Here is a 115,343-nt window from a genome sequence, read left to right as displayed (position 1 = left end):
CACGGTGGAAGACGTGGGCATCACGCTCGGCCAGGCCTTTGCCAAGGCCATCGGCGACAAAAAAGGCATCCGTCGCTACGGCCACGCCTATGTCCCGCTGGACGAAGCGCTGTCGCGCGTGGTCATCGACTTCTCCGGCCGCCCAGGCCTGCAGATGCATGTGCCGTACACCCGCGCCACCGTGGGTGGCTTCGACGTCGACCTGTTCCAGGAGTTTTTCCAGGGTTTCGTCAACCACGCACTCGTCAGCCTGCACATCGACAACCTGCGCGGCACCAACACCCACCACCAGATCGAAACCGTGTTCAAGGCTTTTGGCCGTGCATTGCGCATGGCCGTCGAGCTGGATGACCGCATGGCCGGGCAAATGCCCTCGACCAAGGGCGTTCTGTAATGCAGACGGTCGCGGTTATCGATTACGGCATGGGTAACCTGCACTCGGTGGCCAAGGCCCTCGAACACGTGGGGGCCGGCAAGGTGCTGATCACCAGCGATGCCAAGGTGATCCGCGAAGCCGACCGTGTGGTGTTCCCAGGGGTTGGCGCGATTCGCGATTGCATGGCCGAGATCCGCCGCCTGGGCTTTGACAGCCTGGTGCGCGAAGTCAGCCAGGACCGTCCGTTCCTCGGCATTTGCGTGGGCATGCAAGCCTTGCTCGAGCGCAGTGAAGAGAACGACGGCGTCGACTGCATCGGCCTGTTTCCCGGCCAGGTGAAGTTCTTCGGCAAGGACCTGCACGAAGACGGCGCCCATCTGAAGGTCCCGCACATGGGCTGGAACGAAGTCAGCCAGACCGTGGAACACCCGTTGTGGCACGACATTCCGGACATGGCGCGTTTCTACTTCGTGCACAGCTACTACATCGCCGCCGGTAACCCGCGCCAGGTGGTGGGGGGTGGGCACTACGGCGTCGATTTCGCCGCAGCGCTGGCTGAAGGCTCGCGTTTTGCCGTGCAGTTCCACCCGGAGAAGAGCCATACCCATGGCCTGCAATTGCTGCAGAACTTCGCCGCCTGGGATGGGCGCTGGTAAATGGCCAGGAAGCCGAAGCAGCCGATCTTGAGCCTCACGCCCGAACAGGAGAGTGAGGCTACCCTCAAGATCAAGCGTTTCATGGAAGATCGCTTCGAACTCAAGTTGGGGTCGTTCGAGGTCGCCGAGATTCTCGAATTGTTCACCCACGAAGTGGCGCCGCATTATTACAACAGGGCGATTTTCGACACGCAGACGCTCCTTAAAGAAAGGTTCGAAAGCATCGAAAGCGACTTGTGGTCGCTTGAGAAACCCTGATTTCCCAAGCATTGCTGAATTTCGAATAAGGTTTGCCAGATGCTGATTATCCCCGCTATCGATCTCAAGGACGGCGCCTGCGTACGTCTGCGCCAAGGCCGTATGGAAGACTCCACCGTGTTCTCCGATGACCCGGTGAGCATGGCTGCCAAATGGGTGGAAGGGGGCTGCCGTCGTCTGCATCTGGTGGACTTGAACGGCGCCTTCGAAGGCCAGCCGGTCAATGGCGAGGTGGTCACCGCGATCGCCAAGCGTTACCCGAACCTGCCGATCCAGATCGGCGGCGGTATCCGCTCCCTGGAAACCATCGAGCATTACGTCAAGGCCGGCGTGAGCTACGTGATCATCGGCACCAAGGCCGTGAAAGACCCCGCCTTCGTCGCCGAAGCCTGCCGCGCGTTCCCGGGCAAAGTGATCGTCGGCCTGGACGCTAAAGATGGTTTCGTCGCTACCGACGGTTGGGCTGAAATCAGCACCGTGCAGGTGATCGACCTGGCCAAGCAGTTCGAAGCCGACGGCGTCTCTGCCATCGTTTATACCGATATCGCCAAAGACGGCATGATGCAGGGCTGCAACGTGCCGTTCACCGCCGCATTGGCGGCCGCGACGAAGATCCCGGTGATCGCGTCCGGCGGTATTCACAACCTGGGCGACATCAAGTCGCTGCTGGACGCCAAGGCGCCAGGGATCATCGGCGCGATCACCGGCCGGGCGATCTACGAAGGGACCCTGGATGTCGCCGAGGCCCAGGCTTACTGCGATGCCTACAACGGCTGAGGACTGACCATGGCGCTGGCCAAACGCATCATCCCTTGCCTGGACGTCGACAACGGTCGCGTGGTCAAGGGCGTCAAGTTCGAGAACATCCGCGATGCCGGCGACCCGGTGGAAATCGCCCGTCGCTACGATGAGCAAGGTGCCGACGAGATTACCTTTCTCGACATCACCGCCAGCGTCGACGGCCGCGACACCACGTTGCATACCGTCGAGCGCATGGCCAGCCAGGTGTTTATCCCGCTGACCGTGGGCGGCGGCGTGCGCACCGTGCAAGACATCCGCAACCTGCTCAACGCCGGCGCGGACAAGGTATCGATCAACACGGCCGCGGTGTTCAACCCGGAATTCGTCGGCGAAGCCGCGCAGCACTTCGGCTCGCAATGCATCGTGGTGGCCATCGACGCCAAGAAGGTCTCGGGCCCGGGTGAAACCCCGCGCTGGGAGATCTTCACCCACGGCGGGCGCAAGCCCACCGGCCTGGACGCGGTGGAGTGGGCGATGAAGATGGAAGGCCTGGGCGCCGGGGAAATCCTGCTGACCAGCATGGACCAGGACGGCATGAAAAATGGCTTCGACCTGGGCGTGACCCGCGCCATCAGCGATGCGCTGGGCATTCCGGTGATCGCGTCCGGCGGCGTCGGCAACCTGCAGCATTTGGCCGATGGCGTGATCGAAGGCCATGCCAGCGCGGTGCTGGCGGCGAGTATTTTCCACTTTGGCGAATACACTGTTCCCGAGGCCAAGGCCTACATGGCGGCACGCGGTATCGTCGTTCGCTAAACGTCGCTGGACACCGTGGCAGGCGCGGGGCACTCTCTGCGCTTGCCATGGATTCCGGTAACTTTCATGTTCAAACAGCTGCTGCTCGCTCTCGCCAGCATTTCCGTGCTGATGGTCGGTACCGCCCGATCCGAAGAACCGTCTGACGCCTCCCTGGTGTTGCTCACGGAAAATTTCCCGCCTTACAACATGGCGAAAAACGGCAAGAACTTCGCCAAGGACGAGAACATCGAAGGCATCGCCGTGGACATCGTGCGCGAGACCTTCAAGCGCGCCGGTATTTCCTACAACCTCACCTTGCGTTTTCCTTGGGAGCGAATCTACAAACTCGCCCTGGAGAAGCCCGGCTATGGCGTGTTCGTCATGGCCCGCCTGCCCGACCGCGAAGCGCTGTTCAAGTGGGTCGGCCCCATCGGTCCGGATGACTGGGTACTGCTCGCCAAAGCCGACAGCAAGATCAAGCTGGATGACGTGAAACAGGCGCGGTGCTACAAGATCGGCGCCTACAAGGGCGATGCCATCGCCGAGAGCCTGGAAAAGCAGGGCCTCAACCCGATCGTCGCGTTGCGTGACCAGGACAACGCGCAAAAGCTGATGGATGGCCAGATAGACCTATGGGCCACAGGTGATCCGGCGGGCCGATACCTGGCCCGCCAGGTCGGGGTGACCCAACTCAGAACCGTGCTGCGCTTCAACAGTGCGCAGCTTTATCTGGCGCTGAACAAAGACGTGCCGGATGACGTGATGGTCAGGCTGCAAGCGGCCCTTGATCAGTTACGGAGTGAGGGCGTTGTCGATCAAATCATGGCCCGTTACCTGTAGATCCGGCTCCGCTTGTGCGGCTTCTTCCCTTGGGGTTGCCTCTTGCGGCAGCGGCTCGGTGTCGGGAGATTCGCTCATATAAACGTGATCGCCATTGGTGTAGCTGACGGTCGCTGAAACCTGGCTGCCATCCTGACGCAGCAGGCAGTACTCACTGTGTAACAGGTAAGCGGCCACGGCCTTTTTCGGCGGGACATAGATGATGATCTCCAAGGGCGAGGAATGACTCCAGCCTTTCGCGGAGCGTTGGGTATGCGTGAAGTCACGATCCAGCTGCGCCGAAAAACTCAACTCAAACGCCTGTGGATGCGCAGGCCACTCTTTGCATAAGTCGATGCTGGTATTGAACGCCAAGGCCCTGGCATTTGTGCCCAGTTCCCCTTTGGAGGCCGTCCACATAAACGGCTGAGGGGTCTGCCCGGTGTTGTGCCCGAAGCCGCCGAGGCGATAACGGTCCGTGCGTTCGAGCCGGTAGGTGGGCGACGACTGAAGCTGTTCGACCGCGCTCAGTTCCGGGTCTTTTACGCAAAACCACGGCAGCTCGCAGGCGTGCAGCGTGGCGGTGTTTTCATCCAGGGAGGGGATTTCGTGCCCGGTGAGAACCGGAGGTGACGGTAGGTCGCTCAGATGGGTGGTCAACGCCAGGCGCAGGGAGTAGGCCTCAATACCTGGCTTGGCATAACTGCCATGACCAAGGAAGGTACCGGGCGCCAGGTAAGCTTCGCCGACGGGCGCCTCGGGTGCGGTGATCGACCAGATGCTTAAATCGTTGGCGCAGCCGCTGCCTTTATCGTTCCAGATCAGCTCGCCCAATTGCGCCGTCACGACCAGGTCTTCGCGCACACAGCGCACGGCATGGCGCGAGGGTTTGTCGTAGCCGACGCCACACACCAGCCCCATCGTGACGTAGCCCTGCGGCGCAAGCGGGCGCCAGATGGAAAGGTTGCTATGCGCCCCGGTCCCTTCATCGTGCCACACCCGTTGGTAGTCAACGGGCGGACGCAGCGCCGTGCCGTCGGCCTTATTCGCGTCGCTCACCACTGCGACGATCTTGCCTTGGTTGATATTGCGGTAGTGACCGACCGCGATATCGCCCAAGGCGTAAAACGAACTCAGCGCATCGGATGTTGTGCTGGGTCGCCAGAGGCCGACGGCCTTTTGTGCGCTGGAACCCTTATCGTTCCACAGCGGCAAGAACTCGCTGGTAAAGCTGATGAGCAGGTCGTTGAATTGCAGAGGTTGCATGGAAAACGCTCCAGTTGATGGGAGCATCAACTGTCGAGCAGCGAGCGCGTGGGCGGGCTGTATCTATCTATGCGCAGGAAGGTAGGTGCCGTTTTTGCCGTGACCGGCCATGGCCTGATTACTGCGCACACTGATCATCAACTTGATGTCGATCCACTCCACGCCCTGTGCCTTGAGCGTGGGCAATTCGCGCTCCAGCACCGCCAGGGTTTGCGGGTAAGGGTGGCCGATCATCACGGCCGAGCCTTGTTTGTGGGCCAGCTTGATTGCGGTTTGCAGTTGGGTGGTGATCGCCGCTTCGGTGCGTTCGTCGTCCAGGAATACATCCCGCGAGACATGGGCCAGGCCGATCTTCTGTGCCTCGGCGGCGGCTACGGTTTGCGCGCTGGTGCGGCTGTCGACAAAGAACTTGTTGCGCCGTTGCAGCTCGGCCATCAACCAGGCCATGGCGGCGGGTTGCGCGGTCATGCGGCTGCCCATGTGGTTGTTGACGCCGGCGGTGTAGGGCACGGCGTTGAACGCGGCGTCCAGGCGTTTGCCCAGCTCTTCGATAGGCAGCTCGGGATGCCAGGCGAACGGGCCGGTGGCCGGGTCCATGGGCATGTGCAGCATCACGATTTTGCCGGCCTTGTGGGCTTCGCGGGCGAATTCGGCGGCGTGAGGCGTGTCGGGCATGATCGCCGTGGTCACCGGCCCGGGGAGGGCCAGCACGCGACGATCCCGGGGCAGGTTTTGCCCGAGATCATCGATGATCAGGGTGAGATAGGCTTTGCGCGGCTCACCGGCCGGGGTCGCGTGGGCGACCCCGGCCAGGCTGCACAATACTGCGATGATCAGGGCAAAGCGCATATCAACGGCTGCGCGTAATGCTCAGGCCCTTGAGCAGGCTCAGCGCCTGAGCCAACTGGTAATCATCGTCCTGTGGCATCGGCTTGGCTTTGGCTGCGCTGCCGGTCGGCTGGTCGGCGCCGCCGTTGCCATTGCCCAGGTGGCCTTGCAGGTCCGCCTCTTTGTAGTACTCGCTGTCGACCTCGTTGGTGATCTTGGCCTTGCGTACTTCAATGTCCGGGACAATGCCCTGGGCCTGGATCGAGCGACCGTTCGGCGTGTAGTACAAGGCCGTGGTGATCTTCAACGCGCGTTCGTTGTTCAGCGGCAATACGGTTTGCACCGAGCCTTTGCCGAAGCTGGTGGTGCCCATCAGCACGCCACGTTTCTGGTCTTGCAAGGCGCCGGCGACGATTTCCGAGGCCGAGGCGCTGCCGCCGTTGATCAGCACGGCCAGTGGCACGTTTTCGCTGAGGTCGTTGCCGGTGGCCGAGAAGCGCAGCTCGGAATTGGCGATACGGCCCTTGGTGTAGACGATCAGGCCCTTGGTGATGAAGTGGTCGACCACTTCCACCGCCGATTGCAGCACGCCGCCTGGGTTGTTACGCAGGTCGAGCACGATGCCGCTGAGTTTCTTGCCGTTGTCCTTGCGCAGCTTGGCCAGGGCCTTGGCCACTTCGTCGCCGGTCTTGACCTGGAATTGAGTGATGCGGATGTAACCGTAGCCCGACTCCAGCAACTGGCTCTTCACGCTCTTGACCATGATCGTCGCGCGGGTCAGCGTCACGTCGAACGGGTTGCCGCCGTCGCGTACCAGGGTCAGGGTGATTTTCTGGCCGATCTTGCCGCGCATCTTGTCGACGGCTTCGGTCATGGTCTGGCCACGGGTCGGCTGGCCGTTGATCTTGACGATAAAGTCGCCGGCCTGGATGCCGGCCTTGGAAGCCGGGGTGTCGTCGATCGGCGAAACCACTTTGATGTTGCCGTCTTCGGCGCCGACTTCGATGCCCAGGCCGCCGAATTCACCGCTGGTGCTTTCCTGCAGCTCGGCGAAATCTTCCGGGCCCAGGTAGGCGGAGTGCGGGTCGAGGTTGCTGAGCATGCCCTTGATGGCGTTCTCCAGCAGGGTCTTGTCGTCTACGGGTTCAACATAGGCTGCCTTGATCCGGTCCATGACCTCTGCAAAGGTGCGCAGCTCGTCCAGCGGCAACGGCGCCCTGGTGGTCGCGGCAGAGGACGCGGCCGTGGCGGCGGGTGCAGCCGGGGCGGCCTGGTCGGCGAAAGCCAGAGGCGCGCCGATCACCAGGGCGATCGTCAGGGCCAGCGAAGTGAGGCGGGACAAATGCAGCATGTCGAACGAACTCCTAGTGTAGATGCGGCCCTATCCTTGGGAACGGCACCATTGTGCGGGATCGCTCGGGCGACCCTGCTGACGAATAGCGAAGTACAGCGCCGGGGTGTCCTGGCCACCACTGTTACCGACAGTGGAGATGGATTCACCGGCTTTTACAACATCACCTGCCGACTTGAGCAATGTCTGATTGTGGCCATAAAGGCTCAAATAGCCATTACCGTGGTCGAGAATTACCAATAAACCGGCGCCCCGCAGCCAATCGGCAAATACCACGCGCCCACCGTGAACGGCATGCACCTGGCTGCCGGCGGAGGCGCTGATCATCACCCCATCCCACTTGGCGCGGGTGTCATCGCCACGGGTTTCCCCAAAGCGTGCCAGCAATCGACCATCAACTGGCCATGGAAGTTTGCCTCGGGCTGAAGCAAAAGGGCCGCCGAAGGACTCGCCGGCGCTGGAAACCAGCGGGCCTGGGGCGGAATGCGCCGGTTTACGGGGCGCCGGGGCGTCGGTGGTGGCTGCCAGTTCGGCCTCACGCTGACGCTTTTTTTCCGCTTCCTGCTGGGCGATCAGCGCTTTTTGCCGCGCTTCTTCAGCCTCACGTGCCTGGCGCGCCAGGGTTTCTTCGATGGTCTTGAGCACTTTGGCCAGGTCGGCCTGGTCCTGCTCGCGGGCCTGCAGCTTGGCGTCGCGGGCTTTCACGTCGTCATTGAGTTTGGCCAGTGCCAGCTGGCGCTCCTTGCGGACCTTGTCGAGCTCATCGCGCTGGGTGTCGAGGGCGCTTTTCTGGTCCTGCAACTGCGACTGCTGGTTGGCGATCTCCTGTTCCACGTTGACCAACTGGCGCAGCGTCTCGTTGAAGCTTTTGAGCTGCTCCAGGCGGGCCTTGCTCAGGTAGTCGTAGTAGGTGAGGGTGCGCGCGAATTTCTCGGGGTTCTGCTGGTTGAGCAGCAGCTTGAGGTATTCCTGGCGGCCGCTCTGGTAGGCGGCGCGGGCCTGGATCGCGATCAGGCGTTGCTGTTCAACGCGTGCGCTCTGGAGTTTTTTTCTCAGCGTCGAGTCGCTCCAGTTCCGACTCGCTCTTCTTTAGTTCTTTTTGCAGCTCCTGGACTTGCTTTTCCAGCTTGCCCATTTCGGTTTCCGTGCCGCGCAGGTCTTTCTGCACTCCGGATTTTTCTTCCTGGAGCTTGCCGAGCAGTTTTTTCAGCTCGGTAATGTCCTGACGCGTAGCGTCCAACTGTTGTTGGGTTTGTGCGCGCTCATCGGCAAACGCCGGTTGGAGCAGGCAGACAAGAGCGAGGGTAATCAAGGCGCGAAGCATAGAGGCGGGCGACACCAGGGAAAGGGACGGTCTAGTATGCCCGCCAAGCGCTGCAAAAAAAACGCCCAATTGGGGCCGGCGGGCAAGTTAGCTGCCGAGTGGCGGCGGTATGGCAAAAAGACATCTTCCAAACACCGCAAAGCTAATGTGGGAGGGGGCTTGCTCCGATGGCAGGGTGTCAGTCGGTATATGTATCAACTGGCACGCCGCTATCGGGAGCAAGCCCCCTCCCACACTGCTGTGCGGTGTGGTTGAAATCACACCAGGATTGAAGTGCCAGTCATCTCAACCGGCTTCTCCAGCCCCATCAACATCAGCATTGTCGGCGCGACATCCGCCAGCACCCCGCCGTTACGCACTTTGAAATCACGCTTGCCGACGTAGATGAACGGCACCGGCTCGGTGGTGTGGGCGGTGTGGGCCTGGCCCGTGGATTCGTCGGACATTTGCTCGCAGTTGCCGTGGTCGGCGGTGATGAGTGCTTCGCCGCCGACTTTTTCCAGCGCGTCGGCGATGCGGCCCACGCACAGGTCCAGGCATTCCACGGCCTTGACCGCCGCCTCCAGGTTACCGCTGTGGCCGACCATGTCGCCGTTGGCGTAGTTGACCACGATCACGTCATAACGCTGGTTCTCGATGGCGTCGACGATTTTGTCGGTCACCTCCGGAGCGCTCATTTCCGGCTGCAAATCGTAGGTGGCGACTTTTGGCGACGGGATCAGGATGCGCTCTTCCCCGGGGAACGGTTCTTCACGCCCGCCCGAGAAGAAGAACGTCACGTGGGCGTATTTTTCGGTTTCGGCGATGCGCAGCTGGGTCTTGCCGTTTTTTGCCAGGTAATCGCCCAGCACGTTGTCCAGGCTGCCCGGCGCAAAGGCGGCCGGGGCTGGAATACTGGCGGCGTACTGCGTCAGGCCCACGTACTGCACTTTGGGTTGGCGCGCGCGTTCGAATTCCTTGAAGCCGTCTTCGACGAACACGCGGCTCAGCTCGCGGGCACGGTCGGCGCGGAAGTTCATGAACACCACGGCGTCGCCGTCCTCAACCTTCACCGGCTCGCCGATGGTAGTGGCCTTGACGAACTCATCGCTTTCGCCGCGCGCGTAGGCGGCTTCCAGGCCTTGCTGGGCGGTGGCGGCGTTGAAGTCGGCCTGGCCGTCGACGATCAGGTTGTAGGCCTGGGATACGCGGTCCCAGCGGTTGTCGCGGTCCATGGCGAAGTAGCGGCCCACGATGCTGGCGATGCGGCCCTTGCCCAGGGCGGCGAAGGTGGCGTCCAGCAGTTCGATGGACGATTGCGCACTTTTGGGTGGCGTGTCCCGGCCGTCGAGGAAGGCGTGCAGGTAAATCTTGTCGGCGCCACGCTTGAACGCCAGTTCGGCCATGGCCACCAGATGGTCCTGGTGGCTGTGTACGCCGCCGTCCGACAGCAGGCCCATGAAGTGCACGGCCTTGCCGGCGGCCACTGCTTTATCCACCGCAGCGCAGATGGTCGGGTTCTCGAAGAACTCGCCATCGCGGATCGCCTTGGTCACGCGGGTGAAGTCCTGATACACCACTCGTCCGGCACCGAGGTTCATGTGGCCGACTTCCGAATTGCCCATCTGGCCGTCCGGCAGGCCCACGTCCATGCCGGAGCCGGAGATGAGGCCGTTGGGCACGGTGGCGGTCAAACGGTCCAGCACCGGCTTGCGCGCCGCGTAGACCGCGTTGTCGTGGTGGCTTTCACTGTGTCCAAAGCCATCGAGAATTATCAGGACCAAAGGTTTAGGCGTGGTAGTCATAGATCCTCTCGCGGCGGTAATAAAGGAAGGCAATTGAAAAGGGAGTGGCAGTTTAAAGCGAAGTTCCGACCACGTCACCGCTTTACGGGGGTTGGCCCCCCCTGACGGCTGTGTATACTTACCGCCATTTTAACGCCCTGGAACCTCCTTGATGGTTGATCACCTGATTGCATTTGCCACTGCCCACTATCTGCTCGTGGGTGCCTTCGTCATCTTGCTGGCGCTGCTGATCGCTCACGAATTGAGCCGCGGTGGCCGCAGCCTGAGCACCTCGGAGCTGACCGCGCTGGTCAACAAGGATGAAGCCATTGTGGTGGATATCCGCCCCGCCAAGGAGTTCGCCGCCGGCCACATCGTCGGTGCCCTGAACATTCCCCAGGACAAGCTGATCGCGCGCCTGGCCGAGCTGGAAAAGCACAAGGCCAAGACCATCATCCTGGTCGACGCCCAAGGCCAGCACGCCGGCACCCACGCTCGCGAAATGCTCAAGACCGGTTTCACCGCCGCCAAGCTGTCCGGTGGCATCGGCAGCTGGCGCGCCGATAACCTGCCTCTGGTGAAGTGATATGACCCAGGTTGTCGTGTATTCCAGCGATTGGTGCCCTTACTGCATGCGGGCCAAGGCCCTGCTTGAGAAAAAGGGTGTTGCCTTCGAAGAGATCAAGGTCGACGGCAAACCCCAGGTACGCGCCGAAATGGCCCAGAAGGCCGGCCGCACGTCGGTCCCGCAGATCTGGATCGGCGCCAAACATATCGGTGGCTGCGATGACCTGTTCGCTCTTGAGCGCGCCGGTAAACTGGATGCGCTGCTGTCCGCTTAACCCCTTAAAGACCCCAAGATAAAGAAGGATCTGCGATGACTGATCAACAGAACACCGAAGCAGCAGAAGCTCAAGGCCCACAGTTCTCGCTGCAGCGTATCTATGTGCGTGACCTGTCGTTCGAAGCGCCGAAAAGCCCGGCCATCTTCCGTCAGGAATGGACCCCAAGCGTTGCGCTGGATCTGAACACCCGCCAAAAAGCCCTGGAAGGTGACTTCCACGAAGTCGTGCTGACGCTGTCGGTCACCGTCAAGAATGGCGAAGAAGTGGCCTTCATCGCTGAAGTACAACAGGCCGGCATCTTCCTGATCCAGGGCCTGGACGAAGCATCCATGAGCCACACCCTGGGCGCGTTCTGCCCGAACATCCTGTTCCCGTATGCCCGCGAGACCCTGGACAGCCTGGTCACCCGTGGCTCGTTCCCTGCGCTGATGCTGGCCCCGGTGAACTTCGATGCCCTGTACGCCCAAGAGCTGCAGCGCATGCAACAGGAAGGTTCGTCGACGGTTCAGTAAGTCGATGCGGTAAAAAATGTGGGAGGGGGCTTGCTCCCGATAGCGGTGTACCAGTCACATCAGTGTCGACTGGCAACCCGTCATCGGGAGCAAGCCCCCTCCCACATTTGTTTTGCGTGTTATTTGAAACCGAGTTGGCGCCAGCCTTCGTACACGGCCACCGCCACGGTGTTGGACAGGTTCAGGCTGCGACAGCCTTCACGCATCGGCAAACGCAAGCGATGGCCGTCGGGCAGGGCGTCCAGTACCTCTGCCGGCAGGCCACGGCTTTCCGGGCCGAACAGGAAGGCATCGCCCTCGGCAAAACTGGCATCATGGAACGGCCGCGAACCCTTGGTAGTGAACGCGAACAAGCGCGGATGGCCCAGGCTTTCCAGGCAACTGGCCAGGTCGGCGTGGCGCTGCAAGGTGGCGTACTCGTGGTAGTCCAGCCCGGCGCGGCGCAGGCGCTTGTCGTCCATGTCGAAGCCCAAAGGTTCGATCAAATGCAGGTGGCAGCCACTGTTGGCGCACAGCCTGATAACGTTGCCGGTATTCGGCGGAATTTCTGGTTGAAAAAGGATGACGTGAAACATGCACGGCTCCGAAGGCAAAGATGCGCTGCATTCTACCCCCGAAGAGGACCCCAGGCCGAAGCTATTGCCACGGGTCATGGGCTCATTGGCGATTGTCGGTTTGATGGTGGGCTTGATGATCGGCCGCCTGACTATCCCCGATCCGGTGCAATTGCAGCAGGTAGAGACAATAAGCGACGGCGTGGTGGTGTGGTTCAACAGTGAACCCAAGCTGCACGGCGAGCATGTCGACGGCACCGTGGCGCTGCTGTTCGACGCCCAGGGCAAGGTCGCCAGCGGGCAGCTCAAGGTCAATGAAAGGGACGTGAACTGGCGCATTCGCAAGACCGATGGAGGTTTGCTGCTGAACCTGGTGGCGGCTCGGCCGTTGCGCGGGGAGTGGAAAGGCGAGGAGGTCGATGACCGCTGGCGGCTGGAGATCCATCTCCAAGAGCAATAAAAGAGGGAGTTCCCGGCCTGCCTGTACCAGGGCTCCCAAAACGGGGTGAAGCCAGAGGCTTCGGTGTTAAAGAGGGGATTCTCGGCCTGCCTGTACCAAGGTCCCCGAAACTGGGTTGTACTGGGGTTATTGCAGGGGGCGTGCCAAAACTTGCATTTGCCGCTTGAGAAAATGCCAAAAAGCGCAAAGCCCCGGAATACGGGGCTTTGGTTGTTTCTACTGCTAAGGAGTTTGTAGCGAAAGCGATAGGCGAGTTTTCTGGTCTGTGCTCAATGCCGGTTCATAGTGCATTGAAGCGGTGCACAAACCCGAGCGTTATGAAGATCCAAATGTGATCAGGCTTCATCACCCTCATCATCATCCCCACCATCAACCTTCATCCCCAATTCCTTGATCTTGCGCGTCAGGGTGTTACGCCCCCAACCCAGCAACACCGCAGCATCGCGACGACGGCCGGCGGTGTGCTTCAGCGCGGTCTCGATCATGATCCGCTCGAATGCCGGCACGGCGCTGTCCAGCAGGTTTGACTGGCCACGAGCCAGCGCCTGGTCAGCCCATTGACGCAGTGCCTGTTCCCAATTGGTCACCGGGGCCGAATCCTGCGGCAGGCTCAGCAGCTCCGGCGGCAGGTCGCTGATATGCACTTCGCGCCCGGACGCCATCACCGTGATCCAGCGGCAGGTGTTCTCCAGTTGGCGCACGTTGCCAGGCCATGGCAGGTTCTTGAGGTACTCCTCGGTCTCGCTCTTGAGCAACTTCGGCTCAACGGCCAGTTCCTGGGCGGCGCGGCTGAGGAAGTGGCGAGCGAGGGTCGGGATGTCTTCGCGGCGGTCCGACATCCGTGGGATGTGGATGCGGATCACGTTGAGGCGGTGAAACAAGTCCTCGCGGAACTTGCCCGCGTGCACCAGGGTTTCCAGGTTCTGGTGGGTGGCTGCGATGATGCGCACGTCGACCTTTACCGGGGTGTGCCCGCCGACGCGGTAAAACTCACCGTCCGCCAGTACCCGCAGCAAGCGGGTTTGGGTGTCGGCGGGCATGTCGCCGATTTCGTCGAGGAACAACGTGCCGCCGTCAGCCTGTTCAAAGCGCCCGCGACGCAGGTTGGCCGCACCGGTGAACGCGCCTTTCTCATGGCCGAACAGTTCGGACTCCATCAAGTCTTTCGGAATCGCCGCCATGTTCAGCGCGATAAACGGCGAGGCCGCCCGCGGGCTGTGGCGATGCAGGGCGTGGGCCACCAGCTCTTTACCGGTACCCGACTCGCCGTTGATCAGCACGGTGATGTTGGAGTGGCTCAAGCGCCCAATAGCGCGAAACACTTCCTGCATCGCCGGCGCTTCGCCGATGATTTCCGGGGTGCGGGTGAGGGTGGGTGGGGCTTCCTGGTTTTGTTGCTCCTGGGCGTGCTGGTTGGCGCGCTTGACCAGTGCGACGGCTTCGTCCACGTCGAATGGCTTGGGCAGGTATTCGAACGCGCCGCCCTGGTAGGACGCGACAGCGCTGTCCAGGTCCGAGTGCGCGGTCATGATGATCACCGGCAGGCGCGGGTGTTGTTCGCGAATCCGCGCCAACAGGTCCAGGCCACTGGCGCCGGGCATGCGGATGTCGGAGATGATCACGTCGGGCTGCTGGCGCGCCAGGCGGCTCATCACCCCGTCGGCGCTGTCGAAGCTCTGGGTGGTCATGCCTTCCTGTTGCAAGGCTTTCTCGAGGACCCAGCGGATAGAACGGTCGTCATCGACGATCCAGACAGTTTCACTACGGCTCATGTCGTGGGGGCTCCTTGTTCCAATGGCAGGAAGATCGAGAACGTGGTGTGGCCGGGGTGGCTCTCACATTCGATCAGGCCCTGGTGCTGGCTGATGATGTTCTGGGTGATGGCCAGGCCCAGCCCGGTACCGTCCGGGCGGCCGCTGACCATGGGAAAGAAAATGGTTTCCTGCAGTTCCGTGGGAATGCCCGGGCCGTTGTCGATGATCTCGACCTTGGTCACCAGGCGATGGCGCACATGGCCGATGGTGAACTGGCGCAAGGCGCGGGTGCGCAGGCTGATGCGGCCCAGGCGCAGCTCGTTCTGGCTGCTGATGGCTTGCATGGCGTTACGCACGATATTGAGCACCGCCTGGATCATCTGTTCGCGGTCGATCAGGACGTCGGGAATGCTTGGGTCGTAGTCGCGCACCAAGGTGATGCAGCCCTGGCTTTCGGCCTCGACCAATTGGCAGACGCGCTCCAGTACTTCATGCACGTTGGTCATCGCCAGCGACGGCAGTTTGTTCGAGCCGAGCATGCGGTCCACAAGGTTTCGCAGGCGGTCGGCCTCTTCGATGATGACGTTGGTGTAGTCCTTGAGATGCTCCTCCGGCAGCTCGCGGGCCAGCAGCTGCGCCGCGCCGCGAATGCCGCCCAGGGGGTTCTTGATCTCATGGGCCAGGCCGCGCACCAGCATCTTGCTGGTTTCCTGCTTGGACAGCTGCGCTTCTTCCTTGGTGATGCGCAGCAGTCGGTCGCGAGGGTGGACTTCAAGCAGCAGCAGGGTGGCGCCGTTGCTCAGGATCGGGGTCACGGCGTAGTCGACGGTCAGGGTCTGGCCGGTCAGGGCGGTGAGCATCGCCTCGCGCTTGGTGAACGGGTGTGCCTGCTCCACGGCCTGGCGCAACGAACTCAGGGCTTCGGCCGACTCGGTGAATAATTCGCTGATGAACTGCCCATGGCTGCGCTGGCCGCTGATGGCCAGGAGCATCTCTGCCGCCGGGTTCATGTACTCAAGGCGCAGGTCGTCATTGAGCAGGATGGTCGCGGTGGTCAGGTTGTCGAGTAGCAAACGGTGCAGTGCATCGCTGATGGTCATCGGGACCTCTTTTGGAGCAAGGCGCGGGCTTGAGGCACACGCTGATACAAGGAAAATGCAAAAACCAAACCAAGGCTCCGAAAAGAAGCGTTAATCCCCTGAAATAGGGGTTTAAGGCGCGAAACTGTGGCGTTCTGCCAGCTTGGCCGGGAAGTTTCGAACCAAAATGGGGTGAGTCAGTGGGAAGGGTGCAGGTCGTCGCACCAATATAGTGCGGTTTTGTGAGGTTTGTTCAGGAAGTGATGAGAGAGGGCTCTCGGCGGCTGTGCGAGAGCGATCTCAGTGGTGGGGCTTTATCAGTGTGGCTGGGAGAGTGGCATGCCCGCGCTGCCGGCGTAAAAGACCAGCAGTTCCACCGGTGTGCTTCCGGTTCTGCCGCGATGGACTGTGCCTACCATCTCGGCCAGGGTTTGCCCTTGTGTCAGGGTGAGGGCTTGCCCACCTTTACGGGCTTCAACGATCAACTCGCCCGAGAGGATATACGCTGCGTTCGGCATGGGGTGGCTGTGCCAGGGTAACTGCGTATTCGCGGGGATCTTGAGCCGCAACAGCGTGAGTTCCGGCGGTCCGGAGGGGTAGGCCTTGTAAGGTGTTCCGTCCCATGATGCGCTGCTCTGCAGCAGGGTTTCCTTTTCGATTTGCACGACGTTTTTCGGCTGGCTGCTGCAGCCTAGGGCAGACAAGCAGGCCGCTGTTGCGATCAAGCATTTGAGGGCTTCCATGGTTTGGTTTCATCCCGTTCGCTGAGTGGCCGGTCAGGCTACGATCGCTGTTCGGGGAGGGATGCCGGAAGGTGCCTAAAATAATGTGGGTGTCATCCGTTATTGGCCTGTGCGAATACACAGCTCGGCCGTGGCGCGGATCATCGCCAGTTGCCGCAGCGGGTCGTTCAGCGGCTCATGCACCGCTTCGGCCAGCCAGTGAGGGCACTGCGGGTCGCTACGTTGGGGGGTGAAGTCCGCCAGTTGTTGCAGCAGGCGTGTTTGCAATTGATCCAGCTGCGGGCGAATCTGCTTCACCAGGTCCGGGCGCGGATCGTCGGGTGCCTTGCCCTGGAACTGCCAATCGGACAGGTGGGTGTACTGCACCAGCTTGTTTGCCTCGATCTGGGCCGAGAAGAATTGCTCGGCGGCGGCGGGTGCCAGTTTGTAGCTCGGCGCCTGGGCGACAACGCTGGCGATCACTTCTTGTTCGCGCTTCTTATCTTCCACCGGTTTTTTGCTGTCCCATTTGCTCAGCGCCACCTGGTCGGCGATTTCCAGGCGTTCGGCGATGCTGTTGAGCAGCGGCTCAAGAGTGGGGGGCGCAGCCAATGCACTGGCGCTGAAAAACACTAAAGCGAACGCAAGTCGACGTTTCAATGCTGATCTCCTTGTGGGAGGGAGGGGGGATTCGGGTTAATTCCCGGGCAAAAAAAGACCTCCCGAAGGAGGCCTTTTTCATCACGCTGCGTCAAGCAGCGCTACCGGATCAGCAGCTGTAGTACAGCTCGTATTCCAGTGGGTGTACGAAGGTGCGAACCTTGATTTCTTCTTCGCTTTTGAGCTCGATGTAGGCATCGATGAAGTCGTCGCTGAATACGCCGCCTTTGGTCAGGAACGCACGGCCCTTGTCCAGCTCTTCCAGGGCTTCTTTCAGGCTGCCGCACACTTGTGGGATCTCTTTGGCCTCTTCAGGCGGCAGGTCGTACAAGTTTTTGTCGGCGGCATCGCCTGGGTGGATCTTGTTCTGGATGCCGTCCAGGCCAGCCATGACCAGCGCAGCGAAGGCCAGGTATGGGTTGGCTGCCGGATCAGGGAAGCGCGCTTCGATACGGCGAGCGCGTGGGCTGGACACGTAAGGAATACGGATCGAGGCGGAACGGTTGCGAGCCGAGTAGGCCAGCATCACCGGTGCTTCGAAACCTGGGACCAGACGCTTGTAGGAGTTGGTCGACGGGTTGGTGAAGCCGTTCAGGGCCTTACCGTGCTTGATGATACCGCCGATGAAGTACAGGGCGGTGTCGGACAGGCCGGCATAACCTTCGCCGGCGAAGGTGTTCTTGCCTTCTTTGGCGATGGACAGGTGAACGTGCATACCCGAACCGTTATCGCCGTACAGTGGCTTAGGCATGAAGGTAGCGGTACGGCCGTAGGCATCAGCTACGTTGTGTACGCAGTACTTCAGGGTCTGGACTTCGTCAGCCTTGGCTACCAGGGTGTTGAACTTCACGCCGATTTCGTTCTGGCCGGCAGTCGCCACTTCGTGGTGGTGGACTTCGATGACCAGGCCCATTTCTTCCATGGCGTTGCACATGGAGGTACGGATTTCGTGGTCGTGGTCGAACGGCGGAACCGGGAAGTAGCCACCTTTGACGCCTGGACGGTGGCCTTTGTTGCCGCCTTCCACGTCCTGGTCGGACATCCACGAGCCTTGCTCGGAGAAGATTTTGAACATGGAACCGGAGATGTCGGACTTGAACTTGACCGAATCAAAGATGAAGAACTCTGGTTCCGGGCCTACGAATACGGTGTCGCCGATACCGGTCGACTTCAGGTATTCCTCGGCGCGCTTGGCGATCGCACGTGGGTCGCGATCGTAGCCTTGCATGGTCGAAGGCTCGATCACGTCGCAGACGATGATCAGGGTTGGGTCTTCGGTGAACGGGTCAAGGACGGCAGTGCTGTCGTCCGGCATCAGGATCATGTCGGAGGCTTCGATGCCTTTCCAGCCGGCAATGGAGGAACCGTCGAACATTTTGCCTTCTTCGAAGAAAGCATCATCCAGCGCGTCGCGAGCCGGCATGGTCACGTGGTGCTGAGTGCCTTTGGTGTCCGTGAAGCGCAGATCAATCCATTTAACGTCATGATCTTTGATGAGTTGAACCGACTTCGACATAGTGTCCTCCGGGTGGCTTCGGGCTGGGGTAGTGGAGTTAGCCCTTAGAATGTGGGTGATGCCGGCGCGGATAGTCCGCCATGGCAACCTGCCTCACAAGAGAGCAAATTGCATGCCAGTGCGCCAACATGGGTTTTTTGCGCCAAAAGCGACCCTATAAAGGTGCGCAGCGACAAAAGCCCGAAAATAGCGCACTGCAATGTGGCGCATGCGCATGCAAATGCACCGCTTTAGTGCGTTGTGGTGTGAGTGCATATTAACTGGTTAAACCTTGAGCGATTTCCGCTATAATCCGCGCCCCCCTTTTTCAGCAGGCCCGGCGCGCGCTGTTTCCATGAAATTAATCGTTAAAGTCTTCCCCGAAATCACCATCAAGAGCCGACCGGTACGGATGCGTTTTATCCGTCAATTGGCCAAGAACATCCGTGCCGTGCTCCGCGATCTGGACCCGGCTGTGGTGGTGAATGGCGTGTGGGACAACCTCGAGCTGGAAACCCGCCTGACCGACGCCAAAGCCTTGAAGGATATGACCGAGCGCCTGAGCTGCATGCCGGGCATCGCACACTTCCTGCAGGTTGACGAGTACGCGCTGGGCGACTTCGACGACATCACCGAAAAATGCAAACTGCATTTTGGCGACAACCTTGAAGGCAAGATTTTTTCGGTGCGCTGCAAGCGTGCCGGCAAGCACCCGTTCAGCTCCATGGACGTGGAGAAATACGTCGGCAGCAAGCTGCGTCGCGAGTGCGGCGCCGCTGGAATTTCCCTGAAAGCGCCGCAAATTGAAGTGCGCATGGAAATTCGCGACCAACGGTTGTTTGTGATCCACAGCCAGCACAACAGCATCGGCGGCTACCCGCTCGGCGCCCTGGAACAGACCCTGGTGCTGATGTCCGGCGGTTTCGATTCCACGGTGGCGGCCTACCAGATCATGCGCCGCGGCCTGATGAGCCACTTCTGCTTCTTCAACCTGGGTGGGCGCGCACACGAATTGGGCGTGATGGAAGTTGCGCACTTTATCTGGAAGAAGTACGGCAGCTCCCAACGCGTGCTATTTGTGAGCGTACCGTTCGAGGAAGTGCTGGGCGAAATTCTCGGCAAAGTCGATAACAGTCATATGGGCGTGGTATTGAAGCGTATGATGTTGCGCGCGGCCTCCCGTATCGCCGATCAATTGCAGATCGACGCGCTGGTGACCGGCGAAGCGATTTCCCAGGTTTCCAGCCAGACGCTGCCGAACCTGTCGCTGATCGACTGCGTGACCGAGAAGCTGGTGCTGCGCCCGCTGATCGCCAGCCACAAGCAGGACATCATCGATTTGGCGGAAGAAATCGGCACCGCCGACTTCGCCAAGCATATGCCTGAGTACTGCGGGGTCATCTCGGTGAACCCCAAGACCCACGCCAAGCGCAACCGCGTGGAGTACGAAGAACAACAGTTTGATATGGCGATTCTGGAGCGTGCGCTCGAGAACGCCAAGCTGGTACCGATCGATCGTGTTATCGACGAGTTGGGCCAGGATGTGCAGATCGAAGAAGTCAGCGAAGCCCTGGCCGGCCAGATCGTCATCGACATCCGTCACCCGGATGCCGCGGAAGATGAGCCGCTGGAAATCGCCGGCATCGACGTACAAGCGCTGCCGTTCTATGCATTGAACGCGCGTTTCAAGGAACTGGATGACAGCCGTCAGTACCTGCTGTATTGCGACAAAGGCGTGATGAGTCGCCTGCATGCCCACCATTTGCTCAGTGAGGGGCATGCCAATGTGCGCGTTTATCGACCGAGCTAAGAGCCCGGGGCTGTTTGCCTGTGGCCTGCGTCACCGGCCCCCCGACTCTGCCGTCAAGCTGTAACGGCAAGGCCTGACTCTACTGTAAATCGCTGCCACGACCTGTCAGCACACCGAATCCTCTGATCGAGATACACAAGTGATCGAAAATCTACGTAACATCGCCATCATTGCTCACGTTGACCATGGTAAAACCACCCTGGTAGACAAACTCCTGCGTCAATCCGGCACCCTGGAGCGCAACGAGCTCAACGACGAGCGCGTGATGGACTCCAACGACCAGGAAAAAGAGCGCGGTATTACCATCCTGGCAAAAAACACCGCTATCAACTGGAACGGCTACCACATCAACATCGTGGATACCCCGGGCCACGCCGACTTCGGCGGCGAAGTAGAACGCGTAATGTCGATGGTCGACTCCGTTCTGCTGCTGGTTGACGCTCAAGACGGCCCTATGCCGCAAACCCGTTTTGTGACCAAGAAGGCTTTCGAAGCCGGCCTGCGTCCGATCGTGTGCATCAACAAGGTTGACCGTCCAGGCGCGCGTCCGGACTGGGTTCTGGACCAGATCTTCGACCTGTTCGACAACCTGGGCGCCACCGAAGAGCAGCTGGACTTCAAGGTCGTCTACGCCTCGGCCCTGAACGGCATTGCCGGTCTTGACCACACCGACATGGCTGAAGACATGACCCCGCTGTACCAGTCGATCGTCGACAACGTACCGGCGCCGAAAGTTGACCGTGAAGGTCCGTTCCAGATGCAGATCTCGGCACTGGACTACAACAGCTTCCTGGGTGTTATCGGCGTTGGCCGTATCGCTCGCGGCAGCGTCAAGCCGAACACCCCGGTTGTGGCTATCGGCGCCGACGGCAAGAAGCGTAACGGTCGTATCCTGAAGCTGATGGGTCACCACGGCCTGCACCGCATCGACGTCGAAGAAGCCTTCGCCGGCGACATCGTGTGCGTCAGCGGTATGGACTCGCTGTTCATCTCCGACACCCTGTGCCAGCCGGACAACGTCGAGGCGATGAAGCCTCTGACCGTTGACGAGCCAACCGTTTCCATGACCTTCCAGGTAAACGACTCGCCGTTCTGCGGTAAAGAAGGCAAGTTCGTGACCTCCCGTAACATCAAGGAGCGTCTGGACAAAGAGCTGCTGTACAACGTTGCACTGCGCGTTGAAGAAGGCGACTCGGCTGACAAGTTCAAGGTTTCCGGCCGTGGTGAGCTGCACCTCTCGGTACTGATCGAAACCATGCGTCGCGAAGGCTTCGAAATGGGCGTTGGTCGTCCTGAAGTGATCATCCGTCAGGTTGACGGCGTGAAGCAGGAACCGTTCGAAAACGTGACCATCGACACCCCTGAAGAATCCCAGGGCAAGGTCATGGAAGAGATGGGCCTGCGTAAGGGCGACCTGACCAACATGGTGCCGGATGGCAAGGGCCGTGTACGTCTGGAATACAACATCCCTGCTCGCGGTCTGATCGGTTTCCGTAACCAGTTCCTGACCCTGACCAACGGCGCCGGCATCCTGACCTCGATCTTCGATCGCTACGACACCATGAAGTCCGGCGACATGTCCGGCCGTCAGAACGGTGTTCTGGTATCGGTAGAAACCGGCAAGGCACTGACCTACTCCCTGGAAACCCTCCAGGCGCGTGGCAAGCTGTTCGTTGAACACGGTCAAGAGATCTACAACGGTCAGATCGTTGGTCTGAACAGCCGTGACAACGACATGGGCGTCAACCCAACCAAAGGCAAGAAGCTCGACAACATGCGTGCTTCGGGTAAAGACGAAACCATCGCCCTGGTCCCACCTGTTCGCTTCACCCTGGAACAGGCCCTGGAATTCATCCAGGACGACGAGCTGTGCGAAGTTACGCCTAAGTCGATCCGTCTGCGTAAGAAGATCCTGGACGAAGGCGAGCGTACCCGCGCTGCCAAGAAAGCCAAGAACTGAGTTAACTCAGGCTGAATGAAAAACGCCCCCGGTCGAAAGGCCGGGGGCGTTTTTTTGTGCCTGCAGAATTTGGGGTGCCTGTACTGGCGTTATCGGGAGCAAGCCCCCTCCCACTTTTTGGTTTGTGAACATAGTCAAAGGTGGGAGGGGGCTTGCCCACGATGAGGCCCTTGAAAGCCCCAAAAAACCTGGATCAGAACTTGTCGAGGGTCTTGAGCTTGGTCTCGCGCACCACTTCCTTGGGCTTGTACGCACAGTACCCCGGCCGCGGCCCGATCTTCGGGTGGTTGCGGCAAGTGTCCGGGCGCTTGTCATAAATGGTGCAAAAGCGCGTCTTACGATCCAGGTACAGGCAATCGTTGTTGCTCATGCGCTGCAGGGTAAAAATTTCCGACTTGGAATTGAAGCGCTCGACAATGCCTTCCTTCTGCAAGCGCTTGGCGATGTTCTTCGGCGGATCGCCGCGCTCGAATTCATCGACGATGCCAATGCGGATCAGGTCCTTGATCTTCACTTCGACCGGCAGCGTGCAGCAGCTGGACACACAACCGCCACACATGTGCGCGGAATATTTTTGCCAGGTCTCAAGACGGTCGAGTTCCGCGGCTGCGATCAGTTGGGGCTTCATCAGGGTTCCAGGGTGAGGCGATATCAGGGCGCGCGATCATACCGGGATTGGTGGTTTTTTGAACAATCTTTTCAAGATTTCATCTGTGGCCATGATTGGGCACGGCCCCTGCATCTAATTCACGCAACGATGAATGAGTTAAAAAACTGACGAACCAGAGCGTCTGCCATCTGTCAGACCGTCTAGGCTCTAGCAACTCCTTCTATCTCGCCCGAGGTCGCATTTGATGTCTCAGGAACCACTTGCACGAGAAGCAGAGGTAGCCGCATTTCGCGATGCCGTCTTGACCAAACTCACCTACGCGGTGGGCAAGGACCCGGATCACGCCTTCGACCATGACTGGTTCGAAGCCATTGCCCTGGCCGCCCGCGACCAGATGGTCGACCACTGGATGGACCATACCCGGCGGATTTACCGCAAAGGTCAGAAGCGGGTCTATTACCTGTCCCTGGAATTCCTGATCGGCCGCTTGCTCTACGACAGCCTGAGTAATCTGGGGGTGTTGGAGATCGCTCGCGATGCGCTGGCGGAGCTGGGCGTCGACCTGGAACGCATCCGCCTGCTGGAGCCCGACGCGGCGCTGGGCAACGGTGGTCTGGGCCGCCTGGCGGCGTGCTTTATGGAAAGCATGTCGACCCTGGGCATTGCCGGCCACGGCTATGGCATTCGGTATGAACATGGCTTGTTCCGCCAGGCGATTGTCGATGGCTGGCAACAGGAGCAAACCGAACGCTGGCTGGATTTCGGCAACCCGTGGGAATTCGAGCGCGCCGAGGTGATTTACCCGATCGGCTTTGGCGGCAGCGTCGAAACCGTGGCGGACGCCTCCGGCAAGATGATCCAGGTGTGGTCGCCCAACGAAACCGTACGTGCCGTGGCCTACGACACCCCGGTGGTCGGCTGGCGTGGCGCCAGCGTCAACACCCTGCGCCTGTGGCGGGCACGGGCGGTGGAAGACTTGCACCTGGAGCGCTTCAACGCCGGTGACCACCTGGGCGCCGTGGCGGAAGTGGCCCGCGCCGAAAGCATCTCCCGCGTGCTTTACCCGGCCGACAGCACCGAAGCGGGGCAGGAACTGCGCCTGCGCCAGGAATATTTCTTCGTTTCCGCCTCCCTGCAAGACCTGCTGCGCCGTCACAAGAACATGCATGGCTCGGTGCTCAGCCTGGGCGAACACGCAGCAATCCAACTCAACGACACCCACCCGTCCATCGCCGTGGCCGAGTTGATGCGGCAACTGGTCGACCTGCATGACATTCCCTGGGAAGCCGCGTGGGACGTCACCGTCGAAACGCTTTCCTACACCAACCACACGCTGCTACCCGAGGCATTGGAAACCTGGCCGGTAGGCTTGATGGAGCGCATGCTGCCCCGGCATATGCAGATCATTTACCTGATCAACGCCCAGCACATTGACTCGCTGCGGGCCAAGGGCATTCACGACTTCGACGTCCTGCGCGCCGTATCGCTGATCGAAGAGGACAACGGCCGCCGCGTGCGCATGGGTAACCTGGCGTTCCTCGGCTCCCACAGCGTTAACGGTGTATCCGGCCTGCACACCCAATTGATGCGCAGCACGGTGTTTTCAGAACTGCACAAACTCTACCCGGAGCGCATCAACAACAAAACCAACGGCATCACCTTCCGCCGCTGGCTGTACCAGGCCAACCCCAAACTCACCGCCATGCTGGTGGATGCCCTGGGGCCGGATATCCTCGACAACATCGAAACCCGGCTGGGCGAGCTGGAAACCTTTGCCGAGAAGCAGGCGTTCCGCAAGGCCTTCGCTGACCAGCGCCTGCACAGTAAGCGAGCATTGGCCGATATCATCCATGAGCGCCTGGGCATTTCGGTGAACCCGGCAGCGATGTTCGATGTGCAGGTCAAACGGATCCACGAATACAAGCGTCAACTGCTCAACCTGCTGCACACCGTGGCGCTGTACCAGGCGATCCGTGCCGAGCCGGGCACCGACTGGGTGCCACGGGTGAAGATCTTCGCGGGCAAGGCGGCGGCCAGTTATCACCAGGCCAAGCTGATCATCAAGCTGACCAACGACATCGCCCGCACCGTCAACAACGACCCGACCGTGCGCGGCTTGCTCAAAGTGGTGTTCCTGCCCAACTACAACGTGAGCCTCGCGGAAAGCATCATTCCGGCGGCGGACTTGTCGGAGCAGATATCCACGGCCGGTTTCGAGGCGTCGGGCACCAGCAACATGAAATTCGGCCTCAACGGCGCGCTGACCATCGGCACCATGGACGGTGCCAACGTGGAGATGCACGAGCGCGTGGGCGCCGAGCACATGTTTATCTTCGGCCTCAGTGCCCAGCAGGTCGAGGCGCGCAAGCATGCCGGCGAATTCAATGCCGGGCCGGACATCGCCGCCTCGCATCGCCTCAACGATGTGCTGCAAGCGATCCGTGGCGGGGTGTTTTCGCCGGATGATCCGGGCCGCTACGTGGGCTTGATCGACGGGCTGATCGACTATGACCGCTTCCTGGTCTGCGCCGACTTCGACTCCTACTGGGACGCCCAGGCCAAGGTCGAAGCGCATTGGCACGATTCCAAGGCATGGTGGCGTTCGGCGGTGCTCAATACGGCGCGGATGGGCTGGTTCTCTTCGGACCGCACGATCCGCGAATACGCTACCGAGATCTGGAAAGCGCTCGACTAAACCGCGCAGATCCAAATGTGGGAGGGGGCTTGCTCCCGATAGCGGAGTGTCAGTTTGCAGATATGTGGACTGGTACCCTGCTATCGGGAGCAAGCCCCCTCCCACATTGGGTTCACGTCGATATACTGAGCGCCGGTTTGCTTAGGGAATATCGACCATGCAATGGATTTTCATGCTGATTGGCCTGGTGCTCGGCTGGACGCTCGATGAGTCGTTCTATGATGCGGGCATCGGTGCGCTGCTGGGGTTGGGCATCGGCCAGGCGATTCGCCTGTCGAAGCTGGCGACCCAGGCGCAGCAGCAGGCACGTCAGTTGGAAACCACGCAAAAGGCGCTGATCGCCCTGGGTGAACGCCTGCGGCAACTCGAAGTGCCCACGCCGTCGAGCACCGTCATTTTTGAAGCGCCTGCTCCTGAACCGACACCTGTCGCCAAGGCACCCGAGCTGGTGTGGGAACTGCCTGCCGAATTGGCGCCTGCCGCCAGGGTCGCCGAACCGAGCCAACCGTTGCCGGATGATGTCTGGGCGCCTGCGCCGACGCCACGTCCACCTCAAGAACCGGTCGCGCCGCGCGGCCCCAACCTGATCGAGCGCGCCATTGGCGGCGCGCGCAATTGGCTGTTTGGGGGCAACACCGTGCTGCGGGTCGGGGTGGTGCTGTTGTTCCTCGGCCTGGCGTTCCTGTTGCGCTATGCCACTGAAGGCATGGTGGTGCCGATCGAACTGCGTTACGCCGGCGTGGCCGCTGCCGCACTCGCCCTGTTGGGCCTGGGCTGGTGGTTGCGGCTGCGTAACAGCAACTACGGCTTGATGCTGCAAGGCACCGGTATCGCGGTGTTGTACCTCACAGTATTTGCGGCGATGCGCCTGCACCCGCTGATTGATCCTGGTGCGGCCCTGGGCATGCTGGTGGCGGTCACGGTGTTCTCGGCGATCCTGGCGATCACCCAGGACGCGCTGGGGTTGGCCTGCGCGGCGGCGCTCGGGGGTTTTGCGGCACCGATTCTCACATCCACCGGCGCCGGTAACCATGTGGCGCTGTTCAGCTATTTCGCCCTGCTCAATACCGGCATCCTCGCTATTGCCTGGTTCAAGGCCTGGCGCTTGCTCAACCTGATCGGCTTTGTCGGCACCTTCGGCATCGGCTTCGCCTGGGGCATGCGTTCCTACACGCCGGAACTGCTGTGGAGCACCGAGCCGTTCCTGATGCTGTTTTTCCTGATGTACCTGGCCATCGGCCTGTTGTTCGCCCGGCGCAAGTTGCAGGAAATGGGCGAGGCGCCAGAGGAGCGTGAGGCGTTGCTGCGCTGGTCGGCGGCCAAAGGCGATTATGTCGACGGCAGCATGCTGTTCGGCCCGCCACTGGTGGGCTTTGGTTTGCAGTTCGCGTTGGTACAACACCTGGAGTTCGCCGCAGCGTTCAGCGCACTCGGCCTGGGCATTATCTATATGGGCCTGGCGCGTGTGTTGAGCGGTGGGCGGGCCTTGCTACTGGCCGAAACCTGCCTGGCGTTGGGTGTGATCTTTGCCAGCCTGGCGATTGCGCTGGGTCTCGATGCGCGCTGGACCGCTGCGGCCTGGGCGGTGGAAGGCGCGGGGATCTTCTGGCTGGGGCTGCGTCAGCAACGACCGTTGGCGCGGGCCTTTGGGTTACTGCTGCAACTGGGCTCGGCGCTGGCGTTCCTCAGCGAACTGCGTATCGGCGAGCACACCTTGCTCGACGGCGCGCCGCTGGGTGCGTTGCTGCTGGGCGCGGCGTTGTTGTTCAGCTTCCTTCAGTTGCGCCAGGCGCCGAGCGAGCAGGCGGCGGCCTGGGAGCGCCGTGGCCTGCCGGTACTGGCGAGCCTGGGCCTGGGCTTTTTGTACCTGCTGGCGCCGTTGCTGCTGCTGACCCAAGGCACCGCTGTCAGCTGGGCCATCGCCGGCTTGGTGACGCTGCTTGTTGGCCTGCGCATTGGCTCGCGCACCTTCCTGTTTACCGCGTTCGCCGTGCAGTTGCTGGGTGGCGCGTTGTTTCTGCTGCGATTGCAGGGCGGTGAGGGCGAGGCGGTGTTCAATGCCGGTTGGAGTGGTTTGCTCACCGCCTCGCTGATCGGCCTGGCTTTGATCGGCGGCATGCTGCTGGCGGCGCGCGACGACATGGTGCGCAGTGATGTGCGTCTGTTGCGTGGCCTTTCGGTGGTGTTGCTGGCCGGCCTGGTGTTGATCAACCTCGCCGTGCTGTTCGTGCTGCCGTGGGAAAGCGCCAGTGGCGTCTGGGCGGCCAGTGGTTTGTTGATCATCTGGCTGAGCCTGTACCTGCAACAGCGCGTGAGTTTTGTATTTGGTTTGCTGCTGCAACTGATCGGTGGTGGCTCCTTCCTGCTGGCGGTGCCGGACTTGCTGGGGCCGTTGACGAGCGAAGGTCTGCGCCCCTTGGCTCACAGCGGCTTCTGGACGCCGATGGTACTCGGCCTGGCCGCTCTGGTCGGTGCCTGGCGCTTGCAGCGCGAACCACATGCGCCGGTGTTTGCTCAGTTGCAACTGCAACGCCTATCCGATGTGTTGCTGGTGTGGGGCGCGGCCTGGTGGACGATGGCGCTGACCGGCGAAGTGCTGCGTTTTGTTCCCGACGAGTTGCAGGGCGCCTTCCTGCTCGGGATCGCGGCCGTCAGCGTGGCGATCTGGACGCTGCTGGCGACACGCCTGCGCTGGGTGTCGCTGGGTAGGCTCTGCACCCTGTTGATGCCGGCGGCGGGCATTGTGCTGCTGGCCTCGGCGCACACCTATTACCACCCGGCGGCGCAGTACGGTTGGTTGGCGTGGCTGGCGGTGTTTGTGGTGCATTTTGTCTCGCTGCGGCGCTTGGCGGCGGTGGCGCCGGGCAGGGCGCTGAGCATCGCCCATGTATTGGGCTGCTGGATGCTGATCGGCATGCTGGCGCTGGAATTGCGCTACGGCTTGCTGCGCTTTTCCGCCGAATACAACGCCTGGCGCTGGTTGGGCTGGGCGATCCTGCCAAGCCTCTACCTGGTGCTGGCCGCCGCGCCGCGCAACTGGCCGTGGCCGGTGTCGGCGTATCCACGGGAATATCGCGTGCTTGCGGCACTGCCGTTGGCCGTGTTGATGCTCGGTTGGTTCTGGCTGGCGAACAGCTTCAGCGACGGCACGGCCAACCCGTTGCCCTATGTGCCATTGCTTAACCCGCTGGACCTGGGCCTGTTGTTCGCCTTGCTGGGGGTGTACGTGTGGTCGCGCAGTGTGGCGCCGCAACGCGGACCACGGGCCGAGTTGCTCGCCCAGGGCGTTGCGGGGCTTTCACTGTTTGCGTTCTTCACCGCGCTGGTGATGCGCACCGCCCACCATTGGGGCGCCGTCCCCTTCCAGTTGGACGCGTTGCTCGAATCGATGTTGGTGCAGGCCGGCCTGTCGATTGTCTGGACCCTGATCGCCCTCGGCCTGATGATCGGTGGCCACCTGCGTCATCGGCGCGAGGTGTGGCTGATCGGCGCGGCGTTGATTGCCGTGGTGGTGGCCAAGTTGTTTTTTGTCGAGCTGAGCAACCGTGGTGGCTTGGCGCGAATCGTGTCGTTTATCGGCGTGGGCGGGCTGTTGCTGGTGGTGGGCTACTTCGCGCCGCTGCCGCCCAAGCGTGTCGAACCTGTGCTGCAAACTCAAGGAGCATCCTCTTGATCGGTAAGTTGAGCGTCGCCGTGGTCGGCATGAGTGCGGTGTTGTCGGCCTGGGCCCAGGAAGCCCCGACGGATTTCGCCAGCCAGGTGCCGTTGAGCGTCAGCGGTAACGGCCCATGGTATCGCCTCGAACTGCCGTTGGCCGTGCAATTGAATGCGCGTCAGGCGGACCTCAGTGATGTGCGCGTATTCAACGCCGCCGGTGAGCCCCAGGCGTATGCGCTGTCGCGACAGGCCTCCCAGCGCACGGAAAGCCGCCACGTCGTCGACGTGAAGTGGTTCCCGCTTTACGCTGCCGACACCCGCCAAACCCTGCCCGGCGTGGTGATGAAAACCACCCCTGAGGGCACGCTGGTGGAAATCAAACCATCCGCCGCCACTAAACCCGGCAAACAGGTGCTGCGCGGCTGGGTGCTTGACGCCAGCGCGATCAAGGCGCCGTTGCAGCAACTGAGCCTGGACTGGAGCCGCGAGCAAGACGGTTTCCAGCGTTTCAGCATTGAAGCCAGTGATGACCTGCAGCACTGGGAATCCTGGGGCGATGGGCAAGTGGCGCGCTTGTCGTTCGCCGACGAGCGGGTCGAGCAACATGACGTCAGCCTGCCGGGGCAATCGGCGCGTTACCTGCGCCTGGTGTGGCAAGGTCAGGCGGCGCCGCTGCTGACCTCGGCCAAACTGGCAAGTGCTACCAGCAGCAACTTGCCGCTGCCGCTGGTGTGGTCGCAGCCTTTGGCCGGTACGCGACTCAAGGCCGGCGAATACAGTTGGCAACTGCCCACGGGGCTGAGTGTGGAACGCTTGCGTATTGAGCTGAAGCAGCCCAACACGCTCGCGCCGGTGATGTTGGCGGGGCGAAGTGATGCCAGGCAAGCGTGGCAGCCCTTGAGCAATGGTTTGCTGTACCGCCTGGCCCAGAACGGCCAGGACGTGGTGCAGGATGAATTGCAGTTACCGGGCCAGGTGGTCAACCAGCTCAAGCTGCAGGTGGACGAGCGCGGCGGTGGCCTGGGCACTGAAGCACCGGCGCTGCGTTTTGCCGTGCGCACCACCCAACTGGTGTTCCTGGCGCGAGGGGAGCCACCGTTCAGCCTGGCGCTGGGCAATGCTTCGGTGAAGGCCGCGAACCTGCCGCTGTCGACCCTTATCCCGGACTACAGCTTCGAGCGTCTCAAGGCGCTGGGGCAAGCCAAAATAGCCGGGGAGGTTGCGGTTGCGCCGCCTGCGGTTACGGCGGCTGTGGAGAGTGGGCCGAACTGGAAAAAGCTCGGGCTCTGGGCCGTATTATTGCTCGGCGTGGCCGCGCTGGGCGCCATGGCCTACAGTTTGCTGCGCAAGCCGCCGGTGGCACGTTAAATAAAGTCCATGAACTCTATTGGGTTTTAATCCTCTGATAGGAGGAAATACGCCCCGACTCGCGTTAAACTGCGCGGGTTTTCAAGCCCCCATTCTTCGGAGCCTTACATGTCCCGCGTTACCTTGAGTCGCTATTTGATTGAGCAGACCCGCAGCAACAACACGCCTGCCGATCTGCGCTTCCTTATCGAAGTGGTGGCGCGTGCTTGCAAGGAAATCAGCCACGCCGTGTCCAAAGGCGCACTGGGTGGTGTCCTGGGCAGCATGGGCACCGAAAACGTGCAGGGCGAAGTGCAGAAGAAGCTCGACGTACTCTCCAACGAGATCCTGCTCGAAGCCAACGAATGGGGTGGCCACCTGGCCGGCATGGCGTCCGAAGAAATGGACAATGCCTACCAGATCCCCGGCAAGTACCCCAAAGGCGCCTACCTGCTGGTATTCGACCCGCTGGACGGCTCGTCCAACATCGACATCAACGCACCGGTCGGCACCATCTTCTCCGTGCTGCGTTGCCCGAACGAATACCTGAGCCAGAATGAAGCCCTGAACGAAAAGGCGTTCCTGCAGCCGGGTACCGAGCAGGTGGCTGCCGGCTACGCGATCTACGGCCCGCAGACCATGCTGGTGCTGACCCTGGGTGACGGCGTCAAAGGCTTCACCCTGGACCGTGAAATGGGCAGCTTCGTACTGACCCACGAAGACATCACCATTCCTGCCTCTACGCAGGAATTCGCGATCAACATGTCCAACCAGCGCCACTGGGAAGAACCGGTCAAGCGCTATGTCAACGAGTTGATGGAAGGCGAAGAAGGCCCGTTGAAGAAGAACTTCAACATGCGCTGGGTAGCTGCGATGGTGGCTGACGTGCACCGTATCCTCACCCGTGGTGGCCTGTTCATGTACCCGCGCGACAGCCGCGAGCCGTCCAAACCGGGCAAGCTGCGCCTGATGTACGAAGCCAACCCGATGTCATTCCTGGTTGAGCAGGCGGGCGGCGCGTCCACCGACGGCCACCAGCGCATCCTCGACATCCAGCCTGAAGGCCTGCACCAGCGGGTGGCGGTGTTCCTGGGTTCCAAGGAAGAAGTTGAGCGTGTGACGGCTTATCACAAGAAGTAAGCCGTTGTGACAAGTGATCGGCGTAAATGTGAGCCGGTTCACCCTTAAAGAAGCCCCGAAACGTTTCAGCGTTTTCGGGGCTTTTTTGTTTTTGCGCCTCGGGAACCAGACACCTGTTTTCCCTTCTAAGCTTCTGGCAGATACCCACGCTGCTTTGTCCCTCCAGGAGTTATTCCATGTCGTTACGCCGTCTTGCCCTGCTGACTTTCTGCGTGCTGTTGGCCGCCTGCAGCAAGGTCAATCAAGAGAATTATGCGAAGTTGTCGGCCGGAATGCCCAAGGCTGAGGTCGAGTCGTTGCTGGGTAAGCCAACCGACTGCTCCGGCGCACTGGGTATGTCCAGTTGCACGTGGGGCGATAAAACCAGCTTTATCAGCGTTCAATATGCCGGTGACAAAGTTCTGATGTTTTCCGGGCAAGGCCTGAAGTAAACCGGGGCGAGAGCCTGCGGGAGAAGAAGAATGATGCGTTTTGTTGTGTTCCTTTGCGCCAGCCTGTTTTTGGCGGGCTGCGCCAGCCATTCTGGCGATGATTTGCAACCCAAGACCGCCGGTAGCGTCAACCTCAAGCGTTACCAGGGCACCTGGTATGAGTTGGCCCGACTGCCGATGTACTTCCAGCGCAATTGTGCGCAGTCCGAAGCCCGTTACACCTTGCTGCCCGATGGCGACATGTCGGTATTCAACCGCTGCTTGACGACCGAATGGCAGTGGGAAGAAGCCAAGGGCACCGCGACGCCGCAAGTGCCTGGTAAAACGGACAAGCTCTGGGTGGAATTCAATAACTGGTTTACCGCGCTGTTGCCGGGCGTCGCCAAGGGCGATTACTGGGTGCTGTACGTCAGCGATGACTACAAGACCGCCATCGTCGGCAGCCCGAGCCGGCGCTACATGTGGATTCTATCGCGCACGCCAACGGTGAGCGCCGATACCCGCGAAGACCTGCTGAGCAGGGCGCGGCAGCAGGGGTACGACACCACGCGGTTGATCTGGCGTACGTCGGATAAGCAGATGGCCAAGACGTCGCAGTAACCCAGCATCACGCAAATCAAACGGTGGGAGGGGGCTTGCCCCCTCCCACCTGTTTAACCGAGTAAATCCTTCAGTACCTGCGTAAATGCGCGGTTGCTTTCTTCCTCGCCGGCATGGCGCCCATCGCGCACCACCCACTTGCCGTTCACCAGGACATCGCGCACTTGCCGATCGCCACCGGCGAACAGCCAGCGATTGAGAATCCCATCCTCGCTGGCCGTTGCCAGGTATGGATCGTTACCGTCCAGCACAATCCAATCCGCGCGTTTACCCACTTCCAACCGACCAATCGGCTGCCCTAGTGCCCGCGCGCCGCCATCCAGCGCCGCATCGAACAGCGTCCGCCCGACCATCGGTTGATCGTTACGATACAAACGGTTGCGCCGTTGATCGCGCAGGCGCTGGCCGTATTCGAGCCAGCGCAATTCCTCTACCACACTCAGCGATACATGGCTGTCGGAGCCAATGCCCAGGCGCCCGCCCTGGGCGAGAAAATCCACCGCCGGGAAAATCCCATCGCCCAGGTTGGCTTCGGTGGTCAGGCACAGGCCGGCAATCGCGCGGCTCCTGGCCATGCGTGTGACCTCGTCGGCATCGGCATGGGTGGCGTGCACCAGGCACCAACGCTCATCCACCTCGACGTTGTCATACAGCCATTGCAGGGGGCGCTTGCCGCTCCAGGCCAGGCAGTCGTCGACTTCTTTTTGCTGTTCGGCGATGTGGATGTGCACCGGGCACGCTTTGTCACTGGCAGCCAGCACTTCCTCGATCTGTTGTGGCGTGACTGCGCGCAGGGAGTGGAAACACAGGCCCAGTTGCTGCGCCGGTTGCGCCGCGAGGATCGGCTGCAAGCGCGCCTGCAAGTCCAGATAATGTTCGGTGCTGTTGATAAACCGCCGCTGGCCTTCATTCGGTGCCTGGCCACCAAATCCGGAGTGGGTATAGAGCACCGGCAGCAACGTCAGCCCCATCCCACTGCTGGCCGCCGCCTGGCTGATCTGGCGCGACAGCTCCGTGCGGTCGGCATACGGCTGGCCGCTGACATCGTGATGCACATAGTGAAACTCGGCCACCGAGGTGTAGCCAGCCTTGAGCATCTCGATATACAGCTGGCGCGCGATGATCTGCAATTGCTCCGGGCTGATCTTGCCAACCATGCGGTACATCAGCTCGCGCCAGGTCCAGAAGCTGTCATTCGGGTTGCCGGCCACTTCGGCCAAGCCTGCCATGGCGCGCTGGAAAGCATGGGAATGCAGGTTAGGCATGCCCGCCAAAACCGGGCCTCTCAACCGTTCGGCGGCAGCGGAACTGGCATTGGCCGTGACCTGTGTCAGTCGCCCGTCGGCGCTGACTTCAAGGCGTACATCGTTGGCCCATCCACTAGGCAGCAGCGCGCGTTCGGCAAAAAAAGCGGACATGATCAGAACACTCCGGTCGTGTGTTTATTTGTATATACATATACAGACGTTTGCCTGCTCGGTAAACTCCGGCAATCTATGCATCTTTTCCCTCTGCAAGGATTCCCTGTGCCGACTCCGCCCGCCAACTCTTCGCTGGCTGCCCACATGGACGAAAGTCCGGCGCCCTTGTATGCCCGCGTCAAACAAATGATCAGCCAGCAGATCCTCAACGGCAACTGGCCGCCGCATTATCGCGTGCCGTCGGAGAGTGAACTGGTCAGCCAACTGGGCTTCAGCCGCATGACCATCAACCGCGCCCTGCGCGAGCTCACCGCCGAAGGTTTGCTGGTGCGCATGCAAGGCGTCGGCACGTTTGTCGCCGAGCCCAAGAGCCAGTCGGCGCTGTTCGAGGTGCACAACATTGCCGATGAAATCGCCTCCCGTGGTCATCGGCATACCTGCCAAGTCATTCATCTGGGCGAAGAAGCGGCCGGTTCCGAGCGCGCTGTTGCCCTGGAAATGCGCGAAGGCGGGCGGGTGTTTCATTCGCTGATCGTGCATTTCGAAAATGACATTCCCGTGCAAATCGAAGACCGTTTCGTCAACGCCCTGGTCGCTCCGGAATATTTGCAGCAAGACTTCACCCAGCAAACGCCCTATGCCTACCTGAACCAGGTTGCACCGCTGACGGAAGGTGAGCACGTCGTCGAAGCGATTCTTGCCGACGCTGACGAGTGCAAGCTGCTGCAAATCGAACCCACCGAACCCTGCCTGTTGATTCGCCGCCGCACGTGGTCGGGTCGCCAGCCGGTGACCGCCGCACGGCTGATCCATCCCGGCTCTCGTCACAGCCTCGAAGGACGTTTCAGCAAATGAGTGCGGTAAAGGTCTGGCGCGCTGCCGATTACGTAAGCATGCCGTGGAAAAACGGCGGCGGCAGCACCGAAGAAATCGCCCGTGACGCCGGCACCGGCCTGGATGGCTTTGGCTGGCGCCTGTCGATTGCCGATATTGGCGAGTCGGGCGGTTTTTCCACGTTTGCCGGTTATCAGCGCGTGATTACCGTTATCCAGGGTGCCGGCATGGTGTTGACCGTGGACGCAGAAGAGCAGCGCGGCCTGTTACCGCTGCAGCCGTTCGCATTCAAGGGCGACAGCCAAGTGTCGTGCCGCCTGATCACCGGGCCGATCCGCGATTTCAACCTGATCTATTCGCCCCAGCGTTACCACGCGCGCTTGCAGTGGGTTGACGGCGTGCAGCGGTTTTTCAGTACGGCGCAGACGGTGTTGGTGTTCAGCGTGGCGGATGAGGTGAAGGTGCTGGGCGAGAAGCTGGGCCATCACGATTGCCTGCAGGTTGACGGTGACAACGAGCTGCTGGACGTCTGCGTCACTGGCCGCTGCTGCATTATCGAACTGACCCCGCGCGGGTAAAAAATGTGGGAGGGGGCTTGCCCTCGATTGCGGTACGTCAGTGCCGAGTGGACTGACTGATACACCGCTATCGGGAGCAAGCCCCCTCCCACATTTGTTTTGTGTCGTTCCTAAAAACTGTTTCCAACCCGCGCACCAATTTGTTACCGAATGCCCCAGCGTGACGCAATGTCATGCGGTCATCACACATTCCCTTCGCCGCAAAACCCTTCCCTAAGAAATTTCATCAAGCCCCGAAGCCTTAATTTCCAAGGCTTACAGACGCCCTCAAAAAAAATTTCCACAACCCGCTCCTCAAGTTGGCCGCTTGATTGCATATGCTTGTACATACAAGTAAAGATGTGTGCGTAAGACCCTGCTTCGCACCATTTCTGTTCGTGCATTGATCGCCGAGGAGTCCGAGTTGTGACCAAGCCTACAAAATACCGTGACGTTGAAATCCGCGCCGCCCGCGGTAACAAGCTCACCGCCAAAAGCTGGCTGACCGAAGCGCCGCTGCGCATGCTGATGAACAACCTCGACCCGCAGGTAGCCGAAAACCCGAAAGAACTGGTGGTGTATGGCGGTATCGGCCGTGCCGCGCGTAACTGGGAGTGCTACGACCAGATCGTCGAGAGCCTCACCCATCTGAACGACGACGAAACCCTGCTGGTGCAATCGGGCAAGCCGGTCGGCGTGTTCAAGACCCACAGCAATGCGCCGCGCGTGCTGATCGCCAACTCCAACCTGGTGCCGCACTGGGCGAGCTGGGAACACTTTAACGAACTGGATGTCAAGGGCCTGGCCATGTACGGCCAGATGACCGCTGGCAGCTGGATCTACATCGGCAGCCAAGGCATCGTGCAAGGCACCTACGAAACCTTCGTCGAGGCCGGTCGCCAGCATTACGACAGCAACCTCAAAGGTCGCTGGGTACTCACCGCCGGCCTCGGCGGCATGGGCGGGGCGCAACCTCTGGCTGCAACCCTGGCCGGTGCGTGCTCGCTGAACATCGAGTGCCAGCAGGTCAGCATCGATTTCCGCCTGGCCAGCCGCTATGTCGACGAGCAAGCCACTGACCTCGACGACGCCTTGGCCCGCATCGCCAAGTACACCCAGGAAGGCAAGGCCATCTCGATCGCCCTGTTGGGTAACGCGGCAGAAATTTTGCCGGAGCTGGTCAAGCGCGGCGTGCGCCCGGACATGGTCACCGACCAGACCAGCGCCCACGACCCGCTCAACGGTTACCTGCCGGCCGGCTGGACCTGGGACGAATACCGCGCCCGCGCCAAGACCGAGCCGGCTGCCGTGATCAAGGCGGCCAAACAGTCGATGGCCGTGCACGTCAAGGCCATGCTGGAATTCCAGAAACAAGGCATCCCGACCTTCGACTACGGCAACAACATTCGCCAGATGGCCCAGGAAGAAGGCGTGGAAAACGCCTTTGATTTCCCAGGTTTCGTACCGGCGTATATCCGCCCACTGTTCTGCCGTGGTATCGGCCCGTTCCGTTGGGCGGCGCTGTCCGGCGACCCGCAGGACATCTACAAGACCGACGCCAAAGTCAAAGAACTGATCCCCGACGACGCCCACCTGCACAATTGGCTGGACATGGCCCGCGAGCGCATCAGCTTCCAGGGCTTGCCGGCGCGCATTTGTTGGGTCGGCTTGGGCCAGCGCGCCAAGCTGGGCCTTGCGTTCAACGAAATGGTACGCAGCGGCGAGCTCTCGGCACCGGTGGTCATCGGCCGCGATCACCTCGACTCCGGCTCGGTCGCCAGCCCCAACCGCGAAACCGAATCCATGCAGGACGGCTCCGACGCCGTGTCCGACTGGCCGCTGCTTAACGCCTTGCTCAACACTGCGAGCGGCGCGACCTGGGTCTCGCTGCACCACGGTGGTGGCGTCGGCATGGGCTTCTCGCAACATTCGGGCATGGTCATCGTGTGTGACGGCACCGACGAAGCGGCCGAGCGGATTGCGCGCGTGTTGCACAACGACCCGGCGACCGGGGTGATGCGTCACGCAGACGCCGGTTACCAGATCGCCATCGACTGCGCCAAGGAGCAGGGCCTCAATCTCCCAATGATCAAATAACCCAATGTGGGAGGGAGCAAGCCCCCTCCCACACTGGATCTGTAGACAATCCATCAGAGGTTGAATACCCATGGCTGCAAACGACACCACCCCGTTGATCGAAAGGCGTTCGATCGACTACATCCCGGAAGCGGAAAGACATGGTCGTCTCTTGAGTCAGTTCACCCTGTGGATGGGGGCCAACCTGCAAATCACCGCGATTGTCACCGGCGCCCTGGCCGTGGTGCTGGGCGGTGATGTGTTCTGGTCGCTGATCGGTCTGTTGGTCGGCCAACTGATCGGCGGCGGCGTCATGGCCTTGCATGCGGCGCAAGGGCCCAAGCTTGGCCTGCCGCAGATGATCTCCAGTCGCGTGCAATTTGGCGTGTATGGCGCGGCCATTCCGATCGTGCTGGTGTGTCTGATGTACCTGGGGTTCACCGCAACCGGCACGGTGCTTTCCGGCCAGGCGCTGGGCCAGTTGTTTGGCGTCAGCGACAGCGTTGGCATCCTGATCTTCGCCAGTGTCATCGTGCTGGTCACGGTGCTTGGCTACCGGGTGATCCACTTCATCGGGCGCGTCGCCAGCGTGGTTGGGGTGATTGCCTTTGTGTACCTGTTCAGCCGCCTGATGAGCCAGACCGACGTGGGCGCACTCCTGCAGATCCGCCATTTCAGTTGGAGCAGTTTCCTGCTGGCGGTGTCGCTCGCGGCCTCCTGGCAAATCGCGTTCGGCCCTTATGTGGCGGACTATTCACGCTACCTGCCAAGCAATACGTCCTCGGTGAAAACCTTTCTGGCCGCCGGCGCGGGTTCGGTCATCGGCGCGCAGGTGGCGATGATTCTCGGTGTGTTTGCCGCCGCCATGTCCAATGGGCAATTCGCCGGTCACGAGGTGGCTTACATCGTGGGCCTGAGTGGTACAGGTGCTACCGCTGCCCTGCTGTATTTCAGCATTGCGTTCGGCAAGGTCACCATCTCGACGCTTAACTCCTATGGCAGCTTCATGTGCATCGCGACCATCATCAGCGGCTTTCGTGGTCGGCTGGAGGTCACGCGCCTGCAGCGCCTGGTGTTCGTGTTGGCCATCGTCGGTACGGCGACCCTGATTGCCTTGCTCGGCCAGCACTCGTTCCTGGGGGCGTTCAAATCTTTCATCCTGTTCCTGCTGGCGTTCTTCACGCCATGGAGCGCGATCAACCTGGTGGATTACTACTGCATCACCCGCGAGCGCTATGACGTGCCGGCGTTGGCCGATCCGAACGGTCGCTACGGCCGCTGGAACGCGCTGGGTATCAGCGTGTATGTGTTCGGCGTGCTGGTGCAGTTGCCGTTCATCTCTACCAAGTTCTACACAGGGCCTCTGGTGGCCGCGTTGGGTGACGTGGATATCTCCTGGATCATCGGCCTGGTGCTTCCCGCCGCCCTGTATTACCTGTGTGCGAAAAAATGGCACGCCAGCGTGCCCGATCAACTGATCCTGCCGGTCGAGCAGGACAGCGCTGTAGCCACGAAAACAAGCGGAGCCGGTCGCGCTGCGGCGCAGGCCTGACAGGACGTGGACAAGGCAGGACGCCTTTTGACTGCCGTAATCCATTTCATGATTGGGAGCGTCACACAATGAAAATGCATAAGACCCTGCTCACCACCTTGCTTTCTGCGGGCTTGCTGGCCAGCGCCGGCGCCCAGGCGGCGGGGTGGTGCGAGTCCGGCAAACCGGTGAAATTCGCCGGCCTGAACTGGGAAAGCGGCATGTTGCTCACGGACATCCTGCAAACCGTGCTGGAAAAAGGCTACGACTGTAAAACCGACAGCCTGCCGGGTAACTCCATCACCATGGAAAATGCCCTGAGCAGCAACGACATCCAAGTGTTTGCCGAAGAATGGGTGGGCCGCAGCGAAGTCTGGAACAAGGCCGAGAAGGCCGGCAAAGTCGTCGGCGTCGGCGCGCCGGTGGTGGGTGCGATTGAAGGTTGGTACGTGCCGCGCTACGTAATCGAAGGCGACGCCAAGCGCAAGCTTGCAGCCAAGGCGCCGGACCTGAAAAACATCGCTGACCTAGCCAAATACGCCTCGGTGTTCAAAGACCAGGAAGAACCCTCCAAAGGCCGTTTCTATAACTGCCCGGCCGGCTGGACCTGCGAGCTCGACAACAGCGAAATGCTCAAAAGCTATGGCCTGGAAAGCAGCTACACCAACTTCCGCCCAGGCACCGGCCCGGCGCTGGATGCGGCGGTGCTGTCGAGCTACAAGCGTGGCGAGCCGATCCTGTTCTACTACTGGTCGCCTACCCCGCTGATGGGCCAGGTCGACCTGGTCAAACTCGAAGAAAAACCCGGTGTGGACAAGACCGTGAGCATCAAGGTCGGCCTGTCCAAGACTTTCCACGAGCAAGCCCCGGAACTGGTGGCCGTGCTGGAGAAGGTCAACCTGCCGATCGACCTGCTGAACCAGAACCTGGGGCGCATGGCCAAAGAGCGAATCGACTCGCCGAAATTGGCGAAGGTTTTCCTCAAGGAACATCCTGAAGTCTGGCACGCCTGGGTCAGTGAAGACGCAGCCAAGAAAATCGACGCGGCCTTGTAGGTCAAGTGTGCGCGGCTACCCTGAGGGGTGGCCGGGCGCCTGGCTACAACCCACTGGATCGAGAGCACGTTATGTTTCCTGAGAGTTTTACGTTTTCCATCGCCGACTGGGTCAACGGTTGGGTGGATTCACTGGTCACCAATTACGGCGATGTGTTCCGGCACATCTCCGACACGCTGCTGTGGGCCATCGTCAACCTGGAAGGCCTGCTGCGCGCAGCGCCGTGGTGGCTGATGCTGGCGATTGTCGGCGGCATTGCCTGGCACGCCACGCGCAAAGTACTGACCACTGCGGTAATTGTCGGCCTGCTGTTCCTGGTGGGCGCGGTTGGCCTGTGGGACAAGCTGATGCAAACCCTGGCGCTGATGATGGTCGCCACGGTGATCTCGGTGCTGATCGGCATTCCGCTGGGCATCCTGTCGGCGCGCAGCAATCGTCTGCGTTCGGTGCTGATGCCGCTGCTCGACATCATGCAAACCATGCCCAGTTTCGTGTACCTGATCCCGGTGCTGATGCTGTTCGGCCTGGGCAAAGTCCCGGCGATTTTCGCCACGGTGATCTACGCAGCACCGCCCTTGATTCGCCTCACCGACCTGGGGATTCGCCAGGTCGACGGCGAAGTCATGGAAGCCATCAACGCCTTCGGCGCCAACCGCTGGCAGCAACTGTTCGGCGTACAACTGCCGCTGGCGCTGCCGAGCATCATGGCCGGCATCAACCAGACCACCATGATGGCGCTGTCGATGGTGGTGATTGCCTCGATGATCGGCGCCCGTGGCTTGGGTGAAGACGTCCTGGTCGGCATCCAGACGCTGAACGTCGGCCGTGGCCTTGAGGCCGGGCTGGCAATCGTGATTCTTGCAGTGGTCATCGACCGCATTACCCAGGCCTATGGTCGTCCACGGCATGAGGCGAACAAATGACTACCGTCAGCAAAATCGAAGTCAAAAACGTCTTCAAGATTTTCGGCAACCGTTCCCAAGAAGCGCTGGCGCTGGTTGGCCAGGGCAAGACCAAGGACCAGGTGTTGGCCGAGACCGGTTGTGTGGTTGGCGTGAACGATCTGTCCCTGAGCATCGATACCGGTGAGATCTTTGTGATCATGGGCCTGTCGGGCTCCGGCAAATCCACCCTGGTGCGCCACTTCAACCGCCTGATCGACCCCACCAGCGGCGCGATCCTGGTGGACGGCGAAGACATCCTGCAGCTGGACATGGACGCCCTGCGCCAATTTCGTCGGCACAAAATCAGCATGGTGTTCCAGAGTTTCGGCCTGTTGCCGCACAAAACCGTGCTCGACAACGTTGCCTACGGCCTCAAGGTGCGTGGCGAAACCAAACAGGTGTGCGCCGAACGCGCGTTGCACTGGATCGAAACCGTGGGCCTCAAGGGCTACGAAAACAAATACCCGCACCAGCTTTCCGGCGGCATGCGCCAGCGCGTCGGCCTGGCCCGTGCCTTGGCGGCCGATACCGACATCATCCTGATGGACGAAGCCTTCAGCGCCCTCGACCCGCTGATCCGCGCCGAGATGCAGGACCAGTTGCTGGAGCTGCAAAAGACCCTGCACAAGACCATCGTATTTATCACCCACGACCTCGATGAGGCCGTACGCATAGGCAACCGCATTGCCATCCTCAAGGACGGCAAGCTGATCCAGGTCGGCACGCCGCGGGAGATCCTGCATTCGCCGGCGGATGAATATGTGGACCGGTTTGTTCAGCGGCGGGCGGCGGTGGTCTGATCCAGGTTTTGTGGTGGGGCTACTGGCCTCATCGGGGGCTTGCTCCCGATGAGGCCGGCAAAGCTGTAGAGAATATGAAGAGGTCAACCATGTCCCAGGCAGCAAAAATCATCATCGCCGATACGCCCTTGCGCTGGCAGGACGTAGTCGCCGTCGCCCGCCACGGCGCGGCGCTCGAACTCTCGGGCCAGGCCTGGGCGCGCATCGACAATGCCCAGGCCATCGTGCAGCGCATCGTCAGCAGCGGCGAACGCGCCTACGGCGTGAATACCGGCCTGGGCGCGCTGTGCAATGTCTCGCTCGAAGGCGAGCAACTCAGCCAGCTGTCGCGCAATACCTTGCTCAGCCATGCCTGTGGCGTTGGCCCGGTACTCAGCGATGAGCAAACCCGCGCGATCATCTGCGCGGCGGTCATCAACTACAGCCACGGCAAGTCCGGCGTACACCCGCAGGTGGTGCAGGCCTTGCTGGCCCTGCTGAATCACAGCATCACGCCGCAAGTGCCATCCCAGGGCTCGGTGGGTTACCTGACCCACATGGCCCATGTCGGCGTGGCCTTGCTGGGTGTGGGCAACGTGAGCTATCGCGGCCAGGTCGTTTCGGCGCAGCACGCATTGCAAGCCGAAGGTTTACCGCCTGTGGTACTCGGCGCCAAGGACGGCCTGTGCCTGGTCAACGGCACGCCGTGCATGACTGGCCTGAGCTGCCTGGCCCTGGCCGACGCCCATCACTTGCTGCAATGGGCCGACGTGATCGGCGCCATGAGCTTCGAGGCCCAGCGCGGTCAGATCGACGCGTTCGATGCACAGATCATCGCCCTCAAACCGCACCCCGGCATGCAGCTCGTCGGCAGCAACCTGCGGGCGCTGCTCGATGGCAGCGAAGTGATCGCCGGCAGCCAAGGCATTCGCACCCAGGACGCCTTGAGCATCCGTTCGATCCCGCAGATCCACGGCGCCGCGCGTGACCAGGTGGAACACGCCACGCGTCAGATCGAGACCGAACTCAACAGTGCCACCGACAACCCGCTGGTGCTCGGCACCCCGGCCCATTACCGCGTGGTGTCCCAGGCCAACCCGCACGGCCAGTCCGTGGCGCTGGCCGCCGATATGCTCGCCATTGCCATGGCCGAAATCGGCTCGGTGGCCGAACGTCGCCTGGACCGTTTGATCAACCCGCACGTCAGCGGTTTGCCGGCGTTCCTGGTGAGTCACCCCGGGGTCAATTCCGGAATGATGATCGTGCAGTACGTCGCTGCTTCGCTGTGCGGGCAAAACCGCCAGTTGGCGCAGCCGGCGGTACTCGACAACTTCGTCACCTCGGGCCTGCAGGAAGACCACCTGAGCATGGGCACCAACGCCGCGCTCAAGCTGCACCAGGTATTGGCCAACGTTACCCAGATTCTTGCCATCGAATATCTGCTGGCGGCCCAGGCGTTCGAGTTCCTCAAGAGCCAGCGCTTTGGCGTCGGCACCGACCGCGCCTGGCGCCTGCTGCGTGAGGTCGTGCCGGCCTATGCAGAAGACCGCTGGCTGGCGCCGGATATCGCGGCGGCCGCCACATTGCTCAAAGACACCGCACTACCGAATTTGCACTAAGTACGTATTCAAAAAAAATAATTCACAAGGAGAACGAATGTGACTGCGCTAAACCTGATTCCAGGCCAATTGAGCCTCGCCCAACTGCGTGCCATCTACCAGCAGCCGGTAACCCTCAGCCTGGATGACAGCGCCACGGCCCAGATCGAAGCCAGCGTTGCGTGCGTGGAGCAGATTCTCGCCGAGAACCGCACGGCCTATGGCATCAACACCGGTTTCGGCTTGCTTGCGTCCACCCGCATCGCCAGCGAAGACCTGGAAAACCTGCAGCGCTCCCTGGTGCTGTCCCATGCCGCCGGCGTCGGCGAGCCGATCAGCGATGCGCTGGTGCGGCTGGTCATGGTGCTCAAGGTCAACAGCTTGAGCCGTGGGTTTTCGGGGATTCGTCGGCAGGTGATCGATGCGTTGATCGCGCTGATCAATGCCGAGGTGTACCCGCATATTCCGTTGAAAGGCTCGGTGGGCGCTTCCGGTGACCTGGCGCCGTTGGCCCACATGTCCTTGGTACTGCTCGGCGAAGGCAAGGCGCGCTACAAAGGTGAATGGCTGGAGGCGACGCAAGCGCTGAAAGTCGCCGGCCTCACGCCGCTGACCCTGGCCGCCAAAGAAGGCCTGGCGCTGCTCAACGGCACCCAGGTCTCCACGGCCTATGCCTTGCGCGGCCTGTTCGAAGGCGAAGACCTGTTCGCCGGCGCCCTGGCGTGTGGCGGCCTCACCGTGGAAGCGGTGCTCGGTTCGCGCTCGCCGTTCGACGCACGCATTCACGCCGCCCGTGGCCAGCGTGGGCAGATCGATTCGGCCGCCGCCTACCGCGATCTGCTCGGCGAAAGCAGCCAGGTCTCGCAGTCGCACCAGAACTGCGACAAGGTTCAAGACCCGTACTCCCTGCGCTGCCAGCCACAAGTGATGGGCGCCTGCCTCACCCAATTGCGCCAGGCTGCCGAGGTGCTGGTGGTCGAAGCCAACGCCGTGTCGGATAACCCGTTGGTCTTCGCGGCCGAAGGTGACGTGATCTCCGGCGGCAACTTCCACGCCGAACCGGTGGCCATGGCGGCTGACAACATGGCGCTGGCCATCGCCGAAATCGGCTCGCTCAGTGAGCGTCGCATCTCGTTGATGATGGACAAGCACATGTCGCAACTGCCGCCGTTCCTGGTCGGCAATGGCGGCGTGAACTCCGGTTTCATGATCGCCCAGGTCACCGCAGCCGCATTGGCCAGCGAGAACAAGGCACTGGCCCATCCCCATAGCGTCGACAGCCTGCCGACCTCCGCCAACCAGGAAGACCACGTGTCGATGGCCCCGGCTGCGGGCAAGCGCCTGTGGGAAATGGCCGAGAACACCCGTGGCATCCTGGCCGTCGAATGGCTGGCGGCATGCCAGGGCCTGGACCTGCGCGAAGGCCTGAAAACCTCGCCCAAGCTGGAAAAGGCCCGCGGCATCCTGCGTGACAAAGTGGCCTTCTATGAAAAGGACCGCTTCTTCGCCCCGGACATCATCGCCGCCAGCGAACTGCTCGCCAGCCGCTGCCTGAATGAGCTGGTGCCGGCCGAGCTGCTGCCGAGCCTGTAAGGCACCCTGGCACTTCTGTGGTGAGCAGGCCTGCTCACCACGGAAATAGCCGTTGTCACGCGCGTGGCTTTTAATTTTCTCAGGATAAAAATAATAGGGACGAGAAATGCACCAGCAAGAAAAGGCTTTGAAACGCGGGCTGAGCGCCCGACATATTCGCTTCATGGCACTGGGGTCGGCGATCGGCACCGGGCTGTTCTACGGCTCCGCCTCGGCCATCCAGATGGCCGGCCCCGCCGTGCTGCTGGCCTACCTGATCGGCGGTGCCGCGGTGTTCATGGTGATGCGCGCCCTTGGCGAGATGGCCGTGCACAACCCAGTGGCCGGCTCCTTCGGCCAGTACGCCAGCACCTATCTGGGGCCTATGGCCGGTTTTATCCTGGGGTGGACCTACGCGTTTGAAATGATCATCGTCTGCCTGGCCGACGTCACCGCGTTCGGTATCTACATGGGCTTTTGGTTTCCCGAGGTGGCGCGTTGGGTCTGGGTGCTCGGTATCGTGTTCCTGATCGGCGGCCTGAACCTGTGCAACGTCAAGGTCTTTGGCGAGATGGAATTCTGGCTGTCGCTGCTCAAGGTCGGCGCGATTGTCGCGATGATCCTCGGCGGCTTTGGCATCATGCTGTTCGGCATCCATTCGGCGGGCGAAACCCAGGCCGTCGGCCTGAGCAACCTGTGGGCCCACGGTGGGTTCATGCCCAATGGCGTCGGCGGCCTGATCGCTTCGTTCGCGGTGGTGATGTTCGCGTTCGGCGGCATCGAAATCATCGGCATCACCGCCGGTGAAGCCAAGGACCCGCAACGGGTGATCCCCAAGGCGATCAATGCCGTGCCGCTGCGCATTCTCTTGTTCTACGTGCTGACGCTGTTTGTGCTGATGGCCATCTACCCATGGCCGCAGATCGGCAGCCAGGGCAGCCCGTTCGTGCAGATCTTCAGCAACCTGGGCATCGGTTCGGCGGCGACCATCCTCAATATTGTGGTGATCTCGGCGGCGGTCTCGGCCATCAACAGCGACATCTTCGGCGCTGGCCGCATGATGTACGGCCTGGCCCAGCAAGGGCAGGCGCCCAAGGGCTTTGCGCGGTTGTCCAGGCAGGGCGTGCCGTGGATGACCGTGGTGGTGATGGGCGCGGCGCTGCTGGGCGGTGTGGTGCTCAACTATGTGATCCCTGAAAACGTGTTCCTGGTGATCGCCTCCATCGCGACGTTCGCCACGGTGTGGGTATGGCTGATGATTTTGGTCACCCAAGTCGCGATGCGCCGCTCGATGACCAAGGCACAGGTCGCCGAACTGGCATTCCCGGTGCCGTTCTGGCCCTATGCACCGGCAGCGGCCATTGTTTTCATGCTGTTCGTGTTTGGCGTGCTCGGTTACTTCCCCGACACCCAGGCTGCCTTGCTGGTCGGTGCCGTGTGGATCGTGCTGTTGGTCGTTGCCTACCTGCTGTGGGTAAAACCCGCCGCCGGGCAAGCGGCCAGGGTCCATTACGAACCGGCTGTGTCTCATCGATAACTTAGGGAGGCGTTGATGAAAACCCTTTGGCAACACTGCCACGTCGCAACCATGGCAGGCGGCAACTACTCGATCATCGAGGATGCCGCCATGGTCACTGCCGGCTCGCTGATTGAGTGGATCGGCCCGCGCAGCGAAGTACCGGTGGCGGATTACGCCCAACGGCACGACCTGCAAGGCGCGTGGGTCACCCCCGGGCTGATTGACTGCCACACCCACACGGTGTTCGGCGGCAATCGCAGCGGCGAATTCGAGCAACGCCTTCAGGGCGTGAGCTACGCCGAGATCGCGGCCCAGGGCGGCGGTATTGCCAGCACCGTGCGTGCCACCCGCGCTGCCACCGAAGACGAACTGTTTGCCGGCGCGCACAAGCGCCTGCGCAGTTTGCTGCGTGATGGCGTGACCACCGTGGAGATCAAGTCCGGCTACGGCCTGGACCTGGCCAACGAACGCAAGATGCTGCGCGTGGCCCGTCGCCTGGGTGAAGCGTTGCCGGTCAGCGTGCGCGCCACCTGCCTGGCGGCCCATGCGTTACCGCCCGAGTACAAGGACCATGCCGACGATTACATCGAGCACATCTGCAACGAGATGCTTCCGGCGCTGGCGGCTGAAGGGCTGGTGGATGCGGTGGATGCGTTCTGCGAATACCTGGCGTTTTCCACCGAGCAGGTGGAGCGAGTCTTCCAGGTTGCGCGGCAACTGGGCCTGCCGGTGAAGCTGCACGCCGAGCAACTGTCGTCGCTGCACGGCTCCAGCCTGGCGGCGCGTTACCAGGCGTTGTCGGCGGACCACCTGGAATTCATGACTGAAGAAGATGCCATCGCCATGGCCGCCGCCGGCACCGTCGCGGTCTTGCTGCCGGGTGCGTTTTACTTCCTGCGTGAAACCCAGTTGCCGCCGATGGACGCGTTGCGCAAGCACGGCGTGAAGATCGCCATCGCCAGCGACCTCAACCCTGGCACCTCGCCGGCGCTGTCGGTGCGCCTGATGTTGAACATGGCCTGCACCCTGTTCCGAATGACCCCGGAAGAAGTCCTGGCCGGCGCCACGCAACATGCGGCGACCGCGTTGGGCATGGGCGACACCCACGGTTCGCTGGAAGTGGGCAAGGTTGCCGACTTTGTCGCCTGGCAGATCGATCGCCCCGCCGACCTGGCCTACTGGCTGGGCGGCGAACTGGATAAACGCGTCGTGCGCCATGGCGTCGACGTCACCGTTTAAGGAGCATTGCTGTGGATAAGGTTCTGAATTTCAAACAAGGCCGTGTGCCGCTGCTAATCAGCATGCCCCACGCCGGGCTGCGCCTTACCCCTGCGGTCGAGGCCGGGCTGATTGCCGAGGCGCAAAGCCTGCCGGATACGGACTGGCATATCCCGCGGTTATATGACTTTGCCGAAGAGCTGGGCGCCAGCACGCTCTCGGCACAGTACTCACGGTTTGTCATCGACTTGAACCGGCCCTCCGATAACAAACCGCTCTATGCCGGTGCCACCACCGGCCTCTATCCGCAGACGCTGTTTGACGGCGTGCCGTTGTTCCGTGAAGGGCAGGCGCCCTCCGAGGAGGAACGTGCCAGCTACCTGCAAAAAATCTGGGGCCCGTATCACCGCCAACTGCAGGAAGAACTGGCACGCCTCAAGGCTGAGTTCGGTTACGCGCTGCTGTTTGACGCCCACTCGATCCGTTCGGTGATCCCGCACCTGTTCGAAGGCAAATTACCGGACTTCAACCTCGGCACCTTCAACGGCGTCGCCTGTGACCCGGAATTGGCCAGTCAGTTGGAAGCCATCTGCGCCCAGCATCCCCCGTACACCCATGTGCTGAACGGGCGCTTCAAGGGCGGCCACATCACCCGGCACTACGGCAACCCGGCGCAGGATATTCATGCGGTGCAGCTGGAGTTGTGTCAAAGCACCTATATGGAAGAAATGGAGCCGTTTCGCTATCGACCTGACCTGGCCGAGCCGACTCGGGTGGTGCTTAAGCAATTGCTGGAGGGTTTGTTGGCTTGGGGGCAAAACCGCTACCGGTAAGGGAGGCCGAACAGGCGCGAGCTGACACAGGTCTGAGTGCGCAAGGACATGCTCATTGCACAATTCGGGTTTATAGTGCCGGACGGCACAATAAAAGATGTCCCCCCAGGGATGAACCCGAACCCCTACGGAGCGCGCAATGCAGACTTGGTACCCGCAGATCAAACCCTACGCCCGGCACGATCTGGCAGTCGATGACACCCACACGCTGTACGTCGATGAAAGTGGCTCTCCCGAAGGCTTGCCCGTCGTATTCATCCATGGTGGCCCTGGTTCCGGTTGTGATGCCCAGAGCCGCTGCTATTTCGACCCGAACCTGTACCGCATCGTCACCTTCGACCAGCGTGGCTGCGGGCGTTCCACCCCCCGCGCCAGCCTGGAAAACAACACCACCTGGGACCTGGTCGCCGACCTTGAGCGCATCCGCGAGCACCTGGGCATCGAAAAGTGGGTGCTGTTCGGCGGTTCCTGGGGCTCGACCCTGTCCCTGGCCTACGCGCAAACCCATCCGGAGCGTGTACACGGCCTGATCGTGCGGGGCATTTTCCTCGCCCGCCCGCAGGACATCCATTGGTTCTACCAGGAGGGCGCGAGCCGTCTGTTCCCGGACTACTGGCAGGATTACCTCGCGCCGATCCCACCGGAAGAGCGCCACGACATGATCGCCGCCTACCACAAGCGCCTCACCGGCAACGACCAGATCGCGCAGATGCACGCCGCCAAAGCCTGGTCCGGGTGGGAAGGCCGCATGCTGGGCCTGTGCCCGAGCCCGCAGCATGTGGAGCGGTTTTCCGAGCCGCAGCGCGCCCTGTCCATCGCGCGTATCGAGTGCCACTACTTCACCAACAACTCATTCCTTGAGCCCAACCAACTGATCCGCGATATGCACAAGATCGCCCATCTGCCTGGCGTAATCATCCACGGCCGCTACGATATGATCTGCCCGCTGGATAACGCCTGGGAGCTGCATCAAGCTTGGCCGAACAGCGAGCTGCAGGTAATTCGCGAGGCGGGCCATGCGGCCTCCGAGCCTGGCATCACCGATGCATTGGTCCGTGCGACCAGCGAGATGGCACGGCGCCTGCTTGATCTTCCGCCTGAAGAAGCATGAAAGGTTTGTTACAGCGGGTGCGTGGCGCCCGGGTCGAGGTGGCGGGCGAAGTCATCGGGTCGGTTGACCAGGGGGTGCTGGTGCTGGTGGCGGTCGAACCTTCAGATACCCCGGAGAGCGCCGATAAGCTGCTGCACAAATTGCTGAACTACCGAGTGTTCAGCGATGACCAAGGCAAGATGAACCTGTCGCTCAAGGATATCGACGGCGGTTTGCTGCTGGTGTCGCAGTTCACCCTGGCGGCGGACACCAAGAGCGGGCTGCGGCCAAGTTTCTCGAAAGCCGCACCGCCGGCCTTGGGAGAGGCGCTTTTTGAGCACCTGTTGTTACAAGCGCAACAATTGCATGGCAAGGTGGCGTCGGGGCGTTTTGGCGCCGATATGCAGGTGCATTTGGTCAATGATGGCCCTGTGACCTTTCTCTTACAGACGTGAATGTATTAAAAACGACTTTTAATGCCTAAAAACGCAGGTTTTCGCTACAAATACTTCGTTGCCCCTGATGCGTTGTCTCGCGGGCTACTAGATAATCGCGCGCTACGGGGATCAGCGTTGTTTGGTCCATTTTTGACTTAGGTAGAGACTTGTCCGACAACCATTGGGGAATCATTTTGACCCATGGGAGTCGGAACAATGCTCGCCAACCTGGCATATAGATAGCTGGCCGTTGGTTTTTTGATCTGTTTTCGGCGAGGGTTGCTCGTGATTGTTAGTCCCTGTAATGCACCAAAATTGTCTGCCAAACGGTTACGAAACGCACTGGTGACGGGCTCTGCCCTGTTTTGCCTGTTCGGCGCGGGTCAACTGTGGGCATTCAGTCTGGATGATGTGTCGGCCAAGGCAAAAGAGCTGGCCGGGCAGAAGTACGAAGCTCCGCGCAGCAATCTGCCGAACGAATTCCGTGAAATGAAGTTCGCGGACTACCAGAAGATTCGTTTCCGCAACGAAAAAGCCGAATGGGCCGATCAGAACACCCCGTTCAAGCTGTCCTTCTATCACCAGGGTATGCACTTTGATACACCGGTGAAAATCAACGAAGTCACCGCTGACAGCGTCCAGGAAATCAAATACGACCCGTCGCGTTTCGATTTCGGTGACGTGAAGTTTGATCCTAAAGCCACCGAACAACTGGGTTATGCCGGCTTTCGTGTGCTGTACCCGATCAACAAGAACGACAAGCAAGACGAAATCATGACCATGCTCGGCGCGAGCTATTTCCGCGTTGTCGGCAAGGACCAGGTGTATGGCCTGTCCGCGCGTGGCATGGCAATCGACACTGCGCTGCCGTCCGGCGAAGAATTCCCGCGCTTCACCGAGTTCTGGATCGAGCGTCCAAAACCGGGTGACAAGCACCTGGTGATCTTTGCCCTGTTGGATTCGCCACGCGCGACCGGCGCTTATCGCCTGATCCTGCGCCCGGGTACCGACACGGTTGTCGATGTCAAATCCCAGATGTTCCTGCGCGACAAGGTCAGCAAGCTGGGCGTTGCCCCGCTGACCAGCATGTTCCTGTTCGGCGCGAACCAGCCGTCCAAGGTGCTCAACTACCGTCGCGAGTTGCATGACTCCAGTGGCCTGTCGATTCATGCCGGCAACGGCGAGTGGATCTGGCGCCCGCTGAACAACCCGAAACACCTGTCGGTGAGCAATTTCAGCGTGGAAAACCCGCGCGGTTTCGGCCTGCTGCAACGTGGCCGCAACTTCAGCCACTACGAAGACCTGGACGACAACTACGACAAGCGTCCAAGCGCCTGGATCGAGCCTGAAGGCGACTGGGGCAAGGGTTCCGTCGACCTGGTCGAGATCCCGACCGCCGATGAAACCAACGACAACATCGTTGCCTTCTGGAGCCCGGAGAAATTGCCGGAAGTCGGTCAGCCGCTCGAAGTGGCCTACCGCCTGCACTGGACCCTCGACGACGCCGCGTTCCACTCGCCGGACAGCGCCTGGGTCAAGCAGACCTTGCGTTCCACTGGCGATGTGAAGCAATCCAACCTGATCCGTCAGCCGGACGGCAGCGTGGCTTACCTGGTCGATTTCGAGGGCCCGGCCCTGAAGCGACTGCTGCCGGACGCCCCGGTGCGCAGCCAGGTGAGCGTGGGTGACAACGCTGAACTGGTGGAAAACAGCGTGCGTTACAACGAACACACCAAAGGCTGGCGCCTGACCCTGCGCATGAAGATCAAGGACGCAAGCAAACCGACCGAAATGCGTGCGGCCCTGGTGCAGGACGTTCCCCAGGCCGAGCCTGAGCATGTTTCTACCCAGGTGCTCAAGGCCGACAAGGTCTTGGCCAAGCAGCACGAGAAACAGGCCAAGAAAGACGCGAAAGACAAGGAAGCCAAGCAGCCAGAAGCTGCCCCAGCCACACCGGAGCCGATCAAGACCGAGCAAGTCCTGACCGAAACCTGGAGCTATCAGTTGCCTGCCGATGAGTAATTCTCAAGCCCGGCCAGAGACGCTCTCCGAGTATCTGGCGCATCTACCGATGACCGCTGAGCAGCGTGCCGAATTGGCGGGCTGCGCATCCTTCAGCGAGTTGCACGAGCGGTTGTCGTCATCGACCTTCGATGCGCTAGCCGACGCCGCCCAAGCGTCGGTTGGCAGCCGGTTGAACCTCAGCACGGCCGAAGAGTTGCAAGACGCCGAAATGCTCGCGCTCGACGCGAGCGGCCGTGTGTGCCTCAAGGCCACGCCGCCGATTCGTCGCACTCGCGTGGTACCGGAGCCGTGGCGCACCAACATCCTGGTGCGTGCCTGGCGTCGTATCACCGGCCGCAGCAACCCGCCCAAACCACCGAAGGATGAACGCGTATTGCCGGCCGCGCGCTGGCGTACGGTCGGTTCGATCCGTCGTTACATCCTGCTGGTGCTGATGCTCGGCCAGACCATCGTGGCCGGCTGGTACATGAAAGGCATCATGCCGTACCAGGGCTGGTCGCTGGTCGACTTCGACGAGATCCGCAACCAGACCCTGCTGCAAACGGCTACCCAGGTTCTGCCTTACGCCCTGCAAACCAGCATCCTGATCATGTTCGGGATTTTGTTCTGCTGGGTGTCGGCGGGTTTCTGGACGGCCTTGATGGGCTTTCTTGAACTGCTCACCGGTCACGATAAATACCGCATCTCCGGTAAAAGTGCCGGCGACGAGCCGATTCCGAAAGAGGCGCGTACCGCGCTGGTGATGCCGATCTGCAACGAAGACGTGCCGCGTGTATTCGCCGGCCTGCGGGCGACGTTCGAATCGGTGGCCGCCACCGGTGACCTCGATCGCTTCGACTTCTTCGTGCTCAGCGACAGCAATGACGCCGACATTTGTATCGCCGAACAGCAAGCCTGGCTCGACGTGTGCCGCGAAGCCGGTGGCTTCGGCAAGATCTTCTATCGCCGTCGTCGCCGTCGCGTAAAGCGCAAGAGCGGCAACCTGGACGACTTCTGCCGTCGTTGGGGCGGTGACTACAAGTACATGGTCGTGCTCGACGCGGACTCCGTGATGAGCGGCGAATGCCTGACCAGCCTGGTGCGCCTGATGGAAGCCACGCCGGATGCCGGGATTATCCAGACCGCGCCACGTGCGTCGGGCATGGACACCCTGTATGCGCGCATGCAGCAGTTTGCCACCCGTGTGTACGGCCCGCTGTTCACCGCCGGTCTGCACTTCTGGCAGCTGGGTGAATCCCACTACTGGGGTCACAACGCGATCATCCGCATGAAGCCGTTTATCGAGCACTGCGCCCTGGCGCCTTTGCCCGGTAAAGGCGCGTTCGCCGGCTCCATCCTGTCCCACGACTTCGTTGAAGCGGCGCTGATGCGCCGTGCCGGCTGGGGCGTGTGGATTGCCTACGACCTGCCGGGCAGCTACGAAGAACTGCCGCCCAACCTGCTGGACGAACTCAAGCGTGACCGTCGCTGGTGCCACGGTAACCTGATGAACTTCCGCCTGTTCCTGGTCAAAGGCATGCACCCGGTGCACCGTGCGGTGTTCCTGACCGGCGTGATGTCGTACCTGTCGGCACCGTTGTGGTTTCTGTTCCTGGTGTTGTCCACGGCCTTGCTGGCGGTGAACACCCTGATGGAACCCCAGTACTTCATGGCACCCCGCCAGTTGTACCCACTGTGGCCGCAATGGCATCCGGACAAGGCGGTGGCGCTGTTTTCCACCACCATCGTGCTGCTGTTCCTGCCTAAACTGCTGAGCATCATCCTGATCTGGGCAAAGGGCGCGAAAGAGTTCGGCGGCAAGTTCAAGGTCACCATGTCGATGCTGCTGGAGATGCTGTTCTCCATGCTGCTGGCGCCGGTGCGGATGATTTTCCACACCCGTTTCGTGCTTGCCGCGTTCCTCGGCTGGGCCGCCACCTGGAACTCGCCCAAGCGTGACGACGACTCGACCACCTGGGGCGAGGCGTTCAAGCGTCACGGGACCCAGACCTTGCTGGGCTTCCTGTGGGCCCTGCTGGTGGTGTGGTTGAACCCAAGCTTCCTGTGGTGGCTGGTGCCGATCGTCGGTTCGCTGATGCTGTCGATTCCGGTATCGGTGATCTCCAGCCGTGTGAACCTGGGCCTCAAGTCTCGCGACGAGAGCCTGTTCCTGATTCCTGAGGAATACAACCCGCCGCAAGCGCTGCAGTCGACCGAGAAGTACACCCACGAAAACCGCTGGCACGCCTTGCACGACGGGTTTGTGCGTTCGGTGGTCGACCCGCAGCAGAACGCCCTGGCGTGTGCCCTGGCGACTTCGCGTCACCGTGAGGCCGAGCCGATCGAATACCTGCGTACCGAGCGCGTTCGCCATGCGTTGAAAGTCGGCCCTGCCGGCCTCAACAACGCCGAGCGTGTTGCCTTGCTCAGTGACCCGGTGGCCCTGGGCCGCCTGCACGAGCAGGTCTGGAGCGAAGGACATGCCGAGTGGCTGGCCGCCTGGCGTGACTCGATCAAAGCCGACCCGCACGCGCCGTTGCTGCCGCTGCAACCGCTGTCGTCCCAGGCCCAACCGGCCTGATTCAGACACCCCCGAGGGCTCACCTCGGGGGTGTTTCAAACGCTGGTCCTACAGCGTTTTGCGTCTCTTCTTTGTCGTTCTGACCCTCTGTTATTTCGAAACAAAAGACCCTCGTTCGAGGCGTATTTGCCTGCGTGCGGCTGGGGTAGGATCGCCCCCCAAAATTGACTCGGTCACAGGGGGATCCATGATCAAAAGGTATTGTTCGGCCTTGCTGCTTGGCGCTGTTGCATTAATTCACACTGGCCAGGCGCTGGCCGGTGCCATCGATGACGCGGTGCGGCGCGGGGTGCTCAAAGTGGGCACCACACCCACCTATGTCCCCTTCGAAATGACCGATAAGCAGGGGCGCATCGTCGGCTTTGAAATCGACCTGCTCAAGGTGATGAGCCAGGCCCTTGGCGTGGAGCTGGAACTGGTCTCGGTGCCCTACACCGAGCTGATAAAGGGCCTGCAGGCCAAGCACTTCGACCTGATCGGCAGCGGCATGACGGTTACCCAGGAGCGCAACCTGGCGCTGAACTTCAGTGACTCCTTCATCGTGGTGGGCCAGACCGTGCTGTTGCGCCCCGGCCTGCTCGGCAAAGTTGCCAGTGTTGAAGACCTCGACGATGCCAGCTACCGGATCGCTGCCACCGAAGGCACCACCGGCGAGTCCGCGGCGCAGCGCTTTCTGGGCGCGGCGCGGGTGAGCAGCTTTGCGACGCCGGAAGAAGGCGTGCGCCAGGTTGTGATCGGTGCGGCTGATGCGTTTGTTCACGATGCGCCCTACAACCTGATCGCCCTGAGCCGCCCGGAAAACAGCGCGCTGCTTTTACTGGAGCAACCTTTCACCTTCGAACCCTTGGCGTTTGGCGTGAAAAAAGGTGATTTCGACAGCCTCAACTGGATCAACCATTTCCTCAACCAAGTGGCCCAGGACGGCACCTACGATCGGCTGCATGACAAGTGGTTCAAGGACACCGCCTGGCTCGGCGAAATCGACTCGAAGTCATAACTGCTTACATAACCGTCCGATACCGACGCGATACGGGCAGGTGTCTACCTCGTGCGCTTGGCTGCACCCTTGTGGGGCTTTTGCGACATATGCCGACAACAATTACCCGTGAAACCTTTGTGGCAGACAGCGAGTGGGTTAGCATCGCACCCCGACTGGGTGCGGCCCTTTTGCGCGCCGATCTTATAAGAAACGTTCAGGGGATTTGATGATGAAAAAGTATCTTTCGATGCTGCTGCTAGGCATCACCGCGCTGATGGCGGTCAACGCGGCGCAGGCCGGTGCCATCGACGATGCGGTCAAGCGCGGCACATTGAAAGTCGGCATGGACCCGACCTACATGCCGTTCGAAATGACAGACAAGCGCGGTGACATCATCGGTTTTGAAGTCGACATCCTCAAGGCCATGGCCAAGTCCATGGGCGTCAAGCTGGAGCTGGTGTCCACCGGTTATGACGGCATCATCCCGGCCTTCCTGACCGGCAAGTTCGACATGATCGGCAGCGGCATGACCCTGACCCAGGAACGCAACCTGCGCCTGAATTTCAGCGAACCCTTCATCGTGGTCGGCCAGACCCTGCTGATCCGCAAAGAGTTGGAAGGCACCATCAAGTCCTACAAAGACCTCAACGACGAGAAATACCGCCTGACCTCCAAGCTGGGCACCACCGGTGAGATGGTCGCCAAGAAGTTGATCGCCAAAGCCAAGTACCACGGCTATGACAATGAGCAGGAAGGCGTGCTGGACGTGGTCAACGGCAAGGCTGACGCGTTTGTCTACGACGCACCGTACAACGTGGTGGCCGAGAAGAAGGTGGGTAACGGCAAGCTGGTGTTCCTCGACGAACCCTTCACGTTTGAGCCATTGGCCTTTGGCCTGAAGAAGGGCGACTACGACAGCGTCAACTTCATCAATAACTTCCTGCACCAGATCAAGAATGACGGCACCTACGATCGCATCCATGACAAGTGGTTCAAGAGCTCCGAGTGGCTCAAGGACATGGAATAAGGCTTTAGACCGAGGCGCGCCCTTCGCGAGCAAGCCCGCTCTCACATTCGACCGCATTCTCATGTTGGAACTCGGTCAAGTGTGGGAGCGGGCTTGCTCGCGCAAGCGGCCTCACAGGCGACACCAATCCCGGAACCTGAAATGAAACAGAAAAAAGCCCAATGGCCCTGGCACCTGCTGACCGTGGTCGTGCTGGTTGGCCTGGCGGGCGCCTTGTATTACGCCACCTCGCTGATGTCCTACGAATGGCGCTGGAACCGTGTGCCGCAGTACTTCGCCTATCAGGCCGAAGAGGCTCAGCGGGCGGCGGATATCTCCACCGTCATCGAGTTGGTCCGCAAAGGCGACGTTGCCGAAGTGACCCTGCGCAACGACGCCGGTACCGAACAACGAGTGATGGTTGCCGACAACAGCCTGCAAGTGGCGCGCGGCGATGACGTGGCCGAGGGCGATGTCATCGGTGTGAACCGCCATTGGGCATTGGGCCCGCTGATGTGGGGCTTGTGGACCACGCTGTGGCTGTCGGTGGTGTCCGGCGTCCTGGGCCTGGCGATTGGCCTGGCCACCGGGCTGTGCCGGCTGTCCAGCAACCCGACCCTGCGCGATCTGTCGACAATCTACGTCGAACTTGTGCGCGGCACGCCGTTATTGGTGCAGATCTTCATTTTCTATTTCTTTATCGGCACGGTGCTCAACCTGTCCCGGGAATTCGCCGGGATCGCCGCGCTGTCGCTGTTCACCGGCGCCTACGTGGCGGAAATCGTCCGCGCCGGCGTGCAGTCCATCACCCGTGGCCAGAACGAAGCCGCGCGTTCCCTGGGCCTGAGTGCCGGCCAGTCGATGCGCCATGTGGTGCTGCCGCAGGCATTCAAGCGCGTGCTGCCGCCCCTGGCCGGGCAATTTATCAGCCTGGTGAAAGACACCTCGCTGGTGTCGGTGATCGCAATTACCGAATTGCTCAAGAGCGGCCGCGAGGTGATCACCACCTCGTTCTCGCCGTTTGAAATCCTGTTCTGCGTTGCAGGCCTGTACCTGCTGATCAACCTGCCGCTGTCGAAAATGGCCAGCCGGCTTGAGCGGAGGCTCGCCCAAAGTGATTGAAGTCCGCGATCTGGTAAAAGTCTTCGACACCCGTGGCCAGGTGGTGCGCGCGGTGGACCACGTCACCACTCAGGTGGCCAAGGGTGAGGTGCTGGTGGTGATCGGGCCGTCCGGCTCGGGTAAATCCACGTTCCTGCGCTGCCTCAATGGCCTGGAGGAGTTCGACTCCGGCTCGGTGAGCATCGACGGTCTGCAACTGGCTGATCCGAAAACCGACGTGAACGCCTATCGCCGCGAAGTCGGCATGGTGTTCCAGCACTTCAACCTGTTCCCCCATATGACCGTGCTGGAAAACCTGTGCCTGGCGCAAAAAGTGGTGCGCAAGCGCGGCAAGAAAGAGCGCGAAACCAAGGCCCTGGCGCTGCTGGAAAAAGTCGGCATTGCGCAGAAGGCCAACGAGTTCCCCTCGCGGCTGTCCGGCGGCCAGCAACAGCGTGTGGCGATTGCCCGCGCCCTGGCGATGGAGCCCAAGGTGATGCTGTTCGACGAGCCCACCTCGGCCCTCGACCCGGAAATGGTCGGCGAAGTACTCGACGTGATGAAGACCCTGGCCCTGGAAGGCATGACCATGGTGTGCGTCACCCACGAAATGGGCTTTGCCCGTGAAGTGGCCGACCGGGTGCTGTTCTTCGACCATGGCAAGTTGCTGGAAGACGCCGCCCCGGCCGAATTCTTCGACAGCCCGAAAGACCCGCGTGCCCAGGCGTTCCTGCGTCAGGTCCTGTAACACCAAGGTCCTGAGTAAGGGGTCATGGGGTAAACCTCATAGCCTGAATTTACCGACCAGCGTTTGTAGATCCAGGCTCAGCCTTGTCAGTTGAACACTGGCCGCCGCCGTCTCCTCACTGGCGGCGGCGGTTTGTTCAGACACATCCCGTACCTTCAACACGCTGCGATTGATCTCTTCGACCACGGCGCTCTGCTGTTCGGCGGCGGCGGCGATCTGCGGGTTCATTTCCTGGATGACCGACACCGTGCGAGTAATGGCCGCCAGCGCCTCGCCGGCGTCGCGGGTCAGGCTGACGCTGTAGTCGGTCAGGTTGCCGCTGCTGTCCATGATGTCTGCCACCTGTTGGGTGCCTTTATTCAGGCCCAGAATCAACGCCTCGATTTCTTCGGCTGACTCCTGAGTGCGCTGGGCCAGGCTGCGCACTTCGTCGGCCACCACGGCAAAGCCTTCGCCGGCGCTGCCTGCGCGTGCGGCTTCAATGGCGGCGTTCAGCGCCAGCAAGTTGGTCTGCTGGGACACGGATTTGATCACGTCCAGCACGCTGCCGATTTTTTTGCTCTCTTGCTGCAGCGTCAGCATGGCCCGGCCCGACAGGGTCATTTCGCTGGCCAGGTTACCAATCTGTTCAATGGCCAATGCGACCACCTTGTCTGCGGCGCTGGCCTGCTGGTCTGCCTCATTCGCCGCCAACGACGCTTGTTCGGCGTGCCGGGCGACTTCGTGGGCGGTGGCGAGCATTTCATTCATGGCCGTGGCGACCTGATCGGTTTCGTCTTTCTGGTTGTTGGCCCCGTCGCGGGTCTGTTCGGTCACGGCCGTGAGTTGCCCGGCGGCACTGGCGATTTGCCCAGCGCTGTCCCCGATGCCGCTGATCAGGTCGCGCAAATTGCGCGTCATCAGGCTGATGCTGTGTTGCAACTGGCCCACCTCATCCCGACGTTCCACCTTCACGTCATGGCTGAGATCGCCCTTGGCGATACGGCCGGCAACCGCCAGCACCTGGCGCAACGGCAGCGCAATCTGGCGGCCGATCCACCCGGCGGTCAGGGCGCCGAGCACTACGCAGGCGAGGGTGACACTGATCAGCAGAGTGCGCGTTTGGCTGGCCTCGCGGTCACGTTTGAAGATTTGCGCCTGACTCAGTAGGTCGCTTTGCTCCAGCAACTGGTCGACGTGCTGTTCGAGTCGGTTTTGCATCGTCTCGGTGTTGAACTGAGCGTCTTTGAGCGCCACCAATTGCTCGCGGTAGGTCGCCAGGTCGGCTTTGAGCTGGGCGGAATCGACGGGCAGGTCCATGACGGCCGACTGTGCGACCTCCAGGGCGTCGAGCGCCTTGCCGACGGCTTCGGCATAGGCTTGCAGTGACTCGGCCGCCCACGCGGGTTTTTGCGTGCCGTCGTCGGCAAGTGCCATCGCTTGGCGCAGGTCTTCGATCGCATCCAGGGCTTTCTGGTCTTCCTGGTCGGGCAGGTCACTGGCGAACTGGGCCAGGGTGTCGCTGGCCTGAAGCGCACTGTTTTGCAGGGGGCTGCGCGCGCGCTCACGACGTTCGATCAAAGTCGGCAACTCGGCAAGAGCCGCTTTGAAACCCGTCACCAAACGGGTGGCTTGCTCCAGGCGTTGCTGGTCGGCCGGGTCTCCCATGCGGCTTGAGAGGACGGCCAGATGCTGTTCGATCTTTTCAATCTCTACGCCGATTTTTCCCAGGCTGCTGGTGTCCGTCAGGGTGCGATACACAATGCAGTCGGCACGCATGGTTTCGGCCGCAACCGCCAGCTGCCCCAGCGTCGAGAGCTTGGCTGATCGAGCAAGCACAGCATTGAGGGCCTGCCAGCCGGTCATGGCGATGATCAGGCTCAGCATCAGCACTTGGCCAAAGCCCAGGGCGAGTTTGAGACGAATGCTGGCGTTGGCCAGTAAGCGGGTCAGTCGAGCAAACATGCTGCACCTCCTAATCTGAAAAAGCGCTTCGAGCAGAAACGCTAAATCGATTCGGGGTGATCGCGGGCTGATAACTGCGTAGGAACTTTCGCAATGTGCGGCGGCCTTGATCGGCCGCCGCGCAGCGTCGGTCAGATGCGGAAGCGACCGACCAGGGTTTGCAGGTAGACACCCAGGCGCGCCAGTTCGGCGCTGGATGCGGCGGTCTCTTCGCTGGCCGACGAGGTTTGTTCCGACACATCGCGCACGTTCAGCACGCTCCGGTTGATCTCTTCCGCCACGGCGCTTTGCTGTTCGGCGGCGGTGGCGATCTGCGAGTTCATCGCCTGGATGGTCGAGACGGTACGGGTGATGTTTTCCAGGGCGCTGCCGGCGCGGCGGGTCAACTCGACGCTACTGTCGGTGAGGCTGCGGCTGTTGTCCATGATGGTCGCCACCTGCTGGGTGCCGCTCTGCAGGCCGACAATCAGCTCTTCGATCTCTTCGGTGGACTTCTGGGTACGCTGGGCCAGGCTGCGTACTTCGTCGGCCACTACGGCGAAACCGCGCCCGGCTTCACCGGCTCGCGCGGCTTCGATGGCCGCGTTGAGGGCCAGCAGGTTGGTTTGCTGGGCCACGGATTTGATCACGTCGAGTACGCTGCCGATCTTGTCGCTTTCCTGCTTCAGGTCGGCCATGGCAACCGTGGAATTACCGACTTCAGTGGCCAGGCGCTCGATCTGGGCGATGGCTTCGCCGACCACTTTGTCGCCCTCGCGAGCCTGCTGGTCCGCCGCGACGGCGGCTTCCGAGGCCTCTTCGGCGTTGCGTGCCACTTCCTGTACGGTCGCAGCCATTTCGTTCATGGCGGTGGCGACCTGATCGGTCTCGATCTTCTGGCTGTTGACCCCGGCGCTGGTCTGTTCGGTCACGGACGACAGCTGCTCGGCGGCGCTGGCGATCTGGGTGACGCCATCGCTGATACCACCGATCAGTTCCCGCAGGCCCAGGGTCATGCTTTGCATGGCCCGTTGCAGTTGGCCCAGTTCGTCCTGGCGCAGCGAGTTCAGGTTGTGGCTCAGGTCGCCCGAGGCGACGCGTTCGGCCACTTGCAGGGTCTGGTTCAGCGGAATGATGATCTGGCGGGTGATGGCCCATGCGGCAACCAGGCCGAAGATCAACGCCAGGGTGGTGGCCAGCGCCAGCAGTTGTTTGGCTTGTGCGGCGTCGTTGTCGCGGACCACGGTCTGCGAAACGGTGAGTTTGTTGCTGCGATCCAGCAGGACATCGCCCTGGGCGCTCATGATTTTCAGTGCGGCGGCGCTCGCCACCTGAGAGTCGCGGTACTGGCTGACCGCTGCGCGGTAGGCTTGCAGCGAAACGCCGGCCTGTTGCAGGTTGGTCGAAAATTGTTCAGGCAGTTGGCCGGTCAGCTCAGTGGCTTTCTTCAAGGCGTTGTCGATGGCGTCCAGCGCGGGCTGTTCCGCCTCGACCTTGCCGCTGTAGGTGTAGCCGCGCACTTGGAAACGCGCCTGTTGGATCAGTTTGCTCAGGCCGACGATGCTGTTGAACTGGCTGACACTGTCGCCCTGCAACAGGGTTTTTTCCACTTCGCCGACCTTGATTACCGCGTTGTCGGCAGTGTCGCCCAGTTTGCTGCGGGCGTTTTCGCGGTTGGCCCCGGCCTGGACCATGGCGTCGAAGGCGCGTTTGTATTGGTCGACGGCAGCGAGTTGGTCGTCGATCAAGACGATGTCGGCGGGTTGCTCGATCAATGTGCGCGCGGTTTTCAAGCCGCTTTCCAGTTGGCCAAGGAAGCCATTGACCGCTGTCGGGCCCTGCTCGCCGCGACGCATTTCGAAGTCCAGGCGCGCGATGCGCAGGTCCTTGGTCAGGTCGTTGAGGCTGGCGATATAACCCAGCTTGTCGCCACGGCTGATCACCCCGGAGAGCCCGGTCCAGCCGGTGAACGTCGTGATCAGCGTCAACAGCAATACCAGGCCAAAGCCCACGCCCAGCTTGGTCTTGACGCTGACATTACCCAGCTTTTCGGCTAACGCACGGTACATGTTGCAAACTCCCCTGGAGCACGGCTTGGACTTATTGCAGGGGTTATCGGCATGAGCGCAGGAATCTATAGCCACATCGGATCTGTGCTGTGGTTAGAACAGTCGGGCGAGCAACGCGGTCACGGCGGTTTCAACCCGCAGGATGCGTGCGCCGAGCTGCACCGGTTGCAGGCCGGCCTTGGTCAGCAGGTCGACTTCGTAGGGGATCCAGCCGCCTTCGGGGCCGATGGCCAATGTGACCGGTTCATCCAGGCCACGCGGGCAGGGTGGGTAGTCGCCGGGGTGGCCGACCAGGCCCCGGGTGCCTTGCGTCATCGCCGGCAGGCGGTCTTCGACGAATGGCTTGAAGCGCTTCTCGATGATGATCTCGGGCAGCACCGTGTCCCGCGCCTGTTCCAGGCCGAGGATCAGTTGTTCGCGAACCGCCTCGGGTTCCAGAAACGGAGTTTGCCAGAAGCTTTTTTCCACCCGGTAGCTGTTGACCAGCACCACCTTCGGCACGCCCATCGCCGCCACGGTTTGCAGCACACGACGCAGCATTTTCGGGCGCGGCAGGGCCAGCAACAGGGTCAGCGGCAGTTTGGCCGGGGGCGGCTGGTCGAAGCTCACCTGCAGCTCGGCTTCGCTGGCTTCCAGGCGCAGCAAGTGTGCATTGCCCATCAAGCCACCCATGCGCCCAACCCGCAGGTTGTCGCCTACGGCGGCGCGGTGGACTTCCTGCATATGCACCAGGCGCCGATCACGCAGCACCACGCGGTCGGCCGCTATAAAGTCGGCCTCTTCCAGTAGCAGCAGGTTCACGGCTGGGTCGCTGGCGGCTGGTCGTCGTCGGCGGGTCTGTCATCCGGGTGTTCGCCGCGCTTGCTGATCAGGCCGCTGAACAGAATGCCGATCTCGAACAGCATCCACATCGGCACGGCCAGCAGGGTCTGGGAGAAAATGTCCGGCGGGGTCAGGATCATGCCGACTACGAAGCAGCCGATGATCACATACGGGCGGATCTTCTTCAGGTACTGCACGTTGACCACGCCGATCCACACCAGCAGCACCACGGCCACCGGGATCTCGAAGGCCACGCCAAAGGCGAAGAACAGCGTCATCACAAAGTCGAGGTAGCTGGTGATGTCGGTCATCATCTCCACGCCGGCCGGGGTGGCGGCGGCGAAGAACTTGAAGATCAACGGGAACACCAGGAAGTAGGCGAACGCCATGCCGGTGTAGAACAGCAGGATGCTCGACACCAGCAACGGGACCGCAATGCGTTTCTCGTGCTTGTACAGGCCCGGCGCGATAAAGCCCCAGATCTGATGCAGGATCACCGGGATCGCCAGGAACAGCGAGACCATCATCGTCAGCTTCAACGGTGTGAGGAACGGTGATGAGACGTCGGTGGCGATCATCGTCGCGCCGGCCGGCAGATACTGGCGCAGTGGCGTGGAGACGAAGGTGTAGATCTGCTGGGTAAAGGCGAACAGCCCGGCAAAGATGATGAAGATGGCCGCTACGCAACGCAGCAGGCGGGTACGCAGCTCGGTGAGGTGCGAGACCAGCGGCATGTGCTGGTCGTTTTCCGGTTTATCAGCGCTCATGGGGCTCGCGGCGGCAATGTTGGGTCATGGGGGGCGGGCGACGCAACGGGCGTCGGCGCAGGCTCGTTGGGGTGGGGCGCGGCTGGCGTGGCGTCGACGACGTGCGGGGCGGCCTGCTCAGGCACAGGCTCCACCGGCTTGGCCGGCTCCTGCACCGGCGAGAGAATCTTGCGTGCCTCCTGCTCCAACGACAGGATATGTTCGTTATGCAGTTGCCGGCGGATCTCGTCGGCGCCGATTTCCCGTTCAACTTCCTGTTTGATCGCGTTGAAACTGCGTTTCAGGCGCCCGATCCACAGGCCGGCGGTGCGCGCGGCACCGGGCAGGCGTTCCGGCCCCAGTACCAGCAGGGCCACGAGGCCGACGAGCAGCAGTTCAGAGAAGCTGATACCAAACATTAGTCAGTGCTCACGAGTCTTTGCGGGTCGGCTCTTCGACTTTCTCAGCCTGCACGTCGAAGGTACGACGCTCGGTGATCGGCTGGCTGGCCTGCGGGTGTGCAGGCTGGGCCGGCGGTACGGGATTGGCCGCAGGGTCGGCGGGTTTTTCGTCGTCGTTCATGGCTTTACGAAAGCCCTTGATCGACTCGCCGACATCGGTGCCCAGGTTTTTGAGTTTCTTGGTGCCGAACACCAGTACCACCACTACCAGAATGACGATCCAGTGTTTCCAGTCAAAAATGCCCATGCTGCAAATCCTCGATAAAAATTATTCAGGCGGACGGACGCGAGGCCTTCTCAGCGTGCCCGGACAAGCCGAAGCGACGGTCCAGTTCATCCAGTACGGCCTGCGGATGCTGCCCCAGTTGGGCGAGCATGACCAGGCTGTGAAACCACAGGTCGGCGGTTTCGTAGATCACATCACTGCAGTCGCCGCTGATTTGCGCGTCCTTGGCGGCAATGATGGTCTCGACGGATTCTTCGCCGAGCTTTTCCAGGATCTTGTTCAGGCCCTTGTGGTACAGGCTGGCGACGTAGGAGCTGTCGGCGTCCGCGCCTTTGCGGTCTTCCAGTACCTGGGCCACGCGGTTCAGGGTATCGCTCATGGTCAGTGTCCTGCGGAATAAATGGCGTGCGGGTCTTTGAGCACCGGTTCTACAACCTTCCACTCGCCGTTCTCGAACACGCGATAGAAGCAGCTGTGACGGCCGGTGTGGCAAGCGATGCCGCCGATCTGCTCGACCTTGAGGATTACCACGTCGGCGTCGCAGTCCAGGCGTATCTCATGCAGGGTCTGCACATGTCCGGACTCTTCGCCCTTGCGCCACAGTTTGCCACGCGAACGTGACCAGTAAATGGCGCGCTGCTCAGTGGCGGTGAGGCTCAGGGCCTCGCGGTTCATCCAGGCCATCATCAGCACGCGCCCGGTCTTGTAGTCCTGGGCGATGGCCGGCACCAGGCCGTCACTGTCCCATTTGATCTCGTCCAGCCAGTCTTTCATGTTCGGCTCCGGCAATTTGCAACAGTGTATAACCGGATCGGCTATCGACGCACGATCAGATAAACGCCCACGGCGACCATGATGCCGGCCGGCCAATGGCCCAACTGATTCAACGGGCCGCCAATCGCCAGCATGACCCCGCCCACCAGGTGCGCGGCGCCGAGCAGGCGCAGGAACCAGTCGTCCTTGCGCTTGCGCCACGGCGGCTCCGGGTCCTTGGCGTGGGGTTGGGACATGCGCTCCAACAGGTCGCGGGTCATGTTGGCCAGGTGCGGCAGTTGTTCCATCTGGCTGTGCAGGTTGCCCAGCACAGTCTTGGGGCTCATGCGCTCGCGCATCCAGCGTTCCAGGAACGGCTGGGCGGTGTTCCACAGGTCTAGATCCGGGTACAACTGGCGGCCCAGGCCCTCGATGTTGAGCAAGGTTTTTTGCAGCAAGACCAACTGCGGTTGCACTTCCATGTTGAAGCGCCGCGCGGTCTGGAACAGGCGCATCAACACCTGACCGAACGAAATATCTTTTAACGGTTTTTCGAAGATCGGTTCGCACACCGTACGGATCGCCGCTTCGAATTCGTTGAGTTTGGTCTCCGCCGGCACCCAGCCGGAATCGATGTGCAACTGCGCCACGCGGCGATAGTCGCGCTTGAAGAAGGCAAACAGGTTACGCGCCAGGTAGTCCTGGTCTTCCGGGGTGAGGCTGCCGACGATGCCGCAGTCGATCGCGATGTACTGCGGGCTCCACGGGTTGACGGTGCTGACGAAAATGTTGCCTGGGTGCATGTCGGCGTGGAAGAAACTGTCGCGAAATACCTGGGTGAAGAAGATCTCCACGCCGCGCTCGGCGAGCATCTTCATGTCGGTGCGCTGGTCGGCCAGGGTGGCGAGGTCGGTGACCTGCACGCCGTAGATGCGCTCCATCACCAGCACCTTGGGGCGGCACCAGTCCCAATACACCTGCGGCACGTAGAGCAGCGGTGAGCCTTCGAAGTTGCGCTTGAGCTGGCTGGCGTTGGCGGCTTCGCGTAGCAGGTCGAGTTCGTCGTAGATGGTTTTTTCGTAGTCGGCGACCACGTCCACCGGGTGCAGCAGGCGAGCATCGGCGCTGAAACGTTCGGCGGCGCGGGCGAGGATGAACAGCCATGCCAGGTCCTGGCCGATGATCGGCTTGAGGCCGGGGCGGATCACTTTCACCACCACTTCTTCACCGTTCTTGAGCTGCGCGGCGTGCACTTGCGCCACCGAGGCCGAGGCCAGCGGCTCGACATCGAAGCGGCTGAACACGTCGCTGATCGGCTTGCCCAGTTGTGCCTCGATCAACGCCATCGACTGCTTGGAATCGAACGGCGGTACGCGGTCCTGCAGCAGCATCAGCTCATCGGCGATGTCTTCGGGCAGCAGATCGCGACGCGTGGAGAGGATCTGCCCGAACTTGATAAAGATCGGCCCCAGGTCCTGCAACGCCAGGCGCAGGCGCGCGCCACGGCTCAGCTCCAGCTGTTTGCGCGGGAACCAGCGCCACGGCAGCACGTAGCGCACCGCCAGCAGGAACCACGGCAGGGGCAGGGCGAACAGCAGGTCATCGAGACGGTAGCGGATTACGACGCGCTGGATACGAAACAAACGGCGGACGGCGAGCAGCTTCATGCGTTATCGCTTGGATCAAGGGAACGGCTCAGGCGCTCGAAGCGCGCCTCAAGGCGTTCCAGGTCGATTTTGGCCTTGTCGAGTTCGCGAAAGCGCGCTTGCGCTTCCCGCTGCCCGACCAGGGTGCGCGATTCTTCGCTCAGGTATTCGGCGAGGTTCTGGTTGAGGCTGGCGAACCCTTGCTGGTACCAGCGCGAGCGGCTGCGCAGGTGCCCGCTGATCAAGTGGGTGGCGACGGGGCCGATCCAGCGTGACAGCTCGTATTCCCAATCCAGCTCCAGGTCTTGCAGCACGGCGGCGAGGTCCATCAGCACCGAGCTGTCGCCTTCCAGTGCCACTTCGGCGCTATGCAGGATGGCGGTCTTGTTGCGACTCAGCGCCAGGTGCAGCAGGCTCGACGCCGGCGCGCGCAGGGTGCAGTCGGCGTCGGCGGCCCAGTGGCTGGCTAGCAACAGGCCTTCATCGCTGGGCAGGATAAACAGCTGCAAGGCGGGGCTCGTGCAGTCGACGGCGATGATCTTGCCGTTCAGATGCGCGAGCCGAGCCAGGGCGGTACTGTCCAGGCGCAGCACACGGTTAAGGCCGTGTTCGACGCTGGCGAGCAGGCCTTGCAGCAGCATCAGGGCTTGATACCGCGGTGCAGGGCGACGATGCCGGAAGTCATGTTGTGGTAGGTCACACGGTCAAAACCGGCTTCTACCATCATCGACTTCAGGGTTTCCTGGTCGGGGTGCATGCGGATCGACTCGGCCAGGTAGCGATAGCTCTCGGCGTCATTGGTGATCAGCTTGCCCATCAACGGCATGAACGCGAAGGAGTAGGTGTCGTAGACCTTGGACATCAGCGCGTTGGTCGGCTTGGAGAACTCCAGCACCAACAGGCGCCCACCCGGCTTGAGCACGCGCAGCATCGAGCGGATCGCGTCCTCCTTGTGGGTGACGTTACGCAGGCCGAAGGCGATGGTCACGCAGTCGAAATGGTTGTCGGGGAACGGCAGCTTTTCGGCATCGGCCTGGACGAACTCGATATTGCCGGCGACGCCTTTGTCGAGCAGGCGGTCGCGGCCGACCTTGAGCATCGAACCGTTGATGTCCGCCAGCACCACCTGGCCGGTGGGGCCGACGAGCTTGGAGAACTTGGCCGCCAGGTCGCCCGTGCCGCCGGCGATGTCGAGCACGCGGTTGCCAGTGCGCACGCCCGACAACTCGATGGTGAACCGCTTCCACAGGCGGTGCATGCCGCCGGAAAGCACGTCATTCATCAGGTCGTACTTGGCGGCGACTGAGTGGAACACCTCAGCGACTTTTTCCGCTTTTTGGCTTTCCGGGACGTTCTTGAAGCCGAAGTGAGTGGTGGGTTCGGCATCGCTGCCTTTGCGCTGATCAGTCATATCGCTGTCACCAAAAGAGAATGCGGGACATGATAATCCCCAAGGCCTGCTTTGTCTTGGCAAGGCTGCAGGTAAGATAGCTACCCACCGAGACCTTTTGCCGCATCGAAGGTATTCAAATCCCTATAAAGAGGAATCATCGCGATGGCCCGTATAACCGTTGAGCGGGCACATGCCCTGGGTAAAGAAGGGGCGCGAGCGAAGGCCGAGAAGTTGGCGCTCAAACTCAAGGAGCAATATGGCCTGGAGCCGTCGTGGTCTGGCGATACCTTGAACCTCAAGCGCTCCGGGGTGAAAGGCACAGTATTAGTGGCCGATGATTCTCTGCGCATCGATGTGGAACTGGGCCTGTTGATGTCGGCCATGAGCGGCACTATCAAGTCCGAAATCGAGAAAGCCCTGGATAAGGCATTGGCCTGAGCGCGTGTTCTTAGGGTGCCGATTCTAATTTTTAACCCTACTTTGTGCCCACGCCCTCAACTCCTGCGGGCCGTTCCTCCACCCTATCCTGCGTGAGGTGCACCATGGCCAAAGTTATCCTGAAGAAAAAAATCGACGTACAAACCGGCGCCCTGACTGACGTTAAAACCTACGCACGCAAGATCTGGCTGGCGGGTCTTGGTGCCTATGCCAAGGTCGGCAGCGAGGGCGGCGAGTACTTCAAAGAGCTCGTTAAGAGTGGTCAACATGTTGAAAGTAAAGGTAAAAAAGTTGCCGTTGAACAACTTGATGCCGCCAACAGTCAGATTGACCAAGTCAAGAGTAATGTCTCCGTTGTCAAAGGTCTGGTAGAAGTTCAGCTGGATAAAGTTGAAAAAGCTTTTGATACTCGCGTTGCAAGTGCCTTGAATCGAATCGGCATTGCGTCTAAACATGACGTGGAGACACTCTCTGCTAAGCTCGAAGAGCTGACGGCATTGCTCGAACGTGTCGCGCGTAAACACTAAGGAGACATCGGGATGGCTGTTAAAAAGACTACTCAGAAAGAAGGCAGCTCGTGGGTCGGGAAAGTTGAAGAATATTCCCGCAAAATCTGGCTCGCTGGTTTAGGCGTGTACTCGAAGATCGACAGTGACGGCAGCAAACTCTTCGAGACTTTGGTTAAAGACGGCGAAAAGGCCGAGAAGTTGACCAAGAGCGCAGTGGGTAAACAAGTGGGTGCTGCTAAAGCGACCGCCGGTTCACGCATCAGCGATGCGAAGAAACAGGTATTGGGGACTTGGGGCGAACTCGAAGGGGCGTTGGACAAGCGCCTTAACAGTGCCATTTCACGCTTGGGCGTTCCCAGCAAAGCTGAACTGAAGGCGCTGCACAGTAAGGTCGATACCCTGACCAAGCAAATCGAAAAACTCACCGGCGCCAAAGTGGCTCCAGTGAAAACCGCCGCGGCTAAGCCTGCCGCTAAAACGGCTGCCGCCAAGCCGGCCGCTAAAGCCGCCGCCAAACCCCTGGTAAAAGCTGCGGCCAAACCAGCGGCCAAGGCACCCGCGAAGGCCGCCGCCAAACCCGCGGCCAAAACCGCGGCAGCCAAGCCTGCGGCAAAACCGGCCGCTAAGCCAGTCGCTGCAAAAGCGGCTGCCAAGCCCGCCGCTAAACCAGCTGCCAAGCCGGCCGCGAAACCCGCCGCTAAAGCCGCTGCAAAACCTGCGGCCAAGGCGGTTGCAAAACCTGCCGCCAAACCTGCGGCTAAAGCGGTTGCCGCCAAACCTGCCGCCGCCAAGCCAGCGGCAAAACCCGCTGCCGCGAAGAAGCCTGTGGCCGCGAAAAAACCAGCAGCGCCCAAGCCGGCTGTCGCGGCCAAGCCTGCCACCCCTGCCGTTTCCACGGCCAACTCGGTCTCCGCGCCGACGCACGCGGCTACGGCTCCTACTGCAACGCCGGTTACGCCGACGTCCTCCAGTCAGTCCTGATTTTTTCCAGGATATAAAAATGCCCGGCCTGTGAAGTCCGGGCATTTTTTTGCGTGCTCAATTGTAGGTAATCGACACGGTGACGGCGCTGGCCAGGGTGCCCTGGGTGACCGCTGCGCCGGTTTTATAGTAGGCCGCACTGAGTGGCAGCACAGCTTTGTTACCGCTCGTGGTCACGGTACGGCTGCGCTGAGCCTCCGTGCCGTTGGCAGGGATGGCATACAAGGGAGAGGCCCGGTGTATCAGCCACAACGCGGTACCGCTCGAGGTGCCCGTATTGGAAAACAGAATGGGGTTCTCGTGCGCGGGCGTGCCGGCGAATTGGAAAACCACCGTGCGTATGTCCGACTCGCAATCGGCGGAGACCTCGAAATCAAGCGAACCCGCACTTGGGCTTGCGTCAAAGTCCGAAATTTTGATGGCCGGCAAGGTGATGGTGCGGTTCACGTCGCCGGCGCTGAGGTCACAGGTGCCACCGTTGACCTGACCGGCAAAGGTCAGCGTACCCGTGGTGGCGGCGAGCACCGTTTGGCTCGCCAGGCTCACATTGATTGCCAGCAGCAGGGGCAGTTTAAGGAAGCTCATGGGTCGTTCTCGGGGTTCAGTTGTAGGTGATGGTGACGGTAGCGGTGCTGGCGAGGGTACCTTGGCTGACCGTGCCGTTTCGGTGATAAGCCGCGCCGAGCGGCAACACCGCTCGATTGCCGGAGACCGCTACCGTGCGTGTGTTTTCGGTGCCGTTCGCGAGGATATTCTGGGTTCTCCCACCCACGCGCGAGTACAGCCATAGCGCAACGCCGCCGGCCGTGCCTGTATTGGCAAAGAGCCGGTCATCGCCTGGCGCGGGGGTGCCGGAAAAACTGAAGGTCACAGTGGCGGCATTGCTGCAGTGGGCCGTTAACTCAAACTCGCGCGCACCGGTGTACAGCGCATGTTGAAAGGCGCTGACTTGCACCGGGTCAAGGGAAACCGTGCGGTTGACGTCACCGGCCGCCAAGTCGCAGGTGGCCACGGGGCTGACGAAACGTACCGAGTTGCCGAGCCGCAGGATCATGTTCGGCTCCGTATGCCAGTAGTACCTGAAGATCTCACCGCTGTTCATGACCCCGGCGGGCGTCGGTCCGATTTTGTAGAACGCCGCCTCCGCATTGGTGAGGGTTACCCAGGTTCCCTCGTTCGCGAAGGCCGCTTGATTGTGTATGGCAAAGGCCGTAGTCACTCCGCGTGCGTCTTTCATGAAGATGCGCAGGCCGATGCCTGGCACTTCGGTGAGATAGGTGAGCGTGCCCGGGTCTCGTAAGTTGGGGTATTTGCCAATGACCGTTACCTGGGTAGAGGTGGGGCAGCGGATAAACAGGCCGGGTGCGGTCCCGCTGAACGGCTGTCGGGTAATCAGGCTGCCCACGGGAAGATTGTCCGGCACGGTGATCGTCGCGGCGAGCGTGAGGGTATGGGTCGTGGCGCTGGGGTAGCTGTCGCATGCCGCGTGGGCCGCTATCGACCCGCCACAACCCAATAGCGTCAAAACGAGTGTGATCGAGTGTTTCATGCTGGGCCTCGCAAAATGAGTTTTTCAGACAGGGTTGGCGCCGGCTTCACAGGTGCCCGCGTTCAGGTGGCGTAACCGCTGGGTGTTATCGCTGGAAACTGGCGTGCCTGCGCCATAGGTCAACCGACACAGGGTTTGCGCACCCGCGCCCCACTTGACCGTCAGTTGCCCTTGCGGGCGGGACACGCGCACAAAGGCTTTGCCGCCCTGGCCAACAATCCCGACGCTGGCGCCATCCTCATCGAATACGTCCGAGCCGAACGGCAGCGCGCTGCCATCGTCGCGCCGTGCAGTAATCAACAGGGCCTGGCCGCTCACGGTCGCAAATTGCAGCTTCACCACCGCGCCGGCGCGGGGTGCCACGTTGTGCGACGCGGTCTTGAGTTCTATGTCGACGGCAAGGTCTTTGGGGTCCAACTCCACGACATTCTTGCGGTAGGGCGTGAGATGGGGCACTACGGCAAAGCCGCGCCGGCCAATCTGGGCGCCGTGGTTGCCATTGATGCGCGCGCCGACCGCACCCGGTGCCTGGACGATGCCAACCGTATCGCCCAGTTCGGGGGCGAACGTCACGCCGCCCGCATGGGCCACGATGCCGCCGGTCATGCCGAACGATGTCGAGCGATAGGCATTGCTCTGGCCGTAGCCGGCGGACAGCACGCCATGGCTGGTCTGGTATTTCATGTCGGCGCTGGTGGCGTTGCCGCTGCCGTCGGCCCGGCTGGCGTTCAAACCATAACTGAGTTCGCTGCGCTCACCCATGCTGCCGCCCAGGCTCACGCGCTCGCCACTGCTCTGGTCGCCCCGATAGACGGTGGTGGTCAGGGTCGGTGAACGCGCACCGCGGCCCAATGGCAGGCTGAATGACAGGTCAAACTGCTGGTCGACCCGTTCGCTGAGCAGGTCGCGGGTGCGCTGCACGCTGACGGTGTAATGCAGCTTTTGCCAATGGCTGCTGTAGCCGGCCGTGAAGGTCAGGTTGCCATTGGTGCGGTTCCAATAGTGCTGCGAGGAACCGGTCAAAAAAACCGAGCCGTTGCCCAGGCTCTGGTTGAGGCTGATGTCCATCCGGTCGCGCAGGCGCGAGACGCTGTCGCCTTTGAACCCGTCGATAGCCAGGTCGCGAACGCGGGCGGCGTCGCTCACGCTGAGGAAACCGGCGGTGGAGTAACGGTATGCACCGAGGGCAAAGTGGGTGCCTGTGTCGGCGAAGTTCTTGCTGTAGCGCACCTGTACGCTTCGCCCCTCGCGCGAGCCGTGGCCCGGCAGGCGAGCGTTGGAGCGGGTCAGGTCGAGCGACAGCGCACCCAGCGGGGTATTGAAGGCCGCGCCCAGCAACTGCGATTGGTAGTCGTCGCTGAGCACCGCGCCGGTGTAGCCGGTCAGCAGGTTGCTCAGGCCTTGTTGATACGTCGCCTGGGCCAGCGAAGGCGGGTGGCGCAGGCCGATCTCATCCAGCGTGCCGACACTGACTGAGTAGCGTTGATAGCCGGGGCGCAGCAGGTTGGCGTTGGCGGCAAACGGCACGATGAATTCACGGGTGCGGCCGTCGGCCTCGGTGATCGTCACGCTGAGGTCGCCGCCGTAACCGGTGGGGAACAGGTCATTGAGCACGAACGGGCCGGGCGCCACGGACACCTCGTCCAATAGCACCCCGCGCTGGCGCACGCTGACCCGTGCGTTGGTTTCGGCGATGCCGCGCACCACCGGGGCAAAGCCGGTCCGGGCGTCAGGCAACATCCGATCATCACTGGCCAGGCTGGTGCCGCGCAGGCGTACGCTGTCGAACAGTTCACCCGGCGTGTAGAGTTCGCCCACCGTCAGTTGGGCCTGCAATGCGCTGATTTCACGCTGCACATACGTGGCGCTGCGTTGGTAGCCGGAGGTCGTCTGGGTGCGGGTGTAGCTGCCGTTGTGGCGCCAATGCCAATCGCCGAGATTGAGCCCCGCATTCACGCCCAAGTAGCTGGAACTCAGCGAACGATCACCGGCCTGTGTGGCAAAGGTATTGGCGTTATAGCGCACAAAAGCGGCATTGATGCCGCTGTCCCAGTGCTGGGGGTCAACATAACCCCGTGGCTGACGTTTGAGGTAGATCTGCGGGACTTGCAGGTCCAGGCGGCTTTCGCCCGATTCAAACTGGCTGCTGGCGCCTGGCAAGTACGCGGCGATGTCAGCGCAGCTGGAAAGCGCGGAAGCTTGCACCGCCGCCAGATCAATCCCGAACCTGAGCAGCGCATCGCGCTCCAGGCACAATTGCGCCGACTTGTGGCCGGCGACGGCCGCAAAGGCCAATGTCTCGCGGCCGATCCACTGGCCGTTGAGGTAGACCTCGGTGCGATAGCTGCCGGGCAGCACCACATTGCCTTGGTTGAAGCGTGAAATATCAACCTGCAAGCCGGCGGCGCCATCCGGGAAGAACGCCGGGTTGAACTCGACATGCTCGGCGCAGTGGCCGCTCAGTGCGTGGGCGCTTCCCGCCAGCAACACGCCGCGCACCGAACGCTTGAACCGTTGGTGTCTCACCGATGCTGTCTTCAAACTCATGTTTAGCGTACTCAAACAGTGGTTGTGCAAATGTGGGCATGGGGAGCCCCTGCCCAAGCCAATGGGCATCAACCGAAGCGGTGCGAATCACCTGGCCGGCCTGCCGCGACAGGCCATGATTGGCGCCAGCCGGCTATGCCCTAAGGCCGTGCGCGGTCATGGCAATACCTTGGCGTTGTGGGAGACCGTTACGCCAAAGTCATCCAGAGTCTGGAACACCACGTTGGTCGTGCGGCCTGGAAAAGAGCTGAGCGTCGGCAGCTCGAAACGCCTGCGCCCGCCGGGCATCACCATGTTTTCGGGGCCCGACGCCGCCGATTTGCGGGGGTGACGCTGGCCCGAGACCTGCACGTCGATCTGTTCGAAGGTCAGGTGATAGGGCGTCGGGTTAAAGACCTCCAGCGCTTGGCCGTGCTCACCCGAGACGCGTCGCCACTGCAGTTTTGCCGGCGCCGCCTCGACCGCGTAAGGCAAGTTGTGTGGGCGCAAAAACAGCTTGATACGAGTGCGGAAGGCCAACTGCAATTGATTGCTGTGGCGAGCGCCGTGGGGCTGTGAGGGCACCTCCAGCACGTTGAACCAGAACAGGCTTTCTTGCGCAGGCGCTAAGGCTTCACCTGTGTAGGCCAGGCGCACCACGTGTTGCTTGCCGGGTTCCATGCGAAAAATCGGCGGTGTGGCGACGAAGGGGATGTCGGTCAGCCCCGGGGTTGAATGCTCATCGCCGCGATCCAGCCAGACCTGGACCAATACCGGCACCTGGTTTTTGCTTTCCAGCCTGACCGTTACCTCTTTGTCGTTCTGGGGGTAAATAATCCGCGTGCTGTTGATGACAACACCGGCGTGTGCCGTGAGCGCGCTCATCAGCACAATGCTCGCCAGCACAGGTAAAACCGACATCGCCTGCATGGGTTATCCGCCGCTGTAGGTCAGGTCAGCCGAGTGCTGCACTCGGGCGCCAAAGTCGCTGACCGTGGTGAACTCCACCCTGGCCGCGTGGCTGGGGGGGTTGCGCAATTGGGGCAATACAAACCGCTTCACGTCGCCTGCCGGCAGCATCAGGCTGTCGTCGGCGGCCTGGTTCGGTGCCTTGCTGAACCGCTTGGCGCCGCTGACCAATACCACCGTGGCCAACGAAATATGGTACGGCGTGGGGTTGCTGGCCTGCAGGGCGAACCCGCGATCATGGGCCACCAGGCGCCACTGCAATTTTGAGGCGGCCGCCGTGACCGGATAAGGCAGCGACGCCGGCCGCAGGAACACCCGCAAACGCGTGCGAAACGACATTTCGAGCTGGTTGTTCTGCGCGGCATCGGCCGACAGCGGCGGCACCTCCAGCACGTTGAGCCAGAACAGCCGTTCGCGGTCGACGGGCAGCGGTTCGCCGGTATAGCGCAGGCGCAGTGCCTGCTGCTGGTTGGGCTCGATGCGAAACAAGGGCGGTGAAAGGGCGAACGGCGTCTGGGCGGTTGCCGGGGTGGAGTGTCGGTCACCGCTGTCGAGCCACGTCTGTACCAGCGTCGGGCGGTCTCCCTTGTTCTCCAGGCGCACAATCACCTCCTGCCGCTCGGCGGGGTAGATCACCCGAGTGCCATGCACAATCACGCCGGCCATGGCGGGCGGCGCAAACGCGGGCAGGCCTGCAACGGCACAGCAGGCAAGCACGAGGGCGGTGATTGTTTTCATCATGGTGATCGCTTCGCGCTCCTGGCGGCGCTCTACTCGGCGTACTCGACCATAAAGCCGACACGCGTCTTGACCGTGCCTTCGGTCGCGGCGCCACTGGCGAACATTTGTGCTGCCAGGGGGATGATGGCCTGGTTGTCGGCAATCACCACGCCATCGGATTTATCGGTGTAGACATTGATCGGGACGCCGTCGCGGCGCGTTATTTCAACTTGCACGTTCTTGGCGGTGGTGGTGTCGGCCGGGTCGTCGTGACCATCGATATTCAGGCGCCCGGTGGCTACATCGATGGCCGGGCTGGTGGGGTCGAAGGCAACCATGGCGGTGCGCCCATTGGTGCAACTGGCCTCGCCGGGCGCACCGATACGAATCGTGAAACCGGTCAGGTTGGAGCGACTGCCCGCGGTTGCCAGTCGCGAAGCGCTCACGCCGCCCAGGTTGACGTTTTTGACCACTGCGCGGGTGCCCGCCGTTGCACTTTCGATTGTGCAGGTCACATCGGAGACAAGCCCGGTGAAGTTGATCACACCGTCAGCGGCATTTGCCGCAGCACTCAAGGCAAGAACGGCCGCGGCGGTGGAGAGAGCGTAAAGGTTCATCGTATGTCCAGTTATTAAGTGAGGTGTAACTCGCCTCCGGTTAATGCGGCCTGGGTCTTGGCGATCGCATCTTTCTGGATTGGCGTTGAGGACAATTTGTATCAAAAGTTGAACGCGCTCTATAGAAAACCTACGAATAACCGTTCGTGATTGTTCGAAATCGTGTTGTTTTGTTTATTGATTTTGAAGTTGCGTTTCTGTGTGTAAGAAAACGACTCAGCTGTTTCCTTCAGTTATTACTGTAAGGCGCGGCATTAAATAACCTGCCTTAATATTGAAGCCGCTCAAGTGCTGAGCTATACCGGGCTCAGCGTGTTGTATTTACCGACGCAGGTGTTCAGATGCGTACTTCCACTGCGTATACCGTGATGTTGTTGGATGACCATGAAATGGTTCGCCAAGGCATTGAGCTGAGCCTGAGTAAAGAGTCCGATATCGAAGTGATCGGTTCCTTCGCCACGGCGCGAGACCTGCTGGAGGCGCTATCCCGGCGGTTGGCGGATGTGGTGGTCATGGACTTCGCCCTGGCGCCGTCGGACCTCGATGGCCTCAGCCTGATCAAAGCGCTGCACAGGCGCTTTAGCAGTTGCCGGCCGTTGGTGGTGTTTTCGCACTGCACGCCGGCCACCGTTTCATTGTCATTGAAGGCCGGGTGCTGGGGGATCCTGGGTAAAACGCAAAACCTGGCGGACCTGTTCACGGCTATTCGAACGGTTGCCCAGGGGCGACTTTATCTACAGCCCAGTAGTGTATTGGCACTGCAAGACCTGCACGCGGGGCGTGATGTTGCAAATAAACAGGCGGACTTGGCGAGCGCTCTGCAACTCAGTAGCGGCCTCACGCCCAAGGAACAGGAAGTACTAAGGTGTTTTCTGGACGGGATGAGCGTCAATTCAATTGCCGCCAAGTTTTCGCGCAGCGCAAGTACGATCAGCACGCAAAAACAATCGGCTTATCGAAAGCTGGGTATTTCCAGCGACAGTGAACTGTTCAAGTTCACTCAGCAGTTCGGCAAGCCGGCATAACCGCCGGTCAAGTCGGATCGTCCAGATAACGCAGCGCCAGGCGTTGCGTTGCCTGGCGTGCGGGCGGCAACAGATGGGGCGCCACCAGCATCATGATCTGGTAGACCACCACCCGCACCTCGCCTTCGCGGTCGAGGATGCGCTGGTAGTCCAGGGAAAACAGCAAGGTCATGGTGATCTGTTCCACCAACTGCCCCAGCGCCTGGGTGTCGCTGACCAACTGCCCGGCCGCCTTCAGCCGCGCCAGCAATGACGCCAGGGTGCGCTTGAGCGCGGTGAGCAGGTGGCGAATGCCCTTGGCCAGTTTCGGCAGGCGCCCGGCCAGGTTGGACAGGTCCTGGAACAAAAACCGGTAATGGGCCAAACGTTCGACGATCAGGTGCAGGAACAGCCAGTAATCCTGGGCCTCCAGCTGTGCGTCCGCCGGTGGGTCGAGCAGCGGCGCCAGCTCGTTTTGAAAGCGCTCGAACAACCCAAGTACCAGCGGCTCCTTGCCATGGAAGTGGTAGTAGAGGTTGCCGGGGCTGATCCCCATTTCGTTGGCGACTTCCATGGTCGACACGTTCGGCTCGCCCTTTTGGTTGAACAACTGCAGGGCGCATTCAAGGATACGGTCGCGGGTCTTCATCCAGTCTTCTTAATGTGATCGTTGAGCTCAGCGCACACGCACGTAAGTGCCCGGCGCCGCTTCCATCGGTGGGTAATTCTGGTTGCCCAGGGCGGTGAGGGTTTCGCGTTGCATGCCCGAGCGCTGCTGGATCCAGTCCAGCCACTGCGGCCACCAGCTGCCTTCGACATGATTGGCGTCGTAGTACCAGGCGCGCGGGTCGCTGCTCAGCTTGGGGTTCTCGACGTAGTTGGCCTTGGGGTTGCCCGGCGGGTTGAGGATGCTCTGGATATGCCCGCTGTTGGACAGCACGAAGCGCCGGTCGCCCCCGAGCAATTGCGTGGAGCGGTACACCGCGTCCCACGGCGTTATGTGGTCGTTGATCCCGGCGACGCTGAAGCTGTCCACCGTGACTTTCTGCAAGTCGATGGGCGTGCCGCACACCTCCAGGCCGCCCGCGTGGGTCAGTGGGTTGTGCTTGAAGAAATCCAGCAGGTCGCCATGCAGCGCAGCGGGCAGGCGGGTGTTGTCGTTGTTCCAGTACAGGATGTCGAAGGCCGGCGGTTCCTTGCCCAGCAGGTAGTTGTTGATCCAGTAGTTCCAGATCAGGTCATTGGGGCGCATCCAGGCGAACACCTTGGCCATGTCGCGGCCGTCCAGCACGCCTTGCTGGTAGGAGCGGCGCTTGGCGGCTTCCAGGGTCTGCTCATCGGCGAACAGCATGGCCGGGCCGTCGATCTGGCTGTCGAGCAGGCTCACCAGGTAGCTGGCGCTGGAGACGCGTCGCAACTGACGCTTGGCTTGCAGGTGGCCTTGCAGGGCGGCGATGGTCAGGCCGCCGGCGCAGGCGCCCATCAGGTTGACCTCGCGGGCACCGGTGATCGCCCGGCACACGTTGAGTGCTTCCTCCAGCGCCGCCACATAAGTGGAAAGACCCCATTCGCGATGCCGCACGTCGGGGTTGCGCCAGCTGACCATGAACGTCTGCAAGCCATTCTTGAGCGCGTATTGCACAAAGCTGTTGGCCGGGCTCAGGTCGAAAATGTAGTACTTGTTGATCTGCGGCGGCACGATCAACAGCGGCCTGGCGTACTGTTTTTCGCTCATGGGCTTGTACTGGATCAGCTCCAGCAGCTCATTGCGAAACACCACCGAGCCTGGGGTGGTGGCGACGGTCTTGCCCACTTCGAATGCATGCTTGCTGACTTGGCGCGGCAGGCCATTGTTGTGCAGCAGGTCGTCGAACAGGTTGCTCACACCGCGCACCACGCTGTTGCCGCCGGAGTTGAGCAGTTCCTTGATCGCCAGCGGGTTGAGCAGGGTATTGGAGGGCGACACCGCGTCATTGATCAGGGCCAAGGCAAAGTGCGCGCGGGCCTGGTCGTCGGCGCTCAGGGCGCTGTCATCGATCCAGTGGCGAGTCTGCTTCTGCCAGCTCAGATAGGCTTGCAGGCTGCGCCGGTAGAAGGGGTTGAGCGTCCAGGTGGGGTCGACGAAGCGGCTGTCGCGCGGGTTGGGTTCATGCACCGTCTCCCCGAGCAGCACGCGACCCAATTGGCCACCCAGGGCCAGGGCGTGACGGGCGGTATGCACCGGGTTGCGCAGGCCGTGAGCGGCAACGCTGCGCAGCGTGGACAGCAAATCCCGGCCGCGCAGGCCGGTGATTGCGTTTTGCGCATTGATAAACGCGGCAGGGGTGGGCGCCGGGTTCGTCACGGGTCTTTCTCGCATGAGCCAACACTCCTTCGTCAAACCATCAACAGGCACGCCAATTCAGAACCATAGCCGGTTCCCGGCAAGTTGCGCGGCGGTGTGGTCCTTACACCGCGGGTCTTGGGTGAATCACGGCGCGCAGGCGCTCCTCCTCCAGAAACTTCATGATGATCGGTGCCACGGCCTCGGCCCGGGTGATCAGGAACAGATGCCCGTCATCGATGATGTGCAACTGTGCGTTGGGAATGCGCCAGGCGAGCATGCGCATGTTGACCAGCGGGATCAGCGGGTCGTCGTCCCCCGCCAGTACCAGGGTTGGCTGGCGGATCTTGTGCAGCCAGTGGATGCTGGTCCAGCCCAGCCCGGCGAACAGCTGCCAGTAATAGCCGAGCTTGCCGGCCGAGCGCACTTTGCTGGCATGCTCGGCGGCCAGCTTGGAATCGCGGCGGAATGAGCCGCCATAAATCATCGGCGCGATGCGCACCACGTGGGACGGCTGGATGTAGCGGCGTGGGCTGGCCATCAGCCACAGCACCTTGGGCTTGCCCGGCACCATAAAGGCGCCGGCCGCGGTGGCGGCCAGAATCAACTTCTTGCAGCGCTCCGGGTAGTCATAGGCAAACTGCTGCGCCAGCGCCCCGCCCCAGGACACCCCTACCGCATTCACCTGGCCATAATCCAGGTAATCGAGCATGCGCGCGGTGAGTTTGGCCAGGCCGGGAAAGCGGTAGGGCCGCTTGGGCGTGGACGAACCGCCCACGCCCGGTACATCGAAGGCGATCACTTCCAGGTCCGGGTCCAGCGCCTGTACAAACGGAAACACCAGCTCAAGGTTGGCGCCGATGCCGTTGAAAATCAGCAGCGGCGTCAAGTGAGGCTTGCCTGGGCGTACCGCCGTGCGGATGGTCTGGCCATCCAGGTCGATGGTACGGAAGATGAACGGTTGCGGCATGCTCAAGCCCTGTGAAGTGTTACAGCCGGAGTGCGGTCCAAATGGGGGAGGGGGCTTGCTCCCGATTGCAATTGCTCAGCCAATGGATCAACTGACTGACACACCGCTATCGGGAGCAAGCCCCCTCCCACATTTGATCCCATTTCAATCTAGCGCTCGTGTACATAGGTTCCAGGTGCCGCTTCGGCTGCGACGTAGGTTTTATTGCCTAATGACGTCGGCGCCTTCTTCAGCTTGCCCGCCCGTTCCGCCTGCCAGGCCTGCCAATGCAGCCACCACGAATCCGTGTGCTTGGTCGCGTTTTCTTGCCATTCCAGCGGCTTGCCCGCCAGGCTGTCGCTGGTCTGATAGCGTGCCTTGGGGTTGCCGGGCGGGTTGAGGATGCTCTGGATATGCCCGCTGCTGGACAGCACGAACTCCACCTTGCCGCCAAACAGCTGCGCCGACTTGTAGCAAGACTGCCACGGCGTGATGTGGTCGTTGGTACCGGCCAGTGAATAGATATCGGCGGTCACTTGCTTGAGGTCGATGGGGGTGCCGCACACTTCCAGCGCGTTGGGGCGCACCAGCGGGTTGTTCTTGAACAGCTCGATCAGGTCACCGTGGAACGCCGCGGGCAAGCGCGTGGTGTCGTTGTTCCAGAACAGGATGTCGAACACCGGCGGCTCGTTGCCCAGCAGGTAGTTGTTGACCCAGTAATTCCAGATCAGGTCGTTGGGGCGCATCCAGGCGAACACTTTGGCCATGTCGCGGCCTTCCAGCACGCCGGCCTGGTAGGAGTGGCGCTTGGCTGCTTCCAGGGTTTGCTCGTCGACGAACAAGGCCACCTGAGTGTCCAGGGTGGTGTCGAGCACGCTGACCAGCAGGGTCAGGGCGTTGACCTTTTTCTCCCCCAGCGCGGCGTAGTGACCGAGCAGGGCCGTGCAGGTGATGCCGCCGGAGCAGGCGCCGAGCATGTTGATGTCTTTGCTGCCGGTGATCGCCGTGACCACATCCACCGCTTCCTTGAGCGCCTCGATATAGGTCGACAGGCCCCATTCACGCTGGGCCTTGGTCGGGTTGCGCCAGCTGACGATAAACGTCTGCTGCCCATTGCGCAGGCAGAAGCGCGCCAGGCTTTTATCCGGGCTCAGGTCGAACACATAGAATTTGTTGATTTGCGGCGGCACCACCAGCAGCGGGCGCTCGTGCACCTGCTCGGTGATCGGCTTGTACTGGATCAGCTCCAGCACGTCATTGCGAAACACCACCGCGCCTTCGGTGGTGCCCAGCGATTTACCGACTTCAAAGGCGCCCATATTGACCTGGCTCGGCATGCCGCCGTTGTGCACCATGTCTTTGGCCAGGTGCGACAGACCGTCGAGCAGGCTCTTGCCGCCGGTTTCGAAGAAGCGTTTGACCGCCGCCGGGTTGGCCGCGCTGTTGGTCGGTGCCATGGCTTCGGTCATCAGGTTGATCACGAAGTGGCCGCGGCTGATGTCCTGTGCGGGAAGGTTACTGTCACCGATCCAGTCGTGCAGTTCCTTGCGCCACGCCAGGTAGGTTTGCAGGTAGCGTTTGTAGAGCGGGTTCTGGCTCCAGGCCGGGTCGTGAAAGCGACGGTCGTCGCTCTCGGGCACCAGCGCGGATTTGCCGAACATCACATTCTTGAGTTCCACGCCAAAGTGGGCGACGTGTTTGACGCTGTGCAACGGTTGCTTGATGGCTTGGGTCAGCACCATCTTCGCCGAGGCCAATAAATCCTTTTTGCGTAACGCGATGATCGGGTTCAGCCCCAGGGTGTTTTCCGAGGCCTGGCGTTTCAAGTCATCGTTGTTCTTGTTACTCATCTACGACGCTCCATTGTCCGAAAGACGAGTACCGGGTACCGCTGCGTACGAAGTTTCGATACACAACACAAGCCTGGTACTGCGACTCGGGTGACCGTTGATACCGCATCGTCAAATGCAGGGAACTTGCCAGTTCCATTGGTTACCCGAGTTTAATTTTTTTCGCAAGCGGGCCAATCGTTGGCCACGAGACAGGGCATTCAAGCAGATGAAATTAGAAAATGCCCTCTAAAGAGCAAGAAGCCTGGGCTAGAGCATCAGCCGCACGACCGACTGACTCGGGTCGCGGGTTTTTCCGGCAGCCTTGAGCTCGGCGAGATAATCGGCCCACAGCGCGTCCTGACGCACGGCCAATTGGTAGAGGTAGTCCCACGTGAACAGCCCGCTGTCATGCCCATCGTCGAAGGTCAATTTCAGTGCGTACTGACCGGCCGGTTCCAGCTTGATCAACCTGACGTTGAGCTTGCCGTATTGCAGGATGGGTTTGCCGTGGCCCTGGACCTCGGCGGAAGGGGAGTGCACTCGCAGGAATTCGGCGGGCAGTTGGTAGGTTTCATCCGGCCCGTAAGTGAGGCTGAGGGTGTTGGAGGTTTTGTGCAGGTTTACGGCAGTCGGAAATTTGGACATTGGAGATAACCCTGAAATGTGGGAGCAAGCCCCCTCCCACATTGAAGCAAAGCAGTTCGGTGTGAGGCTTACAGGATATACCGCGACAAATCTTCGTTCTGCGCCAATTCGCCCAAGTGGCTGTTGACGTAGTCAGCGTCGATCTTGATCGCCTCGCCATTCTGCGCACCAGCCATGTCGCCTGCGCTGAAGGACACTTCCTCAAGCAGGCGCTCAAGCAGTGTGTGCAGGCGACGGGCACCGATGTTCTCGGTCTTTTCATTGACCTGCCAGGCGATCTCCGCCAGGCGCTTGATGCCGTCGGCCTGGAACTCGATGCCCAGCCCTTCGGTTTTCAGCAGTTCGCGGTATTGCTCGGTCAGCGAGGCATGCGGTTCGCTGAGGATGCGTTCGAAGTCGCCCGGGGTCAGGGCCTTGAGCTCCACGCGGATCGGCAGGCGGCCTTGCAACTCCGGCACCAGGTCGCTTGGCTTGCTCAGGTGGAACGCGCCGGAGGCGATGAACAGGATGTGGTCGGTCTTGACCATGCCCAGCTTGGTGTTGACGGTGCAGCCTTCGATCAGCGGCAGCAGGTCACGCTGCACGCCTTCGCGGGACACGTCGACGCCGCCGGAATTGCCGCGCTTGGCCACCTTGTCGATCTCATCGATAAACACGATGCCATGTTGTTCGACCGCTTCGAGGGCCTTGGCCTTGAGCTCTTCCTCGTTCACCAGGCGCCCGGCTTCTTCATCGCGCACCAGCTTGAGCGCCTCTTTCACCTTGAGCTTGCGGCTTTTCTTCTTGCCCTTGCCCATGTTGGCGAACAGGTTCTGCAACTGGCTGGTCATTTCTTCCATGCCAGGCGGTGCGGAGATGTCCACGCCAGACACTTCGGCAACTTCGATCTCGATTTCCTTGTCATCCAACTGGCCTTCGCGCAGGCGCTTGCGGAACAGTTGGCGGGTGTTGGAATCCGACGACGGCGCGGCATCTTCGTTGAAGCCCATGCGCGCCGGTGGCAGCAGGGCATCGAGGATGCGCTCTTCGGCGGCGTCTTCGGCGCGGTGGCTGACCTTGGTCACTTCCTGTTCGCGCAGCATCTTCAGGGCGGCGTCGGCCAGATCACGGATGATCGACTCGACGTCCCGGCCCACATAGCCGACTTCGGTGAACTTGGTCGCTTCGACCTTGATGAACGGTGCATTGGCCAGTTTGGCCAGGCGCCGGGCAATCTCGGTTTTACCGACACCGGTCGGGCCGATCATCAGGATGTTCTTGGGCGTCACTTCAACGCGCAGTTCTTCGGGCAGTTGCATCCGGCGCCAGCGGTTACGCAGGGCGATGGCAACGGCGCGCTTGGCATCGTCCTGGCCGATGATATGGCGGTTAAGTTCGTGGACGATTTCGCGGGGAGTCATGGACATAGTGTTTGGCGGCCTCAAGCAGGAATAAGCCTACGGCTTACTCGGCGAGGTCCTGCTCCTCAATGGTCTGGTTGTGGTTGGTGAACACGCAGATATCGCCGGCGATGCCCAGGGCGGTCTCGACGATTTCCCGGGCCGACAGGTCGGTTTTCTTCAGCAGTGCGCTGGCCGCGGCCTGGGCGTAACCACCGCCGGAACCCATGGCGATCAGGCCATGTTCAGGCTCAACCACATCGCCATTGCCGGTGATGATCAAGGACGCGTCTTTGTTGGCCACGGCCAGCATGGCTTCCAGGCGGCTGAGGGAGCGGTCGGTGCGCCACTCTTTGGCGAGTTCGACGGCAGCGCGCACGAGGTGGCCCTGATGTTTCTCAAGCTGGCCTTCGAAACGCTCAAAAAGGGTAAAGGCATCGGCGGTGGCGCCCGCGAAGCCGGCGAGTACCTGACCGTGGTACAGGCGACGCACTTTTTTCGCGTTGCCTTTCATCACGGTATTACCCAGGGAAACCTGGCCGTCGCCGCCCATGACGACTTTGCCGTGGCGACGTACTGAAACGATGGTGGTCAAGGGGAGAGTCTCCACGCAGCGGGGCGAAAATGCCCTGATGGAAACTCATATGGGGGTGGTGGGGGTGATTTCAACCTTGAGTGCTTAGTGCGGACGAATGGTGTCTATTGGTCTGACACCCTTTCGAGAACACCGAGAAGCCAATGTGGGAGGGGGCTTGCTCCCGATAGCGGTGTGTCAGTCACCAGATTCATCGACTGACAGCCCGCCATCGGGGGCAAGCCCCCTCCCACATTTTGATCCATGTTGAGCCTGAATCAGCGGCTCTGGCGTTGTTGTAACAACAGGTTGCTAAACCCTGCTCCAGCCAATTGTTTCTGCGCCACGGTCAGTTGTTCACGGTTGCTGAACGGCCCCACCAGCACGCGATACCACGTCGCGTCCTTCACGGTGCCAGACTCCACCGTCACCGACTGGCCCAGCAGGATGATCTGCGCGCGTACACGGTCCGCATCCGCCTGCTTGGGGAACGAACCCGCCTGCAGGAAGAACTTGGTCACCGGCGCCGCCTTGGTTTCGGCAACCGGCGGAGCAGGTGGCGGGGTGATGCCGGCCAGTGCCGCCTGGGCGCGTGCGGTGTCGATTTTCGCCGCTTCCGCCGGCGTCACCGGGGTGGTCGGCACCTGCGGAGTCGGCAGGGTTTTCTCCGGCACGGCGTCAGGTGGCACGATCACTTCCGATTCCGGCAGCAGCGTGTAGAAGTCGTATTTGGGCTTCACTGGTGCGGTCGGGCTCGGCGCGGTCTTGTTGGCTTCGGCGATTTTGGTGGCCTTCTGCTGTTCCTGCTTGACCCGTTTGACGTCATCGCCCTGGCCCGGATCCAGCTTCATCAGGAACACCACAAACGCGCCGACCGAGAGGCCGATGGCCATCCACAACCAGCCTGGGATCGGCTTTTTCGCCGGGGCCTGGTAGCGGCTGGCGCCGCGCTTGGGTGCAGGTTTTTTCTTGGCAGCCAACTTACATACGCTCCAGAGTTTCCAGGCCCAACAGTTCCAGGCCTTGCTTGAGGGTCCGTCCAGCCAGTGCGGCGAGGCGCAGGCGACTTTGCTTCTGGGCTTCGTCGTCGGCGCTGAGGATCGGGCAATTCTCGTAGAAACTGGAGAACAGGCCGGCCACTTCATACAGGTAGCTGCACAGGATGTGCGGCGTGCCTTTCTCGCCGACGCTGTTCAACACTTCGCCAAATTGCGCCAGTTTCGCCGCCAGCTCCTGTTCGTGGGGCGCATCCAGCACGATCTGGCCTTCGACTTCGCTGAAGTCCTTGCCCAGCTTGCGGAACACACCGGCCACGCGGGTGTAGGCGTAGAGCAGGTACGGCGCGGTATTGCCTTCGAAGTTGAGCATCAGTTCGAAATTGAAGCTGTAGTCGCTGGTGCGGTGCTTGGACAGGTCGGCATATTTGACCGCGCCGATGCCCACCACGCGGGCGATGTTGCGCAGGTCGGCCTCGGCCAGTTCCGGGTTCTTTTCCTTGACCAGGCTGTAGGCGCGATCCTGGGCTTCGTTGAGCAGGTCGATCAGCTTGACGGTGCCCCCATCGCGGGTCTTGAACGGGCGGCCATCGGCGCCGTTCATGGTGCCGAAGCCCATGTGTTCCATGTGCATCGGGTGGGTGACGAAGCCCGCGCGACGCGCCACTTCGAACACCTGCTGGAAGTGCAGGGCCTGGCGTTGGTCGACGAAGTACAACGCACGGTCAGCCTTGAGCACGCCGCTGCGATAGCGCACGGCGGCCAGGTCGGTGGTGGCATAGAGGTAACCGCCATCGGCCTTGACGATGATCACCGGCAACGGCTCGCCGTCGGCGGTCTTGAATTCTTCAAGGAACACGCACTGCGCGCCGTTGCTCTCCACCAACAGGCCCTTGGCCTTGAGGTCGTTGACCACATTGATCAGGTCGTCGTTGTAGGCGCTTTCGCCCATCACGTCGGCCATGGTCAATTTGACGTTGAGCAGTTCGTAGATTTCCTGGCAGTGGGACAGGGAAATCTCACGGAAGCGGTTCCACAGCTCCAGGCATTCGGCGTCGCCGGCCTGCAGCTTGACCACCAGGCCACGGGCGCGGTCGGCGAATTCTTCGGATTCGTCAAAGCGCTTCTTGGCGGCGCGGTAGAAGTTCTCCAGGTCCGACAGCTCATTGCTGGTGATGGGGTTCTCTTGCAGGTACGCCATCAGCATGCCGAACTGGGTGCCCCAGTCGCCCACATGGTTCTGACGGATCACGTTGTCGCCGAGAAACTCCAGCACCCGCGCCACGCCGTCGCCAATGATGGTGGAGCGCAGGTGGCCCACGTGCATCTCTTTGGCCAGGTTCGGTGCCGACAGGTCGACGACCACGCGCTGGTTGGCGCCGGCCTTGCGGGCGCCTATTTTTGCGTCAGCCAGCGCGGCGTCCAGGCGCGAGGCCAGGGCCTGGGTGTTCTGGAAGAAGTTGATAAAGCCGGGGCCGGCGATTTCGGCCTTGGTGACACTCTCGTCGACCGGCAGCGCGGCGATGATTTTTTCCGCCAGGTCGCGCGGTTTCATGCCGGCGGGCTTGGACAGCATCATCGCAATGTTGCTGGCGAAGTCACCGTGGGTCTTGTCGCGGGTGTTTTCCACCTGGATCGCCGGCGTCAGGCCTTCAGGCAACACACCTTCGTTGACGAGTTGGGTGAGGGCTTGTTGGATCAGCTGGCGAATGGTGTCTTTCATGGTGTTCTCTTTCGACCGCAAGCGGCGGCGCGCGATGCGCAGGTGGAAAAACTGGGCATTATCCGTGGCGAGGGCGGGCTTGCCAACCGTTCAGACCAGATGGCGGACCTGCGGGCCTCATCGCGGGCACGCCCGCTCCCGCATTTAACGGTGTTCACCTTTCAAAATGTGGGAGTTGGCTTGCTACTAATACAAATCTACCGGGTCCACATCCAACGACCATCGCACCTGCCGCCCGCTGGGTATTTGCTCCAGAGCAAGTAACCAGCTACTTAATAAGCGATGCAGTGGCGCGCGCGAGGTGGCTTGTAACAGTAGCTGAGCGCGATAACGTCCCGCGCGGCGTTCCATGGGCGCGGGCACCGGGCCGAGCAGTTCGATGCCGCTCAGGCCCAGTTCGCCTAGCAACCGCTCGGCGGCACTGCACGCCTCGTCCAGGAAACCTTCGGCCTGCCCCGGCTTGTGCGCCTCGGCGCGCAGCAAGGCCAGGTGGGCAAACGGCGGCAGGCCGGCGGAGCGGCGTTCGCTCAGGGCCTGTTCGGCGAAGGCAAAATAACCTTGTTCGGTCAGTTGAATCAGCAGCGGGTGGTCGGCCAGGTGCGTCTGGATAATCACTTTGCCCGGCTCTTCGGCACGCCCGGCGCGCCCGGCCACTTGCACGATCAACTGCGCCATGCGCTCGCTGGCGCGGAAGTCGCCGGAGAACAGGCCGCCGTCGGCGTCCAGGATCGACACCAGGGTCACCCGGGGAAAGTGGTGCCCCTTGGCGAGCATCTGCGTGCCCACCAGGATGCATGGCTGGCCCTTCTGGATGGTCGCGAACAGTTGGTTCATCGCATCTTTGCGCGAGGTGCTGTCGCGGTCGACCCGCAGCACGGGGTAGTCCGGGAACAGAATGCCCAGGCGCTCTTCGGCGCGCTCGGTGCCCGCGCCAACCGGGCGCAGGTCGACCTTGCCGCACTGCGGGCAGTGGCGGGGCACGCGCTCCACATGGCCGCAGTGATGGCAGCGCAACTCGCCGTAGCGCTGGTGCACGGTCATGCGCGCATCGCAGCGCTCGCATTCGGACATCCAGCCGCAGTCATGGCACAGCAGCGTCGGCGCAAAGCCGCGGCGGTTAAGAAACACCAGGACTTGCTGGCCGGCGGCGAGGGTTTGGCCTATTGCTTGCTGCATCGGCCCGGAAATACCGCTGTCCAGCGGGCGGCTTTTTACGTCCAGGCGCAGGAAGCGCGGTTGTTTGGCGCCGCCGGCGCGTTCATTCAGGCGTAGGAGTCCGTAACGGCCGGTGTAGGCGTTGTGCAGGCTCTCCAGGGACGGCGTGGCCGAACCGAGCACGATCGGGATGTCTTCCTGGCGGGCGCGCACCAGCGCCAGGTCGCGGGCGTGGTAGCGCAGGCCTTCCTGCTGCTTATAGGAGCCGTCGTGTTCTTCGTCGATGATGATCAGCCCGGGGTTCTTCATTGGCGTGAACAGCGCCGAACGCGTGCCGATAATAATGTCGGCCTCGCCATCCCGTGCCGCCAGCCATGACTCCAGGCGCTCACGGTCGTTGACCGCCGAGTGCACCAGGGCGATGCGGGCATTGAAGCGTTGCTCGAAACGCGCCAGGGTCTGCGGGCCGAGGTTGATCTCAGGGATCAGTACCAGCGCCTGTTTGCCGGCTTGCAGGGTTTCGCGGATCAACTGCAAATAGACTTCGGTCTTGCCACTGCCGGTGACGCCGGCCAGCAGGAACGCATGGAAACTGTCGAAACCTGCGCGAATCGCCTCGTAAGCGGCGCGTTGCTCGGGGTTCAGCGGCAGTTCCGGCTGGGCCAGCCAATGTTCGTGGCGTGGGTCAGGGGCGTGTTTGCGGATTTCGACCTGTACCAAGCCTTTGGCCAGCAACAGGTCGAGGCTGTCTTTGCTCAGCATCAGCTTGCTTAAAAGCTGATGGGCCACGCCGTGAGGGTGCTGGGCCAGTGTCGCCAGGGCTTCGCGTTGACGCGGCGCGCGTGCGATGCGCGGGTCATCGAGGCGTGCGCCGGGGGCCATCGACCAGAAGCGCTCCTGACGCGCCTCGGCCAGTTCGCCCTGCCGCAACAGCACTGGCAACGCCCAGCTCAGGGTGTCGCCCAGGCTGTGCTGGTAATACTGGGCTGTCCACAGGCACAGCTTGAACAGCGCGTGCGGCAGTGGCGCCGTGGCATCAAGGATCGCCAGGGCGGGCTTGAGCTTTTCGGCGGGCACTTCGCTGTGATCGGCGATTTCGATCAGGATGCCGATCATCTCCCGGCGGCCAAACGGCACGCGTACGCGCATGCCCGGCTGCAACTGCGCCCGCAGCACGCCGGCCGGGGCTCGATAGTCGAACAGGCGGCGCAGGGGCGAGGGCAGGGCTAGGCGCAAAATGGCGTCGGGCACGCGGGGAGTCTCATATAAAGGCGGGTGACGGTGCAGGGGCGCGAGCCTAGCAGACGAGGGGGGTGTTGGGTATGCCATGGTTTTCTGATGAAAGGTGCTTTTATGTTGACAGGCGATAGGTGCCGCAGCTTGCGCGTTTAAAAAGGTCTGGTAGAATCCGCGGCCTAATTACGTGCGGTATTCGACAATAGTGTCGAGTGGCGGCACGCTAGCCCGAGGAAGTCACCATGAAAGCCGATATCCATCCAGCGTACGAAACCATCGAAGTTACCTGCAGCTGCGGCAACAAGTTCGAAACCCGTTCGAACCTGTGCAAGCCACTGGGTACTGACGTATGCAACGAGTGCCACCCGTTCTACACCGGTAAGCAGAAGACCCTGGACACCGGCGGCCGCGTACAGCGCTTCGCAGATCGCTTTGGTGCTTTCGGCAAGAAGCCTGCTGCTACTCCAGCAGAGTAAGGCTCAAAAGCCTTATGGGCTTTTGCCAGCTGTTGAAAAAGGCGTCCCTCGCGGGCGCCTTTTTTGTGCCTGGGATTTGGCAGCAGGCCGCCCAGGCCGAGGTGTTTTGCCCTGCGCCGGCGTCTGTGGTCCGGGTTGAAGTACAGCGCGTGGTCGATGGCGACACCGTGCGCCTCAAGGATGGCCGCAGCGTGCGCATGATCGGCGTCAACGCCCCGGAAACCGCTAAAAAGGGGCGTGGCGACGAGCCTTATGCGGTCGCTGCCCGCCAGCGTTTGCAGGCGTTGGTGGCGGCCAGTGACGGTCGCGTCGGCTTGGTGCCGGGGCGCGAGCGAAAAGACCGCTACGGACGTACCCTGGCCCACCTTTACGGTGCCGATGGCGAAAACCTCGAGGCGCGCTTGCTCGCCGAAGGCTTGGGGTTTCAAGTGGGGGTCGCGCCCAATGTTGACCTCGTCGCTTGCCAGCAGGCGGCGGAAAACAGCGCCCGCCAGGCCGGGTTGGGGCTCTGGCGGCAATCGCCGGTGCAATCGGTGAGCGACCTCAGGCAATCCGGTTTTGCGCTGGTCAGCGGCCGGGTGAGCAAGATCGAGCGCAATCGCGGCGGCATCTGGATTCAATTGCAGGGCTCACTGGTATTGCGCGTGGCGCCCGATCTTGCCCGCCAGTTCGACAGTGGCTTGCTCAATGGTCTGCAAGGCAAGACAATCGAGGCGCGCGGTTGGGTGCAGGATCGCTCCAGGCAGGGGCGCCTGAAAAACGGTCAAGCGCGTTGGCTGCTGCCGCTGACCGATCCCGGTATGCTCAAATCGACAGATTAATAAAAAATTGTAGACATTTTTTTATTCAATTGTGAACAGTTGAGCCCTTGTATCCCGTGGCCTTAGACCAAAGTACGGCGCTTTGGGGCCTTGACACCTGTGACTGCCCAGTCTTGTAGGGGCTTTACGACACGAGTATCCTCGGCGGTCCGTCGACCAACAGTAAAAGCGGAATGCCGATATGTCTGATTTGAAAACTGCCGCTCTCGAATATCATGCCCATCCTCGTCCAGGAAAGCTGAGTGTAGAGCTCACCAAGGCCACCGCTACCGCCCGCGACCTGTCGCTGGCCTACAGCCCCGGCGTGGCCGAGCCCGTACGTGAAATCGCCCGTGACCCTGAGCTGGCGTACAAGTACACCGGCAAGGGCAACCTGGTTGCAGTGATTTCCGATGGCACCGCGATTCTCGGCCTGGGAAACCTCGGCCCATTGGCATCCAAGCCAGTCATGGAAGGTAAGGGCGTGCTGTTCAAGCGCTTCGCCGGCATTGACGTATTCGACATCGAAGTCGACTCCGAAAGCCCGCAGGCCTTCATCGATACCGTCAAGCGCATCTCCATCACCTTCGGTGGCATCAACCTGGAAGACATCAAGGCACCTGAGTGCTTCGAAATCGAAAAGGCCCTGATCGAGCAATGTGACATTCCGGTATTCCACGATGACCAGCACGGCACCGCGATCGTTACCGCGGCCGGCATGATCAACGCCCTGGAAATCGCCGGCAAAACCCTGGCTGATGCCAAGATCGTCTGCCTGGGCGCCGGCGCTGCGGCTATCTCCTGCATGAAGCTGATCGTGAGCATGGGTGCCAAGCTGGAAAACATCTACATGGTCGACAGCAAGGGCGTGATCCAGTCCGAGCGTACCGACCTGAACCAGTACAAGGCGATGTTTGCCCACCCGTCCTCCAAGCGCACCCTGGCTGACGCCCTCGACGGCGCCGATGTGTTCGTCGGCCTGTCCGGCCCGAACCTGCTGAGCGCTGAAGGCCTGAAGTCCATGGCGGCCAACCCGATCGTGTTCGCCTGCTCCAACCCAGACCCAGAGATCTCGCCGGAGCTGGCCCACGCCACTCGTAACGATGTGATCATGGCCACCGGTCGTTCGGACTACCCGAACCAGGTCAACAACGTACTGGGCTTCCCGTTCATCTTCCGTGGTGCCCTGGACGTTCGCGCCAAGCGCATCAACGAAGAGATGAAAGTCGCGGCCGCCAACGCCCTGCGTGAACTGGCCAAGCTGCCGGTACCTCAGGATGTATGCGACGCCTACGGTGGCGCCAAACTGGAATTCGGCCGTGAGTACATCATTCCGAAGCCAATGGACAAGCGCCTGATCACCCTGATCTCCGATGCCGTGGCCAAAGCCGCAATCGAGACTGGTGTGGCCACCCTGCCGTATCCGAAGAACTACCCGCTGCAAAGCGTGGATGATGTGTTCAACGGCTAAGCCGTTGTAGCGCACCCACAAAAAAGCCCCGGCTCTTGCGAGTCGGGGCTTTTTTGTGGGCTTTTAATTGAGCCTTGTGAAGATCTAAATGTGGGAGGGGGCAAGCCCCCTCCCACGTTTGGATCTCTATTGGCTTGAAGTAGCGATTAGAACAGATCGATCGGCGCCGCTTCATCCGCCGGCAGCGGGCTGCCCGGTACCACGCCATTGCCCAGCTCGTTGATCGACGGCGGCGTGTCTTCGCTCTTGAACAGCTCGAAGTAAGCATTCGGCGTGCTTGGCGAGGCTGCACGACCACTCACTGGGTCGATCCGCAGGCTGAGGATGCCTTCCGGCTCCGGCTGGGTATGCAGCGGCTTGTCCTTCAGGGCCGCGCCCATGTAACTCATCCAGATCGGCAGTGCGACGGTGCCACCGAACTCACGGCGGCCGAGGCTTTCCGGTTGGTCGTAGCCGGTCCACACGGTGGTCACGTAGTCCGCGTTATAACCGGAGAACCAGGCATCCTTGGACTCGTTGGTGGTACCGGTCTTGCCCGCGATATCCGCGCGGCCCAGGGCCAGGGCGCGACGGCCGGTGCCTTTCTTGATCACGTCTTCGAGGATGCTGTTGAGGATATAAGTGGTACGGCCATCCACAATGCGCTCGGCAACGGCCGGTGTCTGCGGTTCCGTCGGGGCGGCCGTCGTGGACGGCGCGGCGCCTGGAGTCGGCTCAATGGTAATGCCACCGTTGCTTGGCGCTGCCAGGCCATCGGTGGCCGCCACGCCGTTGACCACATCGCCCGGCACCCGTGGCGGGTTGGCGGTGAACAGGGTGTCTCCGTTGCGGCTTTCGATCTTGTCGATCAGGTACGGCGTGATCTTGTAGCCGCCGTTGGCGAAGGTGCTCCAGCCGGTGGCGATTTCCATTGGCGTGAGCGTCGCGGTGCCGAGGGCCAGGGACAGGTTCGGTGGCAGGTCCGACTTGGCGAAGCCAAAGCGCGTGATGTAGTCGATGGTCTTGCCTACGCCCATCGCTTGCAGCAGGCGGATCGAGACCAGGTTGCGCGACTTATACAGGGCCTCGCGGATGCGGATCGGGCCAAGGAAGGTATTGGTGTCGTTCTTCGGGCGCCAGACCTTGTCCAGGTACTCGTCGACAAACACGATAGGTGCATCGTTGACCAGGCTGGCGGCGGTGTAGCCGTTATCCAATGCAGCACTGTAAATGAACGGTTTGAAACTCGAACCCGGTTGGCGCTTGGCCTGGGTGGCGCGGTTGTAGTTGCTCTGCTCGAACGCAAAGCCGCCCACCAGGGCACGGATCGCACCGTTCTGCGGGTCCAGCGATACCAGCGCGCTCTGGGCCAGCGGCACCTGGCTGAATTTGAGGCTGTCGTCTTTCTGGCGTTGTACGCGGATCAGGTCACCCACTTGAGCGACGTCCGATGGCTGCTTGGGCATCGGGCCCATGCTGTTGGTATTCAGGAAAGGGCGCGCCCACTTCATGCTGTCCCATGTCACATGGGCTTCGCCGGCGCGGGTCAGCACCTGCAGGCCGTCTTTCTTTATCTGGGTAACGATCGCCGGCTCCAGGCCGCTGATTGCGCGTTGCTTGCCCAGTTCGGTGGTCCAGGCGCTCAGAGTCTTGCCCGGCAGGCGCGACTCAGGGCCACGGTAGCCATGGCGCTGGTCGTAAGTGATCAGGCCGGAATGCACCGAATCATTGGCAATTTCCTGCAGGTTGCTCGGAACGGTCGTGGTCACGCGGAAGCCCTCGGTGTAGGCCTCGCTGCCATAACGGCCGACCATTTCGGCACGGGCCATTTCGGCGATGTACGGTGCACTCACTTCCGGCGTCGGGACGTGATAGCTGGCGTTCAGCGGTTCGGCGACCGCGCTTTCATAGGCGGCCTGGTCGATCTTGCCCAGCTTGTACATGCGCCCCAGGATCCAGTCGCGACGCTCTTTACTGCGCGCCGGGTTGGCCAGGGGGTTGAAACGCGAAGGGGCCTTGGGCAGGCCGGCAATCATCGCCATCTGCGCCAGGCTGGCGTCACGAATGGACTTGCCGTAGTACACCTGCGAAGCGGCTTCGATGCCGTAGGCGCGGTTGCCCAGGTAAATCTTGTTGACGTACAGCTCAAGGATCTCGTCCTTGGTCAACTGGCGTTCGATCTGCAGGGCCAGCAGGATCTCGGTGGCTTTGCGCGAAAAACTGCGTTCGCTGGTGAGGAAGAAGTTCTTCGCCACCTGCATGGTGATGGTGCTGCCACCGGATTGAATGTGTCCGCTTTTTACCAACTGCGTGGCGGCGCGCACCAGGCTGCTCGGATCGACGCCGTAGTGATTGGCGAAATTGTCATCTTCGGCGGACAGCAGGGCGCTGATGAAATTGGGCGGAATGTCGGCAAAACGGATCGGTGTGCGGCGCATTTCGCCGAACTCCGCGATCAATTTTTCATCGCTGCTGTAGACCCGCAAAGGAATCTGCAACTGGATACTTCTAAGGGCCTCTACCGATGGCAAACCCGGACTAAGGTAGAGGTAAGCCCCGCTGAGCACGAGCAGCAGCCCGCAGACGATGGCGACAATGGAGTACCCGAAAAACTTCAGCAGACGAATCAAGGCTTTTGGATTTCCAGAGAAAAGAATGAGTTACGCGTCGGGGCATGCATGGCAAACGATGGATCAACCCGAGCTGCAGATAAAAAGCGGGGAAAAACGCTGGGCATTAAAGCATTTTCGCCTTGGGACGTCATTCGCGGCTCTTTAACAAGTCGACCGAATGCAGGGTGCACAACAGCAATCAAGCGGTATGACAGGTAAAGTTTTGGGGAGTTTTATGGGAAAGGGATTTTTCCGGCGCAAAGTGGATACCTTGCTGGGCGTCGATATCAGTGACACGGCTATCAGGTTGGTCGAGCTGGCGCGTTCAGGCAGCGGCTACAGTATCCGAGCCTATGCCACGCAGGGGCTGCCTGCCCAAGCTGTGGTGGATGGCTCGGTGTTGGACCTCGAAGGCGCAGGCCTTGCTCTGCGCACGGCGTTGTCGCGCATGCAGACCTCGGCCCGCGCAGCGGCAGTGGCGGTGACTGGGCCATCGGTCATCACGCGGGTGGTCGAGTTGGACGCCGGGCTCGGCGATGATGAGATGAGCTGGATGATCCAGATGGAGGCCGAGCAGTACATTCCGTATCCGCTGGACGACATGGCCATCGACTTTCAGGTCCAGGGCCCGTCAGCTCACCATCCTGCGCGGGTCGAGGTGCTGCTGGCGGCGTGCCTGAAGGCGCACGTGGAAGCCCGAGAAGCGGTTTTGGCACTGGCGGGGCTGGTGCCGGCGGTGATTGATGTTGAAGCGTTTGCATTGGCGCGCGCGAGCAGTCAGGATTTCGCCAGCTTCACGCCGGGCCATCGAGTCGATGGTGCACAATGGGCCGTGGATGCCCAAGGGATGGGAGTTGCTTGCGGGCTGGCCCTGAGGAGTTTCGCTTGAAGACACGAATCAACCTTTTGCCTTGGCGCCAGGCGCTGGCGGAGCGGCGGCGCAAATACTTCCTGGCGTTTCTGCTGGCGTTTGCCTGCATGGCGCTGGCGGCCGTGTGGCTGGCCGATCAGGTGATCGACCAGGCGATCGATCGGCAAGTGACGCGTAATAGCCACGTGGCTCAGGACGTGGCCCTTCAGGATTCCAGCATCAAGACCCTCGACGACCTGCGGGAGCAAAGCCAGCTATTGGCAAAGCGCATGAAGGTTGTGCAGGACCTGCACGATGCCCGCTCATCCAGCGCCCAGCTGTTGGACCAATTGGCGCGCGCGGTACCCGACGGCGTGCATCTGCATGAAGTGGTGGCCAAGGGCGATACGGTGAGTATCAGTGGCAGTGCTGAGTCCAGCCAGGATATCGCTCAACTGATGCGCCGCCTGGAAGCATCCGAAGGCGGCCACGCGACGCGGTTGCAGCATGTGCGAACCGAAGGCACGCATGGCACCAACGAATTTCAATTGATGGTGCGTCATGGAGAGTCCGCTGAGGCCCAGCCATGAGCCTGCCCAGGCTCGATTTCTACGCACTGACCCACAACGCCGCAAAATGGCCCCTACCTGGCAAGGTCTTGCTTGGCTGCGCGCTGGCGGGCTTGGTACTGGCGGCGGCCGACCTTGTGCTCCTGAGCCCGTTGCGCGAGCGCTTGTCCCAGGTCCAGGCGCAGGAAGTGGTCCTACGGCGCCAGCTCGCAGAAAAAACTGCCTTGGCCGCTGGCCTTGAGGCGAAGGCCCGGCAGTTCCAGCATGTGCAGAAGAACGCTGAGCAGCTTTTGCAGCAATTGCCAGGCGAGTCCGAAATGCCCGGCCTGCTGGAGGATATTGCTCGGTTGGCGCTGGCCAATGGGCTGGTGGTCGAGAGCGTCACGCCGTTGGATGAGCGCCCTCAAGCGTTCTATGTTGAACAGCCCGTGCAAGTCGGCGTTACCGGGAATTACCACGACCTGGCGACGTTCGTCAGTACCTTGGGTGGCCTTTCGCGAATGACGACGGTGCACGATGTTGCCCTGCAGCGGGATGGCGCGTTGTTGCGACTTGATCTGCTGGCCAGGACCTATTGGCTTGCACGGCCAGGCGCCACGCGGGGCAGGCCGGTCGCACAGGCGCCGTCCTTTGTCTATGACGCTGGCGCGCTGCGCGATCCGTTCCAGCCGCTGGCCATGCAAGTCGATCGTGTGCCGTTGAGGGCGGGCCTTGCGCCAGACCTCGCTCGATCACGAGGCTTGCTGGAAGGTCTTGCGGTGGATCAGTTCGAAATGGTCGGCACGCTGTCCCGTGGAACGCAGACCTTCGCGTTGCTGCGTGCCGCCTCAACGGTGTATCGCCTGGCGGTCGGCGATTACCTGGGGCGGGATCATGGGCGGGTCACGGCCATCGATGAGCGCCATCTCGAATTGGTCGAATTGTTCCCCGATGAACAGGGCGCATGGCTGGAGCGCCCGCGAACCCTCGTGCTAAACGTCAATTCATAACGGAATAAAACAATGAAAAGGATGTTTTCGTCCTTCGGTGTGGCGCTATGGATAGCGTTCACGACACCGATGGTTATTGCTGTGCCCAATCGTGTGGATCTGATCCAACTACCACCTCCGGTGAGCGCCGCGGTATTGGATGCCTATACCGGTGACAAACTCAATCTCAACTTCCAGAACATCGAGTTGCGCGCCGTCTTGCAGCAAATTGCCGATGTGGCGGGCCTCAACCTGGTGGCCAGCGACGACGTGCAAGGCTCGATTACGCTGCGACTCAAGGGCGTGCCTTGGGATCAGGCCCTGGACCTGGTGCTGCAAACCAAGGGGTTGGATAAACGGGTAAAAGCCGGCGTATTGCTGGTGGCGCCCGCTGAAGAGTTGGCTGCGCGCGAGTTGCTCACCTTGGAGTCACGCAAGCAAATGGCTGACCTGGCGCCACTGCGTCGTGAGTTGCTGCAGGTCAATTACGCCAAGGCGGCGGACCTGGCCAAGTTGTTTCAGTCGGTGAACGGGCTGGAAGGCACGACCGATGAGCGCGGCTCGGTGGCAGTGGATGATCGCACGAACAATATCATCGCTTACCAGACCCACGAGCGGCTTGAAGAGCTGCGGCGGATCGTGGCGCAGTTGGACATCCCGGTGCGTCAGGTGATGATCGAGGCGCGGATTGTCGAGGCGAATGTCGACTACGACAAAAGCCTGGGTGTGCGCTGGGGTGGGCGGCTCAATCGTGGTCATTGGAGTGCCGGCGGTATCAATAAACCCTTGGCCGAGGGGGCGGAGCCGCCGGAAAACCCACCCAGCTCGCCGTTTGTCGACATGGGGTCGCTCACCGCTGCTTCAGGCCTGGGTATTGCCTACATCACCGACAATTTGCTGCTCGACCTGGAACTGACGGCCATGGAGAAAACCGGCAACGGCGAGATTGTCTCGCAGCCCAAGGTGGTCACCTCCGACAAGGAGACCGCACGTATCCTGAAGGGCACCGAAATTCCCTATCAGGAATCCACCTCCCAGGGTGCAACCTCCGTGTCATTCAAGGAGGCCTCGCTGTCCCTGGAGGTTACGCCGCAAATCACCCCCGACGACCATGTGATCATGGTGGTCAAAGTCACCAAGGATGAGCCCGACTACCTGAACAAACTCAATGACGTACCGCCCATCAAGAAAAACGAGGTCAACGCCAAGGTGCTGGTCAAGGATGGCGAGACCATCGTTATTGGCGGAGTTTTCTCCAATACCCAGAGCAAAGTGGTAGATAAAGTGCCATTTTTGGGCGATGTGCCGTATCTTGGCCGCCTTTTCCGGCGCGATGTGCTGGCGGAGAAAAAATCCGAGCTGCTGGTATTCCTGACTCCGCGTATTATGAATAACCAGGCGATTGCTGTGAGTCGTTGATTCTGTGCGAAATTTGATTCTTGTAGGACCGATGGGGGCTGGAAAAAGCACCATCGGCCGTTTGCTTGCCAAAGAGCTGCGCCTGCCATTCAAAGACTCCGACAAGGAAATTGAATTGCGCACGGGTGCCAATATCCCGTGGATCTTCGATAAAGAAGGCGAACTGGGCTTTCGTGACCGCGAACAGGCGATGATCGCCGAGCTGTGCGGCTGCGATGGCGTGGTATTGGCTACCGGGGGTGGCGCGGTGATGCGCGATGAAAACCGTCGGGCGCTGCATGCCGGTGGTCGGGTGGTCTATTTGCATGCGTCGGTCGAGCAGCAGGTGGGCCGTACGGCACGCGATCGCAATCGCCCGTTGTTGCGCACGGCCAACCCGGAAAAAACCTTGCGCGACCTGCTGGCGTTGCGCGATCCGCTGTATCGGGAAATCGCCGATCTGGTGGTGGAAACCGATGAGCGGCCGCCTCGGATGGTGGTTCTCGACATCCTGGAGCGTCTGCAACGGCTGCCACCCCGTTAAAGCCAGGCCCGAAATGCGCTATTCTCGGCGGCGCGCTATGACCCCAAGGGGTGTGGCGTAGAGCCATCAGGCAGCGGACGTTGCCGGTCGTCAATCATCTCTAACGCGGGGACACATGCAGACACTTAAGGTCGATCTAGGCGAGCGCAGCTACCCGATCCATATTGGCGAAGGTCTGTTGGACCAGCCCGAATTGCTGGCGCCGCATATTGCCGGGCGGCAAGTGGCGATCATTTCCAATGAAACGGTTGCGCCGCTATATCTTGAGCGTTTGAGCCGCAGCCTGGCGGCGTACTCGGTGATCTCGGTGATTTTGCCTGACGGCGAAGCCCACAAGAATTGGGAAACCCTGCAACTGATTTTCGATGGCCTGCTGACCGCACGCCATGATCGGCGTACCACCGTGATCGCCCTGGGCGGCGGTGTGATCGGCGACATGGCCGGGTTTGCGGCGGCCTGCTACCAGCGTGGCGTGGACTTCATCCAAGTGCCGACCACCCTGCTGTCCCAGGTCGATTCGTCGGTGGGCGGCAAGACCGGCATCAACCACCCGCTGGGCAAGAATATGGTCGGCGCGTTCTACCAGCCGCAGGCTGTGCTGATTGATACCGCGACCCTCAACACCTTGCCGCCGCGCGAGCTGTCGGCGGGCCTTGCGGAAGTCATCAAGTATGGGTTGATCTGCGATGAGCCTTTCCTGGCCTGGCTCGAAGAACATGTGGATGCGCTGCGCAACCTCGATCAAGCGGCACTGACCGAGGCGATTTCCCGCTCCTGCGCCGCCAAGGCGCTGGTGGTGAATGCCGACGAGCGCGAGTCCGGTGTACGGGCCACCCTGAACCTGGGCCATACCTTCGGCCACGCGATCGAAACGCACATGGGCTATGGTGTGTGGTTGCATGGTGAGGCCGTGGCGGCTGGCACCGTGATGGCGTTGGAGATGTCGCAACGCCTGGGCTGGATCAGTGCCCAGGAGCGTGACCGTGGTATCCGCCTGTTCCAGCGTGCCGGTTTGCCGGTTATTCCGCCCGAAGAGATGAGCGAGGCGGACTTCCTCGAGCATATGGCGATAGACAAGAAAGTGATCGACGGTCGACTGCGACTGGTGCTGCTGCGCCATATGGGTGAAGCGGTGGTGACCGACGATTATCCGAAAGAGATTTTACAGGCCACGCTGGGAGCGGATTACCGCGCCCTGGCCCAGCTTAAAGGTTAATAAGATCGCGATGACTAGTTTGCATGCCGACGAGGCGTTCCTCGGCCATTACCACCTCAGCCATGACCCTTTTGCGCCACGGGTGCCTGGTTTCAAATTTTTCCCGGCCCAGCGCAAGCCGGTGCTGGGGCAGTTGCATCACCTCGCACGCTACAGCCAGTTGCTGTTGGTGGTGACGGGCCCGTTGGGCAGCGGCAAGACGCTGTTGCGCCAGGCCCTGGTGGCGAGCACCAATAAGCAATCGGTCCAAAGCCTGGTGGTGTCGGCCCGTGGTGCCGGGGATGCGGCGGGCGTGCTGCGCCAAGTGGCACAAGCCCTGGACGTGTCTACTGCCGAACCGAACGCGATCCTCAAGCAAGTGGTGCAGTTGGGTCTCACCGGCCAGGAAGTCTACCTGCTGGTGGATGACGCCGAGCAGCTCGATGAATCAGCCCTGGAAGCGCTGCTGGCGCTGGCGGCGGGTACGCCGGAAGGCCGCCCCCATGTGTTCCTGTTTGGTGAGTCGTCGCTCATCGCCGATCTGGAGCAGATCAGTGGCGATCAAGAACTGTTCCACGTCATCGAATTACAGCCCTACGAAGAGGAAGAAACCCGCGAATACCTGGCTCAACGCCTCGAAGGCGCAGGGGCGGGTATCGAACTTTTCTCCGCTCAACAGATCTCTGATATTCACGAAAGCGCAGGCGGCTGGCCTGGCACCATCAACCAGGTTGCCCGCGATGCCATGATCGAAGCCATGATTGCCAGCCGCTCAGCGGTCAAGCGTCCAAAGATGGGGTTCACTATGCCTAAGAAGCACGTATTGGCGATTTCCGCTGTTGTCGTGGTCGCTGTTGCGGCCGCCTGGTTGATCCCAGGCCGCAGTAAGGCACCCACCACGGCCGGCGCCCCGGCTGAACAGGCGCAACTGCCACTGGGTAAACCCACGCCGAATGTCGAGTTCGCCAACTCCGGCCAGCCGACCAACCTGCCGATGGTCGGCCAGCCTGTAATGCGCGGCCCGCTCGCCGAAGAAGCCGGCGGTATCTCCGAAGGCGACGACGGCGTGCCTGTGGAAGGTTCCAGCGCTACCCCACCGACGGTGACCACCACCGCACCACCTGCGGGCGTGCCGGCGGGTCAGCCGGCCGCCAAGCCAGTGCCAACACCTGCGCCTACCGTTGCTACCGCCAAGCCCGCACCTGTGACCAAGCCTGTCGCGCCTGCTCCAGCCGCCAAGCCAGCGCCTGTGACCAAGCCGGCTGAAAAACCGGCCACCGTGGCCAAGGCCGGTGCGGCCGGCAGCAGTTGGTACGCCAGCCAGCCTACCGGGAATTTTGTGGTGCAGATCCTCGGCACCAGCTCCGAAGCCAACGCCCAGGCGTTCGTGAAGGAGCAGGGGGGCGAGTACCGTTATTTCAAGAAAGTGCTCAACGGCAAGCCTCTCTACGTGATCACCTACGGCAACTTCGCAAGCCGTGCCGCAGCTGATTCTGCGATCAAAACCTTGCCAGCGAAGGTTCAGGCTGGTAAACCTTGGCCTCGCACTGTTGCCAGCGTTCAACAAGAACTGGCAACAACTCGCTGAAGATCCGGCGACCTTACCCAGGTCGCCCTCCCGGCACCTCAAAAAAACTACAACAGCGTGCAGCCCTGAAGGCCGCGCGCTTTGTGGTGTCTGCGCATGTAGCTTTTGAGTCGTAGCGGTCAGAATTAAAAAAGTTTTGACTAGCACAGCATATCGCTTTAAACCTTTCATAAATGCGACATAGATTTGCGACATTTCGTCGCTAAATTTGTGAGCGTCTGTGTCGGTGTGTACAATGACCTCCCTTTTGCCCCCGCTAAGCCGGCGTACGTTCGGCGTGGAAGGTAACCGGTTGAATTGAAAAGAAATTTGCCTCGGTAAAAGAGGCAGCCTGGTGAGAAAGTGTCTATGAAAGCAGGTCTGTACCAACCCGATGAATTCAAGGATAACTGCGGTTTCGGCCTGATAGCCCATATGCAGGGCGAGCCCAGTCATACCCTTTTGCAAACGGCCATCGAGGCCCTGACCTGCATGACCCACCGTGGTGGGATCAACGCCGACGGCAAGACCGGTGACGGTTGTGGCTTGCTGATTCAAAAGCCCGACCAGTTCCTGCGCGCTGTCGCCAAAGAGCATTTCGCGGTCGACCTGCCCAAGCAGTACGCCGTGGGCATGGTGTTTTTCAACCAGGACCCGGTCAAAGCCGAAGCCGCTCGCGAGAACATGAACCGCGAAATCGTCGCAGCCGGCCTGCAACTCGTCGGCTGGCGCAAAGTGCCGATCGACACCAGCGTGCTCGGCCGCCTGGCCTTGGAGCGCCTGCCGCAGATCGAACAGGTGTTCATCGCAGGCGACGGCCTGAGCGACCAGGACATGGCGATCAAGCTGTTTACATCGCGCCGTCGCTCGTCCGTGGCCAACGCCGCGGACACCGACCACTACATCTGCAGCTTTTCCCACAAGACCATCATTTATAAAGGCCTGATGATGCCGGCGGACCTCACCGCCTTCTATCCGGACCTGAGCGATGAGCGCCTGCAAACCGCGATCTGCGTGTTCCACCAGCGCTTCTCCACCAACACCCTGCCGAAATGGCCGCTGGCCCAGCCATTCCGCTTCCTCGCCCACAACGGCGAGATCAATACCATTACCGGCAACCGCAACTGGGCCGTGGCCCGTCGCACCAAGTTCGCCAACGATCTGATGGACCTCGAAGAGCTCGGCCCGCTGGTCAATCGCGTGGGTTCGGACTCCTCCAGCATGGACAACATGCTCGAATTGATGGTCACCGGCGGCATCGACCTGTTCCGTGGCGTGCGCATGATCATTCCGCCTGCGTGGCAGAACGTCGAGACCATGGACCCGGACCTGCGTGCGTTCTATGAGTACAACTCGATGCACATGGAGCCGTGGGACGGCCCGGCCGGCGTGGTCATGACCGACGGTCGCTACGCGGTGTGCCTGCTCGACCGCAACGGTCTGCGCCCGGCGCGCTGGGTCACCACCACCAACGGTTTCATCACCCTCGCGTCGGAAATCGGCGTGTGGAACTACCAGCCCGAAGACGTGATCGCCAAAGGCCGTGTCGGCCCTGGGCAGATCCTGGCCGTGGACACCGAAACCGGGCAGATCCTCGACACCGACGCCATCGACAACCGCCTGAAGTCCCGTCACCCGTACAAGCAATGGCTGCGCAAGAACGCCCTGCGTATCCAGGCGACCATGGAAGACAACGACCACGGTTCGGCCTTCTATGACATCGACCAGCTCAAGCAGTACATGAAGATGTATCAGGTCACGTTCGAAGAGCGCGACCAAGTGCTGCGCCCGCTCGGTGAGCAAGGCTACGAGGCCGTCGGCTCCATGGGCGACGATACGCCGATGGCCGTGCTGTCCCAGCGCGTGCGCACGCCGTACGACTACTTCCGCCAGCAGTTCGCCCAGGTCACCAACCCACCGATCGACCCGCTGCGCGAAGCCATCGTGATGTCCCTGGAAGTGTGCCTCGGTGCCGAGCGCAATATCTTCCAGGAATCGCCTGAGCATGCCTCCCGCGTGATCCTCAGCTCGCCGGTCGTTTCCCCGGCCAAGTGGCGCTCGCTGATGACCCTGGATCGCCCGGGCTTCGACCGCCAGATCATCGACCTGAACTACGACGAGAGCCTCGGCCTTGAAGCCGCGGTGCGCAACGTCGCCGACCAGGCCGAAGAAGCTGTGCGCGCCGGCCGCACCCAGATCGTGTTGACCGACCGCCACATCGCGCCGGGCAAGCTGCCGATCCACGCCTCGCTCGCCACCGGCGCCGTGCACCATCGCCTGACCGAAAAAGGCCTGCGTTGCGACTCCAACATCCTCGTCGAGACCGCCACCGCTCGCGATCCGCACCACTTTGCGGTGCTGATCGGCTTCGGCGCTTCGGCGGTGTACCCGTTCCTCGCCTATGAAGTGCTGGGTGACCTGATCCGTACCGGTGAAGTACTGGGCGATCTCTACGAGGTGTTCAAGAACTACCGCAAGGGCATCACCAAGGGCCTGCTGAAGATTCTGTCGAAGATGGGCATCTCCACCGTCACGTCGTATCGCGGCGCTCAACTGTTCGAAGCCATCGGCCTGTCCGAAGAAGTCTGCGACCTGAGCTTCCGTGGCGTGCCAAGCCGTATCAAAGGCGCGCGTTTCGTCGACATCGAAGCCGAACAGAAAGCGCTGGCGGCCGAAGCCTGGAGCGCGCGCAAGCCGATCCAGCAAGGCGGCCTGCTCAAGTTCGTGCACGGTGGCGAATACCACGCGTACAACCCGGACGTGGTCAGCACCCTGCAAGCCGCCGTGCAGCAGGGCGACTACGCCAAGTTCAAGGAATACACCGCGCTGGTGGATAACCGCCCGGTGTCGATGATCCGCGACCTGTTCAAGGTGAAGACCCTGGACACACCGTTGGCCATCAGCGAAATCGAACCGCTGGAATCGATCCTCAAGCGCTTCGACTCCGCCGGTATTTCCCTCGGCGCCTTGTCGCCTGAGGCGCACGAAGCCCTGGCCGAAGCCATGAACCGCCTGGGTGCGCGTTCCAACTCCGGCGAAGGCGGCGAAGACCCGGCGCGCTACGGCACCATCAAAAGCTCGAAAATCAAGCAGGTCGCCACCGGCCGTTTCGGCGTGACCCCGGAATACCTGGTCAACGCCGAAGTGCTGCAGATCAAGGTGGCTCAGGGCGCCAAGCCCGGTGAGGGCGGCCAGCTGCCGGGCGGCAAGGTCAACGGCCTGATCGCCAAGCTGCGTTATGCAGTGCCGGGCGTGACTCTGATTTCGCCACCGCCGCACCACGATATCTATTCGATTGAAGACTTGTCGCAGCTGATTTTCGACCTCAAGCAAGTCAACCCGCAGGCCCTGGTCTCGGTGAAACTGGTGGCGGAAGCCGGCGTGGGCACTATCGCCGCCGGCGTGGCCAAGGCGTATGCCGACCTGATCACCATCTCCGGCTACGACGGCGGCACCGGCGCTTCGCCGCTGACCTCCATCAAATACGCCGGTGCGCCATGGGAACTCGGCCTGGCGGAAACCCACCAGACCCTGCGCGGCAACGACCTGCGCGGCAAGGTGCGGGTACAGACCGACGGCGGCCTGAAAACCGGCCTGGACGTGATCAAGGCCGCGATTCTCGGTGCCGAGAGCTTCGGCTTCGGCACGGCGCCCATGATCGCCCTGGGCTGCAAATACCTGCGCATCTGCCACTTGAACAACTGCGCCACCGGCGTGGCGACGCAGAACGAAAAACTGCGCAAGGATCACTACATCGGCACCGTCGACATGGTGGTGAATTTCTTCACCTACGTCGCCGAAGAAACCCGTGAGTGGCTGGCCAAGCTGGGCGTGCGTTCCCTCGAAGAGCTGATCGGTCGCACCGACCTGCTGGAGATCCTCCAGGGCCAGACCGCCAAGCAGCACCACCTGGACCTGACGCCGTTGTTGGGCAGTGATCACATCCCGGCCGACAAGCCACAGTTCTGCGGCGTGGAACGCAACCCGCCGTTCGACAAAGGCCTGCTGGCCGAGCAGATGGTCGCGATGGCCGGTTCCTCGATCAACGACGCCAGCGGTGGCGAATTCGCCCTGGATATCTGCAACTGCGACCGTTCCATCGGCGCACGCATCTCCGGCGAAATCGCACGCAAGCACGGCAACCAGGGCATGGCGAAGGCGCCAGTCACCTTTCGCTTCAAGGGCACTGCGGGCCAGAGCTTCGGCGTGTGGAACGCCGGCGGCCTGCACATGTACCTGGAAGGCGACGCCAACGACTACGTGGGCAAGGGCATGACCGGCGGCAAGCTGGTGATCGTTCCGCCTAAAGGCAGCGTTTACAAGACCCAGGACAGCGCCATCATCGGCAACACCTGCTTGTACGGCGCCACCGGTGGCAAGCTCTTCGCCGCAGGCACCGCCGGCGAGCGTTTCGCCGTGCGTAACTCCGGTGCCCACACCGTGGTGGAAGGCACAGGCGATCACTGCTGCGAGTACATGACCGGTGGCTTTGTCGCGGTATTGGGCAAGACCGGTTACAACTTCGGTTCGGGCATGACCGGCGGTTTCGCCTACGTGCTCGACCAGGACAACACCTTCGTCGACAAGGTCAACCACGAGTTGGTCGAGATCCAGCGCATCAGCGGCGAAGCCATGGAATCCTATCGCAACCACTTGCAGCACGTGCTGGATGAATACGTCGAGGAAACCGGCAGCGAATGGGGTCGTAACCTCGCCGAAAACCTCGATGATTACCTGCGTCGTTTCTGGCTGGTCAAGCCCAAGGCTGCCAACCTGAAATCGTTGCTTTCCAGCATCCGTGCCAACCCGCAGTGATATGCGCCTGAAGAGTTTGATGAGGTTTTAACATGGCTGAACGTCTGAATAACGACTTCCAGTTCATCGATGTCGGGCGCAAAGATCCGAAGAAGAAACTGTTGCGTCAACGCAAGAAAGAGTTCGTGGAAATCTACGAACCCTTCAAACCCCAGCACTCGGCCGACCAGGCCCACCGCTGCCTGGGGTGCGGTAACCCGTATTGCGAATGGAAGTGCCCGGTGCACAACTTCATTCCCAACTGGCTGAAGCTGGTGGCCGAGGGCAACATCCTCGCCGCCGCCGAGCTGTCGCACCAGACCAACACCCTGCCGGAAGTCTGCGGCCGGGTGTGCCCGCAGGACCGTCTGTGCGAGGGCGCGTGCACCCTCAACGACGGCTTCGGCGCGGTGACCATCGGTTCGGTGGAGAAGTACATCACCGACACAGCCTTCGCCATGGGCTGGCGCCCGGACATGTCCAAGGTCAAGCCGACCGGCAAGCGCGTGGCGATCATCGGCGCGGGCCCTGCCGGCCTGGGTTGTGCCGACGTACTGGTGCGTGGCGGCGTGACCCCGGTGGTGTTCGACAAGAACCCGGAAATCGGCGGCCTGCTGACCTTCGGTATCCCAGAGTTCAAGCTGGAAAAAACCGTGTTGAGCAACCGTCGTGAAGTGTTCACCGGCATGGGTATCGAGTTCCGCCTGAACACCGAGATCGGCAAAGACGTGACCATGGAGCAACTGCTCGAAGAATACGATGCGGTGTTCATGGGCATGGGCACCTACACCTACATGAAGGGCGGCTTTGCCGGTGAGGACCTGCCGGGCGTGTATGACGCGCTCGACTTCCTGATCGCCAACGTCAACCGCAACCTGGGCTTTGAAAAGTCGCCGGAAGATTTCGTCGACATGAAGGGCAAGAAGGTCGTGGTGCTGGGCGGTGGCGACACCGCGATGGACTGCAACCGCACCTCGATCCGCCAGGGCGCCAAGTCGGTGACCTGCGCGTATCGCCGTGACGAAGCCAACATGCCCGGCTCGCGCAAAGAGGTGAAGAACGCCAAGGAAGAAGGCGTGAAATTCCTCTACAACCGCCAGCCGATCGCGATTGTCGGTGAAGACCGTGTCGAAGGCGTGAAGGTGGTCGAGACCCGTCTCGGCGAACCGGACGCCCGTGGCCGCCGCAGCCCCGAGCCGATCCCGGGTTCCGAAGAGATCATCCCGGCCGACGCCGTGGTCATCGCCTTCGGTTTCCGCCCAAGCCCGGCGCCCTGGTTCGAGCAGTTCCAGATCCAGACCGACAGCCAGGGCCGCGTCGTCGCCCCGGAACAAGGCCAGTACAAGCACCAGACCAGCAACCCGAAGATTTTTGCGGGTGGCGATATGGTGCGCGGCTCTGACCTGGTAGTAACGGCGATCTTCGAAGGCCGCAACGCCGCCGAAGGCATCCTGGACTATCTTCAGGTCTGACCCATTTCACCTTTGAAATATGGCCAAAATGTGGGAGGGGGCTTGCCCCCGGTAGCGGTGGTTCAGTTAAAGATACTCAGACTGACACACTGCAATCGGGGCAAGCCGAATCGTCGCACCGCCCCTCCCACATTTGATTTGCGCAGGTTCAAGATATTGTCGTAAATCAACCCGATAGACAAAAGGCACGGCTCACTCCGTGCCTTTTGCGTCGCGCTCTGAGAAAATGCCCGCACTTTTTTTGCGGATGCCGACATGACTGCCCTCAAGAACGACCGTTTCCTTCGTGCCCTGCTCAAGCAGCCTGTAGACGTCACTCCGGTGTGGATGATGCGTCAAGCCGGTCGCTACCTGCCGGAATACCGCGCCAGTCGCGCCCACGCCGGCGACTTCATGAGCCTGTGCATGAACCCGGAATTCGCCTGCGAAGTCACCCTGCAGCCGCTGGACCGCTACCCACAACTGGACGCGGCCATCCTGTTCTCCGACATCCTCACCATCCCCGACGCCATGGGCCAGGGCCTGTATTTTGAAACCGGCGAAGGCCCGCGTTTCAAGAAGGTCGTCAGCACCCTGGCCGATATCGAAGCCCTGCCGATCCCCGATCCGCACAAAGACCTCGGCTACGTGATGGACGCCGTAAGCACCATCCGCCGCGAACTGAACGGCCGCGTGCCGCTGATCGGCTTCTCCGGCAGCCCCTGGACCCTGGCCACCTACATGGTCGAAGGCGGCTCGTCGAAAGACTTCCGCAAAACCAAGGCCATGCTCTACGACAACCCGCAGGCCATGCACCTGCTGCTGGATAAGCTGGCGCAGTCGGTGACCTCCTACCTCAACGGCCAGATCATGGCCGGCGCGCAAGCGGTGCAGATTTTCGACACCTGGGGCGGCAACCTGTCGGCGGCGGCATACCAGGAATTCTCCCTGGCCTACATGCGCAAGATCGTCGGCGGCCTGATCCGCGAACACGAAGGCCGCAAAGTGCCGGTAATCATGTTCACCAAAGGCGGCGGCCTATGGTTGGAGAGCATTGCAGACGCCGGTGCCGATGCCCTGGGTCTGGACTGGACCTGCGACCTCGGCGAAGCCCGCCGTCGCGTCGGCAACCAGGTTGCGCTGCAAGGCAACATGGACCCGACGGTGCTGTACGCCAAGCCGGAAGCGATCCGCGCCGAAGTCGGCCGCATCCTGGCCAGCTATGGCAAGGGCAGCGGGCATGTGTTCAACCTGGGTCATGGCATCACGCCGGAAGTGAACCCGGAGCACGCGGGCGCGTTCCTGCAGGCGGTGCATGAACTGTCCGCGCAATACCACGAATAAAACGCAAACCAAAATGTGGGAGGGGCGGTGCGACGATTCGCCCCTCCCACATTAATAGCCAGAAACCTTCAGACATGCCCCAACGGCGGCAGCTTCGCCAACTTCAATGCCACCAGCAGCGCGCCGATCAACAACGCCACGATAAACGCGCCGATCCCGTTCCACCCGGCAAGGTGCCAGAAAAAACCGCCCGTGGTGCCCGCGACGCTGGAGCCGGCGTAATAGCTGAACAGGTACAGCGAGGACGCTTGCCCCTTGGCCTTGACCGCGCGGCGGCCGATCCAACTGCTGGCCACCGAGTGGGCGCCGAAGAAGCCGAAGGTGAAGACCAACATGCCCGGCACCACCAGCCACAATGGCGTGAAGAGGGTTAACGTCATTCCGCCGAGCATCAACACGATGGTGGCCCACAGCACGCGTCGGCGGCCGAGGCGGTCGGCCAGCGAGCCGATTTTCGCCGAGCTGTAGATACCCGAGAGGTACACCAACGACAGCAGGCCGACCACCGCCTGGCTCAGGTCGTAGGGATCGGCCAGCAGGCGATAGCCGATGTAGTTGAACATCGTCACGAAGGCACCCATCAACAGGAAGGCTTCCAGAAACAACCATGGCAGGCCGGCGTCCTTGAAGTGCATGACAAAGCCGTCAACCAGGCTGCGCGGCTTGAGGCTGCTGGCGCGGAAGTTGCGCGATTCGGGGAGGATCTTCCAGAACACCGTGGCCGCAATCAGCGCCAGGGCGCCGATGATCAGCATCGCGGTGTGCCAGCTGACGAAGTCGATCAATACGCCGATCATCAAGCGCCCGCTCATCCCGCCTATCGCATTGCCGCCGATGTAAAGGCCCATGGCCAGGCCAATGTGGTGTGGGTGGATCTCTTCGCTCAGGTAGGTCATGGCAACGGCGGCCAAGCCGCTCAACGATAGCCCGACCAGCGCACGCATCAGCAAGATCCCTTCCCAGGATGGCATCAGACCGCTGGCAATCGTGGCCAGCGCCGCGCAGAACAATGCAGCCACCATCACCGGTTTACGTCCCAGGGTGTCGGAAATCGGCCCGGTGATCAGTAGGCCCAGGGCAAGCATCGCGGTGGCGACCGACAGAATCAGACTGCTTTGCGCCGCATTGATGGAAAACTCGTGGGACAGCGCCGGCATCATCGGTTGCACGCAATACAGCAGGGCAAACGTGGCGAAACCGCCGCAGAACAGCGCCAGCACCGTACGCATGAACATCGGCGTGCCTTTTTCGATGTAGGCGTCGCTCGGTTGAGCCACCCCTTCATCCAGGGCGGTGGGCGGTACTTCGTGAGCGAGTGGCGCGACAGCAGATTTCACAGGGGCCTCGTTGAGCAATGGTCTGCCAGGGCAGGCAATGCAAAAAAGAATATAGCTGGCTAATGATTCTTTCCAATATATTGTTCGACCTGTTTGATAGCTTTTACGACCTAATGAGGTGGGCATGGAATTGCGTCATCTGCGGTACTTCATCGCCGTCGCCGAAGAGCTGCACTTTGGTCGAGCGGCGCAGGTGCTGGGCATCTCGCAACCGCCGCTGAGCCAGCAGATCCAGGCGCTGGAGCAGGAGGTGGGCGCACGGTTATTCGAGCGTACCAATCGTCGGGTCGAGCTGAGCGAGGCGGGACGGCTGTTCCTGCACGAAGCGCGATTAGTGCTGGCGCAGGTGGACAAGGCGGCTGACGTGGCCCGGCGTGCGCAATTGGGCGAACTGGGGGAATTGAAGATCGGCTTCACGTCGTCGGCGCCGTTCAATTCCAGCATTCCCCAGGCGATCTTTGCGTTTCGCCAGGCCTTCCCGGCGGTACACCTGAACTTGCAGGAAATGAGCAGCACCGAAGTGGCCGAGTCGCTGCTGGATGAGTCGATCCAGGTGGGGCTGATGCGGCCGTTGCCGTTGGCGGACTCGTTGAGTGTTGTCGAGCTGATGCGTGAGCCGCTGGTCGCGGTATTGAACGCAGGCCACCCATTGGCGCAAGGCAGCGAGCGTGGCTTGCATCTGACGCAACTGGCTGACGAGCCATTTGTGTTTTTCCCACGCAGTTACGGTAGTGGCTTGTATGCCCAACTGCTCAGCCTGTGCCGCGACGCCGGCTTCAGCCCACACGTCGCCCAGGAAGCGGGAGAGGCGATGACCATCATCGGCCTGGTGGCCGCAGGGCTGGGAGTTTCGGTGTTGCCGGCGTCTTACCAGCGCATTCGCATTGATGGTGTGGTGTATCGCACCTTGCTCGACCCGGAGGCGGTGACGTCGGTGTGGCTGGTGCAGCGCAAGGGTGCGCAGACGCCCATGGCTGCGGCGTTTGTGGAGCTGCTGACGCGTAAGGCGCTGGTGTAGGCACTGGCAGGGAAGAGGGCGCCGAAAGGCGCCCTTTGTCGTTGCTGAAGAACAGAGCGCGTCGGTTCTACTTGGAGGTACCCGTCTGCTCGAACAACTGTGCCGCCGAGCCCGATTCATTCACGCCACCGTTGCGCAAGCCCGCCATGATGTCGCTGTCCAGGTTGTTCACCCAGCGGTTGTAGTTGCGGTGGATCTTGCCGTCCTTGTAGCCCAGCGCGCGGCTGTCGCGGTAGGTGATGGCGTAGCTGTTACGGGTGTAGCGGATGTCGATGGCTGCGTAATACTGGTTGCGCACGGTGATCTCGGCCTGCACCAGTTGCGGGCTCAGGCGTTGTACGGTCCATTCGCGTTTTTGCAGGGCGTTGACGATGACCTGCTTCATTTTTTCTTCGCTGACCTGGGTGTCGGCCTGCAGGTCGTGCTGGGTGTTGAGCACCGGTTTGCTGGTGCAGCCGGCAGTGGTCAGCAGGGCCAGGGTGATCAGGGTGGCGCGTAGCAAGGAAGACATTCCGTATTCTCCAATCGATTAAAAAGTCAGGACCAGCGGCGGAAGATCAGCGACGTGTTCACGCCGCCAAAGGCAAAGTTATTGTTCATCACGTAGTCGTGATGCATCTCGCGAAACTCACCTTGCAGGTAATCCAGCTCGCCGCATTGCGGGTCGACGGAGTCCAGGTTGAAGGTGTGCACGTACTGGTTGCTGTTCATCATCTCGATGCTGAACCACGACTCCAACGCCCCGCACGCCCCGAGGGTGTGGCCGAAGAAGCTTTTCTGCGAGCTGATGGGCATGCGCGGGCCGAACAGGCTGCTGGTGGCCTGGGTTTCGGCGATGTCGCCTTGATCGGTGGCGGTGCCGTGGCCGTTGACGTAGCCGATGGCGGACGGTGCCAGCCCGGCGTCTTCCAGGGCCAGCTCCATGGCGCGGCGCATGGTCTTCTGTTCCGGGCGAGTGGTGTGCTGGCCGTCGGCGTTGCTGCCGAAGCCGACGATCTCTGCGTGGATATGCGCACCGCGCGCCAGGGCGTGCTCCAACTCTTCAAGCACCAGCATGCCGCCGCCTTCGCCGATCACCAGGCCGTCGCGGCCGCTGTCGTATGGGCGTGGGCTGGTTTGCGGCGCGTCGTTTTTCAGGCTGGTGGCGTAAAGCGCGTCGAACACCATGGCTTCGGTGGGGCATAGCTCTTCGGCGCCGCCGGCGAGCATCAACGGCAGGCGGCCGAACTTGATCGCCTCGTAGGCATAGCCGATGCCCTGGCTGCCGCTGGTGCAGGCGCTGGAGGTGGGGATCAGGCGCCCGGTCAGGCCAAAAAAGATGCTGATATTCGCCGCGGTGGTGTGCGGCATCATGCGCACATAGGAGTTGGCGTTGAGCCCCTCGGCCACGGAGTTCAGCAGCATGTTGCCGAAGGCCTTGATCTCGTCGGTGCTGCCGGTGGACGAGCCGCAGGCCACACCCATGCGCCCGTCCTTGATCGACTCGTCACCGAGCAGGCCGGCGTCCTGCAGCGCCTGCTCCGCCGCCCACACCGCCAGGCGCGAGACGCGGCCCATGCTGCGCAATTGCTTGCGCGTCCAATGCGCCGGCACCACGAAATCATCAATCGGCCCGGCCAGGCGCGTGTTCAGTTCGGTGAACCGATCCCACTCGTCCATGCGCCGGATGCCGCTGCGGTTGGCGCGGAAGTTGGCCGAGATGGTGGCCCAGTCACCGCCCAGGGAGGTCATGCCGGCCATGCCGGTGACGACGACGCGTTTCATCAGCACAGGCCCCCATTCACGGCCAATACCTGGCGAGTGATATAGCCGGCTTCGGCCGACATCAGGAAATTCACCGCACCGGCGACTTCTTCCGGGGTGCCCATGCGCTGCGCCGGGATCATCTTCATCAGTTCTTCCACCGGTACGTTTTCATCCAGCATGGCGGTATCGATCAAGCCCGGTGCCACGCAGTTGACGGTGATCTTGCGCTTGCCCAGTTCGATGGCCAAGGCCTTGGCGGCGCCGATCAGGCCGGCCTTGGAGGCACTGTAGTTAACCTGGCCACGGTTACCGATCAGCCCCGAGACCGACGTAATACACACGATACGCCCGGCGGCGCGGCGCCGGATCATCGGCATCATCACCGGGTGCAGCACGTTGTAGAAGCCGTCCAGGTTGGTGCGCATCACGACGTCCCAATCGTCTTCGGACAAGGCCGGGAACGCGCCGTCGCGGGTCAGGCCGGCGTTGAGCACCACGCCATAGTAGGCGCCGTGTTGCTCCACATCGGCTTCAAGGATTGCCTTGCAGGCCGTACGGTCCGCTACGTCGAATTGCAGCACCCGCGCCCGGCGTCCCAGGGCCTCGATTTCGACCTGTACTGCGTCGGCTTCGGCACGGCCGCTGCGGCAATGCAGCACGATGTCAT

100 protein-coding genes and 2 pseudogenes (2 of these 102 running past the window's edge) are annotated in these 115,343 nt (G+C 61.5%); 56 read left to right on the top strand and 46 right to left on the bottom strand.

The genetic code is table 11. The features are described from left to right. The 6 genes from hisB to AB4N98_RS10785 all read left to right on the top strand — a co-directional run. Positions 1–394: the 3' portion of an imidazoleglycerol-phosphate dehydratase HisB gene (gene hisB / locus AB4N98_RS10810; protein WP_003218037.1), read on the top strand. Its footprint begins 200 nt before the window's first position; the window shows 394 of its 594 coding nt (coding positions 201–594); the start codon falls outside the window, past its left edge; it ends in the stop codon at positions 392–394. Continuing rightward, positions 394–1,032: an imidazole glycerol phosphate synthase subunit HisH gene (gene hisH, locus AB4N98_RS10805; protein WP_017529558.1), complete on the top strand. Its 639-nt coding sequence runs from the start codon at positions 394–396 to the stop codon at positions 1,030–1,032. The genes hisB and hisH overlap by 1 nt, the downstream gene beginning before the upstream one ends. Next, entirely contained in the window at positions 1,033–1,290 is a 258-nt protein-coding gene (locus AB4N98_RS10800) for a DUF2164 domain-containing protein (protein WP_017529557.1), read from the top strand. A 39-nt stretch (positions 1,291–1,329) separates the two neighbouring features. Beyond that, positions 1,330–2,067 carry a 1-(5-phosphoribosyl)-5-[(5-phosphoribosylamino)methylideneamino]imidazole-4-carboxamide isomerase gene (gene hisA, locus AB4N98_RS10795; protein ID WP_003187784.1) on the top strand — a complete coding sequence of 246 codons (738 nt, stop codon included), beginning with the start codon at positions 1,330–1,332 and terminating at the stop codon, positions 2,065–2,067. 9 nt (positions 2,068–2,076) lie between these two features. Continuing rightward, positions 2,077–2,847, top strand: a complete 771-nt coding sequence (gene hisF, locus AB4N98_RS10790) for an imidazole glycerol phosphate synthase subunit HisF (RefSeq protein ID WP_003171107.1) — start codon at positions 2,077–2,079, stop codon at positions 2,845–2,847. 66 nt (positions 2,848–2,913) lie between these two features. Then, positions 2,914–3,669: a substrate-binding periplasmic protein gene (locus AB4N98_RS10785; RefSeq protein ID WP_065879515.1), complete on the top strand. Its 756-nt coding sequence runs from the start codon at positions 2,914–2,916 to the stop codon at positions 3,667–3,669. On the opposite strand, the gene AB4N98_RS10780 is transcribed toward AB4N98_RS10785, so the two are convergent. The 5 genes and pseudogenes from AB4N98_RS10780 to gpmI form a co-directional block, all read right to left on the bottom strand. Next, the gene (locus AB4N98_RS10780; protein ID WP_065879514.1) at positions 3,622–4,914 is read right to left on the bottom strand and encodes a Vps62-related protein; all 1,293 of its coding nucleotides are present in this window, start codon (positions 4,912–4,914) and stop codon (positions 3,622–3,624) included. The two genes, AB4N98_RS10785 and AB4N98_RS10780, sit on opposite strands and share 48 nt — an antisense overlap. A gap of 63 nt (positions 4,915–4,977) precedes the next feature. Next, positions 4,978–5,763, bottom strand: a complete 786-nt coding sequence (locus AB4N98_RS10775) for a divergent polysaccharide deacetylase family protein (RefSeq protein ID WP_017529554.1) — start codon at positions 5,761–5,763, stop codon at positions 4,978–4,980. A 1-nt stretch (position 5,764) separates the two neighbouring features. Continuing rightward, entirely contained in the window at positions 5,765–7,093 is a 1,329-nt protein-coding gene (locus AB4N98_RS10770) for a S41 family peptidase (protein ID WP_017529553.1), read from the bottom strand. A gap of 30 nt (positions 7,094–7,123) precedes the next feature. Next, positions 7,124–8,417, bottom strand: a pseudogene (locus AB4N98_RS10765) (murein hydrolase activator EnvC family protein). 257 nt (positions 8,418–8,674) lie between these two features. After that, on the bottom strand, positions 8,675–10,201 hold the full coding sequence (gene gpmI / locus AB4N98_RS10760; protein ID WP_017529551.1) for a 2,3-bisphosphoglycerate-independent phosphoglycerate mutase: 1,527 nt from the start codon (positions 10,199–10,201) through the stop codon (positions 8,675–8,677). Between the two features lie 151 nt (positions 10,202–10,352). Between gpmI and AB4N98_RS10755 the strand changes: the two genes are divergently transcribed. Genes AB4N98_RS10755 through secB form a run of 3 tightly spaced genes read left to right on the top strand, consistent with a single transcriptional unit; the run spans position 10,353 to position 11,537 of the window. Further along, positions 10,353–10,766, top strand: coding sequence for a rhodanese-like domain-containing protein (locus tag AB4N98_RS10755; RefSeq protein WP_017529550.1), 414 nt, complete (start codon positions 10,353–10,355; stop codon positions 10,764–10,766). Between the two features lies 1 nt (position 10,767). Then, positions 10,768–11,022 carry a glutaredoxin 3 gene (gene grxC, locus AB4N98_RS10750; protein ID WP_017529549.1) on the top strand — a complete coding sequence of 85 codons (255 nt, stop codon included), beginning with the start codon at positions 10,768–10,770 and terminating at the stop codon, positions 11,020–11,022. A gap of 35 nt (positions 11,023–11,057) precedes the next feature. After that, positions 11,058–11,537 carry a protein-export chaperone SecB gene (gene secB / locus AB4N98_RS10745; RefSeq protein ID WP_012721755.1) on the top strand — a complete coding sequence of 160 codons (480 nt, stop codon included), beginning with the start codon at positions 11,058–11,060 and terminating at the stop codon, positions 11,535–11,537. A 119-nt stretch (positions 11,538–11,656) separates the two neighbouring features. Here the strand turns inward: secB and AB4N98_RS10740 are convergent, their stop codons facing one another. Continuing rightward, positions 11,657–12,112 (bottom strand): tRNA (cytidine(34)-2'-O)-methyltransferase, encoded by a 456-nt coding sequence (locus AB4N98_RS10740; protein ID WP_010563141.1) that lies wholly within the window; start codon positions 12,110–12,112, stop codon positions 11,657–11,659. Here AB4N98_RS10740 and AB4N98_RS10735 point away from each other — a divergent pair. Next, complete coding sequence (locus tag AB4N98_RS10735) at positions 12,111–12,551, top strand: hypothetical protein (RefSeq protein WP_068937236.1); 441 nt, start codon at positions 12,111–12,113, stop codon at positions 12,549–12,551. The two genes, AB4N98_RS10740 and AB4N98_RS10735, sit on opposite strands and share 2 nt — an antisense overlap. 335 nt (positions 12,552–12,886) lie before the next feature. Here the strand turns inward: AB4N98_RS10735 and ntrC are convergent, their stop codons facing one another. The 5 genes from ntrC to glnA all read right to left on the bottom strand — a co-directional run bounded on the left by ntrC (position 12,887) and on the right by glnA (position 18,282). Then, positions 12,887–14,323 carry a nitrogen regulation protein NR(I) gene (gene ntrC / locus AB4N98_RS10730; RefSeq protein WP_017529547.1) on the bottom strand — a complete coding sequence of 479 codons (1,437 nt, stop codon included), beginning with the start codon at positions 14,321–14,323 and terminating at the stop codon, positions 12,887–12,889. Continuing rightward, a complete protein-coding gene (gene glnL / locus AB4N98_RS10725) occupies positions 14,320–15,405 on the bottom strand; it encodes a nitrogen regulation protein NR(II) (RefSeq protein ID WP_017529546.1) in 1,086 nt (361 codons plus the stop codon). The genes ntrC and glnL overlap by 4 nt, the downstream gene beginning before the upstream one ends. 296 nt (positions 15,406–15,701) lie before the next feature. Beyond that, positions 15,702–16,127 (bottom strand): cupin domain-containing protein, encoded by a 426-nt coding sequence (locus tag AB4N98_RS10720; protein WP_065879512.1) that lies wholly within the window; start codon positions 16,125–16,127, stop codon positions 15,702–15,704. Positions 16,128–16,226: 99 nt separating this feature from the next. Further along, a complete protein-coding gene (locus tag AB4N98_RS10715) occupies positions 16,227–16,766 on the bottom strand; it encodes a chorismate mutase (protein ID WP_065879511.1) in 540 nt (179 codons plus the stop codon). Positions 16,767–16,875: 109 nt separating this feature from the next. Beyond that, a complete protein-coding gene (gene glnA, locus AB4N98_RS10710; protein ID WP_017529544.1) occupies positions 16,876–18,282 on the bottom strand; it encodes a glutamate--ammonia ligase in 1,407 nt (468 codons plus the stop codon). Positions 18,283–18,616: 334 nt separating this feature from the next. Here glnA and thiI point away from each other — a divergent pair, with 334 nt between their 5' ends. Then, positions 18,617–20,071, top strand: coding sequence for a tRNA uracil 4-sulfurtransferase ThiI (gene thiI / locus AB4N98_RS10705; RefSeq protein ID WP_135196348.1), 1,455 nt, complete (start codon positions 18,617–18,619; stop codon positions 20,069–20,071). Positions 20,072–20,210: 139 nt separating this feature from the next. Further along, positions 20,211–22,031, top strand: coding sequence for a translational GTPase TypA (gene typA / locus AB4N98_RS10700; RefSeq protein WP_008028025.1), 1,821 nt, complete (start codon positions 20,211–20,213; stop codon positions 22,029–22,031). A gap of 193 nt (positions 22,032–22,224) precedes the next feature. Here typA and AB4N98_RS10695 read toward each other — a convergent pair whose 3' ends face one another. Further along, positions 22,225–22,659: a YkgJ family cysteine cluster protein gene (locus AB4N98_RS10695; RefSeq protein WP_068935359.1), complete on the bottom strand. Its 435-nt coding sequence runs from the start codon at positions 22,657–22,659 to the stop codon at positions 22,225–22,227. 226 nt (positions 22,660–22,885) lie between these two features. On the opposite strand from AB4N98_RS10695, the gene AB4N98_RS10690 reads away from it, so the two are divergent. From AB4N98_RS10690 to AB4N98_RS10665, 6 genes are all read left to right on the top strand, one after another. Next, positions 22,886–25,336: a glycogen/starch/alpha-glucan phosphorylase gene (locus AB4N98_RS10690; RefSeq protein ID WP_017529541.1), complete on the top strand. Its 2,451-nt coding sequence runs from the start codon at positions 22,886–22,888 to the stop codon at positions 25,334–25,336. Positions 25,337–25,493: 157 nt separating this feature from the next. Then, positions 25,494–29,009, top strand: a complete 3,516-nt coding sequence (locus AB4N98_RS10685) for a DUF2339 domain-containing protein (RefSeq protein ID WP_137220147.1) — start codon at positions 25,494–25,496, stop codon at positions 29,007–29,009. After that, positions 29,009–30,361 carry a DUF3999 domain-containing protein gene (locus tag AB4N98_RS10680; RefSeq protein ID WP_026067401.1) on the top strand — a complete coding sequence of 451 codons (1,353 nt, stop codon included), beginning with the start codon at positions 29,009–29,011 and terminating at the stop codon, positions 30,359–30,361. Before AB4N98_RS10685 ends, AB4N98_RS10680 begins: the two co-directional genes overlap by 1 nt. 108 nt (positions 30,362–30,469) lie before the next feature. Then, the gene (locus AB4N98_RS10675; protein ID WP_003171139.1) at positions 30,470–31,480 is read left to right on the top strand and encodes a class 1 fructose-bisphosphatase; all 1,011 of its coding nucleotides are present in this window, start codon (positions 30,470–30,472) and stop codon (positions 31,478–31,480) included. A 176-nt stretch (positions 31,481–31,656) separates the two neighbouring features. Continuing rightward, the gene (locus AB4N98_RS10670) at positions 31,657–31,911 is read left to right on the top strand and encodes a hypothetical protein (protein WP_003171143.1); all 255 of its coding nucleotides are present in this window, start codon (positions 31,657–31,659) and stop codon (positions 31,909–31,911) included. A gap of 30 nt (positions 31,912–31,941) precedes the next feature. After that, a complete protein-coding gene (locus AB4N98_RS10665) occupies positions 31,942–32,511 on the top strand; it encodes a lipocalin family protein (RefSeq protein ID WP_116078954.1) in 570 nt (189 codons plus the stop codon). 53 nt (positions 32,512–32,564) lie between these two features. On the opposite strand, the gene AB4N98_RS10660 is transcribed toward AB4N98_RS10665, so the two are convergent. Continuing rightward, the gene (locus tag AB4N98_RS10660; protein ID WP_017529537.1) at positions 32,565–33,929 is read right to left on the bottom strand and encodes a formimidoylglutamate deiminase; all 1,365 of its coding nucleotides are present in this window, start codon (positions 33,927–33,929) and stop codon (positions 32,565–32,567) included. 147 nt (positions 33,930–34,076) lie between these two features. Between AB4N98_RS10660 and hutC the strand changes: the two genes are divergently transcribed. From hutC to AB4N98_RS10560, 20 genes are all read left to right on the top strand, one after another. Then, entirely contained in the window at positions 34,077–34,787 is a 711-nt protein-coding gene (hutC, locus tag AB4N98_RS10655; protein WP_223271435.1) for a histidine utilization repressor, read from the top strand. Then, entirely contained in the window at positions 34,784–35,344 is a 561-nt protein-coding gene (locus AB4N98_RS10650; RefSeq protein WP_068935355.1) for a HutD/Ves family protein, read from the top strand. Before hutC ends, AB4N98_RS10650 begins: the two co-directional genes overlap by 4 nt. Positions 35,345–35,749: 405 nt before the next feature. Next, positions 35,750–37,420 carry a urocanate hydratase gene (gene hutU, locus AB4N98_RS10645; RefSeq protein ID WP_460149415.1) on the top strand — a complete coding sequence of 557 codons (1,671 nt, stop codon included), beginning with the start codon at positions 35,750–35,752 and terminating at the stop codon, positions 37,418–37,420. Between the two features lie 70 nt (positions 37,421–37,490). After that, positions 37,491–38,951 carry a purine-cytosine permease family protein gene (locus tag AB4N98_RS10640; protein ID WP_065879507.1) on the top strand — a complete coding sequence of 487 codons (1,461 nt, stop codon included), beginning with the start codon at positions 37,491–37,493 and terminating at the stop codon, positions 38,949–38,951. Positions 38,952–39,019: 68 nt separating this feature from the next. Further along, positions 39,020–39,985 (top strand): ABC transporter substrate-binding protein, encoded by a 966-nt coding sequence (locus AB4N98_RS10635; RefSeq protein ID WP_065879506.1) that lies wholly within the window; start codon positions 39,020–39,022, stop codon positions 39,983–39,985. A 71-nt stretch (positions 39,986–40,056) separates the two neighbouring features. Further along, a complete protein-coding gene (locus AB4N98_RS10630) occupies positions 40,057–40,908 on the top strand; it encodes an ABC transporter permease (RefSeq protein ID WP_065879505.1) in 852 nt (283 codons plus the stop codon). Then, the gene (locus AB4N98_RS10625; protein WP_017529530.1) at positions 40,905–41,729 is read left to right on the top strand and encodes a quaternary amine ABC transporter ATP-binding protein; all 825 of its coding nucleotides are present in this window, start codon (positions 40,905–40,907) and stop codon (positions 41,727–41,729) included. The genes AB4N98_RS10630 and AB4N98_RS10625 overlap by 4 nt, the downstream gene beginning before the upstream one ends. Positions 41,730–41,818: 89 nt before the next feature. After that, positions 41,819–43,327 (top strand): HAL/PAL/TAL family ammonia-lyase, encoded by a 1,509-nt coding sequence (locus AB4N98_RS10620; RefSeq protein WP_065879504.1) that lies wholly within the window; start codon positions 41,819–41,821, stop codon positions 43,325–43,327. 39 nt (positions 43,328–43,366) lie between these two features. Beyond that, the gene (hutH, locus tag AB4N98_RS10615) at positions 43,367–44,899 is read left to right on the top strand and encodes a histidine ammonia-lyase (protein ID WP_017526568.1); all 1,533 of its coding nucleotides are present in this window, start codon (positions 43,367–43,369) and stop codon (positions 44,897–44,899) included. A gap of 106 nt (positions 44,900–45,005) precedes the next feature. Beyond that, positions 45,006–46,415, top strand: a complete 1,410-nt coding sequence (locus AB4N98_RS10610) for an amino acid permease (protein ID WP_065879503.1) — start codon at positions 45,006–45,008, stop codon at positions 46,413–46,415. A gap of 15 nt (positions 46,416–46,430) precedes the next feature. After that, a complete protein-coding gene (hutI, locus tag AB4N98_RS10605) occupies positions 46,431–47,636 on the top strand; it encodes an imidazolonepropionase (protein ID WP_065879502.1) in 1,206 nt (401 codons plus the stop codon). 11 nt (positions 47,637–47,647) lie between these two features. After that, on the top strand, positions 47,648–48,448 hold the full coding sequence (hutG, locus tag AB4N98_RS10600; protein ID WP_017526565.1) for an N-formylglutamate deformylase: 801 nt from the start codon (positions 47,648–47,650) through the stop codon (positions 48,446–48,448). 139 nt (positions 48,449–48,587) lie between these two features. Beyond that, on the top strand, positions 48,588–49,559 hold the full coding sequence (gene pip, locus AB4N98_RS10595; RefSeq protein ID WP_017526564.1) for a prolyl aminopeptidase: 972 nt from the start codon (positions 48,588–48,590) through the stop codon (positions 49,557–49,559). Beyond that, on the top strand, positions 49,556–49,993 hold the full coding sequence (gene dtd / locus AB4N98_RS10590; protein WP_017526563.1) for a D-aminoacyl-tRNA deacylase: 438 nt from the start codon (positions 49,556–49,558) through the stop codon (positions 49,991–49,993). The genes pip and dtd overlap by 4 nt, the downstream gene beginning before the upstream one ends. A 324-nt stretch (positions 49,994–50,317) precedes the next feature. After that, on the top strand, positions 50,318–51,997 hold the full coding sequence (locus tag AB4N98_RS10585) for a glucan biosynthesis protein G (RefSeq protein WP_223271434.1): 1,680 nt from the start codon (positions 50,318–50,320) through the stop codon (positions 51,995–51,997). Continuing rightward, complete coding sequence (gene mdoH, locus AB4N98_RS10580; RefSeq protein WP_460149414.1) at positions 51,990–54,560, top strand: glucans biosynthesis glucosyltransferase MdoH; 2,571 nt, start codon at positions 51,990–51,992, stop codon at positions 54,558–54,560. Before AB4N98_RS10585 ends, mdoH begins: the two co-directional genes overlap by 8 nt. A gap of 187 nt (positions 54,561–54,747) precedes the next feature. Next, positions 54,748–55,557: a transporter substrate-binding domain-containing protein gene (locus tag AB4N98_RS10575; protein WP_065879500.1), complete on the top strand. Its 810-nt coding sequence runs from the start codon at positions 54,748–54,750 to the stop codon at positions 55,555–55,557. Between the two features lie 211 nt (positions 55,558–55,768). Continuing rightward, positions 55,769–56,566: a transporter substrate-binding domain-containing protein gene (locus AB4N98_RS10570; RefSeq protein ID WP_065879499.1), complete on the top strand. Its 798-nt coding sequence runs from the start codon at positions 55,769–55,771 to the stop codon at positions 56,564–56,566. Between the two features lie 141 nt (positions 56,567–56,707). Continuing rightward, positions 56,708–57,667: an amino acid ABC transporter permease gene (locus AB4N98_RS10565; RefSeq protein WP_017526558.1), complete on the top strand. Its 960-nt coding sequence runs from the start codon at positions 56,708–56,710 to the stop codon at positions 57,665–57,667. Continuing rightward, positions 57,660–58,394, top strand: a complete 735-nt coding sequence (locus tag AB4N98_RS10560) for an amino acid ABC transporter ATP-binding protein (protein WP_017526557.1) — start codon at positions 57,660–57,662, stop codon at positions 58,392–58,394. Before AB4N98_RS10565 ends, AB4N98_RS10560 begins: the two co-directional genes overlap by 8 nt. A gap of 36 nt (positions 58,395–58,430) precedes the next feature. Here the strand turns inward: AB4N98_RS10560 and AB4N98_RS10555 are convergent, their stop codons facing one another. The 12 genes and pseudogenes from AB4N98_RS10555 to ubiE form a co-directional block, all read right to left on the bottom strand. Then, positions 58,431–60,338 carry a methyl-accepting chemotaxis protein gene (locus tag AB4N98_RS10555; protein ID WP_065879498.1) on the bottom strand — a complete coding sequence of 636 codons (1,908 nt, stop codon included), beginning with the start codon at positions 60,336–60,338 and terminating at the stop codon, positions 58,431–58,433. 131 nt (positions 60,339–60,469) lie between these two features. After that, positions 60,470–61,174: a methyl-accepting chemotaxis protein gene (locus AB4N98_RS10550; RefSeq protein ID WP_460063875.1), complete on the bottom strand. Its 705-nt coding sequence runs from the start codon at positions 61,172–61,174 to the stop codon at positions 60,470–60,472. A 201-nt stretch (positions 61,175–61,375) separates the two neighbouring features. Then, positions 61,376–62,386 (bottom strand): annotated as a pseudogene (locus AB4N98_RS10545) (methyl-accepting chemotaxis protein); the annotation flags it as partial. Positions 62,387–62,479: 93 nt separating this feature from the next. Continuing rightward, entirely contained in the window at positions 62,480–63,187 is a 708-nt protein-coding gene (locus AB4N98_RS10540; RefSeq protein WP_017526554.1) for a 16S rRNA (uracil(1498)-N(3))-methyltransferase, read from the bottom strand. Then, a complete protein-coding gene (tatC, locus tag AB4N98_RS10535; RefSeq protein ID WP_017526553.1) occupies positions 63,184–63,975 on the bottom strand; it encodes a twin-arginine translocase subunit TatC in 792 nt (263 codons plus the stop codon). Before tatC ends, AB4N98_RS10540 begins: the two co-directional genes overlap by 4 nt. After that, a complete protein-coding gene (gene tatB / locus AB4N98_RS10530) occupies positions 63,972–64,373 on the bottom strand; it encodes a Sec-independent protein translocase protein TatB (RefSeq protein WP_017526552.1) in 402 nt (133 codons plus the stop codon). The genes tatC and tatB overlap by 4 nt, the downstream gene beginning before the upstream one ends. A gap of 10 nt (positions 64,374–64,383) precedes the next feature. After that, positions 64,384–64,662 (bottom strand): twin-arginine translocase TatA/TatE family subunit, encoded by a 279-nt coding sequence (locus AB4N98_RS10525; RefSeq protein WP_017526551.1) that lies wholly within the window; start codon positions 64,660–64,662, stop codon positions 64,384–64,386. A 25-nt stretch (positions 64,663–64,687) separates the two neighbouring features. Beyond that, positions 64,688–65,020, bottom strand: a complete 333-nt coding sequence (locus tag AB4N98_RS10520) for a phosphoribosyl-ATP diphosphatase (RefSeq protein WP_003209299.1) — start codon at positions 65,018–65,020, stop codon at positions 64,688–64,690. Positions 65,021–65,022: 2 nt separating this feature from the next. Further along, positions 65,023–65,415 (bottom strand): phosphoribosyl-AMP cyclohydrolase, encoded by a 393-nt coding sequence (gene hisI / locus AB4N98_RS10515; RefSeq protein ID WP_017526550.1) that lies wholly within the window; start codon positions 65,413–65,415, stop codon positions 65,023–65,025. Between the two features lie 41 nt (positions 65,416–65,456). Continuing rightward, the gene (gene ubiB, locus AB4N98_RS10510; RefSeq protein WP_460149413.1) at positions 65,457–67,061 is read right to left on the bottom strand and encodes a ubiquinone biosynthesis regulatory protein kinase UbiB; all 1,605 of its coding nucleotides are present in this window, start codon (positions 67,059–67,061) and stop codon (positions 65,457–65,459) included. After that, the gene (locus tag AB4N98_RS10505) at positions 67,058–67,681 is read right to left on the bottom strand and encodes a ubiquinone biosynthesis accessory factor UbiJ (protein ID WP_017526548.1); all 624 of its coding nucleotides are present in this window, start codon (positions 67,679–67,681) and stop codon (positions 67,058–67,060) included. The genes ubiB and AB4N98_RS10505 overlap by 4 nt, the downstream gene beginning before the upstream one ends. Next, positions 67,681–68,451, bottom strand: coding sequence for a bifunctional demethylmenaquinone methyltransferase/2-methoxy-6-polyprenyl-1,4-benzoquinol methylase UbiE (gene ubiE / locus AB4N98_RS10500; protein WP_003171186.1), 771 nt, complete (start codon positions 68,449–68,451; stop codon positions 67,681–67,683). Before ubiE ends, AB4N98_RS10505 begins: the two co-directional genes overlap by 1 nt. 144 nt (positions 68,452–68,595) lie before the next feature. On the opposite strand from ubiE, the gene AB4N98_RS10495 reads away from it, so the two are divergent. From AB4N98_RS10495 to AB4N98_RS10485, 3 genes are all read left to right on the top strand, one after another. After that, positions 68,596–68,871, top strand: a complete 276-nt coding sequence (locus AB4N98_RS10495) for a polyhydroxyalkanoic acid system family protein (protein WP_017526546.1) — start codon at positions 68,596–68,598, stop codon at positions 68,869–68,871. Between the two features lie 104 nt (positions 68,872–68,975). Continuing rightward, the gene (locus tag AB4N98_RS10490) at positions 68,976–69,398 is read left to right on the top strand and encodes a phasin family protein (protein WP_017526545.1); all 423 of its coding nucleotides are present in this window, start codon (positions 68,976–68,978) and stop codon (positions 69,396–69,398) included. 12 nt (positions 69,399–69,410) lie between these two features. Beyond that, positions 69,411–70,361 carry a phasin family protein gene (locus AB4N98_RS10485; RefSeq protein WP_135196345.1) on the top strand — a complete coding sequence of 317 codons (951 nt, stop codon included), beginning with the start codon at positions 69,411–69,413 and terminating at the stop codon, positions 70,359–70,361. 57 nt (positions 70,362–70,418) lie between these two features. On the opposite strand, the gene AB4N98_RS10480 is transcribed toward AB4N98_RS10485, so the two are convergent. The 6 genes from AB4N98_RS10480 to AB4N98_RS10455 all read right to left on the bottom strand — a co-directional run bounded on the left by AB4N98_RS10480 (position 70,419) and on the right by AB4N98_RS10455 (position 76,742). Then, positions 70,419–70,946 carry a fimbrial protein gene (locus AB4N98_RS10480; RefSeq protein ID WP_065879495.1) on the bottom strand — a complete coding sequence of 176 codons (528 nt, stop codon included), beginning with the start codon at positions 70,944–70,946 and terminating at the stop codon, positions 70,419–70,421. 16 nt (positions 70,947–70,962) lie between these two features. Then, the gene (locus AB4N98_RS10475; RefSeq protein ID WP_065879494.1) at positions 70,963–71,910 is read right to left on the bottom strand and encodes a fimbrial protein; all 948 of its coding nucleotides are present in this window, start codon (positions 71,908–71,910) and stop codon (positions 70,963–70,965) included. Between the two features lie 24 nt (positions 71,911–71,934). Then, the gene (locus tag AB4N98_RS10470; protein WP_065879493.1) at positions 71,935–74,457 is read right to left on the bottom strand and encodes a fimbria/pilus outer membrane usher protein; all 2,523 of its coding nucleotides are present in this window, start codon (positions 74,455–74,457) and stop codon (positions 71,935–71,937) included. A 156-nt stretch (positions 74,458–74,613) separates the two neighbouring features. Further along, a complete protein-coding gene (locus AB4N98_RS10465) occupies positions 74,614–75,357 on the bottom strand; it encodes a fimbrial biogenesis chaperone (protein WP_460149539.1) in 744 nt (247 codons plus the stop codon). Between the two features lie 12 nt (positions 75,358–75,369). Further along, positions 75,370–76,143, bottom strand: a complete 774-nt coding sequence (locus AB4N98_RS10460) for a fimbrial biogenesis chaperone (RefSeq protein ID WP_065879525.1) — start codon at positions 76,141–76,143, stop codon at positions 75,370–75,372. 32 nt (positions 76,144–76,175) lie between these two features. After that, positions 76,176–76,742 carry a fimbrial protein gene (locus AB4N98_RS10455; RefSeq protein WP_065879492.1) on the bottom strand — a complete coding sequence of 189 codons (567 nt, stop codon included), beginning with the start codon at positions 76,740–76,742 and terminating at the stop codon, positions 76,176–76,178. Positions 76,743–77,083: 341 nt separating this feature from the next. On the opposite strand from AB4N98_RS10455, the gene AB4N98_RS10450 reads away from it, so the two are divergent. Then, entirely contained in the window at positions 77,084–77,767 is a 684-nt protein-coding gene (locus tag AB4N98_RS10450; RefSeq protein WP_017526537.1) for a response regulator, read from the top strand. A 7-nt stretch (positions 77,768–77,774) separates the two neighbouring features. On the opposite strand, the gene AB4N98_RS10445 is transcribed toward AB4N98_RS10450, so the two are convergent. From AB4N98_RS10445 to AB4N98_RS10400, 10 genes are all read right to left on the bottom strand, one after another. Next, entirely contained in the window at positions 77,775–78,395 is a 621-nt protein-coding gene (locus AB4N98_RS10445) for a TetR/AcrR family transcriptional regulator (protein WP_065879491.1), read from the bottom strand. Positions 78,396–78,422: 27 nt separating this feature from the next. Next, positions 78,423–80,105, bottom strand: coding sequence for a class II poly(R)-hydroxyalkanoic acid synthase (phaC, locus tag AB4N98_RS10440; RefSeq protein ID WP_460149412.1), 1,683 nt, complete (start codon positions 80,103–80,105; stop codon positions 78,423–78,425). 88 nt (positions 80,106–80,193) lie between these two features. Then, positions 80,194–81,039: a poly(3-hydroxyalkanoate) depolymerase gene (gene phaZ / locus AB4N98_RS10435; protein ID WP_017526534.1), complete on the bottom strand. Its 846-nt coding sequence runs from the start codon at positions 81,037–81,039 to the stop codon at positions 80,194–80,196. A 149-nt stretch (positions 81,040–81,188) separates the two neighbouring features. Beyond that, the gene (gene phaC, locus AB4N98_RS10430; protein ID WP_017526533.1) at positions 81,189–82,868 is read right to left on the bottom strand and encodes a class II poly(R)-hydroxyalkanoic acid synthase; all 1,680 of its coding nucleotides are present in this window, start codon (positions 82,866–82,868) and stop codon (positions 81,189–81,191) included. A 249-nt stretch (positions 82,869–83,117) separates the two neighbouring features. Further along, positions 83,118–83,495 carry a gamma-butyrobetaine hydroxylase family protein gene (locus AB4N98_RS10425; protein WP_017526532.1) on the bottom strand — a complete coding sequence of 126 codons (378 nt, stop codon included), beginning with the start codon at positions 83,493–83,495 and terminating at the stop codon, positions 83,118–83,120. A gap of 68 nt (positions 83,496–83,563) precedes the next feature. Then, complete coding sequence (gene hslU / locus AB4N98_RS10420; RefSeq protein WP_003171208.1) at positions 83,564–84,901, bottom strand: ATP-dependent protease ATPase subunit HslU; 1,338 nt, start codon at positions 84,899–84,901, stop codon at positions 83,564–83,566. A 37-nt stretch (positions 84,902–84,938) separates the two neighbouring features. Continuing rightward, positions 84,939–85,469: an ATP-dependent protease subunit HslV gene (gene hslV / locus AB4N98_RS10415; RefSeq protein WP_003171209.1), complete on the bottom strand. Its 531-nt coding sequence runs from the start codon at positions 85,467–85,469 to the stop codon at positions 84,939–84,941. Positions 85,470–85,726: 257 nt separating this feature from the next. After that, on the bottom strand, positions 85,727–86,428 hold the full coding sequence (locus tag AB4N98_RS10410; protein ID WP_017526531.1) for an SPOR domain-containing protein: 702 nt from the start codon (positions 86,426–86,428) through the stop codon (positions 85,727–85,729). Between the two features lies 1 nt (position 86,429). Next, the gene (gene argS, locus AB4N98_RS10405) at positions 86,430–88,166 is read right to left on the bottom strand and encodes an arginine--tRNA ligase (protein ID WP_368949344.1); all 1,737 of its coding nucleotides are present in this window, start codon (positions 88,164–88,166) and stop codon (positions 86,430–86,432) included. Between the two features lie 186 nt (positions 88,167–88,352). Next, entirely contained in the window at positions 88,353–90,572 is a 2,220-nt protein-coding gene (locus tag AB4N98_RS10400) for a primosomal protein N' (protein ID WP_017526529.1), read from the bottom strand. A 227-nt stretch (positions 90,573–90,799) separates the two neighbouring features. Between AB4N98_RS10400 and rpmE the strand changes: the two genes are divergently transcribed. The 3 genes from rpmE (at position 90,800) to AB4N98_RS10385 (ending at position 93,304) form a co-directional block, all read left to right on the top strand. Beyond that, the gene (gene rpmE / locus AB4N98_RS10395) at positions 90,800–91,033 is read left to right on the top strand and encodes a 50S ribosomal protein L31 (RefSeq protein ID WP_005784030.1); all 234 of its coding nucleotides are present in this window, start codon (positions 90,800–90,802) and stop codon (positions 91,031–91,033) included. A gap of 14 nt (positions 91,034–91,047) precedes the next feature. Then, the gene (locus AB4N98_RS10390; RefSeq protein WP_065879488.1) at positions 91,048–91,854 is read left to right on the top strand and encodes a thermonuclease family protein; all 807 of its coding nucleotides are present in this window, start codon (positions 91,048–91,050) and stop codon (positions 91,852–91,854) included. Positions 91,855–92,035: 181 nt separating this feature from the next. Next, a complete protein-coding gene (locus tag AB4N98_RS10385; RefSeq protein WP_049710409.1) occupies positions 92,036–93,304 on the top strand; it encodes a malic enzyme-like NAD(P)-binding protein in 1,269 nt (422 codons plus the stop codon). A 146-nt stretch (positions 93,305–93,450) separates the two neighbouring features. Here AB4N98_RS10385 and AB4N98_RS10380 read toward each other — a convergent pair whose 3' ends face one another. After that, the gene (locus AB4N98_RS10380; RefSeq protein ID WP_460149538.1) at positions 93,451–95,910 is read right to left on the bottom strand and encodes a penicillin-binding protein 1A; all 2,460 of its coding nucleotides are present in this window, start codon (positions 95,908–95,910) and stop codon (positions 93,451–93,453) included. 220 nt (positions 95,911–96,130) lie between these two features. Here AB4N98_RS10380 and pilM point away from each other — a divergent pair, with 220 nt between their 5' ends. From pilM to hemE, 10 genes are all read left to right on the top strand, one after another. Beyond that, positions 96,131–96,784: a type IV pilus biogenesis protein PilM gene (gene pilM / locus AB4N98_RS10375; protein ID WP_017526525.1), complete on the top strand. Its 654-nt coding sequence runs from the start codon at positions 96,131–96,133 to the stop codon at positions 96,782–96,784. After that, a complete protein-coding gene (locus AB4N98_RS10370; protein ID WP_135196341.1) occupies positions 96,781–97,335 on the top strand; it encodes a PilN domain-containing protein in 555 nt (184 codons plus the stop codon). Before pilM ends, AB4N98_RS10370 begins: the two co-directional genes overlap by 4 nt. Then, complete coding sequence (locus tag AB4N98_RS10365; RefSeq protein WP_460149411.1) at positions 97,332–98,303, top strand: pilus assembly protein PilP; 972 nt, start codon at positions 97,332–97,334, stop codon at positions 98,301–98,303. The genes AB4N98_RS10370 and AB4N98_RS10365 overlap by 4 nt, the downstream gene beginning before the upstream one ends. 69 nt (positions 98,304–98,372) lie before the next feature. Further along, positions 98,373–99,701 (top strand): type IV pilus secretin PilQ, encoded by a 1,329-nt coding sequence (locus tag AB4N98_RS10360; protein WP_068935682.1) that lies wholly within the window; start codon positions 98,373–98,375, stop codon positions 99,699–99,701. Positions 99,702–99,705: 4 nt separating this feature from the next. Then, positions 99,706–100,224, top strand: a complete 519-nt coding sequence (gene aroK, locus AB4N98_RS10355) for a shikimate kinase AroK (RefSeq protein WP_003171222.1) — start codon at positions 99,706–99,708, stop codon at positions 100,222–100,224. A gap of 115 nt (positions 100,225–100,339) precedes the next feature. After that, positions 100,340–101,440, top strand: coding sequence for a 3-dehydroquinate synthase (aroB, locus tag AB4N98_RS10350; RefSeq protein ID WP_065879486.1), 1,101 nt, complete (start codon positions 100,340–100,342; stop codon positions 101,438–101,440). 10 nt (positions 101,441–101,450) lie between these two features. After that, entirely contained in the window at positions 101,451–103,007 is a 1,557-nt protein-coding gene (locus tag AB4N98_RS10345) for an SPOR domain-containing protein (protein WP_017526521.1), read from the top strand. Between the two features lie 348 nt (positions 103,008–103,355). After that, the gene (gltB, locus tag AB4N98_RS10340; protein ID WP_460149410.1) at positions 103,356–107,801 is read left to right on the top strand and encodes a glutamate synthase large subunit; all 4,446 of its coding nucleotides are present in this window, start codon (positions 103,356–103,358) and stop codon (positions 107,799–107,801) included. Positions 107,802–107,833: 32 nt separating this feature from the next. Continuing rightward, positions 107,834–109,252 carry an FAD-dependent oxidoreductase gene (locus tag AB4N98_RS10335; RefSeq protein ID WP_010213750.1) on the top strand — a complete coding sequence of 473 codons (1,419 nt, stop codon included), beginning with the start codon at positions 107,834–107,836 and terminating at the stop codon, positions 109,250–109,252. 255 nt (positions 109,253–109,507) lie between these two features. Further along, entirely contained in the window at positions 109,508–110,575 is a 1,068-nt protein-coding gene (gene hemE, locus AB4N98_RS10330) for a uroporphyrinogen decarboxylase (protein WP_017526519.1), read from the top strand. Positions 110,576–110,643: 68 nt separating this feature from the next. Here hemE and AB4N98_RS10325 read toward each other — a convergent pair whose 3' ends face one another. After that, complete coding sequence (locus AB4N98_RS10325; RefSeq protein WP_065879485.1) at positions 110,644–111,912, bottom strand: MFS transporter; 1,269 nt, start codon at positions 111,910–111,912, stop codon at positions 110,644–110,646. A 124-nt stretch (positions 111,913–112,036) separates the two neighbouring features. On the opposite strand from AB4N98_RS10325, the gene AB4N98_RS10320 reads away from it, so the two are divergent. Then, positions 112,037–112,930, top strand: coding sequence for a LysR family transcriptional regulator (locus tag AB4N98_RS10320; protein WP_017526517.1), 894 nt, complete (start codon positions 112,037–112,039; stop codon positions 112,928–112,930). A gap of 67 nt (positions 112,931–112,997) precedes the next feature. Here AB4N98_RS10320 and AB4N98_RS10315 read toward each other — a convergent pair whose 3' ends face one another. The 3 genes in view from AB4N98_RS10315 to fabG are tightly spaced (at most 26 nt apart) and all read right to left on the bottom strand, a layout consistent with a single transcriptional unit that may run on beyond the window. Further along, complete coding sequence (locus AB4N98_RS10315; protein WP_065879484.1) at positions 112,998–113,441, bottom strand: hypothetical protein; 444 nt, start codon at positions 113,439–113,441, stop codon at positions 112,998–113,000. 26 nt (positions 113,442–113,467) lie between these two features. Further along, entirely contained in the window at positions 113,468–114,694 is a 1,227-nt protein-coding gene (locus AB4N98_RS10310; RefSeq protein WP_017526515.1) for a beta-ketoacyl-ACP synthase, read from the bottom strand. Further along, positions 114,694–115,343: the 3' portion of a 3-oxoacyl-ACP reductase FabG gene (fabG, locus tag AB4N98_RS10305; protein ID WP_017526514.1), read on the bottom strand. The gene runs 79 nt beyond the window's last position; 650 of the gene's 729 nt are visible here — the last part of the coding sequence; the start codon falls outside the window, past its right edge; the stop codon is at positions 114,694–114,696. The genes AB4N98_RS10310 and fabG overlap by 1 nt, the downstream gene beginning before the upstream one ends.

The organism is Pseudomonas sp. S3_E10, assembly GCF_054667615.1.
Note: the sequence above shows the minus strand (reverse complement) of the source record. Positions and strands in the feature narration are given on the sequence as shown.

Excerpts from the sequence above, each read along its gene's own strand:
- hisH (WP_017529558.1), top strand. The coding sequence starts at position 394 with ATGCAGACGGTCGCGGTTATCGATTACGGCATGGGTAACCTGCACTCG.
- AB4N98_RS10800 (WP_017529557.1), top strand. The coding sequence starts at position 1,033 with ATGGCCAGGAAGCCGAAGCAGCCGATCTTGAGCCTCACGCCCGAACAG.
- hisA (WP_003187784.1), top strand. The coding sequence starts at position 1,330 with ATGCTGATTATCCCCGCTATCGATCTCAAGGACGGCGCCTGCGTACGT.
- hisF (WP_003171107.1), top strand. The coding sequence starts at position 2,077 with ATGGCGCTGGCCAAACGCATCATCCCTTGCCTGGACGTCGACAACGGT.
- AB4N98_RS10785 (WP_065879515.1), top strand. The coding sequence starts at position 2,914 with ATGTTCAAACAGCTGCTGCTCGCTCTCGCCAGCATTTCCGTGCTGATG.
- AB4N98_RS10780 (WP_065879514.1), bottom strand. The coding sequence starts at position 4,914 with ATGCAACCTCTGCAATTCAACGACCTGCTCATCAGCTTTACCAGCGAG.
- AB4N98_RS10775 (WP_017529554.1), bottom strand. The coding sequence starts at position 5,763 with ATGCGCTTTGCCCTGATCATCGCAGTATTGTGCAGCCTGGCCGGGGTC.
- AB4N98_RS10770 (WP_017529553.1), bottom strand. The coding sequence starts at position 7,093 with ATGCTGCATTTGTCCCGCCTCACTTCGCTGGCCCTGACGATCGCCCTG.
- gpmI (WP_017529551.1), bottom strand. The coding sequence starts at position 10,201 with ATGACTACCACGCCTAAACCTTTGGTCCTGATAATTCTCGATGGCTTT.
- AB4N98_RS10755 (WP_017529550.1), top strand. The coding sequence starts at position 10,353 with ATGGTTGATCACCTGATTGCATTTGCCACTGCCCACTATCTGCTCGTG.
- grxC (WP_017529549.1), top strand. The coding sequence starts at position 10,768 with ATGACCCAGGTTGTCGTGTATTCCAGCGATTGGTGCCCTTACTGCATG.
- secB (WP_012721755.1), top strand. The coding sequence starts at position 11,058 with ATGACTGATCAACAGAACACCGAAGCAGCAGAAGCTCAAGGCCCACAG.
- AB4N98_RS10735 (WP_068937236.1), top strand. The coding sequence starts at position 12,111 with ATGCACGGCTCCGAAGGCAAAGATGCGCTGCATTCTACCCCCGAAGAG.
- AB4N98_RS10740 (WP_010563141.1), bottom strand. The coding sequence starts at position 12,112 with ATGTTTCACGTCATCCTTTTTCAACCAGAAATTCCGCCGAATACCGGC.
- ntrC (WP_017529547.1), bottom strand. The coding sequence starts at position 14,323 with ATGAGCCGTAGTGAAACTGTCTGGATCGTCGATGACGACCGTTCTATC.
- glnL (WP_017529546.1), bottom strand. The coding sequence starts at position 15,405 with ATGACCATCAGCGATGCACTGCACCGTTTGCTACTCGACAACCTGACC.
- AB4N98_RS10720 (WP_065879512.1), bottom strand. The coding sequence starts at position 16,127 with ATGGAAGCCCTCAAATGCTTGATCGCAACAGCGGCCTGCTTGTCTGCC.
- glnA (WP_017529544.1), bottom strand. The coding sequence starts at position 18,282 with ATGTCGAAGTCGGTTCAACTCATCAAAGATCATGACGTTAAATGGATT.
- thiI (WP_135196348.1), top strand. The coding sequence starts at position 18,617 with ATGAAATTAATCGTTAAAGTCTTCCCCGAAATCACCATCAAGAGCCGA.
- AB4N98_RS10695 (WP_068935359.1), bottom strand. The coding sequence starts at position 22,659 with ATGAAGCCCCAACTGATCGCAGCCGCGGAACTCGACCGTCTTGAGACC.
- AB4N98_RS10690 (WP_017529541.1), top strand. The coding sequence starts at position 22,886 with ATGTCTCAGGAACCACTTGCACGAGAAGCAGAGGTAGCCGCATTTCGC.
- AB4N98_RS10685 (WP_137220147.1), top strand. The coding sequence starts at position 25,494 with ATGCAATGGATTTTCATGCTGATTGGCCTGGTGCTCGGCTGGACGCTC.
- AB4N98_RS10675 (WP_003171139.1), top strand. The coding sequence starts at position 30,470 with ATGTCCCGCGTTACCTTGAGTCGCTATTTGATTGAGCAGACCCGCAGC.
- AB4N98_RS10670 (WP_003171143.1), top strand. The coding sequence starts at position 31,657 with ATGTCGTTACGCCGTCTTGCCCTGCTGACTTTCTGCGTGCTGTTGGCC.
- AB4N98_RS10665 (WP_116078954.1), top strand. The coding sequence starts at position 31,942 with ATGATGCGTTTTGTTGTGTTCCTTTGCGCCAGCCTGTTTTTGGCGGGC.
- AB4N98_RS10660 (WP_017529537.1), bottom strand. The coding sequence starts at position 33,929 with ATGTCCGCTTTTTTTGCCGAACGCGCGCTGCTGCCTAGTGGATGGGCC.
- hutC (WP_223271435.1), top strand. The coding sequence starts at position 34,077 with ATGGACGAAAGTCCGGCGCCCTTGTATGCCCGCGTCAAACAAATGATC.
- AB4N98_RS10650 (WP_068935355.1), top strand. The coding sequence starts at position 34,784 with ATGAGTGCGGTAAAGGTCTGGCGCGCTGCCGATTACGTAAGCATGCCG.
- AB4N98_RS10640 (WP_065879507.1), top strand. The coding sequence starts at position 37,491 with ATGGCTGCAAACGACACCACCCCGTTGATCGAAAGGCGTTCGATCGAC.
- AB4N98_RS10635 (WP_065879506.1), top strand. The coding sequence starts at position 39,020 with ATGAAAATGCATAAGACCCTGCTCACCACCTTGCTTTCTGCGGGCTTG.
- AB4N98_RS10630 (WP_065879505.1), top strand. The coding sequence starts at position 40,057 with ATGTTTCCTGAGAGTTTTACGTTTTCCATCGCCGACTGGGTCAACGGT.
- AB4N98_RS10625 (WP_017529530.1), top strand. The coding sequence starts at position 40,905 with ATGACTACCGTCAGCAAAATCGAAGTCAAAAACGTCTTCAAGATTTTC.
- AB4N98_RS10620 (WP_065879504.1), top strand. The coding sequence starts at position 41,819 with ATGTCCCAGGCAGCAAAAATCATCATCGCCGATACGCCCTTGCGCTGG.
- AB4N98_RS10610 (WP_065879503.1), top strand. The coding sequence starts at position 45,006 with ATGCACCAGCAAGAAAAGGCTTTGAAACGCGGGCTGAGCGCCCGACAT.
- hutI (WP_065879502.1), top strand. The coding sequence starts at position 46,431 with ATGAAAACCCTTTGGCAACACTGCCACGTCGCAACCATGGCAGGCGGC.
- pip (WP_017526564.1), top strand. The coding sequence starts at position 48,588 with ATGCAGACTTGGTACCCGCAGATCAAACCCTACGCCCGGCACGATCTG.
- dtd (WP_017526563.1), top strand. The coding sequence starts at position 49,556 with ATGAAAGGTTTGTTACAGCGGGTGCGTGGCGCCCGGGTCGAGGTGGCG.
- mdoH (WP_460149414.1), top strand. The coding sequence starts at position 51,990 with ATGAGTAATTCTCAAGCCCGGCCAGAGACGCTCTCCGAGTATCTGGCG.
- AB4N98_RS10575 (WP_065879500.1), top strand. The coding sequence starts at position 54,748 with ATGATCAAAAGGTATTGTTCGGCCTTGCTGCTTGGCGCTGTTGCATTA.
- AB4N98_RS10570 (WP_065879499.1), top strand. The coding sequence starts at position 55,769 with ATGAAAAAGTATCTTTCGATGCTGCTGCTAGGCATCACCGCGCTGATG.
- AB4N98_RS10565 (WP_017526558.1), top strand. The coding sequence starts at position 56,708 with ATGAAACAGAAAAAAGCCCAATGGCCCTGGCACCTGCTGACCGTGGTC.
- AB4N98_RS10555 (WP_065879498.1), bottom strand. The coding sequence starts at position 60,338 with ATGTTTGCTCGACTGACCCGCTTACTGGCCAACGCCAGCATTCGTCTC.
- AB4N98_RS10550 (WP_460063875.1), bottom strand. The coding sequence starts at position 61,174 with ATGGCTGCGACCGTACAGGAAGTGGCACGCAACGCCGAAGAGGCCTCG.
- tatC (WP_017526553.1), bottom strand. The coding sequence starts at position 63,975 with ATGAGCGCTGATAAACCGGAAAACGACCAGCACATGCCGCTGGTCTCG.
- tatB (WP_017526552.1), bottom strand. The coding sequence starts at position 64,373 with ATGTTTGGTATCAGCTTCTCTGAACTGCTGCTCGTCGGCCTCGTGGCC.
- AB4N98_RS10525 (WP_017526551.1), bottom strand. The coding sequence starts at position 64,662 with ATGGGCATTTTTGACTGGAAACACTGGATCGTCATTCTGGTAGTGGTG.
- AB4N98_RS10520 (WP_003209299.1), bottom strand. The coding sequence starts at position 65,020 with ATGAGCGATACCCTGAACCGCGTGGCCCAGGTACTGGAAGACCGCAAA.
- hisI (WP_017526550.1), bottom strand. The coding sequence starts at position 65,415 with ATGAAAGACTGGCTGGACGAGATCAAATGGGACAGTGACGGCCTGGTG.
- ubiB (WP_460149413.1), bottom strand. The coding sequence starts at position 67,061 with ATGAAGCTGCTCGCCGTCCGCCGTTTGTTTCGTATCCAGCGCGTCGTA.
- AB4N98_RS10505 (WP_017526548.1), bottom strand. The coding sequence starts at position 67,681 with ATGCTGCTGCAAGGCCTGCTCGCCAGCGTCGAACACGGCCTTAACCGT.
- ubiE (WP_003171186.1), bottom strand. The coding sequence starts at position 68,451 with ATGACTGATCAGCGCAAAGGCAGCGATGCCGAACCCACCACTCACTTC.
- AB4N98_RS10495 (WP_017526546.1), top strand. The coding sequence starts at position 68,596 with ATGGCCCGTATAACCGTTGAGCGGGCACATGCCCTGGGTAAAGAAGGG.
- AB4N98_RS10490 (WP_017526545.1), top strand. The coding sequence starts at position 68,976 with ATGGCCAAAGTTATCCTGAAGAAAAAAATCGACGTACAAACCGGCGCC.
- AB4N98_RS10485 (WP_135196345.1), top strand. The coding sequence starts at position 69,411 with ATGGCTGTTAAAAAGACTACTCAGAAAGAAGGCAGCTCGTGGGTCGGG.
- AB4N98_RS10480 (WP_065879495.1), bottom strand. The coding sequence starts at position 70,946 with ATGAGCTTCCTTAAACTGCCCCTGCTGCTGGCAATCAATGTGAGCCTG.
- AB4N98_RS10475 (WP_065879494.1), bottom strand. The coding sequence starts at position 71,910 with ATGAAACACTCGATCACACTCGTTTTGACGCTATTGGGTTGTGGCGGG.
- AB4N98_RS10470 (WP_065879493.1), bottom strand. The coding sequence starts at position 74,457 with ATGAGTTTGAAGACAGCATCGGTGAGACACCAACGGTTCAAGCGTTCG.
- AB4N98_RS10465 (WP_460149539.1), bottom strand. The coding sequence starts at position 75,357 with ATGTCGGTTTTACCTGTGCTGGCGAGCATTGTGCTGATGAGCGCGCTC.
- AB4N98_RS10460 (WP_065879525.1), bottom strand. The coding sequence starts at position 76,143 with ATGAAAACAATCACCGCCCTCGTGCTTGCCTGCTGTGCCGTTGCAGGC.
- AB4N98_RS10455 (WP_065879492.1), bottom strand. The coding sequence starts at position 76,742 with ATGAACCTTTACGCTCTCTCCACCGCCGCGGCCGTTCTTGCCTTGAGT.
- AB4N98_RS10450 (WP_017526537.1), top strand. The coding sequence starts at position 77,084 with ATGCGTACTTCCACTGCGTATACCGTGATGTTGTTGGATGACCATGAA.
- AB4N98_RS10445 (WP_065879491.1), bottom strand. The coding sequence starts at position 78,395 with ATGAAGACCCGCGACCGTATCCTTGAATGCGCCCTGCAGTTGTTCAAC.
- phaC (WP_460149412.1), bottom strand. The coding sequence starts at position 80,105 with ATGCGAGAAAGACCCGTGACGAACCCGGCGCCCACCCCTGCCGCGTTT.
- phaZ (WP_017526534.1), bottom strand. The coding sequence starts at position 81,039 with ATGCCGCAACCGTTCATCTTCCGTACCATCGACCTGGATGGCCAGACC.
- phaC (WP_017526533.1), bottom strand. The coding sequence starts at position 82,868 with ATGAGTAACAAGAACAACGATGACTTGAAACGCCAGGCCTCGGAAAAC.
- AB4N98_RS10425 (WP_017526532.1), bottom strand. The coding sequence starts at position 83,495 with ATGTCCAAATTTCCGACTGCCGTAAACCTGCACAAAACCTCCAACACC.
- hslU (WP_003171208.1), bottom strand. The coding sequence starts at position 84,901 with ATGTCCATGACTCCCCGCGAAATCGTCCACGAACTTAACCGCCATATC.
- argS (WP_368949344.1), bottom strand. The coding sequence starts at position 88,166 with ATGAAAGACACCATTCGCCAGCTGATCCAACAAGCCCTCACCCAACTC.
- rpmE (WP_005784030.1), top strand. The coding sequence starts at position 90,800 with ATGAAAGCCGATATCCATCCAGCGTACGAAACCATCGAAGTTACCTGC.
- AB4N98_RS10390 (WP_065879488.1), top strand. The coding sequence starts at position 91,048 with ATGGGCTTTTGCCAGCTGTTGAAAAAGGCGTCCCTCGCGGGCGCCTTT.
- AB4N98_RS10385 (WP_049710409.1), top strand. The coding sequence starts at position 92,036 with ATGTCTGATTTGAAAACTGCCGCTCTCGAATATCATGCCCATCCTCGT.
- pilM (WP_017526525.1), top strand. The coding sequence starts at position 96,131 with ATGGGAAAGGGATTTTTCCGGCGCAAAGTGGATACCTTGCTGGGCGTC.
- AB4N98_RS10365 (WP_460149411.1), top strand. The coding sequence starts at position 97,332 with ATGAGCCTGCCCAGGCTCGATTTCTACGCACTGACCCACAACGCCGCA.
- AB4N98_RS10360 (WP_068935682.1), top strand. The coding sequence starts at position 98,373 with ATGGTTATTGCTGTGCCCAATCGTGTGGATCTGATCCAACTACCACCT.
- aroB (WP_065879486.1), top strand. The coding sequence starts at position 100,340 with ATGCAGACACTTAAGGTCGATCTAGGCGAGCGCAGCTACCCGATCCAT.
- AB4N98_RS10345 (WP_017526521.1), top strand. The coding sequence starts at position 101,451 with ATGACTAGTTTGCATGCCGACGAGGCGTTCCTCGGCCATTACCACCTC.
- gltB (WP_460149410.1), top strand. The coding sequence starts at position 103,356 with ATGAAAGCAGGTCTGTACCAACCCGATGAATTCAAGGATAACTGCGGT.
- AB4N98_RS10335 (WP_010213750.1), top strand. The coding sequence starts at position 107,834 with ATGGCTGAACGTCTGAATAACGACTTCCAGTTCATCGATGTCGGGCGC.
- hemE (WP_017526519.1), top strand. The coding sequence starts at position 109,508 with ATGACTGCCCTCAAGAACGACCGTTTCCTTCGTGCCCTGCTCAAGCAG.
- AB4N98_RS10320 (WP_017526517.1), top strand. The coding sequence starts at position 112,037 with ATGGAATTGCGTCATCTGCGGTACTTCATCGCCGTCGCCGAAGAGCTG.
- AB4N98_RS10315 (WP_065879484.1), bottom strand. The coding sequence starts at position 113,441 with ATGTCTTCCTTGCTACGCGCCACCCTGATCACCCTGGCCCTGCTGACC.
- AB4N98_RS10310 (WP_017526515.1), bottom strand. The coding sequence starts at position 114,694 with ATGAAACGCGTCGTCGTCACCGGCATGGCCGGCATGACCTCCCTGGGC.